Origin of the sequence: Nocardia transvalensis NBRC 15921 (assembly GCF_000308875.1) — a bacterium.
GTDB lineage: Bacteria > Actinomycetota > Actinomycetes > Mycobacteriales > Mycobacteriaceae > Nocardia > Nocardia transvalensis.
Map to the genome: position 1 here is coordinate 1 of NZ_BAGL01000059.1, position 115,343 is coordinate 115,343.

Genomic DNA, 115,343 nt, shown 5'->3' on the forward strand with positions numbered 1-115,343 from the left:
AGCGGGCTGACGGCCGGGACGGTACGCAGGCTGCTCACCCGTCCGGGGAACCGGCTGCCCGCCGGGTCGATAGGCGGGCTGCTCGCCTGTCCGGGGGACGGGCTGTGGGCCGGTTCGGGGTGCGGGCTGTGGGCCGGGCCGATAACCAGGCTGTTGAGCGGGACGGGGCACCGGCTGCCGGCCGGTGCGGTAGTCGGGCTGACGGGCGGGCCGGGGTGGCGGCTGCCGGCCGGGACGGTAGGCGGGTTGCTGACCGGTCCGGGGTGCGGGCTGCTCGTACGCCGGCTCCTCGTAAGCCGTTTCGCCGTAGCCGGATTCGTCGTACTCGCCCTCCGCGTAGGGCTCCTCGTCGTACTCGTCCTCGTCGTACCAGGCGTCGTCGTCGTGGCGCCGTCTAGGAGGGACGTCGTCGCCGCCCCGCTTCTTCCGTCCGAACATCGTCATGCCTCCTTGCCGGCGACCGTGCCGGCACCATGCGCGGACAGGCTGGCATGCCCGCCGCTGGACCCGTAGCCACCCGCGCCCCGCGCGGTGTCGTCGAGTCCGTCGACCTCCACGAAATCGACCAGTTCCACCCGCTGCACCAGCAGCTGCGCGATCCGGTCGCCGCGGCTCAGCTCGATCCGGGTGCGGAGGTCGTGGTTGATCAGGCACACCTTGATCTCGCCCCGATACCCGGCGTCGACCGTGCCGGGGGTGTTCACCACCGACAAGCCGGTTTTCGCGGCCAGCCCGGACCTCGGATGGATGAGACCGACCGTGCCGACCGGGAGGGCCACGGCAATGCCCGTGCCGACGAGTACCCGCTCACCCGGTTCCAGGATGACGTCCTCGGTGGTGCACAGGTCCACACCCGCGTCGCCGGGGTGTGCGCGGGTGGGCACGGGGATGCCGGGATCGAGCCGCAGCAGAGGGATGGGTGGAATACCGGTCACGTACAGCGAGACTACGCGGTCACCGCCCGCCGGTGACAGCGACGTGGCCGGAGCGCGAGCACTCCGACGGCCTGCTCCCGCCGCACTCCCGCCGCGCGCGCTGACTTACTCTGAAGTCGTGTCCGACCAGTCCCCGGCGACCCCCGATTCCGCCCCCGCAGCGCCCGAGACCACGAACCGTGGCGCCCCTGCCGCGCACGCCTACTCCGAGCGACTCTGGGTGCCGCTGTGGTGGTGGCCGGTCGGCCTCGCGATCACCGGCCTGCTGGCCGCCGAGATCCATATGGGCGCACCGGGAATCCGCGCCTGGCTGCCGTACGTCCTGCTGCTGCCGGTGCCGGTGTGGGCGCTGCTGTGGCTGAGCCGCCATCGGGTCGAGGTCGGCCCGGATGCGGACGGAACGGTCGAATTACGAGCGGACCGCGCCCACCTGCCGGTAACGTATGTGGCCCGGGCGGCGGCCGTCCCGGCCAGCGCGAAGAGCGCGGCACTGGGCCGGCAGCTCGACCCCGCCGCCTATGTCCAGCATCGGCCGTGGATCGGCCCCCTGGTGTTGCTCGTACTCGACGACCCGGACGATCCGACACCGTACTGGCTGGTCAGTACGCGTCGGCCCGACCGGGTGCTGGCGGCGCTCGGCGTCCACGACGCCGGCTGACCGGCCGGGCGCAGGCCGGGGGCCGTCCGTCCTGCGCGCAGCACGCGCCGATTCCGTCCGCGCTCGGACGAACCGAGCGCGGGCTGTGTGTTGTGTTCTACTTCCGCCGCCGGGCGATCAGGCCGCGCAATCCATGCAGATCAGCTGACCGCCGGCCTCGCTGGCGAGCCGGCTGCGGTGATGAACCAGGAAGCAGCTGGAACAGGTGAACTCGTCGGCCTGCTTCGGGATCACCCGTACCGACAGCACTTCCTCGGACAGGTCCGCGCCGGGAAGTTCGAACGATTCCGCGGTATCGCTGTCGTCGACATCCACGACGGCGGACGCGGCTTCGTTGCGACGAGCCTTCAGCTCCTCCAGCGAGTCCTCCGACGGTTCGTCGGTTTCGCTACGCCTCGGTGCGTCATAGTCGGTTGCCATGTCGTCTTCCCCTCGTCCTTACTCCGTATATCCCGGACCGGCCCCACCTCCCCGATTCCGGAGAATCGGCTCGGCGGTCGCCGTCCCGCCGGTGGTGTACGTCACGTGTACACCTATCGCCGACCGGGCCAGATCTGGCAGACCTGTACCGGATCGCGCTCGGTCAACGCAGGACATGCCCTGGTTGTTCCCGAAAACTCGGCCCTGATTCACCTCTGTCGATTCGAATCGGCCGCCAGACAATAGCGGACACCGGGGCAAAAGTCGCAATCAAAACACAAGCGCGTCGAAACTGACGGGTAATCGTCATCGCCACCCCTGGATGCCGCCGATTCCGTGCCCGGGTGTCGAGCGAATCGTTACGCCCGCGATATCTCCCGCACACCGGCGCCACCACGCAGGCCCTCCGCATAATTCGCCACACCATAGTCGCTACCCGGGAGCGTCCGACCGATCCCCCGCATACCCGGCCCGGCACCGGATCTCGGCGCATCCTCCCCTACACCGGCCGCATAGGGGTATGGGCACGACCTCCCGCACGGCCCGGCTCGCCGCGCACGGTGTCCGCATGCGGGATCGGCGCGGCCGAACTCGTAAGGTGTGCGTGTGGTTTCACTGATCACCGAAGGCAGGGCCGTCGACGACAAAGGGCGCCCGTTCCTGCGCCGCCGCTATCAGCCGTGGGTCGCTTTAGTAGCGATCCTGGCCCTGATCTGCGCGATCGTGTGGATCAAGGCGCTGACGACCGAGGGCAAGAGCCATGACGCCATGGCCTGCAACTCGCCGTCGCCGGCCTCCGATCCGAACGCGCCGCAGCCGGCGCCGCTGGGACAGCGGGTGTCGCCGTCCCGCCTGCAGGACGTGGAACCGGCGCCGCTGTCGCAGTCCAAGGTGCGCGTCTACAACGCCTCCGGGCAGCGCGGCCTCGGCGAGCACATCGCCTCACGGCTCAGCGATCTCGGCTTCGCGAGCCCGCCGGCGCCGCCGTTCGCCAACGATCCGGTGTACGTCAACGGTGATCTGGTGTGCACCGGCCAGATCCGCTTCGGCGTCAACGGCCGCCCCGCCGCCGCGGCGGTGCAGCTGGTGACGCCGTGCGCGGAACTGATCGAGGACAAGCGCAACGACGACACCGTCGACCTGGCGCTCGGCTCGCTGTTCGGCAACGAGTTGCGCCCGTCCACCGATGCCGAGGAGGTGCTGCGGTCGCTGAAGAATCCGGCGCCCGGCGGCCCGGCGATCGATTCGACGCTGCTGGACGCCGCGCGCAAGGGAACGTGCTGAGCGCCCCCTAGCCGGGCGCTCAGTCCTCGAGAATCGCCTCCGACACGCCGAGCCGATCGAACAATTCCATCAATTCCGCGGCGATGCCCGGCGCGGCGGCGACGACGAGTTCACCGGACTTGCTGACCGTCCCCGCGGGAGGCAGGACCACGCGGGCCCCGGCCTCGGCGGCGATCAGCGCGCCGGCGGCCCAGTCCCAGGTGTTGAGCCCGTGCTCGTAGTGCGCGTCGGCCCGGCCGGCGGCCACCATGCACAGGTCCAGCGCGGCCGAGCCGATCCGGCGGATGTCGCGCACGTGCGGCAGCAGCGCGCCGATCAGCTGCCCCTGCCGGGCCCGCCGGGCCGCGCCGTAGCCGAAGCCGGTCGCCAGCAGCGTCATGCCGACCTCGCCGACCTCGGTGCAGCGCAACGGGATCGACGTGCCGTCCGGTTCGGTGCGGGTCGCGCCGCCGCCCAGCCCGGCGCTGTAGACGAGCCCGGCGGCGACGTCGACGACCGCCCCGGCGAGCGACCGCCCGCCGCGCATGGCGGCCACCGAGACGGCGTAGGCGGGGATCCCGTACATGAAGTTCACGGTGCCGTCGATCGGATCGACCACCCACACGATCTCCCCCGCCCCGCCCAGGCTGCCCCCGCCCTCCTCGCCGAGCACCTGCTCGCCGGGGCGCAGGTCGGCGAGCATCCGCCGGATCAGCTGCTCGGCCTCGGTGTCGACCACCGTGACCGGGTCGGTGGGCGAACTCTTGGCCTGGACGGCCCCCTCCGCGTCCTCGCCCGCGCCGAAGACCTCCGGGCGGCGGGCCCGCACGTGGTCGGCCGCGGTTCGCGCGAGATGAACTGCGACACGGCGCAATTCGGCGATCTCGTCGGGATCGGCGGGGACGGCCGGGTCCGGGGCGCCGGCGGCGGTCACTGAGGGGTTCGATTCGCGCACGACGTCCATCGCAACACAGATCCCCGGCGACTCGCATTAGGCTTGTCGGGCACGACACAGTTCGGTCGGTCGCGCAACCCGTCACACAACGCCGTGTATCGTGCCGCGCGCATCAGGATGAGGCCAGCACCACAGGGAAACGAGGAGACTGTCAATGTCCGCTCGGGGGCAAGCATTCGGTATCGATATCGGGGGTAGCGGCGTCAAGGGCGCGCTGGTCGATCTGTCGACGGGCGAACTCGCGCACGAACGCATCAAGATCGCCACACCACAGCCGTCCACCCCGAACGCGGTCGCCGAGACGGTCGCGAAACTGGTCGCCCAGGCCGATTGGGACGGACCGGTCGGCCTCACCCTGCCCAGCGTCGTCGTCAACGGCATCGCCCGCACGGCCGCCAACATCGACAAGTCCTGGATCGACACCGACGCCCGTAACCTGTTCTCGCTGGCACTCGGCGGGCGCGAGGTCGTGGTGCTCAACGACGCCGACGCCGCGGGCATGGCCGAGGACCGCTACGGCGCGGCGCGCGACGACGACGGGCTGGTCATGCTGCTGACCTTCGGCACCGGGATCGGCTCGGCCCTGATGTACCGCGGCACGCTGGTGCCCAATACCGAGTTCGGTCACATCATGGTCGACGGCAAGGAGGCCGAACACCGGGCGGCCTCGTCGGTGAAGGAGCGAAAGAAGCTGTCCTACAAGGAATGGGCGGCCCAGGTGACCAAGGTGCTGGTCACGCTCGAGAACCTGCTCTGGCCGGACGTTTTCGTCGCCGGCGGCGGTATCAGCCGCGATGCGGAGCACTGGATCCCGTTGCTGGGCAACCGGACTCCGGTGGTGGCCGCGCACCTGCGCAACACGGCCGGAATCGTGGGCGCCGCGATGGCCGTCGAGAGCGGCATCGCGCCGTGATCGAGTGAACAACCAGCGAGGCTGCGACATAGCACTCCACCCGGATCGTTACAATGGAACGCATGACCGGCGGTGAGCCGGAAACCGACCCCGGCCGGAGAGCCGGGTTTAACCCCGACAGAACCGCTCCGCCGGAAGAAGACTCTGGCGTGACGCCGCACGAGACCGTCACGAAAGGGCGTACGTGGTAGCCACGAATACCCGAGAGACCGCCGAATCGGCCGAGGCCGCCGACTCACCTGACAGTGCCGCAGCCCGGCCGGTCAAGAAGGCTGCCGCCGCCAAGAAGGCCCCCGCCAAAAAGGCCGTCGCCAAGAAGGCGCCCGCCAAGAAGGCCGGCGCCAAGGCGGCGGTGAAGAAGGCGCCCGCGAAGAAGGGCGCGGCGAAGAAGGCCGGCCCCGGAGCCGAGGACGGGTCCGAGGAGAACATCGACGACGAGTCGATGGACATCGAGGATCTGGACAACCTCGAGGTCCCCGACGACGACCTCGCCGAAGAGGGTGAGATCACCGAAGAGGTCGCCGCCCCCGACGAGGAGGCGGACGAGGAGACCGCGGAGCCGACCGAGAAGGACAAGGCCTCCGGCGACTTCGTCTGGGACGAGGAGGAGTCCGAGGCGCTGCGGCAGGCCCGCAAGGATGCCGAGCTCACCGCCTCCGCCGACTCGGTCCGCGCCTACCTCAAGCAGATCGGCAAGGTCGCGCTGCTCAACGCGGAGGAGGAGGTGGAACTCGCCAAGCGCATCGAGGCGGGCCTCTACGCCACCGAGAAGTACCGCGAGCTGACCGACAAGGGCGACAAGCTGCCCGTTCAGCAGCGCCGCGACCTGAACTGGATCATGCGCGACGGCAACCGCGCGAAGAACCACCTGCTGGAGGCCAACCTCCGCCTGGTGGTCTCGCTGGCCAAGCGCTACACCGGCCGCGGTATGGCGTTCCTGGACCTGATCCAGGAGGGCAACCTGGGCCTGATCCGCGCGGTCGAGAAGTTCGACTACACCAAGGGCTACAAGTTCTCCACGTACGCCACCTGGTGGATCCGGCAGGCCATCACCCGTGCGATGGCCGACCAGGCGCGCACCATCCGCATCCCGGTGCACATGGTCGAGGTCATCAACAAGCTGGGCCGCATCCAGCGCGAGCTGCTCCAGGACCTGGGCCGCGAGCCCACGCCCGAGGAACTCGCCAAGGAAATGGACATCACGCCGGAGAAGGTGCTGGAGATCCAGCAGTACGCGCGTGAGCCCATCTCGCTGGACCAGACCATCGGCGACGAGGGCGATTCCCAGCTGGGCGACTTCATCGAGGACTCCGAGGCCGTCGTCGCGGTGGACGCGGTGAGCTTCACCCTCCTGCAGGACCAGCTCCAGTCGGTCCTGGAGACCCTGTCCGAGCGCGAGGCGGGCGTCGTCCGGCTGCGCTTCGGCCTGACCGACGGCCAGCCCCGCACCCTCGACGAGATCGGCCAGGTCTACGGGGTCACCCGCGAGCGCATCCGCCAGATCGAGTCGAAGACGATGAGCAAGCTGCGCCACCCCAGCCGGTCCCAGGTCCTACGCGACTACCTGGACTGACACCCACGAATACGCAAAACGCCGCCGGAGGTTCCGGCGGCGTTTTGCGTCCACCCGCAATACTCAGCGAGCCGGAACCTCATCGCGCGGGGAGCTCGGCCGCCCACCGTCCGGCCGGGGCCCGCCCCGGGCCTGGACTGACGGAGCGGGGGAGCGAAGCGGAGGAGGGAAGGCCCGGGGCAAGAGGGCCCCGGCCCGCCGGAGCGAAGCGGAGGCAGAAAGACTTGACCCAGTTGGTGTTGGTGTTCGTGCTGGCGTTCGCGACCATTCTGGCGCAGCCGCTGGGCCGCCAGACCGGCCTCGCCCCCGCGGTCCTGATGACGGTGTTCGGGCTGGTGCTGGCGGTGCTGCCGTTCGTGCCGAATATCGATATCAACCCCGAGCTGATCCTGCCGATGGTGTTGCCGCCGCTGCTGTACGCGTCGGCGCGGCGCACGTCCTGGCAGCAGTTCGCGGACAACGCCGGGGCCATCCTGCTGCGCGCGGTCGGGCTGGTGATCGCGACGGCCGTCGCCGTGGCCGCGGTCTTCCACCTCTGGTACCCGGCGTTGCCGCTCGGTGCGGCGCTGGCACTGGGTGCGGTGGTGGCGCCGCCGGATCCGGTCGCGGTCAGCGCGATGGCCGACCGGCTCGGGCTGCCGCGCCGCCTGATCTCGGTGCTCGAGGGCGAGGGCCTGTTCAACGACGTCACCGCGGTGGTGCTCTACGAGGTGGCCGTGCAGGCCGTGGTCACCGGGCACTTCTCGGCCTGGCACACGGCGCTGGACTTCCTGGTGTCGGCGGTGGTCGCGATCGCGGTCGGCCTGGCGCTGGGCTGGGCCGGGGGCAAGCTGATGCGCACACTCGACGAGGCCGCCTGGCAGGTGGCGCTCGGCCTGCTGCTGCCGTTCGCGGCCTACGGGCTGGCCGATCTGTGGCACGGGTCGGCGGTGCTGGCGGTGCTGCTGTGCGCGCTGTATCTGACCGATGCGGCCACCGATTTCAGCGACAGCGACTATCGCATCGTCGGCGATTCGTTCTGGGATGTCATCGACATGCTGGTGACCGGCGTGGCCTTCGGACTCATCGGACTCGAACTGAGCAATGTCCTCGCCGCGACCGGACCGGACTGGCAGCGGCTGCTGGGCGGGGCGGCCGCGGTCATCGCCGTGGTGGTGCTGCTGCGGCTGGTCTGGCTGCTGCTCACCACCGAGGTGTTCCAGCGCTGGTGGCGACGTCGCGACGCGGACGAGCCCTACACCTGGCGGGAATCGCTCGTGACCTGGTGGGCGGGCATGCGCGGGGTGGTCACCGTCGCCCTGGCCCTGGCCGTTCCGCTGGTGACCGACGACGGGACGCCGTTCCCGGGTCGCGCCGAGGTGCTGTTCATCGCCTTCGCCGTCGTGCTGTTCACGCTGCTGCTGCAGGGACCGACGCTCCCGGCCGTGGTGCGGGCGACCGGCGTCGAGGCCGATACCGAACAGGAACGCGCGCTGGAGAAGCGGCTGTGGACCCGCGTCCTGCGGGCCGAACTGGCCCGGCTCGAGGAGATCGCCGACAGCGAGGATCTGCCCGACGAGGTCTACCAGCGCATGCGCGAGGGCTTCGAGCGGCGCCTGGCCCGCGCCGATCCGGACGCGGCCGAGGCCACCGACGCCAAGGCCCTGGACAAGGCCATGCGGTTCACCGGCAAGATGCGGGCGATCAGCGGTGAGGTTCTCGAGGCGGGCCGCACCGAGGCGCTCGCCGCGCGGCGCGAACCCGGTATCCCGCCGGATCTCGTCGATCGGCTGATGCGCCGCATGGACCTCCGGCCGATGTCGCCGATGTAGTCCCGAAAGCATTACCCCGCAGGATATTTCAGAATTCCCGAACGATCGGTCCGGTGAGTTCCGTCGCCTCACATGGCGTCAAGTGGGCTGAACACATCGCGCCGCGCCGATTTCCGGCAGCCGGCGCGCTGGCTACCTGCGCGCATGAGCCCCAGCAAATCGAGCTAATTTCACTGATTACTCTCCGGTAAATTTACTACCTGCGAGTATGCGGCTATCGTTCGGCGATATTGCCGTCGAGTGGTCGACGGGAATCATTCTGGCAAGGAGCTCGCATGCTGGAAATCGATCACTTCACCTACGGGTGGCTGACCCCCGTCGCGGCCTACGTCATGTCCGTCGTCGGCTCGCTGCTGGCGCTGCGCTGCATGGTGCGCGCCCGCGCCGGCGGCGGGCACGGCGGCTGGATCGCCACGGCGGCCGTCGCCCTCGGCGGCACCGGGATCTGGGTCATGCATTTCATTGCGATGCTGGGCTTTTCGGTGCGCACGGCGACCATTCGCTACGACATCCCGCTCACCCTGATCAGTGCGGTGATCGCGATGTCGGTGGTCTGGGCGGGGCTATCGATCGTGGTGCGGCGACCGGACAGCACCGCCGCGCTGCTGACCGGCGGCACGATCACGGGCCTCGGGGTGGGCGCGATGCACTACGCGGGTATGTGGGCGATGAAAACCGATGTGGCCGTGCGGTATACGGCGTGGGTGGTGCTGCTGTCACTGATCATCGCCGTCGTGGCCGCGACCGCGGCGCTGTGGTTCGCGCTGCACGTGCGCGGCATCGCGGCCACCGCCGGCGCGGCCCTGACGATGGGCGTGGCGGTGTGCGGGATGCACTACACCGGCATGTTCGCCATGCACGTCCAGATGGGCGCGCACGTCCACGCCCCCGGCGGTGCGCAGGCCCACCAGCTGCTCACACCGCTGCTCATCGGCGTCAGCATGGTCACCATGCTGCTGCTGTTGCAGGTCGGGATCACCGATATCGACGAGCCGGACCTCCGCCGCATCCAGGGCCAGCGGGCCAGCCGCTACTGGCCCAGCCGCACCCACACCTCCGATACGCACCCGGACGACTACGGGCTGCCCCGGCATCGCTGACGTGACGCTGCCCCGCCGCACCGGGGTGATTCGTGGCGCGTCGGCGAGCGGGGCAGCCGCCCGCGCGCGAAACTGGCTGGCGTGGCCACCTCCGTACTGCACCACTACCACTCCCCCTGGCTCCGGACCGTCGATATCGCGGCGGCGACGCGGACACTGCGGGACTGGTGGCGCGGTCCCGAGCGGATCTATCGCGCCGGGCGGGCGGCGCACAACTATCTCGCCGGCGCGCCCGCCAGCTGCGCCTACGCGTTCACGCTGTTCGTGACGTGGTGGACGCTGCGCGGCATCAGCGATTTCGCCGGGCACCGCCTGATCCTCTCGGCGTCCACCAACCTGCACAACATGCGCCGCGATCCGGTCCAGGTGCTGGTGGCCTCGGCGTTCTGGACCGAGGGCGGATTCCCGTGGACGATCGTCCTCGGATTCCTGACCGTGATGGCCTTCGCCGAGCGCTGGCTGGGCACCGTGCGCTGGGTGCTGGTCTTCGCCACCGGGCACGTCGGGGCGACCCTGATCACCGTCACCGGCATCGCCTACGCCGTGCACCACCGGCTGATCCCGCTGAAGGTGGCCGTGGTCTCGGATGTCGGTGCGTCCTACGGGTTTTCGGCCGTACTGGCCGCGCTCGCCTTCCATCTGCGCGGCACGGCCCGGCTGGTGTGGGCGGGCGCGCTGGTGGCCTGGTACGTCCTGGCCGCCTGGCACGGGCGCACCTTCACCGACTACGGCCACCTCACCGCCGTCCTCATCGGACTCCTCGTCGGCGCCATCGCGCTCACCCTCTCGCGGCGACTGGAACGGCGCGCCCGGCGGCGATGGGACAGCGCCGCGCCGATCGAGCAGGAGGAGAGCGGTCTCGGCACGAACTGACCGCGCGGGCTCAGCCCGCGGCGGGCTGGGGACCCCGGAAGCGGCGCACGAGACGCGCGGTGGGCTCGACCACGCGCGCGGCCACCGGCCCCAGGACCGCCATCAGCAGCACGTAGGCCGACGCGAGCGCGGCCACCTCGTGGTCCACCGTCCCGACCGAAACCGCCAAACCCGCGATGACGACGGAGAATTCGCCGTGCGCGACCAGAGCGGCCCCGGCCCGCGCCCGGCCCATCCGCCGGATGCCCTGCCGCGCGGCCGCCCACCAGCCGGTGGCGACCTTGGTCAGCACCGTCACCACCGCCAGCAGCACCGCCCAGCCCAGCACCGGCGGAATGGCCCGCGGATCGGCGTTGAGGCCGAACGCCACGAAGAAGATCGCCGCGAACAGATCCCGCAGCGGTTCCAGCAGCCGGGCCGCGTTGCGCGCGGTGGTGCCGGAGATCGCGATGCCGAGCAGAAACGCGCCTACCGCCGCCGAGACGTTCAGCGCTGATGCCAGCCCCGCCACCAGCAGCGCCGCCCCCAGCAGCTTGAGGAGGAACTCCTCCTTGTCGCTGGCGTCCAGAATCGCCGAGACGTACCGGCCGTAGCGCAGCGCCACCGTCAGCACGACGGAGATCGCCAGCAGCGCGACGGCCAGGGCGCGCAATCCGGCCAGATAGCCCACCCCCGCCAGCAGCGTCGTGAGGATCGGCAGGTACACCGCCATCGTCAGGTCCTCGAACACCAGAATCGACAGCACCACCGGCGTCTCCCGGTTACCCAGCCGACCCAGATCGTTGAGCACCTTGGCGGCGATCCCGGACGACGAGATGTAGGTGACGCCGCCCATGGTCACGGCCCCCACCGTCCCCCAGCCGAGCAGCAGTGCCACCACCACGCCCGGGGTCGCGTTGGCGACGAGGTCGAACAGGCCCGCCAGCCACGAGCGCTGCAATCCGGTCACCAGCTCGGGCGCCGTGTACTCGAGGCCGAGCAGCAACAGCAGCAGCACCACCCCGATCTCCCCCGCGATATGCCCGAACTCGCTGGCCGACCGCAGTTCGATCACGCCGCCCTTGCCGAAGGCCAGGCCGCCCAGCAGGTACAGCGGGATGGGCGACATTCCGAAACGGCCGGCCACACGCCCGAGGACGCCGAGCACGAACAAGATCGAACCGAGTTGTATCAGCGCCAGCGAGGTGGGGCCCACCGCCTCACCCGTCGGTCAGGATCGCCAGGGCCGTATCCAAACCATCGGGGGTGCCGACGACGACCAGTAGATCTCCCGCGGAGAGGACGAACTCGGGCCCCGGCGACGGATGCGCCTGCCCGGCCCGCATCACCGCGACAATCGAGGCCTTCGTGCGCGTGCGCATCCGCGTCTCGCCGAGCATGCGGCCACCGAACGGCGACCGCTCGCCGACCGGCAGCTGCCGGGTGACGATCCCCGGCATATCGCGGTGATCGGCATTGAGGCGCTCCACCAGCTGCGGCGCGCCGAGCAGATTGGCCAGCGCCGCGGCCTCGTCGGTGGTGAGCGGGACCTGGGCGGCGCAGTCGTCCGGATCCTCCTGTTTGGAGATGATGAGGTCGAGACCACCGTCGCGGTGCGCGACCACGCCGACCCGGCGGCCGGACCGCACCTCGAAATCCTTGCGTACCCCGATCCCCGGCAGGGCAGTCACGTCGACGTTCACCCGTTCAGAGTAGGACCTGGGCGGACACATTCGGCTCAGGCGGGTCCCGGCGGCTCCGGGGTGCCGAACGATCCGTCCGGGCCGGGGCGGTAGTCGGTGACGGCCGTGACCGCCGCGACCGGCAGTGGGCCGTACAGGTGCGGGAAGCGCATCGAGGCCGGGTCGCCGGGGACGCCGGGCTCCCATCGCAGGGGCGCGTCGAGACGTCCCGGATCGAGCCACAGCAGCACCAGATCCATCCGGCCGGCGTACAGGCGGTTGGCGGGCAGGTGCACCTGGCGCACAGTGGACAGATGGACGAAGCCCGTGTCGTCCAGCGACGGTGGCCGACGTGCCGCCGTATCCCGATCGGCCTCCCACTCGGCCCGTGTACACATGTGAACCAGGGTGTCTGCCTTGGCATTTCGGGCGTCGTCGGCATCCATCGCTCGACCATAACCGTTCTCGCCGCCCGCGGCACGCCCTCGGAAACCCCCAGTGGCCTCGAAGTTTGCCATAAGCGGAGAGTAATTGTCGTGCTGCCGGGGTAGTCTCCGGTTAGACAACTGGATCGGCCTGTTCACGGAAGTGGGTACCTACATTCGCCCCGCGCCGGCCTGGTGTTCGCTTTCCGCGAAACACCTGGTCGTGTTAGGGAAAACACAAAGGAACATCTCCGGGAACAAAGCCCCCGTCCCGAACGTCTGACAAAGTAGTCATAGCCCCTGCTGGGAAGTAGCGGTAGCGAGCTCGCGGAAGGGACCGCGGGCCCCACACCAGGCGAACGGTCTTCTGCGCCGGGAGCCAGGACGGAGGAGTCATGCCAGGAACACTGACTAGCACCCCACTGACTGCGGTCGACCGTTGCGACCGTTGCGGGGCGGCCGCGCGCGTGCGCGCGACCCTTCCCGGTGGTGGCGAGTTGCTCTTCTGCCAGCATCACGCCAATGAGCACATGGATCGTCTCCGTGAACTCGAAGCCGTGATCGACACGGAGTCGGCACCGGCGCTGTAATCAGCTCCTTCAGTCCGATCTACGAACAACTGAACCCTCCAACAGAACATCCCAGCGGGCGGCCTCCAGGCCGTCCGCTGTTGTGTTCGCTGTAGTGGGCGAGGTCATCCCAGCTCGGCTTCGATACCGGTGAGCAGCCGTTCCAGTCCGTAGGCGTACGCGCCGTCGGGATCGCCCGGCGCCTGATACTTCTGCCCCACCATCGCGCCCACCCGCGACGACAGCGGGAACTCGGATTCCGGCATGACCTGAGTCAGCAAGGGGCCGTGCACTTCCCACCACTGGGCATCGCTCATCTCGCGGGCGCTGCGCCGCGCGGCGACGGCCATGCGCGCGTTGCCGGTGGCGAATTCCGAGAGCACCGCGATCACCCGGTCCATCGCCAGATCGGTCAGCCCGATGCCGTCGAGGGCGGCCAGCTGCCGCTCGTAGCGGCGCAGCCGCCCCGGCCCCAGGACCAGCCGCCACGGCGGCACCTCCAGCAGCCACGGGTGGGCCAGCAGCTCCCCGCGCACCAGATCGGCGATCGCGGCCAGGCGCTCACGCACCGGCAGGCCCGGATCGATCGGCGCGTCCTCGGCGGCGACCGCGTCCACCATCAGGATGATCAGGGCCTCTTTACTGGGTACGTAGGTGTAGAGGCTCATGGGGCCCAGACCGAGTTCGGCGGCGACCGCGCGCACGGACACCCGGTCGTAGCCGTCGCGATCGGCGACCTCGACCGCGACGCGCACCACCTCGTCCACGCTGACCGCCTGTTTGGGGCCGCGCGCGCCCGGACGGGGCGGGAGCACCTGCCGCCAGAGCAGACTCATCAGCTGTTTCGCCTGTTCGACGGCGGTTTCGTCGATCACGGCACTCCTCGCGGAATATCGGTTCGATGGACGGGGTTACAATACCTCGTACGCCGTACGTAGATATAGGAGGGGCCGCTCTGCCCGCCACGCACGCCACCTATCTCCCCGACCGCCACATGTTCGCGCTGTGGACGTGGACCGCCACCGGTCCGGGCCCGGCGCCCGCCGGGGATTCGGAGACGCTCTCACTCGCCGTCCCGGATCCCGGAGGCACGGGCATCACCGTCTCGCCGGTCGACTGCGCCCTGGCGGAGCCGGACCGGTTCGCGTCGTTGCCGATCGCCGAGCCGGGCCCGTCGGTCACGGCGTGGCGCGCGGTCCTCGACGCCGGGGCCGGGGCCGAGCTGCCACCGGCCGCGCACGCCGTGCCCAATGCCGCCCGGACGGCCGTCGTCTCGGCGGACCGGGCCGTACGAGCCTGCCTCGACACCAGCGCGGCGGCCACCGAACTGCGCACGGCGTTGCGCGCCGAGCTGCGGCCGTATCAGGCGCGCGGCATCGCCTGGCTGCGCGAGACCGCGGCCGTCCACGGCGGGGCGGTCCTCGCCGACGAGATGGGGCTCGGCAAGACCGTCCAGGCGATCGGGTACCTGCTCGGGCGCGCCGGCGAGGGGCCGCAGCTGGTGGTCTGCCCGACGTCGCTGGTCGGCAACTGGGCGCACGAGATCGACCGGTTCGCACCGGACCTGCACCCCGTGCTGTGGCGCGGGGGCGATCTCGGGACGGTTCCCGCCGGGACGATCGTCGTGACCGGCTATCCCACCTTGCGCGGGCACGGCCGGACCCTGGCCGGACAGCACTGGGCGACGGCGGTATTCGACGAGGCGCAGGTGCTGAAGAATCCGCGCACCCAGGTCGCCCGGGCAGCGCGGGCTCTGGCCGCGGACGCGCGCATCGCTCTCACGGGCACGCCGGTGGAGAATCATCTCGACGAGCTGTGGGCGCTGCTCAATCTCGTGGTGCCCCGGGCCTTCACCCACAAGACCCAGTTCCGGCGGCGGTTCGTGCGGCCGATCCACGAGGGATCCGAGCAGGCGGCCATCCGGCTGCGCGACGCGCTCGAACCGATCGTCCTGGCGCGCAAGAAGACTCAGGTCGCCGCCACCCTGCCGCCCAAGATCCACTGCGACCTGGTGTGCGACCTCACCGACGAGCAGCGGCGGCTGTACGACGACCTCCTGGGCAGAGCCGAGGCCGAGGGTTTCGGCAGCGGCGCGCAACGCCACGCCCGGGTGCTGGCGGCGCTGACGGCGCTGAAACAGGTATGCAACCATCCGGGCCTGGTGACCGGCGAACTGGACGAGCTGGCCGGACGCTCCGGAAAGTTCGACGTCTGCGCCGACATCCTCGAAACCAACCTCGACACCGGTTCCCCCACACTGATTTTCACCCAGTACCGGCGCACCGGCGAACTGCTGGTCCGGCACTGCGCCGAACGATTCGGGGTGACCGCGCCGTTCTTCCACGGCGGCCTGAACGCCGCCGCCCGCGGCGAGATCGTGCGCGAGTTCCAGGATCCCGGCGGCCCGCCGGTGCTGGTGCTCAGCCTGCGCGCGGCGGGCACCGGCCTGACGCTGACCAGGGCCGCGGACGTCGTGCACTACGACCGCTGGTGGAATCCGGCGGTGGAGGCGCAGGCGTCGGACCGGGCGCACCGGATCGGCCAGACCCGTCCGGTCACCGTCACCACCCTCACCACCGGAACCACCGTCGAGGAACACATCGCCGGTATGCACGGCCGCAAGTCCGCGCTGGCCGACCTCACCGACACCGGCGCCGCCGGCACGGGTTCGGGTGTCGCCGCGCTGGCCCGGCTCGACGACGAGCACCTCCTGGAGATCCTGCGCCGGAAGCGAGGGAATTGATTTGCCCGACAACGATTTCGGATACACTGCCTGGGGCCGGGACTGGGTGCGCCTCGCCGAACCGCTCGCGGTGTCGCGGCCCGAACCGCTGCTCCCCCGCGCTCGCCGCATCGCCCGCACCGACGGCGTCCAGCTCGAGATCGAGGGCCGGGTGGTGCGCGCGAGCATCCACCGCGGCGCACAGGCGTCGGTGACACACCTGGAAGTCGCACCCCTGCCCGCCTCCACGGTCACCGCCGTCGCGGCGCACCTCACCACCGACACCGTCGAACTCGCCGACGCCACGCACCAGGCCCTGCGCGCCGCCGGCATCACCCTGGCCCCGCAGGTGCAGAACACCGACTGCTCCTGCCCGGCCCGCAAACCCCGCTGCCTGCACTTCCTCGCCACCTGCTACACCCTGGCCCGCCGCATCGACGAAAACCCTTGGCTCGCCCTGGATCTCCAGGGCTACCGCGAGTCGACCGCCACAACCACCGACCCCGCCACACCCCCACCCCGCTGGACCCCCCTCGACTCCCTCGACCCGACAACCTTCTTCGGCCTCCCGGCCTGACGCGCCCTCCCCGGCACAGACCTCTCAAATTCCCCGGCACACGTCCCACAGGTTTCCCCGGCACACGTCCACAGGTTTCCCCGGCACACGTCCACAGGTTTCCCCGGCACGCTCTTGGCCGGGGACCACCTCCGCCACAGGGGATTCCGGCCAAAAGCGCGCCGGAAACAGGGCTCGGGCGGCGGGGCGGACGGTCAGCTCGGGCGGCGGGCCCGGAAGCGGAAGCTTCCTTCGCCCTTCTCGACGGTGACGTCGGTGAAGCCGACGCGGGTCAGGCGGTCGGTGAGAGTTTCGGGTGGGACGGGGACGCAGGTGTCGCCGAGGTGGATGGCGCGGAAGCCGAGGCTGTCCAGGCCGTCGGAGCCCGCGAAGATCCCGTCCGGGCGCAGGACCCGGAAGGCCTCGGCGAACAGGGCGTCCTGCTGGGGCGGGGAGGGGACGTGGTGGAGCATGGTGAAGCACACGACGGAGCTGAATTCGGTGTCCGCCAACGGCATCGCGGTGCCGTCGCCGTCGAGCACCCGCAGACGGCCGGGCTTGCGGTCGCGCAGCCGGCTCGCCAGCGCGGGGTCGATCTCGAGCCCGGTGAGCGCCGGCACGCGCTGTCGCAGCGCCTCGACGTTCGCACCGTATCCGGGGCCGATCTCCAGGGCCGAGTCGCCGAGGTCGAGATCCGCGAGCGCCCACGGCACGATCCTGGTGGCGCTGGCACGCTCCCACAGGGCGGACCGGCAGAGCATGCGGTGCAGCAGATTCATTCCCATGCCGACGACGGTAGGAGTCCCCACGGCTGGCCGCGAGACGCTACGCTGCCAGACTGTGTCGCAAAACGGCCAACCCGACGTCGCGGCCCCCGTGGGACCGACCGCGATGGTGTTCGGCACGGGGGTCCTCCCGGCGGGGTACTGGTTCGACCGGCATTCGCATCCGCAGCACCAAATCGCCTGGGCCTCACGGGGAGTGCTCGCCGTCGACGTCGGCGGCGGCCACTGGGTGCTGCCGCCGACCCGCGCGCTGTGGATCCCCGGCGGGCTCCCGCACCGCACCGGCACCTCCGACGGCGCGGCCATGCGCGGGATCTTCGTCGAACCGGAACGCTGCCCCGTCGCCTACACCGCCCCGACGCTGCTGCGGGTGGGCCGCCTGCTGCACGAACTGTTCGATCACCTCACCGGCGGCGACCTCCAGAAGCCCGGCGCCGCAGGGGAATTCCACGGCGTCTTCGACGGCCTCGCTCCGGACCGGCGGGCGCGCGCCGAGGCCGTCGTCTTCGATCTGCTCGAACCGCTCGCGGTGATTCCGGTTGGCGCGCCGCTGCCCGCCGACCCGCGCGCCCGGGTCGTCGCCGACGCCCTGCTGCGCGACCCCGCCGACGACCGGACGCTGGCCCGGTTCGCCCCGCCGGCCGCCGCCAGCCCGCGGACGCTGGCCCGGCTGTTCCTTGCCGAGACCGGAATCACGTTCGGGCAGTGGCGAACTCAGATCCGGCTCGCGGCCTCGCTGCCGCTGCTGGCCGCCGGGCTCCCGACCGCCCGCATCGCCGAGCGGGTCGGCTACGCCTCCGCGAGCGCCTATGTCGCGGCCTTCCGGCGGGCGGTGGGAGTGTCGCCGGGCCGGTACTTCGCGCGCTGAGATCAGGCGTTGGTCCCGCTGTCGACGGTGAGCACCGCGCCGTTGACCGCCCGCCCGGCCGGGCTCGCGAGGAAGGACACCATGGCCGCGACATCGTCGGGCCCGGCGAACCGGCCGAGCGGATTGAACGGCAGCTGCTGACCGGCGTGGTCACCGCCGGCCGGATTCATATCGGTGTCGGTGGCGCCCGGCTGCACCAGGTTCACCGTGATGCCGCGCGGACCCAGTTCGCGCGCAAGGGCTTTGGTGAAACCGTTGAGCGCCGACTTGCTCAGGTTGTAGAGGGCCAGACCGCCGAACAGCGCGCGCTCGGACAGGTTCGAGCCGATGCTGACGATGCGGCCGCCCTCGCCCATATGCGCCACCGCGGCCTGCGCGGCGACGAAGGCTGCCCGCGCGTGGATGTGCAGCGCGTTGTCGATCTCCTCGAGCGTGAACTCCTCGAACGGCTTGGCGGGGAAGATGCCGGCGTTGTTGACCAGGATGTCCAGGCGGCCCAGTTCCTCGGCGGCGCGATGCACGGCCGCGACGACCTCCCCCGCGTCGGCGCTGTCGGCCCGCACGGCCAGCCCGCGCCGGCCGAGCGCCTCGATCTCCGCCACCACCTTGCGCGCGTTGTCCTCGCCGGTGCGGTAGGTCAGGGCGACGTCGGCGCCCGCCTCGGCCAGCTGCCGCGCGATGGCGGCGCCGATGCCCCGGCCGCCTCCGGTCACGAGGGCCACGGTGCCGGTCAGATCGTTCATCTCGCTACTCCCTAATTCTGTGTCGATCAGTACATAAATGACCCAACCAGACGTCGGCAGGAGCGTCAAGGGGTATATTTAACGATCGACACAGAAAGGATCGGCATGGCGGAGCGAGGACGTCCCCGCGCCTTCGACCGGGCGCGGGCGCTGGAACGCGCCATGGAGGTGTTCTGGGAGCACGGCTACGAGGGCGCCTCGATGGGCGACCTCACCGCCGCCATGGGGATCAACTCCCCCAGCCTCTACGCCGCCTTCGGCTGCAAGGAACAGCTCTTCCGCGAGGCCGTGGACCTGTACGGAACCACTGAGGGGAGCTACACCGGCCGCGCCCTGAGCGAGCAGCCCACCGCCCGCACCGCCGTCGAGGCCATGCTGCGCGACAACGCCGCGGCCTACGCCGACGACAGCACGCCGCGCGGCTGCATGGTGGTCCTCGCCGGATCCACCTACACCACACGCAACACCGCCATCCGCGACTTCCTCACCGACAAACGCCGCGGGACGATCGACCAGATCCGCACCCGCCTGGACCGCGGCACCGCCGACGGCGACCTCCCCGCAGGCACCGACACCGCCGAACTCGCCGACTTCTACGCCACGGTCCTGTTCGGCCTCTCGGTCCAAGCCCGCGACGGCGCAAGTCTCCCCCAGCTCAATCGCTCGATAGACCGTGCCCTGGCGGCTTGGCCGAGTGCCGACGTCCCCGCTACATGACCCCACCAGTTCCCGGCGTGCTTTTGGCCGGGATCTCGCGAGATCCCGGCCAAAAGCACGCCGGGAAAGAAGAATGGACACGCCGGGAAGGAAGAATGGACCGGCCGGGAAAGAAGGATGGACCGGCCGGGCGGATGAGGATCGGGGGCACGCCGGGCGGATGAGGATCGGGGGCACGCCGGGCGGATGGAGATCGGGACAGGGCCGGGCGGAGTGAAGGCGGCGCCTACATGCGGCGGAGGGCGGTTATGCGCTGGGAGAGTTGTTCGGCGGTGGCGAGAGCTGTTGGGGGGCCGCCGCATTCGCGGCGGAGCTCGCCGTGGATGACGCCGTGGGGTTTGCCGGTGCGGTGGTGGTGCATGGCGACCAGGCTGTTGAGTTCGCGGCGTAGCTCGCTCAGGCGGTCGGCGGTGGCCACCCGCTCGGCGGCGGCCGCGACGCTCGGGCCGGGCTCGCCGGAGACCGCCGCGCTGCGCTCGGCCACCTGACGGGTCTGGCGGTCGCGCAGCAGCGCGCGCATCTGCTCGGCGTCGAGCAGGCCCGGGATGCCGAGGTAGTCGGCCTCCTCGTCGCTGCCGGCGAAGGTGGCCGTGCCGAACGAATCACCGTCGTAGATCACCTGATCCAGCTCGGCGTCGGCGGCCAGCGCGACGAACTTGCGCTCCTCCTCGCCCGGTTCGTCCTCCTGCTTGTTGGCCTCGAGCAGCAACTCGTCCTCGAGGCCGTTCTTCTCCCGGTGCGGTTTGCCGATGACGTGGTCGCGCTGAATCTCCAGCTGCGCGGCCAGGTCCAGCAGCACCGGCACCGACGGCAGGAAGACGCTCGCCGTCTCCCCCGCCCGGCGGGCGCGCACGAAGCGGCCGATCGCCTGCGCGAAGTACAGCGGCGTCGAGGCGCTGGTGGCGTACACGCCGACCGCCAGGCGCGGCACGTCCACACCCTCGGACACCATGCGCACCGCCACCATCCACGGGTCGGTGTTCGCGGCGAATTCGCCGATCCGGTCCGAGGAGGTCGGATCGTCGGAGAGCACCACGGCCGGGCGCGCCCCCGAAATATGTTCCAGCAGTTCGGCGTAGTCGCGGGCGCGCTCCTGATCGGTGGCGATCACCAGGCCGCCCGCGTCCGGCATACCGGTCGCCCGGAGCTGGCGCAGGCGGGTGTCGGCGGCCGTGAGCACCTTCGACATCCAGTCGCCCGCCGGGTCCAGCGCGGTGCGCCAGGCCCGCGCGGTCTGTTCGGCGCTCATCGGCTCGCCCAGGCGTGCGGAGTACTCCTCGCCCGCGCTGTCACGCCAGTGCGCGTCGCCGGAGTAGGCGAGGAAGACCACGGGCCGCACGACGCCGTCGGCGAGCGCCTCGGAGTAGCCGTAGGAGTAGTCCGACCGCGACCGCGGAAATCCGGACTCGTCGGGTTCGTACTCGACGAACGGGATCTGGGAGTCGTCGCTGCGGAACGGGGTACCGGTCAGCGCCAGCCGGCGGGTCGCGTCGCCGAAGGCCTCGGCGGTCGCGTCGCCCCAGCTCTTGGCGTCGCCGGCGTGGTGGATCTCGTCGAGGATCACCAGGGTGCGGCGGTTCTCGGTGCGCACGCGGTGCTTGAACGGATGCGAGGCCACCTGCGCGTAGGTGACCACCACGCCGTGATAGTCGCCGGAGGTGCCGCCGGTGGAGTTGGAGAAGTTCGAGTCCAGCGCGATGCCGGCCCGCGCCGCCGCGGCCGACCACTGATGCTTGAGATGTTCGGTCGGGGCCACCACTGTCACCTGATCGACCGTACGGTCGGCCAGCAGCTCGGAGGCCAGCCGCAGCGCGAACGTCGTCTTACCGGCACCTGGCGTCGCGACCGCGAGAAAGTCGCGTGGCTTCGTCGTCAGATACTTGGTGAGAGCCCTGCGCTGCCATGCACGTAACGAACCAGCACCACCCGAAGTCACTCGACAGACAATAACGCAGTGTTGGATTGCGCCGCCTCCGGCGTCGCGGGTTTGCGGCGCCTGGATGGTTCGGTTTCCAGGGGCCGCTGCCTGCTCCTTCGTCGCGTACGCAGCGACCCCTGGAAACCGAACCGCGCCGCAAACCGTGCTGGGTGACGTTTTGCACACCTGGCGAACACGCCCACTATGGGCGTGTCGTCGCCCACCACACGGCCCGTCCCGCGCGACACGTTTTCCGCCCGTTCGTTTATTCGGCGCGTCGGTAGGTGATGCTGTATGCACGATGGACGCGCGACAACCACCTCCGGCCGACGAGGCCGCTCCCGGGATGGGCGCGGCCGTGCGGCGGCGCGTCACCTACGGCCTGCACCGGACCTGGCACCTGATCGTCCGGGTGGCGGTGAAGGCCTGGGACGATTCGATCTTCGCCAAATCCGCCGCCGCCGCGTTCTGGCAGACGCTGTCGCTGGCCCCGCTGTTGCTGGGACTGCTCGGCAGTCTCGGCTACGTCGGCGGGTGGTTCGGGCCCGATACCGTGCAGATCGTCGAGAGCAAGATCATCAGCTTCAGCCGGAACCTGTTCAGTTCCACGGTGGTCGACGATCTCATCGCCCCGACCGTCGGCGACGTGCTCGGGCGCGGGCGCGGCGCGGTGGTGTCGGTCGGCTTCGTGCTGTCGCTGTGGGCGGGGTCGTCGGCGATGGCGACCTTCGTAGACTCGATCGTGGCGGCACACGGCCAGCAGGACGCCCGCCACCCGGTCTGGCAGCGCATCTTCGCGCTGTTGCTGTACGTCCTGTTCCTGGTCGCCGCAGTCTTCGTGCTGCCGCTGGTGGCGCTGGGCCCGGCGCTCATCGGGCGGGTGCTGCCCGAGGCCTGGCGCGAGCCGGGGCTGCGGCTGCTCGACGGCTTCTACTATCCGGGCACCGCGCTGCTGCTCATCATCGGGCTGACCACGCTCTACAAACTCGCCCTGCACCGCTCGCCGCCCTGGCACCGGCTGTTCGGCGGCGCGCTGGTGGCGGGCGTGTTCTTCATGGCCGCCAGCGACGGGCTGCGGCGCTACCTGGCCTGGGTGACGCGCACCGGAATCAGCTACGGCGCGCTGGCCACCCCGATCGCCTTCCTGCTGTTCACGTTCTTCCTCGGCTTCGCGGTGATCCTGGGCGCGGAATTCAATGCCGCCGTGCAGGAGCTGTGGCCGGCCCGCACGACCCGGTTCGAGCAGCTGAAACGCCGGTTCCGCAAGGTGATTCGCGGCGCGGTCCCGAAGCCCCGGGACGACTCGCCGCCGCCGCAGGAACCGGCGCGCCCGGACGGCCCGCAGCCCCTGCGCATCACCCCGTAGTCACCGAAGTCAGTCGCGCATCGTCTCGAACCATTGATAGGGGACCGACCAGTCCCACTCTTGGTCCAGCAGCTGTCTCGCCTCGACATACTCCGTGTACACCTGCACGGAACCGCAGGACGCCGCGCCCAGCGATACCAGCGCCCGCACGACATGCTCCCACACCGCCGAACTCCAGATGCGCCGGAACATGGCATACCTCCTGGCCGAGAACGTGCGAGATACCTCGACGGATTGTGTACCCGATCACACACCGTCCGGAACGGATGTTTTGGAGATCCGGGCGTCAACCCCGCTTACGCCGGTGCGGCACGGCGCGTCCTCGAACCGCGGAGGCGGAGAGGTGCTTGTATGCGTTCATCGGGTGCGGACGGCTCGCCCGCGCCCGACAGCGCATGCGGTACAGCACAATCCGAGGAGATCAGATTATGCACAGATCCCGCTTCACCCATCGGCTCGCCGGCGCGCTCGCGGCGGGTACGGCCGTCGCCGCATTGGCCGCCGGACCGGCGGCGGCCGATCCGGCGCCGGCCTGGAACAACGCCGTGCGGCAGTTGCAGGCGGCGGCCGCGGGCAATCCCGCCGCGACCGCGGCCGTGGACCGGCTGGCCGCGGCGACCCCGCCGCCGGTGCTCGACGCCGCCCTGCCGGCCCAGCCGTTCCAGATCCCGGCCCAGTCCGATATCGGCCGCGGCGACGGACCCGGCGTCTACGGCTCCGGCATCGCGCTGGGCCTCGACGGATTCCGCGTCGGATTCTTCGGCGGCCCGGGCACCATCGCACCGAATCAGAGCGGCGCGCGGCTGGAAGTGCTGTGGCTCAACCTCTCCAACGGCCGCAGCGGGACCACCGTGCTCACCGAGCATCAGGACGTCCCGGTGGACACCACCATCCGCACCCCCGTATTCGACCCCGGCCCCGGCATGATCGTGGCCGCCGTCTACGGCACGCTGTGGCACCGCTGGCCGGTTCCGGTGAGCGACGCCAACCCCGATGGCTACCAGTACCAGCTGGGCACCATCTCGGTTCCGTCCTTCGGCGCCGTCTACAACTGACGCCCCGGCTCGGGGACACCTGGTTAGCCACATGTTTACCAACGGAGGGAAGACGTCCGTGTGCGGCGGCCGGGAGTGTGCCTACAGTAGATAGGTCATACCGACCGGTATGAACACTCGGATACGTGGCTCCGGCTTCTTCGCGGCCGGAGCCACTCCGCGTGCCCTCGCGTTCGTCGCGCCGAACCCTTTGGGCGGCAATGATTCATGTCCTGGCGGCCGGGAACGCTCCGGCACCGGCGGGATCGACTCCCGCATCCGGCGACCGGAGCGCACAGGACGGTCCCGGAACGGAAACTCCGGGCTCACCGGCTCTCCGCGGGTCAGCCCGCGTGCACCTCGTCGAGTTTGCCGGTGCCGACATCGAAGACGAATCCCCGCAGGGAGGTCGTCGCGGTGACGAACGGGCTGGCTTCGATGCGCCGGATGGATTGGCGCACATCCTCGTCCAGATCGGAGAACGCCTCGGCGGACCAGGCGGGCTTGATACCCACCTCGCTCTGAATACCACGCTTGAAGTCGTCGTCGGTGAAGGTCAGCATGCCGCAGTCGGTGTGGTGGATGAGGATGATCTCCGTCGTGCCCAGCAGCCGCTGACTGATGGCCAGCGACCGGATCTCGTCATCGGTCACCACGCCGCCCGCGTTCCGGATCACATGCGCCTCACCCTCTTTCAGACCGAGGATGCGATAGACGTCGAGCCGGGCGTCCATGCACGCCACCACGGCGACATGCTTACTCGGCGGCAGCGGTAACGGGCCGCTGAACCCCGCGGCGTAGTCGGCGTTGTTGGCCAGATACTCGTCGGTCACCGTCATCGGTTCGCGCCTCCGTCGAGAGTCGGATGAACACATTCGAATGGACGCATCGACAGTGACAAGATGCGCGGCTCGTTACGAGGTATTCGCGCACGGTGAGAATAAGGGTGTACGCCGCGCGGCCACCGCGGATCGCTCGGCAGGCGCCGCCGGCGGGCGCAGCGGCGGAAGGTTGGTGCTCGGGCGCCCCATCGCCCAGCGGGCGGCCGCCCGCGCCTCGGAGCAGCAGGCCATGAGCCGGCGACGCTCCGCGGGAGCGTAGTCGGCCCCGGCGATCTCGGCACACAGGTCGACGACGCGCCGCTCCAGCAAGCGCGCGTCCGCCGGATCCAATCCCTGCCGCGCATGCTCGACCGTAGTCAGAACCCTGCGTCGCAGATCATCCATCCGAAACAACTCCCCGCCGAATCTCATTCGTCCCGGTGCGGTGAATCGCCTCGTTGCGCCACCACCGTTCGATGGGCGGATACCCGCACGCGGCGGAAGGCAAACAGGGACCGAGGGATCCGCCCGCGGCCCCCGATTCCGTACATCTCGATGGAATAACGTTTCGATAACGGCAGGTGGGGTACCACTGTCGATATGACAGCCACGAATCGCCCCTCACGAATAGCGGGTGTGAACGGCGGGACAGCGATCCTGGCTGCGGCAATCTGTCTCGTCGCACTGGTCGGAATCGGCACGCTGACCGGTTCCGCCACCATCACTCTCCTCACCACGGCCGCGATCACGGCGGGAGTGGTTGCCGCCCTGCGGATCCTGCCGCCCGATCATTAGAGCGGCTCGGGTGCGCGATACCCGAACTATCAGTGGTTACAGTCGGTTATGGGCATCGAATGGTCGAGTGTCGTCGAGGTACCACGACCGGAGGTCTTCGCCTGGTTCGAGCGCCCCGGCGCGTTCGGCCGCCTGGCCCCGCCGTGGCAACCGCTCGGCGTGCGCTCGGAGTCGGAATCGCTGGCGGACGGGCGGGCCGTGCTCGCGCTGCCGGGCGGGCTGCGTTGCGTCGCCAGGCACCGTCCGGGCGACTACGACCCGCCGCGGCGGTTCGGTGACGAGATCACCACCGACGGCCCGGCCTCGCTTCCGGCGGGCCTGGTGCCCTGGCGGCACTCCCACGAATTCGAGGCCGTCGACGCCGAGCACACCCGTGTGGTGGACCGGGTCCGCTCGCCGGTCCCGGAATTCGCGCTGCGGCCGATGTTCGCCTACCGCTCGCGCCAGCTGGCGGGCGATCTGGCCGCGCACCGGCGCGCGGCTGGGCAGGGCCTGCGGCCGTCGACCATCGCCGTGACGGGCGCCTCCGGCCTGGTCGGATCCGCCCTGTCCGCATTCCTCTGGACGGGCGGGCACACCGTGATCCGGCTGGTCCGGCACGAACCGCGCGGAACCGATGAGCGCCGGTGGGATCCGGCCGATCCGGCGCCCGGCCTGCTCGACGGCGTGGACGCCGTGATCCATCTGGCCGGCGCGTCGATCGCCGGACGGTTCACCGACGCGCACAAGCGCGCCATCGCCGACAGCCGGATCGAACCCACCCGGCTGCTGGCCGACCTGGCGGCCCGGTCGGGTGTGCGCGCCTTCGTCAGCGCGTCGGCGATCGGCTACTACGGCGCCGACCGCGGCGACGAGCAGTTGCACGAGAACAGCACGCGCGGAACCGGTTTCGTCGCCGACCTGGTCGCGCGGTGGGAGGCCGCCGCCGCGACCGCCGCGGACCGCACGCGCGTGGTCACCGTCCGGACCGGCATCGTGCAGTCGCCGCGCGGCGGCACCCTGCGCCTGCTGCGGCCGCTATTCGCGGCCGGGCTCGGGGGCCGTGTCGGCACCGGACGGCAGTGGCTGGCCTGGATCGGGATCGACGATCTCGTCGACATCTATCACCGCGCGCTGTCGGACGAGCAGCTGTCCGGGCCCGTCAATGCCGTTGCGCCGCACCCGGTTCGCAATACCGAGTACACGGCCGCGCTGGCCGGCGTCCTGCACCGGCCGGCGATCCTGCCCGTTCCCGGATTCGGCCCCGCACTGCTGCTCGGAGCCGAGGGCGCTCGCGAACTGGCCACGGCCAGTCAGCGCGTCCTGCCCGAGCGGTTGAGCGCCGCCGGTCACCGGTTCCGCACCCCCGACCTCGACTTCGCCCTCCGCCACGTCCTGGGCCGCACCCTCGACAAGGACCTTCCCGGCTGAGAGCCGTCCACGCCAGGGTGATGCATCGCTTATGCATCGAAACTTGGTTACGATGACCGTACTCGACCGAAGGAGGACGGTGTGCTCACCGATCGAACACGGCGGTTCCGCCGGATCGGGGCGGCGCTCGCCGCCGCGTCCGCGATCACGGGCGCGACGATGTCGACGGCCACGGCCGCTCCCCCGGCCCCGGTCCCGCGCCTCGAACTCGACCGGTACCTCGGTACCTGGCACCAGCTGGCCGCCGTGCCGCAGTACTTCAACCTGGTCTGCGCCCGCGACACGTCCGCGGTCTACGGTCTCGACGCGCGCGGCGACATCTCGGTGCACAACAGCTGCACCACCTGGGGCGGGACCGGCAACGACATCGCCGGGACCGCGACCGTGACGGATCCGTCGACGAATGCCCAACTGCACGTGAGCTTTCCGGGCGTCCCGACCCAGGACCGCCGCGAGGGCCCGCCCAATTACATCGTGACGGCGCTGGGCGAGGACTACGGCTGGGCCCTGGTCACCGATCCGGCCCGCACCTCCGGATTCGTCCTGTCCCGCACGGCGGCGCTGTCGCCCGAGCAGTGGGGATCGGTCCGCTCGGCGATCGATGCGGCGGGCCAGTCCCCCTGCGTCTATCTGACCTCCCCCACCACGGGCGGGCTGGGCTCGATCGCCCCGCTCTGCACCGTCTGACCGCGGCCGGAACGTCGTGCGGCACCTAGGGTTTCGAGTCCTCCGCACGGAGTTCCGCCAGTGCCAGTTCGGAGGTGGTGACCAGTTGCTCCGCCTCCTCCTCGGTGCCGACCATCGGCTGCGAACCCCGTAGCGGCAGCAGTGACGACTCCTTGAGGAACAGCGCCGCCACGATGCCGATCAGACCGGAGACGATCAGGTAGTAGGCGGGCATCATGAGGTTGTGCGTGCCGTCCACCAGGGCGGCATTGACCAGCGGGGTGGTGCCGCCGAACGCCGAGACCGCGATGTTGAACGAGATTCCCATCGCGCCGTAACGGATGGCGGTCGGGAAGAGCGCGGGCAGGGTGGCGGCGGTGGGCCCGGCGAAACCGGCCAGCAGCGCGGCCAGGACGAGGATGCCCAGCAGGGGCAGCGCCCAGCCGTCCTGCCGGATCAGCAGGAAACACGGGTAGGCGAAGACGATCTGGGCGGCCGCGGCGGTCAGATACACCGGACGCCGCCCGTACCGGTCGCTGGCCCGTCCCACGAAGGTGATCAGCGCCATCACCAGCCCCATCGCGCAGAGCACGAGGACATCCGAACTCGTGGTGGAGCGATGCAACGATTCGGTCATATAGGTCGGCAGGTAGGCCGTCACCATGTAGTTGGTGACGTTGTAGAGCAGGACCAGCCCGATGCAGATCAGCATGGCCCGCCAGTGCCGGGTGAAGATCACCGCGATCTCCCCCAGCCGGCCGGTGCCCGCCTCCTGTTCGGCCAGGTCCCGATCGTGCGCGTCGAGCTGTTCCTGATAGGCCGGGGTGTCCTCCAGCTTCAGCCGGATGTAGAGGCCGATGGCGCCGATCGGGCCGGCGATCAGGAACGGCAGCCGCCAGGCCCAGTCCTCCACGGTCTGGTCGCCGAGGGTGGCGTTCAGCAGGGTGACGACGCCGGATCCCGCGGCGTATCCGGTGAAGGTGCCGAAATCGAGCCAGCTGCCGAGGAATCCGCGCCGCCGGTCCGGCGAGTACTCGGCGATGAAGGTGGTCGCGCCGCCGTATTCGCCGCCGGTGGAGAAGCCCTGCACCATCCGGCAGAGCAGCAGCAGGATCGGGGCGGCGATGCCGATCGTGTCGTATCCGGGGATGAAGCCGATCGCGAAGGTGCTGCCGGCCATCATCAGCATGGTGGTGGCCAGCACCCGTTGCCGCCCGATCCGGTCGCCCAGCGGGCCGAAGTACAGGCCGCCGAGCGGCCGGACCAGGAACGCGGCGGCGAAGGTGGTGAACGAGGCCAGGACCTGCACGCCCGCGCCGACGTCCGGGAAGAACACCTTCCCGATGACCACGGCGAGATAGCTGTAGACGCCGAAGTCGAACCACTCCATGCAGTTCCCGAGCGCGGCGGCGACGACGGCCCGCTTCAGCATCCCCGCGTCGACCACGGTGATGTCCTTCAGGGCGAGCGCGCGACCGCGTCTGCGCAGCCGCCGGGTGACATCCGCTCGCACGTGGCCGGGCAGGGCCTGCAGGACCTCACGCGTCGACCGGCGGCCGCTCTGCTCCATCGCGCGCTCCCCACATCGGGCCGAATCATGCTCCGTCGCTATCAGAGCGAATCGTAGGGGTGCGAGTCGATCACCGGGGCCAGGCGCACCGTGGGGTCAGGCTTTCACCCCCACGCCGCCCAGCCAGTCCAGCTGGCTGGTCTCACCCGGCGCCTCGGGGTCCGGCCGCCACTGCGGCACCCGGACCAGGCCCGGAGCGACGAGATCGAATCCGGCGAAGAGGGCCTCGACCTCGGCCGCCGTCCGCGGACGGCCGGGCGTGGATGTCGCACGGGTGCGTTCGAGCAGTTCGTCCAGCCGCTCCTGCGACCAGCCCTCGCTGGTGAAATGCGAGATCGCCAGGCAACTGCCCGGGACCAGGCGCTGCGCCAGCCGTCCCAGGACCGCGTGCGGGTCGGCGTCGTCACCGACCACGTGCAGGACCGAGAGCAGCAGTACCGCAACCGGTTTGCCGAAATCGAGGCTGCCGGTCACCGCGTCGGAGCCGAGGACCGAATCCAGGTCGCGGAAGTCGCCGCGCACCGCCACCGCGGACGGGGTGCCGGCCAGGATGCGCCGGCTCATCAGATGCGCGACCGGGTCGTTGTCGATGTACACGACGCGGGCGTCCACGCCGAGCCCGGCGAGGATCTCGTGCACGTTGCCGGCGGTGGGGATGCCGGAACCGATGTCCAGGAACTGGGTGATGCCCGCCTCGGCGCAGTAGGTCACGACCCGCCGGAGGAAGGCGCGGTTCGCCCGGGTCGCCACGGTGATCCCGGGCCAGCGCTGTTCGAGGTCGTCGGCCCAGCGGCGGTCGACCGCGAAATTGAGGGAGCCGCCGAGCAGGTAGTCGTAGATGCGGGCGATACTCGGCACGTTCGGATCGACGTCGTCGCTCGTCCAGTCCGAAAGTGGTGGTACAGAAGACAATTCGGCCTCACTTCACGACATCGCGTCCCGCGCCCGGAACCCCGCCGGGTCCGGGTCGTCTCCGGGGGACGCTACCGTCTGAGTCGCCTGCCCGCATCCCTCCCGACACGCCGGGTTTCGATTCCGCCATCGCCCGGTCACGGCGGCGTCACAGCAGTCCTGCGGTCCCGCATCCCGGGCGTGCGGGCGGACGGGCGGACGGACACTGGGTTTCTGAGACGAATCGACGATCGGAGCCGCCGATGACCAGGCGCACCGCTCTCGCTCTCGCCGCGCTGTCCGGCCTGGCGCTGCTGGGCGCCGGGCCCGCCCACGCCGACGAGCCCGAATACTATCTGGCAGTGGGTGATTCGCTGTCCGTCGGTTCTCAGCCGGGCAGAGGCCCCACTGACGAGGGCTATCCCGACCGTCTCTACGAGGCTCTGCGGGAGCGCCACCCGGACCTGCGTCTGGTGAAGCTGGGCTGCGGCGGCGAGACCACCACGACCATGCTGGAGGGCGGAATCTGCCGGTACCCCGAAGGGTCTCAGATGGACGCGGCGGTCGCCTTCTTGAGGCAGCACGCCGGCCGCGTCGCCTACGTCACCCTCGACATGGGGGCCAACAACACCAATTGCGTTCTGCACGGCGATCTCTCCTGTACGGCACAGGGCGGCGCGGCGCTGCTCCCCGAGCTGTGGCGGATCGCCGCGAGGCTGCGGCAGGCGGGCGGCGACACCCCGGTCTACGCCGCGATGACGTACTACGACCCGGGCCTGGCCGCCTGGACGAGCGGCGACGTCGCCGGCCGGGCCGCGGCCGTGGCCTCGGTGCCCTTGGTGGACGTGTTCAACGCCGGGGAGCGAGGTGTGTACGGCGCCAACGGTTTCGCGATCGCCGACGTCAACGCCGACTTCGATACGCACGACTTCGCCACCGTGGTGACCGATCCCCGGTACGGCACGGTCCCGCTGAACGTCGCCCGCATCTGCGCCTGGACCTACCAGTGCAGCGACAACGACGGCCACGCCACCGCGTCCGGGTACCGGCGGATCGCCGAGACGTTCCTGCCCGTCCTCACCCGCTGACCGCCCTCGCCGGTTACTCACCGGGGACAGCCGTCCGGCGCGGGAAGGCCGTGCAGCCGATCGTCCAGCCAGGTCATGGCGGGGACGAAACTCGTGGCCATGCCGACGATGTGTTCGCCGAGGACGCTCGTGTACTGGGCGGTCGCGCCGAGACGGCATTGTTCGTCGAACAGCGCCCGGGCGCCGGCGGCCGGGATCCAGAATTCCTGTTCGCCGTTGACGATGGCGAGCGGCGTCGCCGAACGCCGGTCCGGCATGCGCGTGGCGTCGAGGATCTCGCGGGCGAGGGGGGAATGCAGCGGATCGGTGATATTCGCCGCGATATCGATGGGAAGGCTCGCGGCGCCCGGTACGGCGATGACCGCGATACAGGAATCCTTGAGCGGCGAGGTGGCGATCCATTGCGCCAGATGATTCATCCTCGCCAGTATTTCGGGCCTTTCCCGGGCAATGCCGAAGACGGCGGCCAGGAAGAACGAGGAGGCGAAATTGCCGTTCATGGTGTGGGTGAGCATCTCGAAATCGGCGGGCACCCCGCCCGCCGCCGCACCGGCGACGACCGGAGTGAGTTCCGGCGCGTACGCCCCCAGGAGTTTCGCCGCCGCGACCGTGGCGATCGCACCGCCGGAATAGCCGAACAGCGCGAAGCGGCTGTCCCCCAGCTCGTCCGGCTCGGCGGCCCGCGCGGCGCGGATCGCGTCCAGGACCGCGTGGCCCGCCACGTAGGGCTCGGCGTACGCCATGCGGGGGCCTTCGTGGTCCGGCAGCAGCACCGCGTACCCCCGCGACAGCGCCAGGTGGGTCACGGGCGGGACGAATTCGGTCGGGCCCGTCTGCGGCGACAGCCCCGCGGCCATGGTGTGGCCGGGGGTGCACGCCCGGCCGAGGCCGTCGATCGCCACGTTGTTCACGACGACCGGCCGCGGGCCCCCGCCGGACCAGGCGGCCGCCGGAACGACCAGCGTGGCGGTCCCGAAGGACGGCGCGTCGTGCGCGTCGGCCGTCCGGAACTTGACCTGGACCGCCCGCCGCACCGGAACCACCAGCAGCGGGGCCGCGGTCCGGGTGACATCCCTGGTCTCGATGATCTGCCCGGCCGCCATGCCGTCCAGCCCGGCCGGCCACTCGTCGAAGAAGGCGTCGCCCGCCGCGGCGGGCATGACGGCCGCGCGCAGCGCCTCCGGGTCGGGCCCGATCGCCGGAGGCGGCACCACCCCGTCGACGACGTCCGGCAGGGTCGGGGCCGGGGCCGGGTCGGCGACGGCCGGACTGGCGGCAATCAGACTCACGAGCGACAGGGCGGCAATCACCCAGCGCGACAACGGCGTGCGCGCTGTGCGGCAACGCTCGACGACGGACATCCCCACCTCCTGAGACGAGTGGCGGCGCCCCCGTCATCGACTGCCGCACCAGCCGTTTCGATCCCCTGCCGACCGTGCGATACGCAGCAACGTAGGACCGCCGCCGCTCGCGGTCAAGGACCGAGAGAGCCCCTCCCCTAGGGGTTTTCCCCGGAACGATCGGCGATTCGGGGCCGAATCGGCCGTCCGTAGCGGACAGCGAGCAACTCGCCGATCGCCGGACGACATCGCACGCCGAGCGGTAACGAACGGGTTGGTAGGTTGGCCCGGTGACACTCGAGCAGGCGGCCATCGATCCCTACTACCTGTCGGCCGGGTCCGGCGAGGACGGCGCCGAGCGCTATCGGGCGACCGAGTCCACCGTGAGCGTGTGGGCCGCGACCATGCAGCACGGCGCGCCGCCGTCCGCGCTGCTGGGCCGGGCGGTCGAGCGGTGCGCTCCCCGTGCGGACGCGCGGGTGGCGCGGCTGACCATGGAGATCCTGGGCCCGATTCCGGTCGCCGAGATCGACGTGCGCGCCTGGGTCGAACGGCCCGGCAAACGGGTCGAGATGGTCGCCGCCGAACTCGTCGCCGCGCGGCCCGACGGCTCCCGTCGCGTCGTCGCCACCGCCCGCGCGTGGCGCATCGCGACCTCGGACACCGCCGCGGTCGCCTCGGCCGGAATCACTCCCCTGCCACCGATTTCCGCTACGGCGGGCGTCGATCCGACGATTCCGTCGGGGTGGGACGGCGGCTACCTGAAGACGGTGGATCTGCGGACCATCAGCGGCGGCCGGCGGGTGTGGGTGCGCCCGCTGACGGTCGTGGTCGACGACGAGCCGATGAGCCCGCTGGTCCGCACCCTGGCCGTCGCGGATATCGCCAACGGCGTAGGCGCGCAATTGGATCCGGTGGACTGGACGTTCCTCAACACCGATCTCACCGTCACCCTCTTCCGGGCCCCCGAGGGCGAGTGGATCGGCCTGGACGTGCAGACCTCCCTCGGCCCCGACGGCATCGGCACGGTGGCCACGGTGCTGCACGACGAGCAGGGTCCGCTGGGCCGGGCGCTCCAGACCCTCGAGGTGCGCGCCCGCGACTGACCCGCGGAGTTATTTCTTTGCCGTCGCGGCCGTACCGTGGAAAATATCGACAGATATCTTCGGGACCTACGACCCTATCGCTCGCACGGCGTCGGACGGATCATGTTCGTATTTTTCCGGGCCGTCGGTCCCTATTCGTAATTCGGTGAATGGCGAACACCCCTTGACACCCCTATATTCGGGCATTCCGGTTCCGGATGCTGGGGCGATCCGAAATGAGCGGGACAGTTGCAATCACACTTTCTTCCAACCGTATCCCGTTGCGGCGGAAGGTGTTAGAACAGGACAGTGAACGAGCATCCGAGCGAACTTCGATTCATGCGGACATTGACACACCCGCCCGAGAAGGTGTGGTGCGTACTCACCCAGACCCGGCACGTCGGCCGGTGGTATCCGCTGCCCGTCGTCGACCTCGACCCCGTTCCCGGCGGGGCGGTCCGATTCGACGACGGGCAGGGCGCGCTCCGCGACGGCGTGGTCACCGCGGCGGAACAACCGCGGCGGTTCGAATTCACCGACGCCGACGTCGTGCTGCGCTTCGACCTGCGCCCGCAGGACCACGGCTGCGTCCTGGTGGTCACCCTCCGGCTCACCGCGCCCTATCCGGCCCCCGGCACCTGCCGGCACTGGTGGAAGCGCCTGGACACGCTGGAGACACTGCTCGCCGACGAGGCGCCCGTCGCCGCCGGATCGTGACGCGGTTCGAGCAGGCGAAACGCCGCACTTCCCATCAGTAACGGGCCGCCTCTCCAGGACTACCGTAAGGATTTATGTCGACCAGGGATATGACGGTGACCGTAACCGTGGACGAAGCCGAATGGGACCGCCTGCACGACGCGGCCGAATGCGCCGGAATGAGCGTGGACACCTATATCGCGTGGGGCGTCAAGATCTTGGCGGCGCAGACGCAGATCGGCAAACCCTCACGCCTCGACGACATCCGCCGCCTGCGGGCCGCGCCGCGCCCGCTGGACGCGATCGACGAACCCGAATCGCTGGCGTGGACCGAGACCTTCGCCGAACGCCTCTCCCACCGCACCGCCCAGTTCCGCAACGACTGACCGGGCGCGCCCTACCTCTTGCGACCCACCGCCGCATAGCCCGCCGCGGGCGGTTCGGAGCCGTCGCCGGGCAATGCCGTCACGGACGACCGCGGGTCCTGCCCGCCCGCATGCCAGGAATCGATCGCCACGATTCCGGGCTCGATCAGGTCCATCTCCCGGAAGAATCGCGAAACACCCTCGTAGGTGCGGGCTTCCATCTCGATACCGCTCGCCCGGTACGCCTGCACCGTGCCCTCGACCATCCCGGGATCGAAATCCGTGGTCAGATGCGTCATCACCAGATACGACCCGGACGGCAGCGGCGCCAGCAGCGTATCGATGATGTCGTAGATCTGTTCGCCGGGAACGAAGTGGCACAGCGCGATCAGGCTCAGCGCGACGGGCTTGCCGAAATCCAGCGTCTGCCGCACCGCCGGATCGGCCAGGATGCCTTCGGGATCGGTCACATCGGCCTGGACGTAGCGAGTCACGCCCTCCCGCGTACCGATCAGCAACGCCCGGGCGTGCGCGAGCACGATCGGATCGTTGTCGACGTACACCACCCGCGCGTCGGGCGCGACCTCCTGCGCGATCTGGTGCAGATTCGGCGCGGTCGGAATGCCGGTACCGATATCGAGGAACTGCCGGATGCCGGACTCGGCCGCTAGCTGCCGGATCGCGCGCGCCATGAACGCGCGATTGCCGCGGGCCACCGCCCGCACCGAGGGAATGGCCTGCTCGATCCGCGCCGCGGCCTCCCGGTCGGCGTCGTAGTTGTCCTTGCCGCCGAGGAAATAGTCGTAGATGCGGGCACTGTGTGCTTGATCCTGGTTGACATCCACCGGTTCGAAATCCGACACGGTGACGAGTTAACCACTCCGGCCGCGCAAACACCGCGCGATCGCCGGGACGGCACCACCGGGAGCGGGTTCAGGCGCCGAACTCGGCGTGCAATTCGGGCAGGAAACCGGCGAGATGGTGCATCTCCTGGCCGCAGTGCAGCAGCAGATCACGGCCCAGGTCCAGGCCGAGGACCAGGTCGCCGGGATCGACGGAGGCGCCGCGCTCGACCGCACGCACCGCCTGCGGGAGGTCGGGGGCGTGCAGGCCGCGCAGGTTGAGGTGGAAGCGGCTGCGCATCTCGCAGCCGCCGTCGATCGGGCGCACCTGATGAGCGAGCCAGCCCAGGTCGACCGGCGCGATCGCGCTGCCCACCCGCCCGAAGACCACCGTATGCCCGGCCGGGACGGCGAATCCGTGCGCGACCGGATCCTGGAAGGCGATCGCCAGTTGCTGGAGTTTGGGGCCGACGTACTCGTCGACATAGGAGATATTGCCGATGTACCTGTCCCGGTCGGGAATCCGCGCCGCGGTCCGGTCCTCCGCCAGGGCCGCGAACAGGTGCGCGTCGGGATGCCACAACTTGTAGCGGGCCGGTTCGGTCGAATGCCAGCCGAACCACCAATCCCACATCGCGGCGGTGACCCGCGGCATCTCGGTTCGCACCGCGACCCACACCACGCCCGCCGCGGTCTGCCCGTAGCCGGTCTCGATCGCCGAGTAGCCGTCGGCGGCGAGATCGGTTGTCAGCGTGGCGAAGTCCGGGACGAGATCCGGCGCGACCGGCGGCCCGGCGAACGCGGCGGCCACCGGCTCCGGCGGCGGTGCGGTGCGGTCGGCCATGAACCTCGCGTAGGGCAGGGCGGCGTCCTCCGCCGAATACCCGTGGTAGCGGGCGTTGTCCGGACTCGCGGCGGCGCGACCGGCCGTCCACGCGACGCCGGCGGCAGCGGCCAGCGTCAGCGCGGCGCGGCGGCCGAAACGGTTCTCTCCCGACATGCGTTACTCGACCTTCTGACGTTGTGGCACAACGTCTCTCGTGGAGACGGGATCGCCGAGGCCGGCCCGCTGCCGGATCCTCTTCATCCATTTGGGCGCCCACCAGCAGTCGTCGCCGAGGAGTTTCATGGTGGCGGGGACGAGGAGCATGCGCAGGACGGTGGCGTCGATGAACAGCGCGGCGATCATGCCGTAGGCGATGTACTGCATCATCACGAGGTCGGAGAAGGCGAAGGCGCCGGTGACCACGAGCAGGATGAGGGCGGCGGCGGTGATGATGCGGCCGGTCTGGGCGGTGCCGATGCGGACGGCTTCGGTGGTGCTCGCGCCTTGGGTGCGGGCTTCGACCATGCGGGAGAGCAGGAAGACCTCGTAGTCGGTGGACAGGCCGTAGATGATCGCGATGATCAGGACCAGGACCGGTGACATGATCGGTTGTGGTGTGAACTCGAGTAGTCCGGCGGCGTGTCCGTCGACGAAGATCCAGGTGAGGATGCCGAGGGTGGAGCCGAGGCCGAGCGCGCTCATGAGGGCGGCCTTGATCGGCAGGACGAGTGAGCCGAAGGTCAGGAACATCAGCAGGGTGGTGACGAGTACGACGAGCGCGATCATCAGCGGCATGCGCGACAGCAGCGCGTCGATACTGTCCTTCTCCATCGCGCGCTGACCGGCGACCATCAGGTGCACGCCCTCGGGCATGGGCAGGGCGCGCAGCTCGTCGATGACCGCGTCGGGGTCGGCGTCGTCGCTCAGCGTCGCCTCGGTGGTCCACGCGGTGGAGCCGTCGGGCGGCGCGTCCGGTGTCGGGAAATCGGCTGTCAGCCCCTCGACGTCGTTGGCCTGCCGGAGGACCCCGTAGATCTCGGTGGGTTCGTCGGTCTCGATGACGAGCTGGATCGGGTCGGTCTTGCGCAGCGGGAAGACCTCGTCGAACTTCTCCTGCGCGACGCGGGTCGGATTGTCCGGCGGCAGATAGGTTTCGCTGATGCCGCCGAACTTCAGGTTCTGCACCGGAATGATCAGCAACAGCAGCCCGACCACGATCGGGAGCGCGACCTTCAGCGGACGTCGCATCACCCACTGGGCAGTGCGGCCCCAGAAGCCGTTCTCGATCTCCGCGGCGGTCTTGGTCCGGCGAAACCGGTTGAGCCCCAGCATATCCACGCGTGTGCCGAGGATGCCCAGCAGCGCCGGGAGAATCGTGACGGAGGCCAGCGCGGCCAGGAGTACGGTCGCGATGGTCGCGTAACCGATCGACTCGAGGAAGCCCTGCGGGAACAGCAGCATGCCGGAACTCGCCGCGATGATCATGATCGCGGAGAAGGCCACGGTGCGCCCGGCGGTCGTCACGGCGCGCCGCACGGCCCGGCTCGGCTCGTATCCGGCGGCGAGTTCCTCGCGGAAACGGCTCACGATGAACAGGCTGTAGTCGATGGCCAGGCCGAGGCCGATCATCGAGACCACGGCGCCGACGAACGAGTTCACCTCGGTGACCTTCGTGATCGCCATGACGATGCCGTTCGCGCCCAGCACCGTGAGACCTCCGATGATCAGCGGCAGCGCCGCGGCGACCACGCCGCCGAAGATGACGAACAGCAGCACCGCGACCGCCGGAACCGCCAGCATCTCCATGCGTTTCGTATCGGCGGAGATGGTGTCGTTCAGCGTGCCCGCGACGGCTTGCAGCCCGGCGACCTGGACGTCCACTCCCTCGATGTCGAAGGCACCGCGCACCTTCCGGAAGTTGTTCACCATCTCCGTGTCGTTGTCGCCGGTGATGGCGATCGAGGCGAAGGCGTACTTCTTGTCCTTGGATCCGAACAGCGACGGCGCCCATTGGCCGGTATCGGTTTTCCAGTAGGCGCCGTTGACCTTCGCGATCTCGGGGTGTTCCTGCGGCAATCTGTTGAGGCTGTCGGTGATCGCGCGGCCCCACGTGGGATCGTCGATGCTGCCGCCCTCGGGCGCGGTGTACAGGACGACCACATCGCTGTTGTGGTCGCGCCCGTACACCTCGTCCTTCAGCCGGGACGCGGTCGCCGACTGCGACCCCGGATCGTCCAGGCCGCCGGAACTCAGATGATCCGCCAAGCCGCTGCCGTAGGCGCCGAGCGCCAGCAGCACGGCCCCCAACACCCCGACCACGGCGAACCGCAACCGATAGACGACCGCGCCCAATCGCTCGAACACACCGCTCCTCACATCACCTCGGCCGCGTCCACAGGACGCGCGACATCGACGATTCACCCCCTGCGCGAAGTAAGTAGCGAAACACCGGTCACCCAGCCGGGTTTCGAGAGCGCCCCCGCTCCGACGCGGGGCACCGCCACGCGACGCTACCGGCCCCGGCCCCGTCGACGCGTCGTCCCGAAGGCGAGTATCCGACTCCTACCGTGGTAGGAGTCCACCCCGACGCCGGTAGGACACCAGGCTATTCGGGGTACACGACCTCCACGCCATCCTTGGCCTGGTGCATGGTCCGGAGCAGGTCGGCGAGATGCGCCGGGTCGACGACCGGTATCTCCCATCCCGGTTCGCCCGCGGCCCTGGCCCGGACCATGGTGTCGTGGAAGGCACTGCGCTCGATGGCCGCGCCGATGTACAGGCTGCCGACGTAGACACCCGCCGCCGCCACCTCGGCATGCAGTGCCTGGAGATAGTTGCGCTGCGCGGCCAGCGCGAGCCCGCCGGCGATATGCGGATTGCCGTGCAGGGCACTGGCTCCCTGCGCACCGAGGATCGCACCCTCCCCGCGAGCGATCATGGCGGGCAGGAACTCTCGCACCAATGCGATCAGCGTCTCGACGCCCAGCGGCATGAGGTCGCGCACGCGCTCGGGCGTCAGGTCGAGCACCGGAACGAATCCGTCGGCCGCGGCGCCGTAATAGAAGGCATCGAGGTCCCCGACCGTGGCGCGAATCCGTTCGGCCAGTGCGGGGACGGACTCGGTATCGGCGAGATCGGCGGTGAGGATGTGCGCGGCCGCGCCGGCGTCGGTCACCTCCCGGGCGATCGATTCCAGTGATTCCCGGCGGCGGGCGACGAGCACGACGTCGTAGCCGTCCTTGGCGTAGCGGTGCGCGACGGCTCGCCCGAGGGCGGGACCGGCGCCGAATACCGCGATCGACTGGGACATGAAGACACCTTTCGAGCAGGGGATCCGGATCATCCGCACGTCGCGGGATCGCCGCCCTGCATTCGTCAGCATAACTGATCATCAGCAATTCTGACGATCATCGACATATATGATTACCGGGTGCCCGCCTCCGATCAGCCGACCCCGCCACCGCCGTGCGGCACCGAGATTCCCCGACTCGGCTATCTGCTCAAACACGCGGCGCTGCACTACATGCGGCTGACGGCGGCCGAACTCGAGCCGCTCGGCATCGGCCCGCAGCAGTGGGCGGCCTTGAACTGCCTGGACGAACAGGCCGGGCTCTCCCAGCGCGAGGTGGCGGAGCTACTCGGCGTCGATCGCACGACGATGGTCGCGCTGATCGACCACCTCCAGAAACAGGGCTGGGTCGAGCGCCACCCCCGCCCCGATGATCGGCGCAAGAACGACGTCCGTCTCACCGCCGAAGGGCGCGACGTGCTGCGCCGCGGCGCCGACGTCATAGACGACTGCGAACGCCGCTTCCTGGCAGCGCTCCCCGACCCGGGCGCCGACCAGTTCAAACGCGCACTGCAAGCGGTCATCGACGCAGGCTGACCAGAGCCGCTGCGCCGCAAGGCTTCTCGGTCATCAATGCATATCCCGGCCGAAGGCGGGACCCAGCCTGCGCCATTCGCGCGCCCATTCTCGACTGTTGCGGCAGCGCAGCAGGTATCCGGTGATCCAGACCAGCCCGATCGCTCCGCCGCAGCCGTAGGTCAGGATGAGGAGGCCCATGACGACGCCCCTGAGGGCGGCCGTGCCAGTGGGCTGTGGCTGTGTCGTGGGGAGACCGTCCGGCCCGAGCCACAGCTGGATCCGGTCACCGACGCGCGCGGTGCCGGGGACCGTCGTCGTCGCTTCCCCGGGCTGACCGTCGCGGCTCCACCAGACCTGGGCCTCCAGCCGCGCGGGCGGCACCCGGCCGTCGCTCGGCACGGGGGACGGTTCGGTGGCGATCGAGGCTGTGACCGGTGCCTTCGTGGCATTCTCCGAGCGGATGCGCTCCGCGGCCGAGGAGTATTCGGCCGTCGCGGCGGCCAAAGCGATGGGCACGGCGATCAGAACCAGGAGCGCGGCGAGCACCCGGACCGCGCCGTCGACCCGGTCCGAGGCCCGGGTCAGCGGATTGCGGCTCCAAGGCGCGGCGCGCCACAGTCGCACCGTCAGCGACGGATACTGTCCCATCGCGATCGCCTCCACCACGGCCGCGTCGTAGTCGATGTCCTACAAGCTCAATGCCCCTGCCGTTCGGGCGCCGGCGGAGTGCGCCGAGCCATTCGGCGCCGCTCGATCAGTAGCCACCCGATGCCGCCGACGGCGCACACCACGCAGATCACTCCCGCGACGACCGCCCATCCGGCGAATCCGTAGCCCGCGGCGGTCAGCAGTGCGGCGAGCGCCACGATCGCCAGCGCGCAGAGCACGATGCCGGGCACGTTGTAGACGTCCTCGATGCCCTCGCCCGCGTGCCGCCGGCGCTGCCGCTTCGCCGCGCGCTCGGACGGACGCGTCTCCGGTCCGGTCATGGCTCCTCCGTTCCGGGTCCCCCTCGACCCCGCTCGTGGACTCTTCCTGTTCGTCGCCTACCCGGCTCCGAGCCGGTGAAACACGCCCTGACCGGGTCGCACCGGTGAGGCACTTCACCCCGCCCGCGGACGGTTGAGATCCCGGCGTGCGGGTAGCCGCAGATCGAGTCAGAAGTTCGACCGACCCTCGTCGAGAGGTGCGACCATGATCAGAACCTCGGACCCTCCCACGCGGGAGGTCGCCTCCCGCGCCCGTCGCGGGCACGATCCCTACGACGGCATCGAACCCGAATTCGAACGACTCGCCCGCCTGGATCCCGACGATCCCCGCTACCGGCGCCTGCGCGACGACATCATCGTGCGGTGCCTGCCGCTCGCGGACCACATCGCGCGCCGGTTCTCCGGACGCGGGATGGACTACGACGATCTGCTGCAGGTCGCGCGTGAGGGCCTCCTCGGCGCCGTCGACCGCTTCGATCCGCACCGCGGGCCGACGTTCGTCGCCTTCGCGGTTCCCACCGTCATGGGCACGGTGCGGCGCTACTTCCGCGACCAGAGCTGGACGCTGCACGTGCCCCGCGGCACCAAGGAAATTCAGCAGCGCATCACGGCGATCATCCCCGACCTGGCGCAGCGGCTGAACCGGATGCCCGGGGCTCACGACCTCGCCGAGGCTCTCGACACCGACCTCGAACAGATCGTCCAGGCGCTGGTCGCGTCGGACTGCTACCGCGCCGAATCCCTGGACACCCCCGCCGACCCGGGCCGCTCCTCGGCGACCGCGGGCGACCTCTACGGCTCCGACGAGCCCTGCTACCACCTGCTCGAGGAGGCGATGACCGTGCAACCGCTCATCGACGCCCTCCCCGATCCGGACCGGACCATCCTGGTCGAGCGGTACTTCGGTGACCGCACCCAGGCCGATATCGGGACCGAATTCGGGGTGTCGCAGATGCAGGTCCACCGCATTCTCACCCGTACCCTGCGCAGCCTCCGCGAGCAGGCCCTCGCCGCCTGAGCGGCGGACGCTGCCCCGGACAACGTGGAAAGGTTTGGCATTCATGGCATTTCAGGACATCATCGCGCAGCTCCGCCAGGACATCACGACCGCCGAGGACGCGGGCGACGAACAGGCCGCGACGCGGCTGCGCGGCGAACTCGACAAGGCATTGCGTGAAGGAGATCGGAACCCGGACGACCTATGACCCGAGGAGGTTGCGGTGCAGATCGGATACAAGCTGGCAGCGGAGGCATTCGGGCCCGCGGAGTTGATCCGCCAGGCGACGCTCGCCGAGCGAGCGGGATTCGACTTCGTCGAGATCAGTGACCACTACCATCCCTGGCTGGACAATCAGGGCCACTCCCCCTTCGCGTGGACCGTCCTGGGCGCCATCGCCGCGCGCACCGAAACCCTCGGGCTCGCAACGGGAGTCACGTGCCCGACGGTCCGGTACCACCCCGCGATCATCGCGCAGGCCGCGGCGACGCTGGCGCTGATCTCCGAGGGCCGGTTCACGCTCGGGGTCGGGTCCGGTGAGCGGCTGAACGAGCATGTCGTGGGCGACGGATTCCCGGAGTCGGTCCACGGGCGGCACCGCCTGTTGCGGGAGGCCCTGGAGATCATCCGGCTGCTGTGGCGCGGCGGATACCAGTCCTACCGGGGCGACTACCTGCAACTGTCGGATGCGCGGGTCTTCGATCTGCCCGACGAGCCGCCGCCGATCGCGGTCGCCGCCGGTGGTCCCGGCGCCGCGCGGCTCGCCGCCGATCTGGGCGACGGCCTGTTCGCGACGGAACCGTCCGCCGAGACCGTCCGGCAGTACCACGAATCCGGCGGCGCCGGACCCCGCTACGCCGAGGTGCCGGTCGCCTGGGCGCCGGACGCCACGACCGCCGCCCGCGCGGCGCTCGACACCTCGCGGTGGGCGGTCACCGGGTGGAAGGTGATGAGCGAACTACCCAATCCGGTCAACTTCGCCGCGGCCACCGAGACCGTCCGCGAGGAGGACATCCGCCGCCAATTCACCTGCGGCACAGACACCTCCGACTACCTGAACGCCGCCCGGACCTTCCTCGACGCCGGCTTCGACCGCCTCGTCTTCCAGAACGCGGGCCCCGACCCGGACGGCTTCCTCGACTTCTACCGCACCGAACTCGCCCCCGAACTCACGAAGGTGGCCGTCTGAGGGTCGACGCGCCGTCACGTGCCGTGTTCGACGCGCAGGGTCATCAGGTCGGGCCAGGTCTGCGACCACGGTCGGACGGGGCCGGTGCAGTACCACACCCGGATGCCGTGGTTCACGCCCTGGAATCCGGTGGGGTCGTCGAGGCGGGCCACCGGGATCGCCGAGACGAAGTGTGCCGACAGCGATTCCGCGAGGCTGTCGCCGCCGACGTAGAGCACTCGCGTCGCGGTGTCCGGCGGCGGCCCGAAGTAGCCGTAGCCGCGGCTCGGGCTGTACACCGGTGGCAGCGGGGCGCGCGAAAGCACATCGAGCGCGCTCGCCTGCCAGTAGTTCTGCGTGACGACGACGGCCTCGGAGCGCTCGCCGGCGGGCAGCGCCGCGGCGGCACGCTCGACGGTCTCGACGAGTTGCGGCCACCCGCGCAGGCCGAAGAACTGTGCGCGAACCGCCATGTCGCCGTTGCGGACACTGGGCGTGTGCAGCCACGATCCCGGTAGCGGGAGAACGCACACCGCGGCCACGACGACGGCCGCGCCGGCCACGAGATACGCCGACAGCGCCGGCCGGACCCACCCCCGGCGCTCCCCACCCGTCAGGAAGACCGCGGCCGTAGCGAAGAAGACCGCGAACCCGTCACCCAGATAGTAGGGACGCAGGCCCGCCACCAAGACCGCGAGCAGCGGCAGCACACCCAGAGGGAGCAGGAAGCGATAGGGCCGCAGCCCCGGCGCCCGGGCCACCGCCCAGATCCCGATCAGCAGCAGGATCCCGCCAGGACCCGTGGTCAGGACCAATTCCCTGATCTCCGAGACGAACCGGTCGTCGACCATGGTGGTCTGCTCCGCTCGGATGGCCGCGTTCATCGCGACCTGTGGCCAGCCGTGCCCGGCCTGCCACAGCAGCGCCGGCACCGCCGAGACGGCCAGGATCGCGGAACCGGCCCACACCGCGGGCCGGCGCAGCGCCTCCCGCGGCCCCCAGAGCAGCACGCCGAGCCCGAGCAGCACCCAGGCGGCCACCACCAGCCACTTCACCTGGAAGTCCACCGCCGCCACCACACCCGCCGCGAGCAGCAGCGCGTCCCGGCGCACGCGGACCCACCGGATCACCAGCCAGCAGGCCAGCGAGATCAGCGCGGCGTCGTAGGCGAAGGTGCTGATCGCCGCCGACTGCTGCACCGCGAACGGCGTACAGGTGTAGCCCAGGGCGGCGATCAGCTGCGCCGCCCGGCCACCGCCGAGTTCACGGGCCACGAGTGCGGCCAGCACGACGGTCGCGACCGTCAGGCCGACCATCGGAAGACGAAGCAGCACGGCCGAACCCGGCGCGACCAGGTCCGACAGATACGCCTGCAGCGGCACCAGCGGCCCTTGGTCGGCATAGCTCCACGACGGCCGCCGCCCGGCCGGAACGAGATACAGTTCGTCGCCCCAGAGCGGATACCGCCCGAGCCGCACGGTGAGGAGCACGGCCAGAAATCCGGCGAGAATCGAGAGTTCGCGCCACGCGAGTGGCGGCGGTGTGGCGGGCGCCGGGGAGAATTCCCGGGCGTGCTGGACGGCGCGCACGAAATAGTATGTTAGTCAAGCGAATCGGATTTACCCACGCTCTCTTCTCACAGCAATTCCGGACCGCCGTGGTGATTTCGGACATTCGCCCTCGATATCCGGGACGGCCCCGCGCGCTGCGTTATGATCCGGACGGCCCTGAGGGAGGGAACAATTCGATGATTCGGCGGATCGCCGTGATCGCGGCGCTGATGCTCACCGCGGTCGCCTGCCAGGACGACGCGCAGAACCGACCGGCCCCTCCCGCGGCGGGCGCACCGCACGCGGATACGCTGAACCGGTTGCGCGACACCGATATCTGCGCGCTGCTACCGCGCGCGGAACTGGCAGCCCTGGGTCAGGTCACCGCGGTCGGCACCGACCGGTTGTACGGGTGCCAGGCGAAGATCGGGACGGACCCTCGCGCGGCGGGCCGGGTGAATTGGGTCGTGCGCGCCCTAGACGACGTCGGGATGAGCAAGGGCGCCACTGCCACGGTCGACGGGATGACCGTGAGCCTGCTGGGCGACCGGGATGTCGTGTCGCAGCAGGAGGTCGCCGGATCGTCGATCCGGTTGTGCACGGCCTACGCGCAGCTGCCCACCGGCGGATCGATGGAGCTGTCGGTCACCATTCCGCCCGGCGCCGAACCGTGCCCGGTCGCGCAGAAAATGGTCGCGACCGCGCTCACGCAATGGAAACGCGCTCCGCGAGTGGGCGATTCGCCCGATACCGTGCGCACGGCGGTTACCGGCGCCGATCCGTGCGCGGTACTGCCGAAGCTGCCGACTGCGATCCCGGGCGATACACAATGGGTCGATCGTTGCTGGTTCCGGCTCGACGACGATTCCGTCTACATCGAGTACGGCCATTCCACCGACCGCGAATTCGAGAACTACGAGCGCGTGGACATCGCTGGGCGCCAGGTATTCCGGATATCCGCGGGCCCGAATATCGCGTACAAGGTCCGGGTCGGCCCCACCTTCGATCCGGCCGCCGACGACTACGAATTCCTGAACGTGCCCGCCGTGACGATCAACGGAACGAAACAGGAGACGCTCGAACGAATTACCACCGAGGTGCTGGCGCTGTTCCCCGGCCAGTACTGACCCTCACCCCAGCACCGGCTCGTCGGGCAGGCGGACCGACAGGGCGATCAGCACGGCGATGCGCTTGCGCGGATCGCCGAGACCCAGATCGACGATCCGGCCCATCTGCTTGATGCGGTTGCGCACGGTATTGGGATGGACACCGAGCGCCGCCGCGGCCGCCGCCGAATCACCCTGCGCCTCCAGCCACGCCTTCAACGTCGGGAGAAAATGCGTGTCGTTGCGGTCGTCGTGGACCGCCAATCGCGCGACCGGGCCCCGCGACGGCATCCGGCCGCTGGAGGCCACGGATTTCAGCCGCTGGATCAGCACCCGATCCCACGCGGTGTCGTAGCACACCGGCGCCTCGTCCGCGGAGTTCATGTGCAGCGCCATGCACTCGTCGGCCTCCCGGCGGCTCGCCTGCACCTCGCGCACGTTCGCGACCCCGCCGACGCCCGCGAAAACCCGGACGTGCGAGGGCAGTCCGGCCGCCAGATCGCGGACCCACCGGAAGGCCGGCTCGGGATCGTCGCCCGCGGGAAGCACGGTGTAGACGGTATTGCCGAACAGCGTGCTGCGGCCGATCCGGGACCAGCCGAAACCCGTCGTGGCCCGCTCGAACGCGAGCAGGATCCCGGCGTGCCGCTCGAGTTCGGTATGGGCCTGCAGGGCGATGACGCGCAGATGTTCGGCGGGGATACCCAGTTTCCCGACGGCGGCCTCCGCATCGGCGCTGCCCTCGATCAGCTGGATCACCAGTTCCGATTCGACCTGCCGCTCGAGATCGGCGCTGACGCGCGAGCGCAGCAGATGCAGCGCCACCGTATGGGCGCCGTCCCGCAGAATCCGCGCGCGGGTGCCCGCCAGGGCCTCGTCGCACGAGATCCACAGCGAACCGAGCAGCTCGCGCCCCGCCCGCACGGCCACCACCGTCCGGCCGCGGAAACCGTATTCGGGGGTCGGCCGGACGTGGATCGGCGCATCGCTGCGGGCCAGATGCTTGAAGACGCCCTGCTGTTCGAGCAGGGCGCGCACGTGATCCGGCGTCCGCCGCCCGAGGATGGTGTCCAGCCGGACCGGATCCATATCGCGCGGCGTACTCGAGTACGCCATCACCCGGAACAGCTCGTCCTGGATCGTCACCGGCGCGTCGAGCGCGGCCGCGATGGTGTCGGCCAGGGCGAACAGGTCGCTCGGGCCCCGCCCCGACTCGGTCTCCCGGCCCTCGAGCACCAGCCCGTAGACGACCGAGGCGATCTGACTCCAGGACACCGCCGGATCGCTGAGCAGCAGCGCGGTCCCGGCGGCCGCCAGCCGCTCGAGCAGCGCACGAGCCGGCTGCTCGGTGGTGCGGGCGATGACGACCGTGGCCCGCGTCTCGGCCGCCAGCGCGACCGCGTGGGTGAGATCCGCGATGCCCACGGCGAGGAAGACGTCGCCGACGGCCGAATTCGGCCGGATCGGATCGTAGACGGTCACGCTGTAGAGCTCGATGTCGCGCGCCGCCGTCGCCCCGTACAGGCGGGTGCCGTGCCTGCTCAGGATGTTGATCAGGCGATCCAATTTCACCATCGGTAACCGACCGCAACTCCAGAGAATCCGACAATCCGTACACAGTGCTGTGCGGCGCCGACAATGATACATCGTCAAGTTGTGGCCGACGGACACTCCGTGCCGCTGGACGATGGGCCACCCTGAACGGGCAGGAGGCACATATGCCGTGTCATGTGCCCCGACGTTATGAGGGTTGGAATGTTTTCGTCGCATCTGCCGGAGATTGCCGTGGTCGCCGCAGCGTGCTCGTATCTGGTGTGGATGGTGGTGTCCTCGAGACACTCGTCCCGGCGCCGGTGTGGACTCTGCGGGCATATGTACTACACCCATGATCCGGTCACCGGGGACTGTCGCGGCCGGGGCGGCAACGACCTCGGCCGCACCACCGACGACTGGACCTACTGCGTCTACGATATGCGTTGTCGCTGCCGAGGATTCGTCGAGGAACCGATGATCGATCTCGAGGGCCTGGACGACCCCGCGGAGCAACGCCGCCGCCGATGACGCACGGCCCCCGTGTAACCCGGCTCCCTATCTGAGTGTGAACGCGGTGGCCGTGGGTGCGCCCGAAAGGCGGTCGGGATGGTGGCGAGGTCGAGATCCGGTCCGCGGGGGCCCGCGGCGTCCGGCGGCGGCCGGGAGTTGCGGCTGGTCTCCGGGGCCGGCTACGCGGGCTGGGAGGACGTGTACCGCGACAATGCCGGCTGGGTGTACGCGCTGATGTTCGAGAAGGTCGGCAACCGGCCGGACGCGGAGGATCTCACCGCCGAGGTGTTCACGGCGGCGTTGAAACCGCTGCGGATCTCGGCGACCGTGCCGGAGGTCCGCGCCTACCTGCGCACCACCGCCCGCACCGTGCTCGCCGGGCACTGGCGCGCCACGCTGGGCCGGGAGATCACGGTCATCGAGGACGACATCCCCGACACTCCGCCCGCGCGGCAGGAGGATTCGGGCAGCGCCGCACGCGCACGCGCCGTGCTCGACCGGCTGCCGGAGCGCTACCGGCGGATCCTGGAGTTGCGGTTCCTGCACGGGATGCCGGTGCGCGAGGCCGCGAACGCCCTCGGTGTCACCGTGGCGAATGCGAAGGTGTTGCAGCACCGGGCATTACAGGCGGCGGCCCGGCTGAGCGAGGAGGGTCTCCCATGACCGAGCGCGATGTCGAGCGGTACGTCGAGGATCTGCTGGCCGGGCGGCGGCCGCGCGGGTTCCGGCCGGACGACGCCGAGGCCGAGGAGCTGCGCGCGGCCATCGGCCTGCGCGCCGCCCGGCTCGGCAGCGATGCGCCCAGCGAAGAGTTCCTGAGCGGGCTGCACCGGCGGCTCGCGGACGAAACGGGCAGCGGCCCAGTCGAATCCGGCTCCCGCACCACACGGCGGGTGGTGCTGATCGGGTCGTCGGTCGCCGCCGCGGCCGCCGCCGGGGGCGTGATCGACCATGCCCTCGTGACGGGCACCGGCGCGGGCGAGCCGGCCGCGCAGGAGCGGATGACGCCCAACAACGGGACCTGGCGGGCCGTCGCGGCCACCGCCGATCTGCCCGAGGGCGGCACCCTGCCGTTCGACACCGGCACCGTGACCGGATTCGTGCGGCGGCAGGGCGGGGTCGCGGTGGCGGTGTCCGGCGTGTGCACCCATCAGGGATGCAAACTGTGGCTGGACGCCCCGGCCGACCGGCTGCGCTGCCCGTGCCATTCGACCTCCTTCACCACCGCCGGTCAGGTCGTCACCCACCAGCTGCCCATCGCCCCGGCGCCGCTGCCGGAGCTGCGGGTGCGCGAGATCGACGGCGCCATAGAGGTTTTCGTTCCGGCAGAGCACGCCTGATCGTGTAACCCCGGCCGCTATCTGCTGGTGACGGCCCGCACCGCGGGCCACCGGATGGAAGCCGGATCGATGAGACGATTCCCTGGATACCGGGCGGCAGCCGCCGTCGCGGCGGCACTGACCGTTCTGACAATGAGCGCCTGCGGCGGCGGAACACCGTCCGCCCCAAGCGATTCCGCACCCACACCCGTCTTCGGCTCGGGCACCGTCGGCATGGCGCCGGACGGTGCGCCCCCGATGACCACCATGCCGGGTATGGCGGCACCGCAGGGCCCCGCGCCGGCCGGCCCGAACGCGGTGAGTATCGACAACTTCGCGTTCGCGCCGCAGACGCTGACGGTGCGCGCCGGAACCACGGTCACCTGGACCAATCACGACGAGGAGCCGCACACCGTCGCCGCGCAGGACGGCGCCTTCCACTCCCCCGGCATGGGCGCCGGCGCGACCTACACGTTCACCTTCACCAAAGCCGGTACCTACCACTACCTCTGCTCGATCCACCCGTTCATGCGCGCCGATGTGGTGGTGACCCCGTGACCGGACGGCGCCCCGAGCACACCGATCCGCGCGACCCGCACACCATGACCCGCCGCCAGCTCATGCGGCACAGCGCCTGGTTCGGCGCGGCCGTCGGACTGGCCGTCGTCGGCGGCGAGGTCGTCTCCCACGTCGCGGGCACAGCGGACGCCGCACCGGAGCGGCCGACCCTGCGGTTCGCGCAGATCAGCGACAGCCACATCGGATTCCAGGGCACCGCCAACCCGGATGTGACCGGCACCTTCACCGAGGCCATCGGGCAGGTCAACGCGCTCGGCTACCGGCCCGACTTCGTCGTCCACACCGGCGATCTCACCCATCTGGCGACTCCGGAACAGTTCGACCAGGTCCGGCAGATGATGACCGGGCTGTCCACGCCGCACATCTTCACCGTGCCCGGTGAGCACGACGCGACCGACGATGCGGGACAACGCTATCGGGCCGCCTTCGGCCAGGGCGCGTCCGGGGACGGCTGGTACAGCTTCGATATCGCGGGCGTGCACGTCATCGGGCTGGTGAACACCCTCAACCTGCGCACCCTCGGGCATCTCGGGGCCGATCAGCTCGAGTTCGTCCGCAAGGACGTCGCGGGGCTCACCGACGACACCCCGATCATCGTCTTCAGCCATATCCCGCTGTTCGCGATGTATCCCCAATGGGGTTGGGGCACAGACGATGCCGCGCAGGCGCTGAGCTATCTGCGGCGGTTCTCGTCGGTCACGTGCCTCAACGGCCATGTGCACCAGCTGTTCACCAAGACCGAGGGCAATATCACCTTCTACAGCGGGACCACGACGGCCTACCCGCTGCCGCGTCCGGGCGACGGTCCGGCGCCGAAGCCGGTCACGCTGCCCGCGGGGAAGTTGCACGACGCGCTGGGCATCCGCGAGGTCACCTACCGGAAGGGCCAGCGGCAGCTCGCGATCAAGGACGAGGTGCTCGGATGACGAGCAGGACAATGCTTTTCGGTCTCGCCCCGCGGATCGCGCTGTCCGCGAGCCTCGCCGTCGGCGGCTACGTCCACGCGGACCTCTATACCCACGGATACCGCTGGATACCAGGCATCGGCCCGTCGTTCCTGATCCAGTCCGCCGCGTCCTTCGCCCTGGCCGCGGTCGTCCTCGCCGGTCCCTGGACGCTGCGGGTGGCCGCCGCCGGTCTCGCCCTCGGCACCCTGGCCGCCTTCGTCGCGTCCCGCACCACAGGCGTGTTCGGATTCACCGAGACGGGCTGGAATCCGGCGCCGCAGGCGGCCCTGAGCGTGACGGCCGAGGTGGTGACGCTCCTGCTGTGCGCCGTCGGCCTCCTGCGTCACCTCCGTCATCGAGCGTCGAGCGACCGCGCGGCCTCGGTATAGCGGCGGGCGAGGGTGGCGGCGGCGTCCCCGGACCCGTCCGCGGCGGCGTGGTCGAAGCGCAGCACCTCGCGGGCGTGGACGGCGGCGCTCACCGCCATCAGCACCGCGCTGTCGGCCGGTGGAGTCGCGGGCCGCTCGACGATCGTCGTCCGGAAGGGTTACGGCAGGATCGAATCGACGTAGCCGCCGTCGACGCGGAGGGCACCGCCGGTCGTCGCCGACGCGAACGGCGAGCTGAGGTAGACGACCATATGGGCGATCTCCTCGGGCTCGATCAGCCGTTGGATCAGCGATTGCGGCCGGTGCGCGCGCATGAACTCGCGCTGGGCCTCGTCCCAGGGCAGCGACCGGTCCACCAGCTGGTAGACGAAATCCTCCACCCCGGCGGTGTGGGTCGGGCCCGCGATGACCGAGTTCACCGTGACGCCCGTGCCCGCCGCGTCCTTGGCGAATCCGCGCGACAGCGCCAGCAGCGCGGTCTTGGAGACGCCGTAGTGGATCATCTCCTCGGGGATCACCACCGCCGAATCGCTGGCGATCTGGAGCGCGCGCCCCCAGCCCCGGTCGATCATGCCGGGCAGGTAGGTGCGGATCAGCCGCGCCGCCGACAGCACGTTGACCTCGAAGTAGGTGCGCCACAGCTCGTCGGTGACCTCCCGCGCCGGGACCGCCCCGAAGATCCCGAGGTTGTTCACCAGGATGTCGACGGCGGGCAGTTCGTCCAGCAGGCCCGCCACCCCGTCGGCCGTCGTGACATCGGCGGTGACACCGAACGCGTCGCCGCCCGCGTCGCGCAACCCGGATACCGCGGCCTCGACGCGGTCACGGGTGCGCCCGTTGACGGCCACCCGGGCCCCGCTGCCCGCCAGCCCGCTCGCGATGGCCAGCCCGATTCCCTGCGTCGAGCCGGTGACGAGCGCGGTCTTCCCGGTCAGGTCGATCTTCACGAGCAACACCCCTTCTCGGTTGGGCGGCCACGACGGCGCGCCGCCTCGAACGGTCGACTGCGGTACCCGGAAAACCCTACGCGCGCCCTGCCCTGCCTCCGCCGCAGACTCGCTCCGCCCGGCGGCAACCTCGGGATCCGGCAGACGATCGGCGGGCCTGAATGCGTTGGCACACAGAGGTTTCGGCCGTATCCCGGAGACGCACGCACGGGGTGGGGCATAGGGTGGCGGTGCGCCCGGTGGCGGGCAGGCAGTGTTTCCAGCGGGACAGAGGTGAGGCGCGATGACAGCGCAGGCGGGTTTCTCCGGCCGGACCTACGTGGTCACCGGCTCGGCCTCCGGTATCGGCGCGGCAACCGCCGCGCTGCTCCGCGAGCGTGGCGCCACGGTCATCGGCTGCGATCTCGACGACGCCGAGATCCGGGCCGACCTGTCGACCGCGGACGGCCGCCGCTCACTGATCGACCAGGCGAGCGCGTACGAGCGCATCGACGCCGTCCTGGCGATCGCCGGCGGCGGCAGAACCGGTCTGCTGGAGACGAACTACTTCGGCGCGGTGGCGACTCTGGAGGGTCTGCGACCGCTGCTGGCGCGGAGCCCCGCACCGCGCGCGCTGGCCGTATCCTCCACCTCGTCGCTGGCGCCGGCGGACGACCGCATCATGCAGGCCTGCCTCGACGGCGACGAGGCCACCGCGGTCGCGCTTCTCGCGGCGGACCCCACGGCCGGGGGCGCCGTCGGTGGTTACGGCATCGCCAAACGGGCATTGAATCGCTGGGTGCGCAGGGCCGCGCCGACCGCCGAGTGGGCGGGCGCGGGTATCGCCCTCAATATCGTGGCGTCGGGTGTGGTCGACACCCCCGCGGCCGCGTGGATCTTCGCCGACGACGAGATCAGCGCGGCCGTCGAAACCGCGGCGCCGCAACCGTTCGGCGGATTTCCGGGCCGTCCGGAATGGGTCGCGGAACTCGTCTGCTGGCTCACCTCCGCCGAGAACCGGTTCGTCACCGGGCAGGTCGTCTTCGCCGATGGCGGGTCGGAGGTCGCCGCGGTCGGCGACCACCACTGGCGGTAGGCGCCGCGCGGGACGCTCAGTGATCCGCGGCCTCGCGATCGCGCGCCGACGGGTAGGTGTGGGCGTCGGTGGTGTACTCGGCATTGCCGTAGGTGGCGAGGCGCCGCTCGACGACGCGCGTCGTGTAGGCGTCGACCGCGCGCCGCAGTGCCGGACGCCGGCCCGCGGCGTTCACGGCGAGGAAGCGGCCCAGGATGAACGGCGCCGTGAGGCCGACGCGCACGGCGTCGCCCACGCCGAACGTGACGCTCATCGCCGCGGCGGCCTTGCGGTTGCCGCCGCAGAATCCCAGGAAGAAGGCCCTGCTCCAGCTGCGCTCGACGGCATCGGCGGCGCGGTCGAACCACGTCCGGCCCGGCCGCAGATAGGCGTCCATGGTGGAGCGGACGAGCGCGCCGCAGGTGGCGTCGTCGAATCCGTCGCGCAGCATCGCGGCCCGCGCGTGGAACACCTCGACGATGCCGTCGGCGGTGGTGGGCAGCAATTCCTCGGGCAGGCCCAGCAGGAAGCAGCGGTACCGGCCGATCTCGAGCATCGCCCGCTCCCCGCGCGAGAATTCGGTGCGGCCGCGGCGAGTGGCGTTCACGGCGAGCAGATACATGTTGATCAGCCCGGCGGGCATCTGGTCGACCTGCGGGACGGGGATGCCGTACACGCCGATATCCCACCGCTCGGAACGGTGTAATGCGTTGTAGCGCACCATCGAATGCATGAGGCGCACCATGGCCGCGGCCTCGAAACCCGGCCCGTGGCGTTCCAGGGCGTGCGGCAGGGTGGTCACCGCGAAGAAGGTCGCCGTCTCGTTGACCCGCCGCTCGGCGCGGCGGCCCGACAGCGCACCGGTCAGGGCCATCGGCAGTGCGGCATAGGTGTTGAGGAAGGTCGCGAGGAAGGCCCCGCGCGTCAGGAACGGCGACAGGAACGCCGCGCCCACCCGCAGGTGCCGCGCGCCCTCCTCGACCAGGTCCATATCGACCCAGTCCGGCGTGGCCTCCATCGCGCCGATGAACGCCCGCAACTCGTCCGGAGCGTCCCGCACGGAATCCACGCCCGCTCGGCAGGCCTGGTGCAGCATGCCGATCAGACCCTGGACGCCGTACTTCCCCACCAGCGACGCGTACGGGTCGGCCACCACGTCGCCGAGCATGGTCGCGGTGCGCATCAGCTCGACGACCCGGTCGTCGGCGAGGATCGGACCGCGGTCGGCGACCCACTCCGGCAGCGACGACCGGTCGGCCGGATCGGTGGTGAAGCGGTACGGGGACGCGTCGAAATCGACCTCGCCGTAGAGATCCGGCTGCAACTCGCGCTGGGCGCGCACCCGCTGCGCGAGTTCGGGGTAGTGGACCGCCATCGGATACCTCGACTTTCGACCCGCCGGCCGGCGACCGACTTCTGGCAACAACCTCTACCAGAAATGTACCTTCTGGCAAGGCTCTCTGCCAGACTCGACCCTAGGCGCCGGCCAGGGGTTCGAGGAGGCGCGCCGGGCGCACCTGCCGATGGTGGACGATCATGTCGAACCATTCGGTGATCCGGCCGCCCGCCAGGTGATGCGCGGCATCGTCGGCGGGGTCGTAGACCGGCCCGATCAGGCGAGTCTTGGCGGGAAGGTCCAGCCACGACGGAGGCGCCCCGCGCAGATCCAGGAGGTAGGCGTCCAGGTCCGTACGCCCGAGCGCCGCGTCGACGAATTCCGGTGGCGGCGCGGGATAGGAGTGCTGCCCCTCGCCGTGATCGAACATCAACGCCATCGACAGGTACCCGTTACCGAAGCGCTCCCGGAAATAGCTCCCGGCACTGCGGTGCGCGACCCGCCGATCGGCCAGGAGTACGGTCCGGGCCTTCCCGTTCACGGTATGCGCCATTCCGCCCCAGTAGACCACCTTGTCGCCGGTGCGCTCGTGCCACCGGATCACGTTGTCGGCCAGCAGTTTCTCGATCCGGCCGAGGTCGTCGGGTCGCGTCGGGGTGTGCCGGGCCGGCTCGGTGTCGTGCACGATCCGGACGGGGTCGCCCGGATGCCGCACGTTGTACTCGCGCAGATAGGTGACCACATCCAGGAGTTCCTGTGTCCGCCAGAACGACCGGGCCCCGGCCATCAGCGCCCGCGGATCACCGGCCCCGGTCCTGACGTAGTCGTCCACCGCGACGCCGGCCGCGTCGTCACCCTCGAGCGCCAGCGCCCGGAATCCCAAATCCTCCACCAGAACCCGCAGCACCCGATGCGCGGTCACCGACAGTTCGCGAGTGTCCCGCGCCGCCGCGCCGAGCCCGACGACCACCGCCGCCCGCGCTCCCTCCCGCAACGGCGCCAGATCATCGAGCGCCTCGCCGAATTCCCTCGCCCGCAACGGATGAGCGTGCCGGCGAATCCAGTCGGTATCAGGTTCTGTCGTCATGCCGACAACTCTGGTACCTGAACCATAGTTCAGGTCAAGTAAGGCGTCAGATGATATTGGCGGCGATCAGGAGGGTCCAGATCTCGCCCTGGTCCACGACCTCGACGCCGAATTTCTCCGCCTTGGCCAGTTTGGCGTCGCCCACTCCCGCACCCGTGATGAGGAGGTCGGTGCTGGCCGAGACCGATGAGGCCGCCGTGGCGCCCGCCTTCTCGCACAGGCGCTGGAAGGTGGGGCGGGCGACCTTCTCGCCCGAGCGCGGATCGCTGATGGCGCCGGTGATCACGACCGTTTTGCCTGCCAGGGGAGCGCCGGCCGCGACCACGGGCGGTAGGTCCTCCTCGCGCACGTCCAGGTCGACGCCCGCGGCCCGCAGCCGTTCCAGTTCGGGACGCAGACGGGTGAGGTGTTCGACCAGGGAGGCGGCGACCTTGGGGCCGATGTCCTCCACCGCCACCAGCCGCTCCTCGCCCGCGTCGGCGACCTCCTCCAGCGAGCCGAAGCCCGACCGGGCCAGGCGTGCGGCGGTGCCGTCGGAAGCCATCGGGATCGCCAGGCCGATCAGCGCGCGGCGCAGGCCGACCTGACGACTGGCGTCGATCGACTCGATCATGCGGGTCGCCGAGACCTCGCCGATGCGATCGAATTCGAGCAGCCGCTCCTTGGTGAGCGTGTAGAAGTCCGACGGGCGCTCCAGGATGCCCGCCTCGGCCAGGCGCTCGATCCACACCTGCCCGATGGCGTCGATATCCGCCGCTGCCCGCGACGCCCAGTGGACGAGCCGGCGCACGGTCTGCGCGGGACAGGAGACGTTGGTGCAGAACAGTTCCCGGCTGTTGCCCTGTTCGGTCACGGGCTGCGCGCAGGAGGGGCAGGCGGTGGGCGGCACGATCTCGAGTTCCTCGCCCGTGCGCCGGGACGCGTCGAGCACGCCCGCCACGAACGGGATCACATCGCCCGCGCGACGCACCAGCACGGTGTCGCCGACCTTGATGTCGCGGGCGCGGATCACCTCCTGATTGGCGAGCGTCGCCTTCGTGACCGTCGTGCCGCCCACGAACACCGGCTTCAGCCACGCGACCGGGACGATCTTGCCCGTCTTGCCGACATCCCAGACCACCTCGGTCAGCAATGTGGTCTTCTCCTCGGCGGCGAATTTGAACGCCAGCGCGCCGCGCGGGGAGTTCGACCGGGTTCCGGCCGCCGCGTAGGCGTCGCGGTCGGCCAGCCGCAGCACCGCGCCGTCGATGTCGTAGTCCAGGTCGTTGCGGCCCTCTTCGATCGCGGTGATCTCCGCCTGCGCCCGCTCGGCGTCGGCGCAGTGCCGCATCCGCGCGCCCGCGATGCCCAGCGCCCGCAGCCCCTCCTCCAGGTCGACCGCGGCGCCGCCCGCGGAACTGTCCAGGTCGAAACCGAAGAACCGCAGGCGCCGCTCGGCGACCGTGGCCGGATCCTTGGCCCGCAGCGTGCCCGCGGCGGCATTGCGCGGATTGATCAGCGGCTTGTCCGGATGCGCGGTGTTGTAGGCGGCGAAGGTGGACCGCAGCATCACCGCCTCGCCCCGCACCTCCACCCGGCCCGGCACCTCGATCCGCTCGGGAACGCCGTCGACCAGCGCGCGGACCAGCATGGTCACATCGTCGCCGGTGGTGCCGTCGCCCCGGGTCACCGCGCGCAGCAGCCGCCCCTCCTCGAACACCAGGGCCAGGGACAACCCGTCGAGCTTCGGCATCACCACCACCGACTGGCCGGGGAAGCGATCGAAGAACGCCGCGACCTGCTCGGGCTTGGTCGCCTTCTCCAGCGACAGCATCGGGCGCGAATGCCGGATCGGGGCGTGCAGCACCGCGGGCGCGCCGACCTGCTCGAGCGGGTTCGGATCCGGCGCCAGCTCGGGATGCGCGGCGATCAGGTCGCGCAGTTCGTCCTCGACGGCGTCGTACTCGGCGTCGGCGACGAGCGGCGAGCCCTGATAGTAGGCGTCACGCAGCACCACGACGCGGTCCGCGAGCTCCTGGATACGTTCCCCTGTTTCCACAGGACCAGACGCTACCGACCACCACCGACACCCAGGGGACGATCGCCCGTGTCGAGCCGCTCGGATGCGGGCACGCCCGGTCGCCGGAGCTGTCGCTGACGGGAGATCTGGGCGTCCACGGCGGCGCCGAGCAGGACGGCGAAGTTGGTCAGCCACAGCCACACCAGGAAGATCACCGCCGCGGCCAGGGAACCGTAGACGCGATTGAACGAACCGAAATGCGACGCGTACACCGACAACCCCGCGGATCCGGCGATCCAGACCACCACCGCGAACAGGCTGCCCGGAGTCACCCAGCGCAGCCGCTGACCCGCGACATTCGGCGCCGCCCAATACAACAGCGCCAGTGTGACACTCACCAGCAGCGCCAGCACCGGCCACTTCACGTACGACCACACCACCAGGCCCGCCGAACCGACGCCGAGCAGCCGACCCACATGCGCCGCCACCTCGGGAGTCACCACGAAACCCAGCACGGTCACCACGATCGCGATCACCATCGCGAGACCGAGCGCGAACCGCAACGGCAACGTCGTCTTGATCGACCGCTTCTCCTCCACCCCGTACAGCGCGTTCGCCGCGCGGATGAACGCACCCAGATACGTCGATACCGTCCACACCGCCGACAACAGCGCCACCACCGTCATCGGCCACGACAACGACCGGACCGACTGCAGATGGTGGATCGAATCCGCCAGCAGCGCCGTCCCGTCACCGGGCCCGAGCCGCCCCGCCGCGCCCGCCAGCGAATCGGCCGGCTCCGGACCGGCCAGGCTGAGCACCACGATCGCGATCAGCAGGGCCGGGAACACCGACAGCATGCTGTAGTAGGTCAACGCCGCCGCCCAGTCGGACAACTGGTCCGACCAGGCCGTGCGCACGGTGCGCCATACGACCCGGACCTCGGCTCGCCGCAGCATCCGGTAGGAAATCGAGCTGTCCATCCTGTTACCCACTCACCCCTGTTACCCACTCACCGCCGGGATCTCGTCGGTGGACGGCACATCGGTGCCGCGCAGGGAGGCGCCGGCCGTCTCGCGCAGGAACAGCCACGCGACGAGACCGATCAGGCAGGCGCCGATCATGTAGAAGGCGGGAAACAGGTGCCATTCGGTCCGGTCGATGACCCATTCGTTGATCAGCGGCGCGGTACCGCCGAAGACGGCGGTCGACACGTTGTAGCCCAGGGCGAATCCGGCGTAGCGCACCTGCGTCGGGAAGATCGCCGGGAAGGTCGCGGAGATGGTGGACAGCTGCGGCACGTACAGCAGGCCCAGGACGACGAATCCGAGGACGGCCCAGCCCAATCCCTGCCCCATCAGCCAGTACATCGGCACCGACAGCAGGGCGAGCGCGATCAGCGAGAACAGCCACATCGGCCGCCTCCCCACCCGGTCGGAGACGCCGCCCGAGATCGGCAGCACCAGGGCCATCACCAGCTGCCCGATCAGCACCATCGCGGTGGACTGCGCGTCGCCGAGATCGATGGTGGTGTGCAGGTAGGTGGGCATGTACGCCAGCAGCGTGTAGTTGACGACGTTGAGCGCGACGACCAGCCCGGCCATGGTGAGCAGTTCGCGCTTGTAGCCCTTCATCAGCTCCAGCAGGCCCGTCCTGGGCTGTTCCTGCGCGGCGACCTCGGTGAACACGGGCGATTCGTCGAGCTTGCTCCGCAGGTACCAGCCCACCAGGCCCAGCGGCACGGCCAGCAGGAACGGGATGCGCCAGCCCCACTGGGCCATCTGGGTGTCGTCGAGCAGCACCTGCATCAGCAAGACGACCGCCGAGCCGCCGGCCAGACCGCACAAGGTGCCGAACTCCAGGAAGCTGCCCAGGAAACCGCGGCGCTTGTCGTCCACGGATTCGGCGAGATATGTTGCGGCGCCGCCGTATTCGCCGCCGGTGGAGAAGCCCTGCACCACCCGGAGAGTGATCAGCAGGATGGGCGCGGCCACGCCGATGCTGGCGTGACTCGGTATCAATCCGATGAGCCCGCTCGCCGCGGCCATCAGCAGGATGGTGGTGGCCAGCACGGCCTTGCGGCCGATCTTGTCGCCGAGCGGGCCCCACACCATGCCGCCGAGCGGGCGCAGCACGAACGAGATGGCGAATCCCAGCAAGGTGCCCAATGTGCCCAGCGTGCCGGGAAAGAAGGCGTCCGTCAGGTAGGTCGCGGTCGCGGCGTACGCGCCGTAGTCGTACCACTCGGTGGCGTTACCCAAGGCGGCCGCGGCGACCGACCGCCCCTGCCGCGGCTGAGATTCCACGCTGGCCACGGATGCTCCTCTCCCCGGCAAACGACCCGCTTACTACGGCAGCATCCCGCTTGGTGCCGTGTGGAAGCAAGGGCGACTCGCGGTCAGGGCAGAACCTGGGGAACCACCTCCGGATTGGTGGCGCCGACAATGGCGCCGATGACGCCGCCGACCAGCGACCCGATGGTGGTAGCCGCCGAACCGGTGACCGATCCGGTCGCCAAGCCGACCGCCGAACCGACGGCCGAACCGATCGAGCCGCCCACGGAGGAACCGTTCAGCACCGGGTCGGGGATCAGGGCGTTGGGGTTGGTAGCGACATCGTCGCTCTCCAGCGGAATGCCGGCGACGGGTTCGGCGGCCCGGCCGGTCGCTCCGGTGTCCGCGGCGGCGACCCCGGCGAACACCGCCGTCGCGACCACCGGCAGCGCCGCGACAACCAGTACACGACGTGTTGTGACCAGCGTGTTTCGAACCATTCTGTCCTCACCTTCCACGCGGCGCGATCACGCACCGTCCTTACCCGAGAGTCGGCCAGAGTACAGTCGCCCCCCTCCCTCGTCTCGACGATGCTGTGGGACAAGCGAACTCGTCACCACATCGACGCGAACGGGTGACACACGGGTGATTTCGCCGTTCGATTACCTAAGGGATACCGATGCGGTCCGGCGCTCCGGCGACAACGATGACCAGCGATTCACGGGGGAGGTCCGGTACTCGGGATCCGCACGGTCACAGCGAATTCGGAGACGAGGAACAGTGGAACAACCACACAGCGGCCCGGCGGCCGGGTCCGTGCTGCCGCAGACCTGGTACTGCGTGCACTGCGGGGGAACGCCCGCCGCACCGGTCACCATCCGGGGCCATCGAGGCCGACTGCTGTGGATGACGTTCCTGCACAGAACCGGCCCGTTCTGCCGGAACTGCGGTCTCGCGGTCTACCGGCGGATGACCCTGGAGAACGTCTGGCTGGGCTGGTGGGGGCCGTTCTCGATGTTCATCAACGCGGCGACGATGCTGTTCAATGTGCTGACCTACCGGGAGATCGCCCGGCTGGCGCCGCCGATTCCGGGCATGCCGGGTCAGCCGCTGGATCCGGGGAAGCCGCTGTTCCGCAGGCCCGCGGCGATCGGTTTCGTCATTCCGGCCGCCGTGGCGTCCTTGGCGATAGCGCTGATCGCGACGAATGCCACCTCGAGCAGTGCGACGAGTACCTCGTCGTCCTCCGCGACTTCGGCGGAAACCCTGGCCATCGACCTCACCGGCCTCTGCCGGACCCTGTCCACCGAAATCCCCGAACCCGAGCGGCTCGGCCCGATCACCTACGCCGACAAGCGGTCCGCGCAGACCTGCACGTGGGACAGCGACACCAGATACGTCCTCGTCGAGGTGCAGGCCACCGACGACGCCGCGTCCGACTACCGGGCACGGACGAAATGGATGGCCTCCTCGGGATCCGGCGGCGCGCGTCTCGAAGACGTTCCCGGCCTTGGTGATCGCGCGTCCGCCGCGCAGTCCAAGCATTACGCCGACACCGGCGCCGCGGTGGTGGTGCAGGCGGGACACCTCACCACCCAGGTCACCTGGACCGGTCAGGGCGTCTCCTATGCGGACGCCGAGCAGCAAGCGATCGTGGTCGCCCGCCGAGCGCTCGAACTCGCGAAGAAGTAGCCCACCGGAACCTCAGCCGTCGCGGCGCGGGTTCGTGGCGCTGCGGGTGCGACGGGCGGCCTCCGCCCGCACCTCGGTGCGGCGCTCCTCGGGGAGGAAGCGGACGATGTCGCGGCGCGAGGGCGCGGTCAGCTTGTGCAGGATGGCGGCCATCTGAGTGTGCACCGTCCGCACCGACGTGGCGCGGCGGGCGGCGATCGCCTTGTCCGTCCAGCCCGCGGCGGCCAGGATCGCCACGCGCTGTTCGGATTCCGACAGGCCGGTCCAGCGCGTGGCGCCGGGTTCGCCGGAACGATCCGAGCGCCGCTCGGTGTGCGCGTCGCTGACGCCGAGCGCCACCCGCTGTAATCCGTCGCGCCGCAGGGGCAGTCGCATACCCTCCTCGTGCGCGGCGGTGAACGTCTCGTAGCCGAGCAGGTCGCGGGCCATATCGGTGACGCGCGCGATCCGTTCGGCGAGATCCGCGGGGCCTTGGATGTCGATGCCGAAACTGGCGCGCAGGGTGCGCATGGCGCCGGTGAGGCGGGCGATCTCGGTGGCGTCGGCCAGCCGGCCGTCCCGATCCGTGTCCCCCCGATCGGCGAGGGTTCGGGCCAGCGCCCACACCCGCAGCACCACGGCCCAGACCAGGCCCCATTGATCACCGGCCGCCACCAGGTAGGACGCCGAGCGCGTGATGAGCGCCGAGGCGCGGGCGCCGTCGCCCCGCCCGATCACGAGCACGGCCTCGATCAGCTCTCCCCAGGCGGCGGTCCACTGCGATCCCGCCGCGACGGCGCGCTCCCCGCACTCCCGGATGAGCCGTTCCGCTCGTTCGGCGGTGTCCAGCAAGGCCGCCGCGGCCATCAGCGACAGATCGCAGCGCGCCGCGAAACCCGGCGCACCGTCGCGCCGGAACTTCTCCCGGGCGCGGGTCAGCACGGCGACGGCCGCGACGTCCTGGCGGACCAGCCACAGCTCGCAGCCCCAGACGAATTCGACGGCGGCCGGGAGTCCGATATCGGTGCGCGCCGTCTCGCGCCAGCGCCCGCGATCGCCCGGATCGAGTGCGCAGGCGTCGACGCAGCGGTCCAGCAACTGCTCGGCATCGTCGTGCAGGCCCTGCCGCAACGCGATCCACACCAGCGCGGCCGCGGCCTGAATCCGCAGTCTCTCCGGCGGTTCGGGCAGCGCGGCGGTGGCCGTCAGCCCGCGTTCGGTCCAGACCCGGGCCTGCCGCAGCGAGGCCGTATACGCCGCGGGGAGGGCCTGCAGGCCGACGCAGATCTCCAGCCCGAGCACCGTATCGGCGGGTGTGCGGAAGCTCGCGCGAATCGCCATCAGCACATCGGGCCAGGCCGACCGTACCCAGCGCATCAACTCCGCCTCGCGGGGACCGAACCAGTGCGCCGCGACATCGGCGACCCGGTCGCGGTAATACCGCAGGTGCCGGCCCACGGGATCGCCCGCCACCTCGGAAGGGCGCTGCCGCAACCGTTCTCGCGCGAAGACCTGCAAGGACTCCAGCAGCGAATACCGCACCGACGTCTCCACGGTGTGGACCGATACCAGCGACCGTTCCACCAGCCGATGCAGCAGGGCGCGAATCTCGGTGCGCGCCAACCCGTCATCGGAACAGACGGCCTCGATCGCGGCCAGGTCGACGCCGACGTTCACGTCGGTGGCGCCGGCGTCCTCGGCGCGGACCGCGCTGCCCGGCGCGAAGACCGACATCCGCTCGAACAGCAGGCGTTCGTCGTCGCCGCACAGGTCGTACGACCACGCGATCGCGTCGCCGATGCCGCGATGACGTTCCTCCGCGCCGACCCGCGGCGTCCGCGGCCATCGCAGCCGCTGATCGGCCTCGTCCGCACCGTCCAGCTCGTCCAGGACCACCCGCAGCGGGCGGCGCACCAACTGCGCCGCGGCCAGCCGGATGTACAGCGGATTGTCGTGCAGGTGTTCGCAGATCGCGCTCACCGTCTCGAGCTGATCGTCGGCGACCGGGCGCCCGGCCAGTTCGGCGCGACCGCGGAACAACTCCAGCGCGGCCCGGCGCGGCAACGGCGGGACCGACACCTCGCACTCCCCCGCGAGGCCGAGCGCCTCGCGGCTCGTCGCGCCCACGATCAAGCCCGGCCGCGCGGCCAGCAAGCTGCCGACGACGGCGGCGACCGCGCCCCGCACATGCTCACAGTTGTCCAGGACCAGCAGCGGCCGCGATCCGCGCGGCGCCGTCTCGGCGTCGACGAGGGCTTCCACGAGAACCTCCCACGACGGCCGTCCCGAGGAATCCGCGCCCACCACCGTGCGGGCGATCTCCTCCTCGATCGCCGCCCGGTCGGCGTCCTTCGCCAGCCGCGCCAGGCGTATCCACCACACCGGCCGCCGCGTGGCCTTGTGGTACCGGCGGGCGGCCTCCGCCGCCAGCTGCGTCTTCCCGATCCCGCCCGGCCCGGTCAACGTGACCAGCCGCGCGGTCCGCATCACCAGCGCCAGCACCCGGTCCAACTCGACGTCCCGGCCAAGCAGCCCACCGGCCACGACGGGCGGACCGGCCGGCTGCCGCCCCATCCCTTCGCTCATCCCGTACCCCCTGTGCACGTCCCCGACCACCCGCTACCGCCGGCACTGCCGCAACGTCATCGAGGACGAGCGAGCATACCTAAGCAGATTCGCTGATCCCATGCGTGGGCAGTCCGAGGAGGGCAGTGCTTAGGTAGGTGGTTCCGGCTCCGGTCCACCTCTCATCCCCGCGGTCTCCACCGCGGCGTGGAGCAGGTCGCTCAGGTCCGAGTCGAATCGGTCGACGGCGGCTGTCAGGTTCCGGATCTCGTCGGCGACATCGATCATCCCGGCGAGGGCGATGGCCCTGATGACACGCCCTCGCACCTCCGTGTTCCGTGGATGCCGATCGGCCGCCCGGAGCACCATGTCCGCGAGAACGGGTGTCATCACGTCCGTGTTCAGCTTCTCCGCCGGAACCGCGTCCAGCCGGCGCAGCTCCGGCGGAGCGTCCGGCCCCAGCACCAGCGTCAACCAGCGCAGGTCCCGTTTCATCATGTGGCGCAGCAGTTTCCAGACCTGCGAGAGCGTATTCCATCCCGCGAGATCCGGTCCGAACCTCGTGGCGAGGCGCCGCAGCCGGTCTTCGGCGGCATCGTGCGTCGCCCGGGTCTCGTCCCGCCGGCGCATCAGATCACGGAGCCGGCGGCCGTGTGCCGCCAGGGCGAGATGCCATTCGATCCAGGGAGTTCCGGCGTCGAAGGTATCGATCAACCGACGTAGTCCGAGATAGCGCTCCGCGAGGTGCGCCTCGTCCCGCGACTCGGGATCCTCCCACAGCGCGGCCACTCGCCGGCGTACCTCCGCGAGGGACGACTCCGCCCATCCGCCGTCGGGGAGCGCCGCTTCACACGTGCGGGCCGCCGCCGCCATCCGCATTCGATCGGGTTCGAGCTTCCCCCGGCCGATCCGGCGGTCCAGGGGGTATCTCCGTAGATGATCCGAGACGAGGCGAGCGAGTCGCACCTCCTCGAGCCGCTTGCGATGATCGGCCTCGTCCATCGCCGCGATGATCGTGTCGAGGTGCGTCAGTTGCGTGCGCGTGCGGCCGAGCCGGTGGATCAGTTCGATGGTGGCGTCGAGCCGTTCGGACTCTCCCGGCGGCACGTCCGACAGCCGGGCCACGTCGCGCATGCCCGCGCCCGGCTCATCGAGCGCCACGAGATCGACCGCGAATTCGCCGATCAATCCGTCCTGCAGGACGAGGAGGTCACGCCGCCGGAGGCGCGCCAGATGGTCGCGGACGCCGGCCATGGTCTCGCCCGGCCCCGCGAGATCGAAGGATTCGTGGGCCCTTTCGGCCGCGGGGACACCGGCCAGTTCCCGCATCAGGTGGTCGAGCGTGGCATCCAGATGGGCATTCAGGTACCGGACCGTCTCGTGGTGGTCGACGGCAGCCTCGACGTCCGAAGCCAGGCGACGTAATTCCTCGACATTCCGCGTCGGCGCATTCTCCGAGTCCTGGGCGTCCGACAGGAGGTATCGCAGCCGGGCGTGCAGCAGCAGTATCCCTCGGCGCGATTCCCCGGACGCGACGCTGTGTTGCCGAGCGGCCGACAGAACCCTCGGCGGCGCGTACAGGAACGCTTCCTCCGCGTACCCGTCGAGAGCCGTTCCCAGCGCGACGAGATCGCGGGCCCCGTCTTCCAGGCGTTGCCTCGCTGCGAGCTGCGCTCGGTCCGCCGGCCGCGGCGCCTCCTCGGCGTACCGCGCCAATTCCGCTTCGACCTCCTCGACCGTGCGCGCCCATGTGCTCAGGCGATGGATATCGTCGACAAGCCTTGCGACCGTCGAGGTTTCGGCGAGCACCCGCTCGGCAGCGATCATTTCCGGTGTCGCACAACCCTCCTCGTGCCACGCGGAGAACACGTGCCGGATCCAGTCGTCGTCCACTGCCGTGCCGCGCCCGATGTCGAGCAGGTCGACCAGGTCGCGGCGAGCCTCCCGATATCTGCCGAACCATGCCTCCCAGTCGGGTGAGCCCGTCCGGAGCAGCTCGCCGGGGTCGATGCCGTGCGGGGCCAGCAGCTCCGTCAGCTCCTCGCGCAGTCGCGCGCCACGCTCGTCCGCCCGGCGCGCCATCGCCAGGCGAGCGGCCGGACGCTGGTCCGCGGGGTTGCCGAAGGCGACGATCTGCCGATCCAGTTCCACGCAGTCCACGGCGTGCTGGACCAATGTGGTGACTTCGAGGTATTCCACGACCGCCTCGGCCAGCCGACCTGCCTCGATGCCGGCCGCCGCACGCAGACGCCTGACTTCGGCCAGTGGATCACCGGCGGTGGTCGCGGGCTCTCCCGACGGTCTCGGCGCGCCCGTCAGCTCGATCAGCCGGGCGGTCACGTCGGCACGCCGGGCGGGCAGCGAATCGGCCAGGCTACGGTCGCCCTCGATGGCTCGGGCGGTCGCCTCTTGCGTGTCGTTCTCCAGACGCATCGCATCGACCAGCCACGACCGGAGCCCCGCCGGATCGACCTCGGACATCCGCGCGTCGTCGAGCGAACGCAGCTGGCCTTGCAACCGCTGGACCGGCTCCTCGACATGCCTGCGCACCGCGAGTTCCGACGTATCGATCCCGAGCAGCCGAGCCAGGTTCCGCCGTGCCTGCTCGGCCCGCAGCCGCCACCGTTCCACCGCGGACGCATCCGGCTCGAATGCCGCTACCCCCAGCCGCGCCGCCACCGCCCGCAGCTGATCCCCGGCCACGGCCCGCTGCCGCCGGGCTTCGTCGATATTCCGCGCGACGGGGCCGCCGGTCGATGGGGGCGAGGACCACGGCGTGGCGTTCGGCCCGGACCCCGGCCGGCTGCCGATGAAGCCCCGGGGCGGCGAATCGCCTTCGCCTGTCTCGGTCTCGCCGCTCGGATCGGTGTCCGTTCGCCGCCGGCTCCATGGCGTTCGCCCCGAGTTCCGCCGCTCGCCGGTAGAGTCCTCGGAACGCGGTTCGGAATCGCCGGTGCGGCCCGCATAACCGCGCTCGCGTTCGGGGTCGGCCGGTCGCAGGACCATTCGGTCCCCGGCTCGGCGCGGTTGCACTCGATCGAGGGCGTCGCCGCGCCCGGCGGTGATGTGCGCGGCGTGCACCAGGGCTTCGTTGGGCTGGTCCGTCCCCGGCTCGTAGTGCAGATAGCTCTGGTGCACGGCCTCGACGCCGGTGACATTCGAGGTGTCGCGGTACTCGGCGTGGACTCGTACCGCATCGAACTCCTCGGTGGCCGGATCTATGCCGAGGCCGATGCCGGGATGGAGGCGGCTCCGAGCGCCGGGTTCGTCCGCCCCGAACAGGGTGACCAGGTCGCGCCACGACGCGAAGACATAGACGTTGCGCGCGCCGATCCCGAACTCCGCCGCGTTGTGGATCGGTCCCGCTCCCGGCGATCCCGCGAGGATGATCGAGCCGACCAGACCGGCGAGCCTGCCGTCCCGGCCCGCATACGACACGGTGACCGACCCGTAGCTGTGCCCGTAGAGGCGGTTGACGAACCGGCCGGGGGTGGCCGTTCCGGCGCGACGACGGGTGGCGTGCAACGCCGTGAGGTCACACACCAACCGCTCGCCGCCGACCTGAGCGCGTTGCGGGAAAGCGGCTTGCACATAACCGGTGTTCAGGGGACCGGCCGGCGCGTCGTATCCGATCCAGATGATCGATGCCAGCTTCAGCGACGGTTCGACGCGCAGCGTCTCGGTGTACAGATTGTGCAGCGGCTTGAACTGGTAGGCCAGCGAGTCCGACGTCGTATTCGTGCCGGGCACATGCCAATTCACCGTGTCCGCGGTGTCGACGTCACCGAGCGCGGCGACGGCCTTCCCCTTGCCGCCGAATGCGGTCGAGTCGTAGTACAGCAGGTGCACCGGAGGGCTGCCCGGCGTCTCGGCGGCCTTCCGGTCCATCTGGTGCAGGTGATTCCGGGTGTGGACCAGGTTGCCGAACTGTTTTTTCTCGGCCGGGGTGAGCCCCGTCTGGATCCAGCGGAGCATTCCCGTGCCGGTCGGCCGCCGGGCGATGAACTCGTCCAGGTCACGGCGGATCGACAACCGGTTGGCATGGTCGCGGACGACGGCGGGGAGGCCGTCGGCATTACCGATCCGATGCGGGTAGACCTGGATGAGCGCCCGCTGCGCACGACTCAGCCGGCCGGGTGCGGCGGGGTCGCTCAGCGAGTCCCACCATTCCCCGTTCTCGGTCGCACGGCGTTCGGCCGATCGCGCCTCCGGGAAATCCGCCCACCGCTGCAATTCCTCCGCGGTGTCGAAACCGCCCGCCCGAAGCGCCTCGTCGGCCGTCCGCCGCTGGTCGTCGTCGAAACCGTGATCCACGGGCAACGGGTCCCGGCTGGACCAACGGGGTTTCTTCGCTTGCGCCCTGTCCTGACGGTCCCGCCCTGCGACGACCGCGTCCAGGCATTCGTTCGTCGTATACGTCTGGGCGGCCAGAGAATTCGCGTATCGCACCGCGGCGAGAAGACCGTCGTTCTCGTCGGCGGCGGTGGTCTCCGTGCGGTCGGCGATCCGAGCGGCGACCTTCCGGGCGATATCGATCGCGTACAAGCCGCGCACGGAGCCCTCGGGCTCGACGGTGGCGGGTGCGGTCGCCAGTCCGAACCGGCTGAACAGGATTCGGCGGTCGGCTTCATCGAGTTCGTCCAGTGCCGCCCGCAGATCGGCAGGGCCGGCCGCGGCCAGCGCGGTGGCCAGCACCGCTTGCGACCGGTCGTATGCGGCCGCGAGCGCACCCACCGATCGATGAGCGGCGCGCAATCTCAGGTTGCGCACGATCCGGGCCAGCGACCCCACGCCGACAGTGCGCAGCGGTCGCCGACGATCCGAATCCGTCTCGCGCACGGCGTGTTCCAGTTGCTCCGTGCTCGCCTCCGCGACGAGTTCTCGCGGATCCGGCGGATCGGCATCCAGCAGCGCCGTATACATGGCGACCCGAATCCGGTCGAGTTCGGAGGTCGCCGTCGTGTCGGCAGGACGCCTCGCCGTCACCAGCCGCGACCGCTGCTGCCCGAGCTTGCGGCGGACACCGGCCAGCCCGGCCCGCACCTCCCGCTCCGAGATATCGAGATATGCCGCAATATCGTTGTGCGTCAATCCGTTTCGGGCCATAGCGAAAATCTCGGCTTCGCCGGTGGTGAGCGACAGGCCGTCGGCCGTACCGTCCGTCGGCCTGCTGCCGATGTATCTCGGGCGCGTCGCCCCGGAGATCCCGAAATGCTCCGCGGCGGCGCGCAGGTCGGCATCGGAGATGTGCCGGGCATTCCGCAACCCCGTCAGGTACCAGAGGTCCGGTTGCCTTCTCGAGGCGGCGGCCCGCGCCCCGGCGAACCTGTCGAACTCCGGCCACCCCTTCCGGCGGTACAGACGGCGAGCGTCCAGCCAGGCGTACGGCGAGGAGAAGTCACCGGGCGCGGGTGGCCGCTCGCCCGCCGGGTCCATTCGGTAGTCGTATCCCCATGCCTCGGCGAAATCGTTCCACGCGCCCGCGTGCCGCAGGATTTTGTCGTAGGCCAGCAGAGCTGTCAGCTCGGTGATGTGCTGTACCGGGCGTACCCGGAAAGCGGTGTACCCGAACAGTTTCCGGGTGTCACGGATGGTGAGTCCGTTCGCGTCCAGGACGCGTTCCATGTACTCGGCGAGTGAGCGGGTCGCACGGGGGTCGGGAAATATCAGGTTCTCCGGAACCAGGTCCTCCGGCCGGGGCCGGGCCACGGCCACTCCGTCCGGAAACACCCGGACGAGTTCGTCATAGGAGACCGCACCGTGCGGAAACTCGCGGAGATACGTCTCGACGACATCTCTCGACGGGCGCACCTTCCCGATCTCACGGTTGCCCAGCATTGTCGTGTTGATCCCCGCGACAGCGGCGAAATCCGCCGCCTGCACCCCGGCCGACTCACGCAGATACCGCAGATAGCCGCCCAGATGCGGATAGCCCTCCGGATAGCGCGGCGTGCCGGGAACCAGTGCCCGCAGGTAGTGCTCGACGACATCCTTCGGGATCAGGGAACCGCCGGTCTCGATCTCGGCGACCCGGTCCACGGAGACGCCGAGCTTCTCGGCCAGATGCCGACGCGGCAGCCCCGCGCGGGTGCGAAGCATCTCCAGACAGGCGGGAAGCGTCACGTCGGTATCGTCGGCGTCCGCGCCGGCCAGGACGCGCACGTGACGTTCCCACTCGTTTCGCGACGGCGGCAGGCGCACTGCCGATTCCCGATTTCCGACCGTCGCCGGAAGCACATCCAACAGGTAGGCCAGCCGATCCTGGCTGAGTCCCGCCGCTTCCCGCAGGTGACGCAGACCTGCGCCGACAGCGGAGGCGGGTTCGGTCGCCAGGTCCGGGAAGAATCGGTGGCCGAGCGGCGCGTAGAGCGGGCGCGCGGCAGGAACGTTGCGCAGGAGCGCGCGGACCTGCCCCACGGTCATCCGATCGGGGTGGCTCTCGATGTTCTCCCACGTCCCCGCCGGCGCTTCGATGAGGTCGTCCAACCGGTCCATCTCCAAGCCGAGATGGTCACGCACGTCCCGCAACCAGTCGTCCACCCGCTCGTACGCGTGCGGGTGCGGCAACGGCGCGGTGGCGACGTCCGCAACCCGCTCGTACGCGTCGTCGTCCCGGGCCGGTGACCGCGGGGTCGCCAGCCCGTCCGAGTCCCGCGGCCGGCTGCCGATGAATCCGCCCCCCGGCCGGTCGTTCGCCTGTGCCGATGGACGGTTCCACGGTGTCGATCGCTCGGTCCGCGCCGCCGCGCCGCCCGGCGTGACGAAACTCCCGGCGTTCACGCCCACGGCCCGCACCCCGGCAGTGGGGTACCTGCTGGCATCGTCGTCGGACGACTCGTCGACCACACCGCGCGGCCTGCTGCCGATGAAACGGCCGGGCGCTCGCCATACCGCGGCGGGATCCGGGGCATCCACCCTGCGCCCGCCGCTCTCGGTGCTCGGCTGCCGGATATCGGCCAGCCACAGGGTGACGCGAGCGATGTATTGCGCGCGAAACAGGGGTGCTCCCAAGGCGATACGAAGCAACTGCCGCGCGGCCGCCAGCTCCCGGCGCGACGCGGGTTTGGCACTGCCCGCGGTCGGCGGCGGGTTGTCGGCGAGCAGGTCGTCGAGAGTCGAGCCGTGCGCCAGTCGCAGGATATCGCGTTCGATCAGCTCCGCTCCGGCGGTCAGCAGCTCGCCCAGCAACGAAATGCCGGGCCGCGCTGCTCCGTTCGCGGTCGCGGCGAGCACCGCCACGGCGACGAATCGGCCGGTGTGATCCTCGACCTCCTTGGCCTCCGGAGTCGCGGCCACGATCGGCAGCCCCGCGACCAGCCGTGCGAACGCGACGAACTCCGGGTTCAGCGGGGTGCGTTCCTCCTCCGGGAACAACGCCGCGAGCCATATCCCGTCCGGTAGGTGCTCGGCGATATAGCGTTCCACGATCTGCAACTTGCCGATCGCGGTGACGTCGGATTCATGCCGGTACAGAAAGGCCGCCGCCGCCTTCTCGGGTCGCGCGTCGGGCGCGAGTTTCTCGAACCCGTCGGTGATCGAGGCCATGAATTCGTCGAACAGTTCCGGCGTGTTCTTCTCCGCCACGACACGCTTGAACCGTTCCACGACGAGCCGCGAATTCTTCTTGGCCTCGGCCTGCTTCATCAACTCCTCGTATACGGCAGCGGGTGACACCGCACCGGTCGTGTCCGGGATACCCGTCGCGTCGAAGGTTCCGTCGATGCTCCGGTTCAGTTCCCGCGCACGGTCCCGGCGTTCGCCTATCTCGGCGACGAACTCCGGCACACTGCCCGGGTTCTCCTCCAGAACTATCCGGTCGTCGATATCGTCCGTCTTGTCCGCGGCCAACTGATCGAATACCTCTTCGCCCCAGCTGCGCGTGGCGTTGAACAGCGGAGAATTGAAGCGAGCGAAGAACAGTCCCAGGGCCAGCGACCGGTCGATGCCGGGGCCCCAGAAACCGGCGAGCGACAGCGGCGATTCCACGGCGCCGAGAAGCAGTCCCCGATACAGATCCGGGGCGGGGCTGACCAGTTTTCGTTTCCCGGCAGGCAGCGGATCCGGGAGATCCGGCTCCTGCCCGAGCAATTCGGCTATGCGAGTGAGGGTCTCGCGGATGCCGTCGTCCCACTTCTTGTCACGATAGGCGTTGTTACGCTGCACCCTGGTGGCTCGTTCCGCGGCTCTGAGCCGCTCGTAGAGTGGCGTCAGCCGCGCTTGGACCAGCGTCGAGAACGCCGCGCCCGCCCCCAGCAGGCCCATCCAGGGGTTGCCGAACATCCCCGATGCCAGGAAACCGGCGCCCGCGGCACCCCACGCCGGGACCCAGCTCGTTTTGAGTATCAGTGCCCCGCTGGGCGAACGCACCGGAGACGCCTTGGTACGCAACGCGGCCGGGGCGAGGCCGTGCCGATCGATTCGCTGTGCCGCCGCACGCAGTTCGGTCATCACATCGCGGAGTAGGTCCGACAGCTCGCTCATCTGCCGGTCGTCCAGCGTGTGTCCCGCATCGAGGTACCGCAGCAGGCGCCGAGCCAGCAGCAACGATTCGGTCCGTAACGTGTTGTACTCGTCGTAGGCCTCATGACGACGGGCCACGGCCAGGGTCGCCTCGGCCAGATCGACCGGGGCGCTGTACATGGGCTGCAAGCGTGCGGCTCGTATCCCCCGCAGGTAGGCCTGCATGCCCCGGCTGGAGGCCACCTGGGCGAGCAGAGCGGGCTGGATCGGGACCCCGAGACTCATGAGGACGAGGCTGCCGCCCACGCGCCCGGCAATATCCACCGCCGCCCCGCCGACATGGGAATAGAGGTATCGACGACCGTCGCGGTTGTAGATCAGATGCGCGGGCGCCGTGTCGACCTCCTCCCGCCGGTGATCGTTGTAGGTCACCGCTCGCGAGAAGGCGAGGTACCAGGAACCGGTGGCGCTGCCGATCGTGTAGCGCAATGTCTGGCCCTGGTCGCCGGAGATCGTGGCAGGCAGGATATTCGATCCGGAGGCGATCCAGGACAACCCGAGATGCACATGGAACGGCGGTGCGCTCTCGGGATGCAGCAGCTGTGGTTTCCGGATCTTCAGCGGGCCCCAGTGTTTTCGCATCGAATACTCGAGCCGGGCCGATACCGCGCGCAATGCGGCCCGGTGCTCGCGCTGCACGGCCCGCGAGCCGGTGGCGAATTCCAGGCGGGCGAGAATGCCGCGACGGAGTCCGAAGAGGTATCCGCGCTGGCGGGAGGGCAGGGTTCCCATCGCCAGCAGCCGGTCCGCCGCCAGCAATGCGGCCGCGTCCACACGGGCGGCGCGGGTGGCCACCAGTGTTCCCTCCGGACTACGCACGTATCGGGGGTCCTCCGGCGCGACCTTGCCGTATCCGCGATGCATGGTCACCAGCTGAGCGAGAGCCTGCGTGAGCGCCATCGTCACCGCGCGCTCGACTTCCAGCGCCGACGCCGCCCGCGGCGCCCGGATCTGTTCGGCCCGGACCAGCCGTCCGTCCGGAGAACTCACCACGAGACGCCGGCTGACCGGGTCGACGCGGACATCGAACCGGACCGAGCTCCCATTGGTGAACATCACCGTCAGCGCGCGACAGGTGTGCTGTTCGCCGAGCGGCACTTCGCGCCCGCCCTCGGCGGTATGAACCAGCACCGTCTCCCCCACGGTCGCGGGCCCGTGCTCGGCGGCGACAACCGTGACGTCGAGCACGCGCACCGCCTCGGCCACCACCCGCACCGCGTCCGCGATCTTCCGTTGCGCCACAGCCGGATTCGGGGAGGCTTCGGGCAACCGCGCCGTTTTCCACAACGACTTGTCCCGCCGTGTGGAGACATCGGCCACCGCGCCGGCCCAGTCGCCCGCAGGCGTCGGCCGCGTGAGGCGGACGAGGACCTCGGTGACCTCCGGCCGACGCCGCCCCACGACCGTCCGGTCGGGCGCGCGTTCGAAGACCCGGAACGCGAAAGTCCGTACCCCGTCTTCGCCGGAAGGCACCTCCTCCCAGTCAGGGAAGCGCCGCAATATCGGCCCGGCCCGCCCATCCTGCGACCCGAACAGAGCCGCCTGCGCCACGATCGCCCGCACGAGATCATCGGCATCGGAGAGTCCCGCCGACCCGGGCAACCGCACATTCCCCGCCGCATCGGTGCCGGGCGCGGCCGGCGCGGAGTGCTGCCCACCCTCGGCGGCGGACTCTGGTTCCGCCTCTGCCCGCGTGCTCAGGGCGGGCCGCGTGGACCCGAGCGCGGGAAACGCTTCGACGCATTCATCGATGCTCACGCTGCCGTCGGAATACGCGTCCAGGTACGCACCCACCATCGCGACGGACGGCAGGACCCGGCCGGCCTCGCGGTCGTGCATCATGGCCACGGTCATGCCCACCGCCGGCGCCGCCTCCGCCAGCGTCACACCCGACTCTCGGCGGATATATTCCAGATAGGCCCCGATATGCCGGTATCCCTCGGGACTGCACGGAATTCCGGGCGCCAGCGCCAGCAGATACGCCTCGACGACATCCATCGAGGGTTCGTCCGCACCGGCCTCGATCCGGCCGAGCAGCGCCGGGTCCGTGCCGGATTTCTCCGCGACGGACAACCGATCCGCCCCGGCGGCGATTCGCAATGCCGCGAGGCACACCCCGACCCCGTCACGGCCTCCGACCGACACGCCCAATCGCGCCTGTGCCACCGCTTCCGACGGCAGCAACGACGCCAGCCCGCGCAGATACCACCGCCATTCCTGCCCCGAAACGGCGCGGCTCGCCCGTGTCTCCCATTCGACAAGCGCCGTCTCCGACACACCCAACCGCGTCGCGAGCTGCCCGGGCCGCACATTCGCCCGCTCCCGCACCGACCGCACACTCGAACCGAGTTGTCGCGGCGCGCCCGCCAGTGCCGGAAAGAACCGGTCCGCCAAGGCCGGATACAACTCCCGCACACCGGGAACGGTCCGCATCAAGGCCCGCACCTGACCGACTGTCAGCTCCGACCGCCCGGACTCCACCGCCTCCCACGCGCCCTCCGGCGCGGAGATGATGTCATCCATCCGCCCCGGATCCAGACCCAGGCGATCACGAACGCCACGTGCCCAATTCCCGACGGCCGCGAACGAATGCGGATGCGGCACAGGGGAGTCGAGGCTACCGGTCGCCCGACCCGCGCGGTCGCCCGGTCCGGCGGGCCTGCTGCCGATGAAGCCGCTCGACGACAGGTATTTGACTCCCCACCAGGACGAGCCTTTCATCAATGTCGCACCGAGATCGGGGTCGTCACCCCGCAGCATGGAGAGTTCATAGGGCGTCGGATACGTCTCGACCGGTCGCACGGGCCCTTCGAAGCGCTCGAGGTACCCGCGTAGCAGTTCGGCGTCTCTTTCCGAGACTTCCGACCGCACCGCCTCGATTCTGGCTGTGATCATGGCCAGGGTGTCCTCGAAGGCCTCCGGATCGTCATCCCAGCCGAAACCTGCCCGCGCCCATACCAATCCGCCTGCCTCTCCCAGAACGTGGACGCGGATACGATCGACACCGGACCGGCGATAGTAGGACTCCAATGCCGCGGAGAACGCTGTGGCGAACCCTCGGCGCTGGTACTTCTTATCGGACAGTGTGAACCATCCGTTGAGGACGACCAGCTTGCCATGGTGGTCTCGGTAGAACTGGCGAACCACAGAGCCGATGTGCCGCCCTTCCGGACCTGCTATTTCGGCTTCCATATCGATCCATCGAACGCCCCCCGAGTCCTTGGCATACCGACCTTTTACGCCGTACACATAGAATGACGCGTATTTTCCTTCCAGTTTTTTCAGGTTGGCTGTCAATACCAAGTCGTCCGCTTCATCCGGATTCACGTCGAGCAGTTCACCGATTGGCGGAATCTTCGAACTGTCGGGAACGGACCCCCTGTCCTCCTCGCTCCACGGCGAGCCCGCGTCCTCGATGAGCGATTCCGCGCCGGCATCCATATCGTGCGGATCTTCGACAGGTGCGGTCCCGACGTCGAGCCGTCTGACGAGAAGATCGAGCCACCTGAGGATGTCGGGATCGTCGATGAGTTCACGCACCGCTCGGACGGTGTCCAGACCGGATTTCCCCAGCAACCCCTCGAACATCGAGCCGAAGAACGGCGTCGGCTTCGCCTTCTCTTCCTCGAAGGCCGTGACAACCTCCCGAGCAATAGCCTCGATCGCCTCGCCGGAATCCGTTGGGCGGCTGCCGATGTAGCGGCTACGCCCGGTGGCCGGACCGGGCTCCGCTGCGGCGCCGGGTTCGGCCACGGGGCTCAATGTGTCCGACCCACGACCGTCGAGGTGGCGCCGGACGAGAGTGAGCAACCGGCGACGGCTCCGCGCACGCAGTTGCCCGCACCAGCGGCTGAGCACGTCGCCCGGGTAGAGACCGGAGACGGACGGTTCGAGGAGCCGCCACTGCCCCGACGCGTCCTTCGCCATGGTCACCCGCGCCTCCATGACACCGAGGTCGAGTACTTCGCTCGATCGCTCGGTGAACTGCTCGGACTCCTCCGGGGTCGACCGGCGATAGACGACGCCGGCGAGCCCGGGCGCTCGATCGACGACGCGACGCAGGGAGTCGGCCGAGCTGTGCGGCCCGGCGGACTCGCCAGGATCCAGCTTGGCGCCCTCCTCGACCGCGCGATCGGTGAGGATGTAGCCGTTGGGCGTCAAGGCATAGAAGGTGTCGGCGGGCCCCTTGAAGACGCCCGGCGGGAGATCGTCGATCCACTGCCGGAAACTCGGTCGCTTCGCCGGTTTGGCGCCCGGCCGGTCGAACGCACCCGCGGCACACAAGCGCAAGTACCGGTCCAGCAGCAGGCCCGGGATCAGCTTCCGGCTCGGGTCGGCATCGTCCGGCGACAGATGGCGCGCACGGACCCGCCCATCGGTTTCCATTGTCACGTCGATGAATTCGATCGGCAGGCGGCCGCCTCGCCGCGGAATCGTCTCCGTCAGGTCCGGCCGTGCCGCGAACAGTGCGCGCAGGACACGGCCGTGCTCGCCCATACTCGCGACCTTCAGCGAGACCGGGGCGCCGTCGCGGCCGACTACGACACGCACCTGCGTATGCCCGTCGATCGGCAGTGTTCCGCGTGAGCGCGATTCGTGCTCGAGCCGCGTGCTCGACACCAGGGTGTCGACGGTCTCCGTCAACCTCGCGACCTCGCCCGCGGCGCCCTCGGCTCGTTCCCACGCGTCGAAGGCGGCGATCAATCGCTGCGCGTCCGGCCGCCCGCTCACCCACTCGTCCAAGCCGGGGAACGCCCGTCGCCACGGTGTGGCGACGAACGGGCGCAATGCCCGCGACGCACGGTACGACGGTACCGAAATCTCCTGGCCGCCAACAGAGTTGCTCGTCCACGCACCCGCGCCGAATTCGACCCGCGACACCCTGACGAGAGCGGCGGTCTGGTTCAGCTCCGCGACGGTCGTATGCTCGACACCGCTCGTCCGGGCCTGGCGCAGACCACGACCACGGGACGGCAACCACGAGCAGCGGGCCCCGAACGACAGCACGACGGGCGAACCCGTCTCCGGATCGGTAGTTCCGTCGGCGACCGCGACGTGGATCACGTGCTCCGCGTCCGTCGTCCAATCCGAGCCGAACCACAGCACGACGTCACCGCGTCGTGGGCGGGTGCTCGCGTCGTCACCGGACAGGACCCGGCGCTCGCCCGGGACGAGCAAGCCGGGAAGCTCGTCCGTCCACCGGAGGAAGGAGTCGGTCCTGTCGTCCCAGCTGTATATGGCTCGCGCTCCGGCACGGTCGAGCACGCCCGACTCGAGAGCGGCGTATACCACCATGTCGATACAGCTGAGGTCCAGGCCGGAGTCCAGGGACGGCAGCTGTTCATCGCTCGACCAGACCCAGTCCGCGAACACACTGTCCGGGTCGAGCTGACACCAGTCGATCGGTTCCCTAGCCGTGAAATGGGCCAGCATACTGTCGGCGACGAGTGACGGGTCGCCCTCCGCGCGGACAGGCTCGGAACTTCCGTGATCCCCGTCCCCGGCAGCCGACCACGGCGTGGTCCCTCCGTCCGTCGCCGGACGACGCGGATCCTCGGCAGGTCCGTGCGGACGGCTGCCGATGAATCCGCCCGGCCTGCGCTTCTCCGCGGGCGGGGCCGTCGTCACCCGTTGGTTCCACGGCGTGGACGCTGCCTGGGCGCTGCCGAACGTAGTACGCAGCCGGACAAGACAATCGGAAAGGAGGTCCCCCGCGGCCGCGGCCGGCAATCCCAATCGTGCGGCCACACGCCCTAGGGACACGCCCTCCACCAGATGCTGGAGAACCAAGCGCTCCGCGACCTCGGGGTCCGGCAGGTCGGACAGCGCGGCCCGCACGGTCAGCGCGAAATCGGCGTCGGAGAAGCCCGCGGGGGCCGGATCGGCTGTCTCACGGCGCCGGTCGCCGTCCCTGCCGCGGATCGGCGCATCCGACCGCAAGACGGGCCGGTCCAGGATTTCCCGCGCCAGCGCGACATCGGCCGGCTTCAGGCGCGTGGCGCGAGCGATCTCGGCATCGTCGAGTTTCTCACCCGCGGAAAGCATCCGGTAGATCTGCGCTTCCACCGTGCTCACGATCTTGCGGGTGCGATTGTCGAGATCCGGGAACCGCCGCGCGAGACGGTAGCGGAAAACCGCCCCGCGGCCGCCGGCCCACGCATGCGCCGCGAACGACGCGGAGGGCACATGGTGATCGATCGCGGCGATGATCCCGATCCACGCCATCTGTTCCGCGTCGTCGCGGATATCCGGAGATTCCCTGCGCGCCAGGGCCTTCGGCACCCAGGCGAACCGTTCGAGGATCTCGTTGCGGACCCGCGTCTCTTCGTCGGAGCCCACCCGGGTCACGAGGTACCGCCGGAACAGCTCCTCCTCGTCGCGATACCCCGACCGCTCGTATCGGTCGGCATAGAAGCGGTCGACGACCTCCAGCAACAACTCGCCGTTGACGCCCAGCGACTGGCAGAGCTGGCGCAACTTGCGCAGGCGCGGCACATACCTGCCGTTCTCGATGCTGGAGATGGAGCTGCGCGGCATCCGCGACCATTGGGCCAGGTCCGTCGCGGACATCCGCTCGTCGTACCGCAGGGCCGCGATCCACCGGCCGAGTGCCGTATGCGTGGCCGGGTCGATATCGACGCCGAGATCCGGATAGAACTGCCGGACAGCGTAGATCAGCTCACCACCGCGGACTCCCGTCGCGCGGCAGATGCGCCGGAACGTCCGGTAGGGGATCTCCTTGCCGTGCTCGATATCGACGATGTAGCGGCTCGACAGGCCGACGAGCGCCCCGAACTCCGATTGCGTCATCCGCAGCCGGTCGCGCAGTGCCGCAACCCATCCGCCGAGATCGTCGTGTGCCGCGGGATCGGTATCGGCCGCCCGATAGAAGTGGCGTTCCGCGACCGTCAGCCGCTCCTCGCTGACCCCGAGCGCCCGGGCGATCCGCCGGAACTTCTTCCGCTGTGGCTTGTGATGATTGTTCTCGATCTGGGCGATGCGGGTCTGAGACATCCCGAGCGCGGCGCCGACCTGAGCCTGCGACAGACCCGCGTTGTGCCGCAGCGCCGCGAACCAGTCGCCGGGGAGGGCGTACCCGACCGGATCGACATCCTCGGCGGGCCGGAAACGGCGGATGGCGTCCTCCGCGACCTCCGTCTCGACGCCGAGTGCCTCCAGCAGCCGGCGGACGGTCGGCAATCGGGGATCCCATGTGCCGCTCTCGATATCGGTGATGTGTGAGGCATCCACCCCCGTCGCCCGCTCGAGATCCGCCCTCGTCATGCCTCCGGCATTGCGCAATGCCGCGATCCAGCTACCGAGGGTGTCGTGCGCGGCCGGATCGGTATCGACGTCCGTTTCGGGATAGAACCGGTGTGTCGCGGCCAGTGCCAGTGGCTCGTCGATGTGCAGCGCCGCACAGAGGCGCCGGAACGTCTCCAACCGTGGTTTGTTCTTGTCGTTCTCGATGCCGGAGAGGTGCCCAGCGGCTATCCCGGCCGCCTCCGCGATCTCTTTCTGCTGCAGCTTCCGATCGAGCCGCTGTCCCCGGAGCCACGTCCCGGGCGACACGTCCGGCACTGCCGGGCCGTCGGCATCCCGGCCCACCGCCGGGTCGGCCCGATCGGGTCTACTGCCGATGAAGCCCCGGGGGCGGCGAACACCGTTGTCCGGCACCAGATCCGGGGAGAGCATGCGGGTGAGCCACTCGACGAAGTCGGACTGCCGCCGCGACATGGCCTGGAAATCGACGTCGTGCGGCAGACCGGCCGGACGGCCGGATACGAAGGTGAGCACCGATGCCGCGAACGTCCTGATCGTCGCGTCGCTGCCCCTCCGCATGAGCGGGGCCTGGTACAGCAGATATACCGCGTCGGCGAAACGCCGCAGCGCATCGGCCGAGAACTTCGCGGACCGATGCTCGGTGAATTCGGCGAGGACGACCAAGGCGGCATCGAATATCGTCCGCTGGTCCTCGGGGCGCGCCGTCTCGATCACGAATCGGCCGTCCTCGAACGCGTACAGGATATTTCCGTCGACGCGGCTACCGCCGGGCAGTTCTACGCGATTCCGCAGCCTCCTGTCCCCCGGCGCCTCCTCGTCCATCCGGGCCCGGAGAACACCGCTGATCTCGTCGGCGGTCCGGAGCGCCGGTGTGCCTACCGGACGCCCCACTTGGTCCATATTCGGTGTATCGATGTCGATCCGGGAACGGAAGTAGTCCGGATGGTTCTCCTCGTACTCGCCGATCGCGCTCGGGTCACGCTCGATCGCCCAGACCTGCCGCAGGTACCGCTGGTGGGAGATCCAGTAATACACCTGCGCGAGCGCGCGGCGCCGGGCCGCGGGGCTTGTCGCCGAATTCCACCGGCTGCCAAGCTTTCCCAGCCCTCGGTTCGCCACATGCGCCTGCCACAGCGAGAACACCCGCAACGGTGCGAGCCGGTCCGGATCGTCGGTCCGCATCCGCATACCCGGCAGCGGGAAGTGCTCGGCCCGAAGCGGTCCGAGCCCCGCCCGCACCGCTTCGCCGACCGAACGCACGTCGTCGGCGACCTCCGCGTCGGCCGGCTCATCAGTGCCCGCCGGCCTGCTGCCGATGAAGCCCCGGCGTCCGGATTCGCGGCTTTCCGCGACCACCGTCGGCGGGCCCGGCGACAACCGCAGCACCCGGCCGTCTCGGTCGATGGCGAGCACTTCGCGCAGGTTCGGGATCGGATGCTCGCGCAGGGCGCGACTCAGCTCGGACGGGTCCGCGGCCGAATCGGCCAGGTTCACCACGATCCGCTCGGCTTGCCGTTTCACGACCACCTTGCGCCGGATTTCGTAGCAGATGTTGCTGACCCGTCCGGTGGACGGCGAATAGCAGTCGAAAAGGCGGTCCTCGATACGGAAATCGGGTGCGCGCGAACCGGGTTCGTCCGGATGCTGCTCGACCCGGAAACCTGCCCGGGCGAGCAGCACCGCCGCCTCGTTCTGCCGCCGCAGCCCCCGGCGCTCTTGCCGAAAGCCCTCCGGGTTCGCACCGGGACCGAGTTCCGGGACATCGGCGTGCTGTCCGAGCGGGACGGCGTTCGGGTCGGGATCGCGAGACGGGCGGGTCAGGTCGGTAGGCGTGCCGTTTTCGGTGGGCGGAGGCGCATCGTCGGTATCGGCGATCGGTAGTGGTGGGAGAACGGCGGGCCCAGGCAAGGGCAGCACGTTGCCGGCGGGGTCGTATTTGATCACGACCAGACGGTCCCCGTCAGGCGGCAGCGCGGCGTCGAGGGGGCGCTGGCCGTACCGGTATGTGTGCGTGCTGTCGTCCCTCGTCTGGTAGAACTCGAGCGCGTCCGGAGCCTGGCCGCGCGACAGCACTACGGTGTGTGCGGATCGCGAATCGATGAAGCCGACCGGCGGCGCATCAACTATGCCGGGCGGCCAGTGGACCACGAGGAACGTCGTCCCCGCAGGCTCGGTGGACAGTTGCTGTTCGAGCAGTCCCCACGCGGCGACCTCACGAAATACTCCTCCCGCAGCCCGCTGTGCCGGTAGCGGAAGCACTCCCCGGTGGGTGATCTGGGCGGGTTGCCAGGTTCCCAGCTCTGCGCGGGTCACCGAATACACACGACGGAGGCCGCGCTGAAAACACACCCGGGCGGCTTCGAGCCCGTCCTCCAGCGCCGCGTCCACGCTGATGGCTTGCCCGGACGAAACTCCCGACGACCGGACGGCCCGGCTGGGAGTTTCCTGCAACAGCGCCCATTGCCGGGCCAGATCGCCGGGTCCCATCCGCACGATCCGGCCCAGCGATTCCTGGTCCGGATCGGGGAAATCGTCCGGGTCGAAGAAGTGGTCGAAATACTTTCTCTTGACGTCGAGATAGCGATTCCGATGAGTACCTGGGTGCTTCTGCGGAATCCGATCCACGACACGGATGCCGTTCTCCTCCAGTGCCGCGATCTTCTTCGGGTTGTTCGTCATCAAACGAACGGCTTCCAGACCGAAGTAGCGAAGCATGAACGCGCCGTGACTGTAGCTGCGGACATCGTAGGGCAGGCCGAGCGCGTCGAACGCCTCCACTGTATCGAGGCCTCCGTCCTCCAGCCGGTACGCCTCGGCCTTGCGATACAGCCCCACCCCGCGCCCCTCATGACCGTTGCCGCTCCTACCTTCGTCGAAGTAGAGCAGCACCCCCGTGCCCTCGTGCACCATCTGCTCGAGCGCACCGCGAAGCTGTCGATAACAGTCGCACTTCGTCGAATGAAACACGTCACCGTAGAGGCACCGTGAATGAATTCGCACGAGTGGTGGCCGCGCACGTAATTGGTCGTAGGTGCCGACCACCACCCCCACAACCGGCCCTTCGCCCGGCAGCAGCGATTCGAAGACGTGTTGGTGGACTGTGCCCCATTCCTCGGTCGGCAAGAGATGGGCGAATACCGGATCGCCCGGCATCGGTACGCCGTGCTCGCCGGGGTGAACGGTGGAATCGAAAGCCCCGGCGAGCGCTTCTGCCATTGCCGTCGGCAGCGGGCCGTCGAGGGAACTCCGCAGCGTCGGACGTCCCGGCCGGTGCAGTTCGACGTGGTCAGGCCGGTACACCAGATGCGGATTGTGCGGCCCGAACCGAGAAAGCTGTACAGCGGCTTCCTCTCCGAAGCGCTCGGAGCGCACATCGACGCCGGCCGACGCCAGCGAATCCGCACCGACCATACCGACAACGTGGGCAGCGGCGCGCTGCAATTCTGGTTCCTGCCCGCTATCCGGAGCGCCGCCGACACGATGCAGCGAATCGAGGATCGACGCTGTGGCGCCCTCGCCGATATCGAGGGCGTTCACGACGTCCTGATAATGCTCCGGCGGAATGGAACGAGCGAAATCCGCGACAGCTCTGGCAAGTTCGGCCTGCGTGTGCGTGGCGATCCGCTCGTGCAGCGAATCCCAGGGGCCGTGTAGCGCTGCATCCAACAGCGTGATCGCCGGCAATGCGCTCCGGTTGTGGGCTTGCAGATGCATCAGCGTCGGGAGAGCGAGGCGGAACTCGATTCGTGCGCTCGGTATGTCATCCCGACGCCAGTTCGGCGAAAAGCCCTGTCCACTTGCCGATTCCGATCGGATCGCATGCAACGCACGGAGCATCTCCTCCCGGGCAGCAGGCATGAGATGCAGGGCGTCGACGATGGCGGCAAAATGCACGCCGGGTACCTCGCGGCCGATCGTCTGCATCGCGTCCTCGAACACCGGAGGCAAAGCTGCCGCGATGTTCGGGGAGTGCTGTCCGTCGAACCCACGCCACGGTGGGTCCAGAGCCTCGTACAGCACTTGCCCTTTGCGCGCGGACCCGGGATAGCGATCCAGAATCCGGCGAGTGCCGTCATTCAACCGATCCGACAGCGACCGTACCGACGGCTCGGACCGAAGCCAATCGAGGGAAACATCGGCCACCTCGTCGGAGCGCGGCCACACCGGTGTGTTCTCCCCTGCCCGAGTCATCTCCACGCGGGGCGGTATCGGAGTTCGGGTGGCGATGTCTGCTGCCGCGCCGGCACGCGAAGCTTCCGCGGCCGCTGCGGGTTCCCGGCTGGAGGACGGGCCGGTCGTCGAATTGAAGCGTCTGTCCGCGGCCTGCATCACGAAGGCGGGAATTCCGAGCGCCGCACCGATTGCGTCGACGTCGCGACGGTCGACCTGTTCATCGCGCTCGACACGCACGACAGTGTCGACGACGCAATTCGCGCGGCGAGCGAGCTCTTCGACCGAAATCCCGCGATAGCTCCGGATGGCCGCGATCCAAGGACCAGCCGCGTCGTAGCGGGGCCCGGAGCGCCGGGCAAGTTGCTCGGCAACTTCCAGTACCTGGGCGGAGAAGCCGAAGACACGTCCGAAGGACCGCAGGTAATCTGCCGTAACACGGCCGCCCCGCTCGACTTCGACTACCTCGTTCAACGGGGTGCCCGAGGATTCGGCAAGTCGACGCAGGCTCATACCTTGGTGCTCCCGGATCGCCCTGTGCCAGTGCTCGAATGCGTCGAAAACAGGATTGCCCGGATCGGTGAGAGTGTCGTCCAAATAGGGTTTCAAATCGTCCGGAGCCACATCACGGAGAATCTCCTCCGGAATATTCAGGACACGCCGGAGAAAGCGCAGGTAGACCGCGTTGACACGGGCTCCCTCTTCGACCCTGATGACAATATCCGGACCGATACCCATGGCTTCGGCGAGTTCCTGCTGAGTCATCCCTCGAAATCCGCGGACCGCCCTGTGCCAGGCAGCGAACGCACCCGCACCGAGATCTTCACTACTCGAAGGAATGCGGTCACCGAAATGATGGGACAAATCTCGCGGAACGACACCGTAAATGACATCGTCCGAAATATCGAAAACGCGACAGAACCGACGCAGATAGTCGACGGTTATGCCTTCTCCCACCTCAGCCTGCTCTATATTCCTCCTGTTGAATCCCATGGCATCGGCCAGCCGCTGCTGTGTCAGTCCACGCAACTCCCGGACGGCAGCGAGCCATTCGCCGACGATTCGCATCTGAGCGCTGCGATCGCGGTCGGGACGATCTTTGTCCGCACCGGCCCGAAGATCCGGCGGCGATGCTTCGATATCGGCCGGGGGAAGTCGCAGTGAGTCGGCATCGAGGGAGTCCGCCGGCGCGTACTGTCTGGTGAAATCGAGCCGGAGGTGATGCTCGATCCGGCCCTGCGGCGACGGGTCGGCGGAGTCGACGTCGATCCGGCAGTCCAGGTCGGACAGGGTGTGCCGCAAGGCTTCCGGGTCCACGCCGGGAGAAGGATCGGCGGGATCGGGTCTCGTGTAGTCCACTTGGGCGATCAGTCTCGTCCGGCCGTCCGGGTCCCGCGACGAGGTCACGACGATCACCTGGTCGGGGCCGGCCAAGGTCCGGGCGGACTCGGCGAGGCGAGGTATCGCCTCGGCGAGATCCCGGGTCATCTCGGCCGAGGCCCGGGCGGGAAGCCGGGCCGCGACCGCTTCGGCGAGGGTCGAGGGATCCGACGCGTGCGCGACGGTCGCCTGCCAGCGGAAGCCGCCGTATTCCTCGCGCATCTCCGCCGCGTGCCGCCGGGCCTCGCGATAGGCGTCCAAGGGCGTCCAAGTCGGGTCGTCCGCGAGGCGGTCGGCGATCTCCCGGAGTTTCGCGGCGTGATCGCGACGCATATCCCGATTGGCCAGCAACCACCCGTCCGGTGGGCGATATCCACCGTCGGGGTGGACGAAGGCGGCGCTGGAACGAAGCCGATCGACGAGGGCTTGGCGCACGGTGGCGACGCTGTCGTCGGGCCGCATGTGCCCCAGCCGATCGGCGAATCGCAACGCCTGCCCGATATCGCTGACCCGGATGCCCCGTTCCGCCAGTGCCCGTCCGAAGACACGCGCCGAATCGAAGCGCCGCGACATCAGGTCCTCGAGCGCCAGTTCGATGGACTGGACGACCGCGTCCGGTTCCGACAGCGTCTGCAGGTCCGCGGCGGCGACCCAGCGGGCGATTCGCTGTGCCCGCTCGAATTCGCCGTCGGTCATCTCGCCCCAGCGCTGCCGCAACTCGACGACGGCCGCGGGCGAGGCGATCATCTGGGTTCCGGTGCGTTCGTCGAATCCCGTTCCGTTGACCGCGAATCCGAGGATCCGGGCAGCATCCTCCGGGTAGCCGTGCGACAGCGCGCGGGCGTGCAGCAGTTCCGCCGACGCCAGCTCGTCGTAGCGTGCGGGATTGTCGCGGCGCCGGCCGCCGCCGTAGACGCTGTCGCTCCAGGCGTCGGCGACCATCGCCGCCACGATCTCGTCGATTCCGGCCCCGTGCAGCACACCGTTGTCCAGGATGTGCCGCAGATCCCCGGCGACGTCCATGCCGTTGTGGTACAGGGCCGCTACCCCGAATTCGCGCAGTTCGAAGGCGTCGTCGTAGAGGTGGTTGGCACGGCCGACATCCGGGTGGCCGTACAGCGTCCGGTTGACGAACAGTCCCTCGGCCGCGAGCCGGATGCCGCGGCGGATCTCCGGATCGTCGAGCCGTTCGCGCGGCAGCCGCGAGCGCAGGATCTCGGCTACCTCCTCGATCTCCCGCCCGATCACCGGCACCGGCAACGGCGGACGCGCCGGACTCAGTAGCCGGGTCTTGATCCAGTCGGTCGCCGCCACGTCCTCGGGAAGTCCGCGCTCCTGCGCCCAGGCGTAGATGTCGGGCAATCCGGCGACGCGAGCCGCGCCCGCCGCCGGATGCCAGGCCCGGCGCTCCAGCTCCTCGTGCGACACCACGCCGTGCCACCCCACCGACACCCGCAGCCGCCCGCGGGCCAGCACCGAATCCTCGGAGGTGCGAGTCCAGCCTTCCGCCTCGTACTGCCGGTACAACCACTCCGGCACCGACAGTTCGACGACATCGGGCTCGCCCGGCGTGTCCGAGCCCAGCGCCTGCGCCGCGGCCCCGCGTCCGATCACGACGCCGTGCTGGACCAGCACCTCGCCGAGTACGGCCGCATCGATTGATTCCCGCGCGGTATCAGCGGATGTCGCCTCGTTCGCCCCCTCGCGATCCTCGGAAGGACGGCTGCCGATGAATCCCCGGGGCCGGACAACGGGCCGCACCAGGTACGCGCTGTCGCTCACGTCGTAGCCGTTGAATGTCGAATCCGCCGGATCGATCTTGATCGGGGTGAGTGTCCGGCGCTCCGCCGCCAGATGCCCGAACAGCACCGGGCGATTCGTCGCGGCGTCACCGCACCGGTCGTCCACGACGATGGCGAGCCGACGTCCCCGGGCGGCGGCGATCTCGCTCGCCCAGCCGATGAATTTGTCGTAGAAATCCGCGACGGAGACATGGTTGATATACGTCTCCGTGGGATTGAGACCACGCACCAGGAGCAGCGGCTCACCGGCGCTGCTGGTGGTCTCGATGAGGAGTCCGGCTCCGGCCAGGGCGGTACGGCCAGGGTCGTCGGGATTTCGGACCATAATGACGGCGGTCATATTCGGCAGCTCCTCCGCCACCGAGGTGTACTTCCCGGCCCAGCAGGCACTGGCGATATGCCCCGACAGTTCCAGCAGGGGCCCTCGCGTCGGAACGAACTGCAGCTTGGTGGTATCGCTGGACACGCCAACGCCCTGCGTGCGCAGGATCGCTTCATCCAGGGCCGCCACACTGGTCAGCCGGCGGAAAAGAGTGGCGTCCTTGCGGTTCGAGAAATACCGCGCGAACACTTCCTGGTTCGTGATGTGCTCCACGAAGTCCCGGACGCGACTCACATCCGCCAGAGTGGGGTCGCCGGTTCCCAGATCGCTCAGCCAGGCGATCCAGTCCGGGTGCTGCCGCATGGCCCACGCGAAACAGATGGTCCGCAGGTCGTCGTGCAGTTCGCCGATGCGCGCGAGGCTGTGGAAGTTCTTCTCGAAATCCTCGAGCGACCGCAATGCCGGGAATTGCCTGTCGCCTTCCGGATCCGGCGCGACGAGTTTCCGCAACTCCTGCGTTCGGGCCACCATGTTCCGCCGGGCCGCGTCGTTCAACGGGGCACCGTCGGCCAGCGTTCCCGAGGCGAGCGCCCGTTCCATCGTCTCGATGTGCTCGGTGATGCCGCGCCCGAGCTTGTCGAGCAGGTGGGTGAACGGCTGCTTCATGCCGGTCATCGCCGCGCAGGCATCGTTCAGATTGGCCGACAACCGCGCGAAGCGAGTCAGCAGGTCCTCGGTCCACTGCGGTCCGGCCGAGGCGTCCCGGGTGCGCAGTTTGGCGATGTCGAGCACCTCGCTGGGCTGGTACTCCGCGGGCATCGGCCGGATACGGCCCGCCGCGGTCGCCTCGTCGTGATAGTCGAGCAGTGCTCGCAGCGACGCGATGTCGTTCGGGCCCCACCCGGCGGTGTCGAAGTGCGTGACCTCGACCAGCAGCCGGGCCAGGAATTCCGAGGTTTGGACCTTGGCGAGGCTTTCGGCCGAGATTCCCGCGCTTTTCACCTCGGTCACGAAGGAACGGGCTATCTCCTTCAATTCGCGTATACTCGCGTCACCCGTGTGCCGCAGACCGAGCACGGCCCGCTCGGTCACCGATCCTTTGTCGCTCGTCAGGGCGCGTACGCACCGCGCGAACTCCGGCGTCACGTTCCGGACCATCTCCATGGCCGCGCGAATCGTCGGCGGCCGCGCACTGACCGGCAGTTCGGCGACCTGCTCCACATAGCGTGTGAAATCGCCGCCGTTCGGTCCGGCGACGTAGACGTCCTCCACCTCACGCAGGCGTTGTGCCGTGAATGTCGCGGCCGCACGGATATCCGGTGCGATATTGGCCAGCTGGCCGGCCACCAGAAAGATGTCCGCGAACTTCTGCAGGGCCGCACCGGGAGCGAAGTCGTCCAGTGAGAGCAGGAAATTCCACGCCCGGTCGTGTGCCGTCGGCTGGTCGTTCTCCACGGCAATGCCCAGGACCGTTCGGCGGAGATCACCTGCGCTGGTTTGCGTTACGAATCTGTTGAACCCCGAAAGCAGGCGGAGTTCCACGGCGCCCGGCGGAATATCCGCGATCCGGCGCAGTTCTTCGCCGAGCTGTTCGAGGTGCGGTGCGGTCGAAATCTGCCTTGTGACATAGGAAGAGAAGTGCGGATTGTTGCGGTGAATCATCCGCAGTGCGTCGGCTACCCGAGGCCGGGCCAGGAATGCGATCCGATCGCCGACGGCGGCGGCATCCCATTCGTCGCCGTGTACGATCTCCGACAGGGCGCTCTCCGACAAGGGCGTGAGCACCGCATCGGCGATATCGGGATGGACCGCGATGGCGGTTCGAATCTGCTGCCGCTGCAAGGCACCGGCCAGCCGGCCGTTGTTCCCCTCCTCCCAGTAGAGCCCGGCCGCCAATTTCGTCCCTTCGAAATCGACCACGAAGGCGCGGAAGTACTGGAGGATCTTTTCCTGCGTCGCGGCCGGCCGGCCGGCCAGCTGCCGCACCAGTCGGTCGATATCGTTCGCGCTCAACGACAGTCGCGACCCGAGACGCGCCAGCTCCGCCGCGGCGTCGGCGGGCGGGCCCACCGGATGGAAGGCCGTCGACGCCGCGGCCACCTGCTCGGAGAGTCCCTTGCGCACGTGCCGGTTGACGACCCTGGCCGTCAGCTCGGCGCGAGTCAGCCACTGCGCGTCCGTGATCCGCGTTCCGTCGACGGTCACCCCGAACCGTTCGGGCACGTCGGCCACCACCACACCGGCGCGCATCACGCCCGGTCCGAACCCGCCGTGCGTGGGCATCCCCGTCTCGGCCGCCGACGGCAGCCGCCACACGCTCGGACCGCCGTCCCCGGGAGCCGCCTTGACGAACAGGCATCGCTCCACGCCCACCCCGTCGATATGCCTGAACAGCATCTCGCCCGGTGGCCGGGCACCGGCGAATCCACCGACGGGTTCGCCGGGGGGACGCTGACCGGCGAGTGCAAATTGATTGCTCCGCAACGGTGCTGGCGGGGCGCGGCTCGACCAGAGGGCCGAGGGCGGGGCGTCCGGGTTGTCGGGTGCGTACACGCCGCGCCGCTGCTCCTCGGGGAGGCGGTCGAGGGGTGTTCCCTGTTCGTCGAATTCGATGGCGAAGACCTCGCGGTCCTCGCCGTGCAGCTCCCCGATGAACCGCTGCTGGGTGCGCTGCCAGTCGTCGAACGGGACAGCGGTGTGTAGCAACGCATCCGGATCGGCGAGGGTTTCGGGCGTGATCGGGGCCTCGCCGGGGGCGGCGGCGATGTCCAGCACCACCAGGTTCGGGTCGTCGCGCCGGTCGCTGTCGTTGACCAGCAGCACCAGGTGGCTCTCGACCTCCCCCTCCCGGATGAAGTTGTAGACCAGTGCCTGGCTGCCACCGGGCCGGTCCGCCAGTGATCGCGCCGCCTCGTCGAGAGATCCGAAGGTGCGGAACCGGCCGCCGAAGGCGCTTTCGGTGTCGTCGAAATCGTGTCCGCGCAAAGGCATCTCGGCCGGCATCCGGTACTGGTCCTCGTTGCCGGTATGCAGTACCCGCATCATCGTCACACCGTTGTTGACACAGCTTTTCGGGCTGCGCTGGTGAATGGCGACAACGAGATCGAGCAGCGCGGTGGCGGCCAGGTAGGTCGAGGCCGCGGTTACCTGGGGGTCGTCGGCCGTCCCGATGGACTCGGGGTCGGTCGCCGACAGCGTCCGGGCGACCGCGTCGGCCAGGACGTCGCGGGCGGTGGCGGCGTACACGTCCTCGGGCTCGCGACCCAGTGCGGTCGCCAGTTCGGCCCGGGCCGCGGCCACCGCCGCGCCCACCTCTCGCACCCCCTCGGCCCCGGCCACCTGCGCGGGTTCCCAGCCGAATTCGCTTGCCAGCCGGTTCCGTTGCGGCACCAGCTCTTGCAGTGCCTGCTCGTCGGTGAGGTCGCCGGCCCGCACTACCGCCGCGGCCGGGGCATAGTCGAGATGCTGATTCAACGCCGCCACCGCGGCTGTCGAGAGACCGGCGCGTTCCAGCAACCTGCTCAGCGGGTCGTCGCTGTCGCCGATGTCGAATTCCGCCGTCATCTCTGCCTGAACCGTGGCCGGGACCCCGAGCCACCCGGCCAGCCGCGCGAAGCGATCACCGCGAAGATGCGGCTGGACCGTGTCGGCCTCGCCGTACGTGGTCTCCCGTTCGACGCGCTGGACGACCGACGCGGGATGATCGCCATCCTGGTCCATCGGCGCGGCGTTCGCGACGGTGCCCTGCAAAGGGATCGATGCGTCGGATACGCCGGATGACGGCGGGGCATGGGCCTGGTTGGCCCGGCGCAGGGCACGTTCCATATACGCGCGGTCGGCGGCGTCGCTCTGCAGCGGCGAGGTGAGACCGCGCATCTCCCGCTCGGCCGCGGCGAGGTCGGCGGCGGCAGCGTCGACCTTCGCACGCGCGGCACGCACCGTCGCCTCCCGCGTGGTCGCCGCGGCGCCGTACGAATTCTCCGAATGCGACTGCGCGCCAACGGATTCTCCGACCACCTGCGCGTATTCCGCTGTGGCCGCCGCATGTTCGGCCACCGCGGTCTTGTAGTGGACGACCGCGACCTGCGCACCGCGCTGCTGGGCCTGACTGTAGAGACCGTCCGTCGCCGCGACATTGAAGCAGTAGCTGCCGTTACGGCCGTTACGGCCCGGACGCGAGGCCCACTGGTGGTCCTCGTCCGGATTGGTCGGCGAGCGCCCCAGCATATGTGCGTGCACCCCGCCCAGTTCGTTGACCTCGTCGGTGATGGACACATCGAAGCCGCGCCCCAGCATCCCGGTGCCGACCGTCACCTCGCCCCGGGCGCGGCGGACGCCGTCTTCGCCCTCGACGACGTGCCGGACGCCCGCACCGTCCTTGACCGTCAGCAGGTGTTCCTCGGCGGCGTTGTTGTCGCGGTGTTCGGAGAACCACCGGGCATCGATCCCGTTGTGCTCGACGCCCGCCTTGGTCAGCATCAGCGAGAACTTCTGCGCCACATCGTTGAAGGGACAGATGACCAGCACCGGCCGCCCTTGGTCCTGCAATTCCTTGACGCGGACGACCGCGTCCTTCAACTTGTCCGCCTCGGTGAGGAATACCCGATCCTCTTCCCCCACCCGATTCGACGGGCCGTAGTCCTCCACCTTCGCCAGGCCGCCCTGGACCGGGAAATTCTCCTTGATCTCACCAGCGGTGCGCTCCAGCGTGCCCGACATCAGATGCAGACGCCGGTATCCGCCGAAGACGTCCTCCACGGTGACCTGTTTGGATCCCGTGCCGTCGGAGTACACCGGCACGCCGAACATCGCCTCGACCATCTTGTGGCGGCCGCCGAACCAGCGACTCTCGGTGCCGATCTTCGGGTCGCTCCGGGGTTTTCCGTATTCGTCGAGGATCTGGATCTTGCCGTCGAACTTCTGGAAGTCCCGATTCAGTTTCAGGCGGCCCGCTTTCACATCCAGGAAGGCGCGGGCCATCTCGGTCTCCTCCTTGGTGAAGGGCCGGCCGTTGCGCTCTTCCCATCGCCGGCTCATCGAATGCAGGCTCATCTCCGGGTGCGCACGCAGATCCGCGGACGTCAGTGCGCGGGCCTTCAGCGCGGCGCGCAGGAAGTCCTGCACCCGGTACACCTGGGCGGCCTCGATGTCGTGCGCGATCTCGCGCTGCCCGTCGGACTGGTAGTGGACCGTCTGGTTGTGGACCAGGACCGCGTCCGCTTCGTCGATCGTCGCGGTGTCGCCCCGCGGCGGCCGGCCGAACAGCTCGGCCGTCGCCCGCTCGTCGTAGGTCATGTAGTAGACGGTCGGGCGTTCCGGGTCCGGCGGGGGGTTGTGCGGGTCCCAGCGCGCGACGTCGTAGCCGAGGCTGCGCAGCATCGGCCCGAATTCCCGGGCCCCTTCGTTGGCCAGCGTTTCGGTCGTGGTGATCACATGATGGACCCGTACCTGCTGCCCGCTCGCGGTGTCCACCGGCTCACCGCGCGACAGCTGGTTCAGCGAGTCCAGCGCGCCGACCATGGATTTGCCCTGCCCCGTCCCCATCTGCCGCATGTACCCGTGCTCGCCGACGAGGAATGCCTTGACCTGATTCCACCGCGGCGTCTTTCCCGTGCCCACGCGCTCGGCGTCGATATAGCGCAGCAGCGCCTCCACCCGGTCGCCGTGCTCCATCACCTGCCTGCGCTGCTGCCAGGATTCGCTCGCCAGTTCCTCCTTCCTGTCCCGATACATGGCGAGGGCCTTCTTCGCCGCCGCTTTGAACTGCGCCTGCTGCGCGGGCGTGAGGTCCTTCTTCTCCGACGGGTCCGCCGTCGGCAATGCGGCCAACTGCCGGATCAGGTCCTCCGCCGGTCCGGTCGGCACCTCGTGATCCGCCGGATCGGCGTCCGCCGCGGCGTCGCCGCTCCGCTCGGGAGCCGAATCCCCTTGGGCCGGTGGCGCATCCGTCTCGGGCGCCGAAACGCGGGCCGGGCCGTCGGAGCCGCCGTGCCGACCGCCCCCACCTGAGGGAGGGCCGGTCCCCGAGGCATCGGCGCCCGAGCGCGCCGCCACGGGATCGTGGCCGGATGTACGGTCGCCGGCCGCGGGCGTCGGCGTGGCCGGACCGGCAGCGCCCGTGCGCCCACCGGCGTTCTGCTGATTGTCCTGCTGCCGGGTGTCCGGACCGCCTCCTCCCACCGACACCCCCGCACCGAGCGCGCCGGAGGCCAAGTCGGCGCCGCCGGGCACGTTGCCACCACTGCCGCCCGAACCACCACCGGCAGGCGAACCTCCCGCACCGGCGGACGAACCCTGTCCATGACCCGCGGAACCGTCATCCGCCGGTGAGACACCATCCCCGGTCGCCGGACCCCGCCCGCGACCCGCCGAACCGTCATGCGCCGACGAACCATCGCCGTCGCCGGGCGAAGCCCCCTCGCCGACCGTCGGACTCTCCCGACGACCCACCGAATCATCGTCACCAGCCTGCGCATCACCATCCGCCGGTGGCGCACCGTCTCCGGCCGACGGCATCTCCTCCCGGCGCCCCCGCCCTTCCCCACGGTTCGTCGAATCGCCGTCGGCCGGCGCCCCGTCGCCACCCGCCGGCAGATCCGCGCCGGATTTCCGCTCGCCGGTGTGGTCGGGCGCTGTCGTTGTCGCGGGCGGTGATCCCGAATCGGGCGCCGACACCGTCGCCCTACCGTCCTCCGACGACGCGCTCTCCGGGGGCAGGGCCGAGTCCCCCGCAGTCGAGACGGCACCACCCGCTCCCGCCGCGGCCGCTTTCGCCGCGGCGACGGGCATATTCCCGGCGGCCGCGGGCGCGCTCCCCGTGACCGCGGTTCCGTGCCCCGTCACCGCGGGCGCGCTCCCGGCAGCCGCGGACGCGTTCCCCGCGCCTGCGGTCGGCGCGCCTGCGGGCGAGGGCGCGGCGGCCACCGGCGCGCTCGCCGCGGCTGCTGCCGAATCCCCCTCGTCCGCAGTCGAATTGCGCGCCGCCGCCGGCGCGTTCCCCGCAGCGGAGGGTGAAGATGAGCCGGGCGTGGCGGAGGTGTTCGCCGGGTGCTCGGCGGTGGCGGCGCTCGGCGCGCCGGAGTTCTGGGGCTCCGGCGTGACGGGAGGCGGAAACGCCGCCGGAGTCGGTGCCTTCTCGAGCGACACGGGCGGGGGCGCGACGGGAGTCGGTGCCTTCTCGAGTGACACGGGCGGGGGCGCGGGATTCTTGGTGAGACGGACCGCGGGTACGTCCGGCGCGGCATAGGCCCCGCTGCCGTCGATCGTCTTGCCCGCGGCGGCGTTCGGTCGGGCACCGCCGTGGCTGTCCATGGACGCGGAGAACGCGCCGTTGGCCATCGAGAGGAGCACCTCGTCGACATGTTCCGGCCAACCGGTGACCAGCGCGCCCGCCCCCAGGCCCGCGATCGCGCCCCCGGTCCCGGCGATCACCCCGAGCATCAGCCGGTTGTTCTCCACCGCCGGAAAGATTCTCGACGCGCCCTTGGTCAGCGCCATGCCGCCGAGCAGACCGCCGCCACCGGACACAGCCGCGGCCTCGATCGCCGTCAGGTCGATGCCCGCCGGGTTCTCACCGTTCGCACCCACGAGGGTGGGAGCCCGATCTCCGGACAGGACCTGCATGAACTGGAAACCCGCGTCCACCCCGGCCGGTACCACGACGGCCTTGCTCAGCGTCACCGCGAACCGGAACGGCCCCAACGCCGATACCTTCTCCGCTGTGGCCAGACCGCCCTTCTTCAGGGCCTGCTCCAAGCCGTCGCGCAGCAACGCGACCTTCGATCGGCCCGAGACCAGCATCGCCTCGACCGTGGGCAGAGCCGCCATCTCTCCCGCGGGGCCCGCCGCCGCGGCGGTCGTGAGTACCCGGAAGATCCGCCAGGCCAGTTCGATTCCGAACGCGAGCATCACGCACAGCGTCTTCTCCGCATTGTTGGCCGCACCCTGCGCCTGATCAGCCAAGATCAGCGCCTGCTCACGCAATTTGGCGGAGGTGTCGTGGTGCAGTTGCAGCATCTCGCGCACCTGGTCGCCGAGGGACCCCAGCGAATCCTGTTGTGAAAGTAGCTTTTTCGCGTCCTCCGCATGCTCGTTCATGGCGGCGGCCCGGGCCCGCAGCTCCGCGGCCATCGACCGCATCCTCGACACGTCCGCGCGCGGCAGATTCCCGCCGAACAAGCCGGCCTCGACCAGTTTCCGCGCGGGGTCCGGCAGACCGTCGAACAGCTCCCGCAGTTCCACAACCGGATTCAGCGACCACGAACCATCGGCCGGCATCGCCTACCCCTGCCGTGCCGCGGCGCCGGCCAGGACCGAGTGCAGGGTTCTCGCCTGCACGCTCGCCCGGTCGCCGTGCAGCACCACCTCGGCGAACGCGACGCCGAGGGCCCGGCCCACATCGAATCCCCCCGCGGCCGTGTCGTTCCCGTCCAGCGCCGCCCGCCAGCGCTGGTACCCGCGCAGCACCTCGACGAGGCTCGTCCTGCGGTCCGTCTCCAGGCGCGCGTACTCCTCGATCAGGACGCGCTGCGCGTTCCTGCCCGCGAATCCGCCGCCGGCGAAGTCGAGTGCGCGGGCGAGCTCGCGCACCGTAGCCGCGTAGATCTCCGGATCGAGCTGCGCCGCTTCGGGTTCCACGTGCTCGGAGATTCCGCTGGGCTCCTGCGCGGTCCGCAGGTCCAGGGTGATCGAGCGGCCCGTACCGGCTGGTGGGGCAGCACGCGGGCCGGACACCAGGGGTTCGGATCGCCACCGCACCGTGGCTCCCTCGCCGAGATCCGCGATCGCGACGACGTCGAGCGTGATCGCGGGATAGTCGGTGAGCACCCGGTCCACCGCCGCGACGAATCCCCGCACCGACTCCACCACGAGGCCGGGCGTATCGAATCCGGCCACCCGCACGCCGTGCCGCTCGGCCAATGTCCGTGCCAGCCACCGGACCACGGGATGGGACACCGGCCGGTCGCCGGACCCGCGCCGCTCGTTCCTGCGCGGCGGTTCACCGGCCGGCTTCCGTGGTCGTGGCGGGGGGCCGGACCGCGGGCTGGAGGGCCGCTGCTCCCCCGGCTGCGGCGCGCTGGGAGTTTTCGGCGGCCCGGTCCAGGGGCTACCGCTCCGCGCGCCACCGGACGACACACCCGCCGACGCGCCCGGAGCACGCGGGGCGCGCCGCCCGTCGCCGGCCGGTGGCGACACTCCGGAGGGTGGCGGTCGGCGGCCGGGATCATGTGTGGCCCTGCCGGATTCGCCCCGGCCTTCCCGGCCCGCCGACCGATCCGAGGCTCCCGGTTCCCGTCGGCCGCCGTCGGGCTCTGCCTGCTGCCCTCCGGACGGATCCGGAGTCTGCGACCGGGCAGCCGGCGATTGCCCAGCCGGGCCGTCCCCTCGTGCGCCCGGAGCCCCCTGTCCCGCCGAACCATTCCCCCCAGAACCATTTCCCGCCGAACCATTCATCGCCGCGCCGTTCTCCGCCGCACCCTCCGGCATCGATGACGGCGCGCCCGCACCGCCGGCCGCGGAAACAGGGCCCTGCTCCGCGGACGGGAAGGCCGGGCCGTCCGCCTGCGCGGCCAGCCGGCTCGCGACGTCGATGTCCTGCCTGCCGAATTCGTCCGCCGCGTCCATGATTCCGGCGGCCGTATTGTGCAGGCTCTCCTCCATTGCCCGCAGATTCGCCAGCAATTCGTCGGCATGCGGCTTGAACTCCGTGGCGAACGAGAGGCCGAGGTCGTCGTCACCCCAGCTGCCATCGGCCTGTGCCAGCGCGTCACGCAATCCCGCGTAGGTCCGGCCCACCCGATCACCGAGTTCGGACATGCGCGCCCCGTGATTGCGCATATCGTCCGGATCGAGCCGGACCACGTCGTTCATGTCGCCGCCCCCAACGGTCAGACCCGCCCACCGCGGCGCAGGCGGAATCGGCGCTCGAAGTCACCCACGAACACCGACAGCGGCACCGACGACGTCGAGCGCTCCACGACGCCGTCGTCGGCGACGTAGAAGACGGCACGATCCAGCGCCACCTCACCGGCGGGCACCGGCGAGCGCACCATCCAGCCCGTGCCGATCCGGTCGGCGCGCAGCGACGACAGCGGGTATCCCGTTGTGTCGTAACCGCGTTGGCGGATATGGTCCCGGACGAGATCGAGCGCGTCCGTCTCGCCGAGCCGGTCGGCGTCGTGCCCGGTCAGGTCCGCGACCGCGAACTGGAACAGAGCGCCGTCGATGTCGGCCCGCTCGTCGTCGCCGAAGACGCGCACGAGGTCGGCTCGGGTGACCGTCCTCCCCTGCGCCGCGGCGATCAGTAGTTCGACGGCCTCCGCCGTCTCGTCCGATCGGTCCTCCTCCAGCAGGCCGCCGACGACCTCCGCTACGCCGCCGACCGTCCACACCGCGGGCAGCGCCGGTGCGCATTCCGGCACCGGAGGCGACGCACCGCGATACCACTGCCCTGCCTCCCACCAGTAGCAGAACGACAGCAGTCCGGTGGCCACCCGCGGGTTGAGCACCGGATCGACCACCCAGTCCGGCGCTCCCGCAAAGAATTCCGGCATCGCCGCACCCGCGTTGTACGCGGCGTCCAGGGCGGGCGCGTCCCACACCCCGCCCGAGAGCACCGCACGGCCGCGAGGCAGCACCGTCACCGTCGACCCGCTGTGCCCCGCGCTTTCGAACAGCCCCACCGACGGACCGACCCGCGGCCCCCGCCGCGACCCGACCGCCACGAAGGCCGCCGACAACACCGCCCATCGGGCCCACAGCACCGCGAGATCCGGCAGTTCACCCTCCACGACCACGGCCCGCACCCCCGCCCGCTGATCGGCCCGCACCTGCTCGGCGGCCATCCGCGGCGTCCTCGAGCGACGTTCGCCCTGCCTGAGGTAGGCCGCGAGCCACACGGGCAGCCGACCCCGCGGATACTGTTCCAGATCCGCGAGATATGCCTCCGGCGCGAACAGTTGCTCGCCGGGAAACGGTTCGGCGCCGCGATCGGCGACGATCTCGACGCCGTCCGCATCGATCCGCACCAGCAGTCGCCACCACGGCCCGGACGCCGATTCCGCCGTGATCCGCCGGTGCCGCCGCACCGCGTCCCACACCACGTCCGATACGGGGTGTCGAGTCGGCCGGATCCCGTCGTCGCACAGGATCTGGGCGGATTCGGCGACGACCGTCATCGCGAACCACGCCTCGACGCGTCGCCACCCCTGCGGAGCGAGTTCGCGCAAGCCCGTCGCGATCCGATCCTCCAGCCCGGTGAGCCCCTCATCCCCGGGGTGGGTCACCGTTCACTCCCTTTCCGCCCATGCCGAACCCCCCGAAGGACCCGACGCATCCGCACAATTTGAAACACAAGATTTCATGACAGTTCCCGCGATCACCCCCACAGGCTCGACGTGGGGAGACGAATCGTCACCGTAACAACGATTTCGCACCGCCCATTGCCGTGCAACGTGGGCATTTACCAACCTTGGGAAGACGCACCTTTTTACGTATGCCATACCGATGCGCATCGAATGCCGGGGTAACTATCATGCGGCGCCCGAAATTTCTTCCATTCAAGAACGTTTCGAACCATTCCCGCACCCGGGTCCGGAGGTGGGACGAATTCCGTAGGAAGCGGATAGCCGACCTGTACCGTCAAGCGTCCGCGGCGAGGCGTGCCATATCGGACGGGCGGGCGAACAGGTCGGCGAAGGTGTCGGCCAGGCGGGCGTCGGTGGCGGCCGCGCCCAGCATCGCCTGCAGTGGTTCCGGCGGATCGAGCATGGTGGCCGTCCACTGCGCGGCGGGGTAGGCGATGTCGGTCAGCCACGGTGTCGCGGTGGTCAGCATCCAGTCGCGGTCGTACTGCCCGGACGTCTGCCGCAGGATCGCGTCGGCGTAGCGGAAGGCGCACTGGACGGCGCTGTTGGCGCCCTGTGCGCCACCGGGATCCATGCGGCAGACGACATCGGCGCCGCCCAGGACGAGCGTGCCGGACGGCAGTGTCCCCACCGGCCGGCGGACGACGGGCGTCACCGCGCCGACGAGGGTCGCGCCGGCGTCGGTCAGCTCGGCGCCGCGGTAACGGTCGGCCAGGTCCGGCGGCAGGTGCCGGTCGAACAGCCGCCGCGCCAGGCGTAAACGACCCGACGGCCCGCTGTCGCGGGAGAACACGTCCAGGTCGCCGCCGGGCCGCGCCTCGACAAGCACTATCTCGCACGGCCGTTCGTCTCCCGGCGCGCCGGTGAGCCCGGGATAGGAGATGATCTCGCCCAGTCCGGGCAGGGAGACGTAGGTGCCCAGCCCGTCCGGATCCGGCACGACGCCGTCGAGATAGAACACCGCCAGCTGCCGCAGCGGCCCGGAGTGCACCGGCCACGCCGGATCCGGCGGGAAGCACGCGGCGAGTTCGGCGTCGGCCCGGGTCACGACCGTCAGGTCGAAACGGCCTGCGCCGCGGTCGATCTCGGCCAGCGACGGCTCGGCGATCTCCAGCCGGCCACCGGCGTCGACGAACGCCCGCAACCAGCGGCCGAATACGGTGCGCTGGTCGACGCTGCGCGCCGGCCGGGCGAACCGCCCCGTCCACCGCACCACCGCCGTACGGTCGATCGCCGCCACGAACCGGATACCCGAGATCCGCGGCGCGGTCGACGCCCAGAAATCCAGTCCCGCACCCGACTCCAGATCCAGCGTCGGCGGGAACTTGACCTGCGTGCTGGTCACCGAACCCGACAGAATCTGCTCGGCGTCACGACCGGCGACGAGCGTGACCTCCGTTCCGCCACGCAATCGATGGGCCAGCGGCAGTCCGCACTCACCGGCCCCCAGTACTCGTATCCGCCTCACACCGACTCCTTCCCCGTCACCGACCGGGGCTCGCGTTCGTTCTCCACCGGTGTCCAGCCTGACCCCGCGGGCAACGACGAGCATCGGTAGAGCCCGCCCGGAAACGTAGGTATGCGGCTCGCTTCACCAGGTGCGGGCCACCGGCTAGAGTCGTTCGACATGCGACCGCACCGTCCGGGTTTCGGGGGGACTCTGTCGACAACCGCCGATGAGTTCATCGGCCGCGAGCGCGAACTCGAACAGATCACCGAACTGTTACTGGGCTCCGTCCGCCTGCTCACCGTGACCGGCTCCGGCGGAATCGGCAAGACCCGGCTGGTCGGCGAAGCGACGCAACGGTTCCACCGGGCGCGCAACGCCCCCGTGCGCTGGGTGCGGCTGGCGCGCCTGCCCCGCGACGCCGACCCCGCCGAGATCGAGGACGAGGTGGCGCGGTCGGTGATCGATACCGACTTCTCCGGGCGGTCGGCACGGCGCACCCTCCTCGATACCCTCGATCGCCGCACGCGCACCGGCCGCGCGATGCAGACCGTCCTGATCATGGACAACTGCGAGCACCTCCTGGCCGGCGCGAGCGCGGTGATCACCGACCTGCTGGACGCCGTGCCGGGCCTGAGCGTGATCGCGACCAGCCGGGAACCCCTCGAATGGGCCGACGAGCGGCTGATCACCGTTCCCCCGCTGACCCGCCGGCAGGCGCTCGACCTGTTCCGCCGCCGCGCGGAACTCACCGGGCACACCATCGGGAACGATCAGGCGGCCGTCGCCGAGGAGATCTGCGAGCATCTGCACAACTGCCCGCTGCACATCCGGCTGGCCGCCGCGCGGCTGCGCCGCCAGCCGCTGTCGATGATCGCCGGCGATCTCACCGGCGCGGCGACCGACCGCCGGCTGCGCTGGCCGACGGTCACGCGCGGCGGCGTCGACGAACGGCATCGCGGTATCGCGGATGTCATCGCCTGGTCGTTCGATCTGTGCACCGGCGCGGAGCGGCTGCTCTTCGAGCGAATGTCGGTCTTCGCCACCGGATTCGACGCCAACCCCGACGACGCCGACGGCGGTTCCGTCCCCGACACCGGAGCGGACCTGGAGGCGATCGAGACGATATGTTCCGGCCCGGACCCGACCGGCGCGGACCTCGACCCCGGCGACATCGAGATCCTGCTGGAACGCCTGGCCGACCAATCGCTGATCCTGACGCATATGACCGCGGAGACGGTGCGCTATTCCCTGCTGGAGAGCTTCCGCGTCTTCGCGCGGGATCGCCTGTCGGAACGCGCGCCCGGCGATCCGCAACGCCTGGCCGACCGCCATCGCCGCTACTACCGGGACAAGATCACCGCCGCCGCGGGCGGCTGGTTCAGCGATCGGGAGCGGCAACTGCTGGCATGGGCCCGCGCCGCCTGGGACAATCTGCTGATCGCCATCGACGGCAGCCTGGTCACACCCACCGAGGCCGTGGTCGGCCTCGAGATCGCGACCGCGATGACCGCGCTGCGGGTGCCGTTCTTCAAGGGCTCCCTGCGGGAATCCCGGCGCTGGACCGAGCGGACGCTGGAGGCCACGCGCCGGGCCGATCCGGAACCGACCGAACTACAGATCGCGGCGATGGCGTCGGCGGCCTGGATCGGTATGTGCCAAGGACTTCCGGATCAGGCCGAGAGCATGCTCGAGCGCTGTATCGCCGCCTGCCTGCCCGAACCCGGCGCCGCGGCGGCCTGGCGCGCGGATCCGATCGCGACGGCCGAGATGCCCGCACCGGTCGAATTCGCCACCGGCAGCGCGCTGCTGCTGCTGGATCGGGATGACCGCGCGCTGAGCGTATTCGCCCGCGCTCGCGAGAAGTTCACCGCGGCAGCGGATTCCGGCAGCGCCGCGATGAGCGAACTGTTCGAGGCGCTGGCCGCCGCCTTCCTCGGCGATGCCGGGCAGGCGCTCGAGGTCACCGGACGCCATCTCGGCAACGCCACCCGCTCCGGCGCCGAATGGGCGAAGTCCTGGGCCGAACTCGCCTGGATGATCGCCCACACCAAACACGGCGACCCGGCCGAGGCGCTGGCCACCGGACACGCCGCCCTCACCCGTCAGATCGCGATGCGTGATTCCTGGGGCACCACATGGGCCGTGCACACGCGGGCGTGGGCCCTGGCGCGCATCCCGGCCACCGCCGGACCCAAGTCCCGTTCCGCCGAGACCGCGGTGGAAACCGCGCGGCTGCTCGGCGGCGCGGCCGCGCTGCGCCGGGAACTCGGCGTGGACATCGCGCACCTGGGACCGTTCGCCGCGGAGAACGACGAGGCCACCGCGGTCACCCGGAAGGCGCTCGGCCGGACGCGATTCGACGCCGCCTGGAACGAGGGCGCTGCGCTGCGCCCGCCGCTGACCAGGGTGCCCCAGCTCGCACTCGGCGCCGCGCCGAAACAGCGGGTGAACGACGACCGCGTGCCACGCGCCGGACGCCCCGAGCCGTGGCAGCACCTGTCCGCCGCCGAACGCGACGTCGCGCTCCTCGCCGCCTCGGGGTGGCCCAACAGCGCCATCGCCGCGCGCCGCGGCAGCTCACACCGCACCGTCGACGCACAGATGGCGTCCATCCTGCGGAAACTCATGATCAGCTCCCGCGACGACATCGGCCCGCTGGTCCCCGACGCTCACCGCGGCCGCATCGCACGCGGCCGCGACGCCTGACCACGCCGGTTCAGCCCGTCACGCGGACGGCCGCGGGCGGGAACACGACCGGCAGCGCCGCCAGCGCACGATGGAAAGGCCCTGGACGCCAGGACAATTCGTGCGCCGGAACCGCCAAGGTCAGCTCCGGCAGCAGGTCGAGAAGCTGATCGACCGCGTCCTGCGCGATCAGGTAGGCGGCCGAGCGGGCGGGGCACGCGTGCGGCCCGGCGCCCCACGCCAGGTGGGATCGGTTCCCGGCCTGGTGGGCGACGCCGACGACCGGATCGTTGTTACAGGCCGCGAGGCTGACGACCACGGGTTCGTCCGCGGGCAGCCATACGCCGTCGATCAGGATCGGCTGCCGCGGATAGGTGACCGAGAAGTTCGCCATCGGCGGGTCGTCGAACAGCACCTCGTCCAATGCGTCACGGGTCGACAGGCTGCCGCTGAGTATGGAACCGGCGAACCGGTCGTCGGTGAGCACGAGCAGCAGCGCATTGCCGATCAGGTTCTGCAGCGGCTCGATTCCCGCGCCGTACAGGACGACGATCTGATGCACGATCTCCTCGACCGACAACGCGGCCGGATGCGTGATCAACCTCGTGGCGATGTCATCACCCGGCGTCGTCCGCTTGAGATCGATCAGTTCCGAGACGGCATCGGTCAGCTTGCGATTGCCCTCCTGCGCATCGGAACCGTCGAAAACGGCCAGCGTGGCGGCCGCGATCCGCTCACCGATCTCGGCCGGACAGCCGAGCATCGCGTTGATGGCGGCGAACGCCAGCGGGAACGCGTACCGCGCGATCAGATCCGCGCTACCCGTCGGGGCGAATTCCCCGACGAGCGTGCTCGCGATCCGCTCGACCGTGGCATGCATGGCGTGCAGATCGACCGCATCGATACCGTCGGCGTTCACCTGGCGGTATCGCGCGTGCTCGTCTCCGGTGTTGCGCAAGGCGTTCGGGCGCCATTGCAGGACCGGCAGCACCGGGCAGTCGGCGGGGATACGCCGCTCCCACATCCGCGGATCCGCCGGGAAATGCTCCGGATCGTGCAGGATCCGCAAGGCGACCCGATAGCCGACGACCAGGGTGGCGGGAACCCCCGGCGCGAGTTCGACCGGTACCAGTGAGCCGTACGCGGCGCGCATAGATCGGTATGCCCCATGCGGATCGGCGGCGAATTCGGGGGCGTACAGCGGCACCCGGACCTCATCGAGGTCGACCGGCGACGAATGGTGCGTGACCGTCCCGCTACCGGGCCCATCGGACCATGACGGTGTGACCAAGAACCCCTCCTAGGCAGTGGCGAGTCCGAATCCCGCGACGCCCACATCGTTGGCCATCGGCGTACGGGGAGCATCGGTACACACCTAGGTAGGTCGGCGCGTCGCGTCTTCCTCAGGGCGCGAACGCGATTGCGTTGTGAACGACGACAAATAACAGGAAACCTGTGATTCTCCGGCTCATCGGTGAGAACATGCTTCTCATGCTCAGAACCAAGACTCCGGCGAGGAGATCCGGACGCGCGCTGCGCCGCATCGCCGGAACCGTCGCCGTGACCATGGCGGTCGCCGGCGCGCTCACCACCACCGACGCCGCGGCGCAGCCGGACGCTGCCGCCCCGGAGCCCTCGGCGGGATGCGGTGCGGCACACCCGGATCCGGGTCTGTCGATCCGGCAGTTCGCCACACCGGACCGGGCGGGGCACTACCTTCTCGATGTCCCGCTGGCCGCCGACCGTCCCACGCCGCTGGTCGTGGACCTGCACGGCTATCTCGAGCCCGCCGAAATCGAACGCGTGAGCAGCGGTCTCGGCGACTTCGGGAGCAGGCACGGATTCGCCACCATCACACCGGCACTCGACGAACCCGGCTTCCCCCGCTGGAACTTCGAACCCGGCGCCACCGACATCCGGTACCTGTCCGACCTGCTCACCCACGCGGAATCGACCCTGTGCATCGATCAACGCCGGGTCTACGTCGCCGGGCTCTCGATGGGCGCGTTCACCACGTCCGCACTGGCATGCCAACTCTCGGATCGCATCGCGGCCGTGGCCCCCGTGGCCGGACTACAGGACTTCTCCTGGTGCCACCCGACCCGGCCGGTACCAGTCATCGCCTTCCACGGCACCGCCGACCCGATCGTCGCCTACACCGGCGGCGTCGGACCCAACGCCCGGCTCCTGCCGTCCCCCGACGGCAGTGGATCGGTCACCGAGCAACGCGACGGCCCGGCGGTCGGCGGCCCCGGACCCCAGAGCATCCCCGCCAACGCCGAGGCATGGGCACGCCGCAACGGCTGTGCCGGTCCGCCCGCGCAGCAGCAGGTCACCTCCGATGTCGACCTGACCAGCTATTCGTGCCCGGCCGACGGTGCGGTGGAGCTCTATTCGGTCCGCGACGGCGGCCACACCTGGCCCGGCGGCTCACTCCCCAGCCCCGTCCAGTTCACCGGCGCCACCACGACCACGATCGACGCCAACCAGATGATCTGGGACTTCTTCCAGGCGCATCCCCTGCCGCGCTGATCGGCGGGGTGCTCCTCAGCTCAGGTTGACGATGCCCCGGAGGGTGAACAGGATGCCGAAGCCGAACAGGACCGCCATCGTCGTGGAGCGGTTGTTGCGGATCATCCAGGCTTCCGCGCCGTCGAGGGCCGTGCGGGCGCGGGCGCCCAGCGCGAGGTAGACGGCGATCGGGACGAGGAAGTCGAGCACGGCCGCGAGCAACAGCAGCACGACGGCGAGGAGGGCCGGGCCGGCTCCGACGTGCGAGCTGGAGATGACGCTCATTCCGGACATCATGATGAACAGGTTGGGATTGAGGATCGCGAAGACCAGCCCGACGACGAATGCCTTTCGCGGATCGGCGGTTCGGAGCTGCGTCAGCCATTTCGGCGCGCTCGGCACGGCCTGGCGGGGACGCGTCGCGATCCAGGCGCCGGCGGCCAGGAACAGCAGTCCGACGGCGAGGCCGGCGGCCGACGAGGTACCGGTCGAGGTGGATCCGGGCTCCGAGGCGCCGCCGAGCAGGGCCGAGGCGGCGATCAGCGTGTAGGCGAGCAGGAACGCGCCGCCGAACGCCAGGGGGTTGCGGATCGGTTCGCGCGAGTGCAGCAGCAGGATGCAGCCGGCGATGGCGCCGGGCGTGATCAGCAGCCCCACGATTTCCGGGGCCAGCCGGGCAAACAGGTCACCCATGATCTGCTCCTCGCGTCGAACGGACTGGCGGGGTGGATCAGCTCGAGGGTGGTTCGGGCAGGTCGGCGACGGCCGCGGTGACGGTCGGATACACCCCGATCGGGGTGTCGCCGGTCTCCGCGGTGGTCAGCTCGTCACCGAATTGGCCGATGGACCGGGCGATACGGAAGTCGATGCCGCGGCGGGCGAGGGTGTCGCGCAGGTCGTCGAGCATGGCCGCGGCGGTGACGTCGACGGTCGGCGAGGTTTCGGCGTCGAGGACGACGAGGCGCGTCCGCTCGGTGCACAGCTGCTCGACGCGCTGCCGGACATGATCGGCGTTGGCGAAGAACAGCCCGGATTCGACCCGGACCACCAGCAGGTCCGGACGGTGCGCCGCGTCCGGGTGCCGATCGGCGTTCAACCACAGCGTGCCGTGGCGGGCGAGCGGGACGACCTGCGGCCGGGAGGTGCGGTAGACCAGCAGCAGTATGGAGATGCCGATGCCGATCAGCAGGCCGGGCAGGGTGTCGAACAGCAGGACGCCGAGCACGGCCGCCATGGCCGCGGTGAAGTCGGCGCGGGCCGCCGGGCCGTAGATGGCGCCGAGCCGCCGTGTCCACACCCGGTACAGCCGCCGCAGCGCCTCGATATCGACGAGTTCGATGACCGCGGCGATGACCACACCGGCCAGGGTCGCCTCGGGGAGCTTCTCGAACAGCCCGGTCAGAAACAGCAGCGTCAGGACGGTCAGCGCCGCCACCACGAGTCCACTGACCTGTGTCTTCGCCCCGGCCGAGCCGTTGACCGCGGTCTTGGACAGGCTGCCGTTGACGACCATGCCCGAGGCCAGTCCCGAGCCGAGATCGGCCGCGCCCAGCCCGAACAGCTCCCGGTTGGCGTCCACCGTGTACCCCGCCTTGGCCGCATAGGTTTTCGCCGCGCCCAGACCTTCCGCGAAACCGATGAGCAGCACGCCCAGCGCCGGGCCGGCCAGGTCGAGATAGTCGTGGAATTCGACGCCGCCCGGCAGACCCACCGAGGGCAGGCCGGAATCTATGTGGCCGACGATGTCGACGCCCTTGTCGTCCAGATCGAAGACCGCGACCGCGGCGATACCCAGCACGACGGCCAGCAGCGACCCCGGTACCAGCGGCAGCCACCGCTTCAACCCCAGCACCACCGCCAGGCTCAGCAGTCCCAGGAGCACTGTGCGCCACTGGGTTTCGCCCAGGTGGGTCAGCACGCCCCAGGCCTGCTCGAAGAAGTTGCCGTCGTGTTTGCCGATGCCGAGCAGTTTCGGGATCTGGCCGACGATGATGGTGAGCGCCAGCCCGACGATGAAGCCTTTGAGGACGGGTTCGGAGATGAACGACGCGACGAACCCCAGCCGGACGAGCCCGGCCAGCAGCCCCGCCAGCCCCGTCGCGATCGCGAGCGCCGTCGACAGCGCCAGATAGCGGCCGCCGTCGGCCCCGGCCATCGGCGTCACGATCGCCGCCGACAGCGCGGCCGTCGCCGACATCGGGCCCACCACCAGATGCCGCGAACTCCCCGCCAGCGCGTAGAGAACCAGGGCCGGGACCGCGGCGTACAGGCCCGTGACCGGCGGCACCCCCGCGATCGACGCGTAGGCCAGCGCCTCCGGAACCAGCACCGCCCACACGGTCAGCCCGGCGAGCACGTCCGGGCGCACCCACTGCCTCCGATACCCCCGCAGCGATTCGAAGACCGGCGCCCGCGCCATCACAGGCCGCCGATACCTTTGCCCAGCACCACGGCGCCCATCACCACGAGCACGATGGCCAATACCGCGTGGTTGTTGGCCTGCAACCATTCTCGCGCGGAATCGAGCGTCCCGCGCAGCCGGTCCGCGGCCAGTGCGTAACCGACGACGACCGCGAGCACGGTGGCCGCGGCGAGCGCGGTGAAGACGACGATCGCGACGGCCTTCGCACCACTTCCGAGACCGCTACCGCCGATCACCAACCCCGCCGATACGCACAGCAGCAGATTCTTCGGGTTCAGCGCCGACAGCACCGCCCCCAGGCCCAGGGCGCGAAGTGGCGTGAGCTGGTCGATCGCCCGCATCCATCGCGGCGGGGTGGCGTCGGATCGGTCGCGCCACTGCGCGGCCGCCAGTACCAGCAGCAGCGCACCCAGCACGATCTTGATCCAGGACACGGCCGCCGACGGTTCCCGTGCGGTCGTGCCGCCGAGCGTATTGGCGAGCAGCACGATCACCGTCGTCACCAACGCGATGCCGGCCGTCCATCCGGCCGCGAATCCGGTACTGGCCCCGGCGGAATCATTGGACAGGATCACCAGGATCACCGCGACGATCGGTATCGGCGAGATCGCCACACCCACCGCGACGGGGAGTAGATCGCCCAGGACGGAGCCCATTCCGGCCACGCTAACGACACCCTCGTCTGCACTCCTCATACCGCCAGGGTGAAATCGGTGATCGAACGTCAGGTCTGTGGCCGCCAGGTGGCGACGGCCCAGATGATCACGACGTCGAGCGCGATGACCAGCATCGACCACCCCGGGTAATACGGCAGCCACAGGAAATTGCCCATGATCGACAAGGCGGCGACGATGATCGCGACGATCCGGCCCCACGCGGTGCCCGCGATCAGGCCGCCCGCGCTGAGCGCGAGCAGCACACCGAGCACGATATGGATCCAGCCCCACGCGGTGACGTCGAATCGGTAGACGTAGTCGGCGCCCGCCACGAACAGATCGTCGTCCGCGACCGCCGAGATCCCCTGGAACAGCGACAGCAGACCCCCGGTGAGCAACAGGATTCCGGCGACGATCGAGGTGCCCGCCGCCAGGCCCTGCCGCATCGGATGGTCGTCCGGCGAGGGTGTCATATCCGGCTCCTTCCGAGCACCGACTCTGCCGCACTCGGCGGGGATACTCATCACCCGCTCGAGGTGAGCGCCGTGCGGGTTCACCCGGATCGGATGATGCGTGCCGGCCGCTCGGTCCGGAGGATTCGGGCCATGGCGAACCACGGTCTGGGTCCAGTGGAGCTGGCGGTACTGACCTTTCCCGGCACGCGCATCGCCGCGCCGGTGGTCGATGCCCTCCGGGAGGTGGTGGACGGCGGGCACGCGACCCTCATCGACCTGATCTACCTCGCGAAGGACGACAGCGGCGACCTCGTACAGGTCGAGATCGACGAACCGCTGCACGAGGTGGGCCTCGACGGGCTCGCCGTCGAACCGCTCGGCCTGGTCAGCGACGCCGACCTCGACATGATCCGCGACACGATGGACCCGGGCACCTCGGCCGTCGTCGTGGTGTACGAGCAGACCTGGGCCCGCCGGCTCGCCGGGACCGTCGCCGTGGCGGGCGGCGAACTCGCCCTGCACGTCCAGGTTCCCCGAGACGCCGTCGACGCGGCGCTCGCCCCCTCCTGAGAACGGAGTCGTTCCATGGTGTTTCGAGCCGGACGCATCGGCAGGCCGGGACTTCTCGGCACGATCGCGCGCACCGCCGTCGTCGCGGGAACGGCGAGGGCCACCGCCAATGCCGTCGACCGGCGCGCGCAACAACGCGGCGCCGAACAGCAGGCCTACGCGCAACAGCAGGCGCAGTACGCCCCACCGCCACCCGCCGCCCCGGCCCCGCCCGAGGACGACCTGGTGGAGAAGCTGCAACACCTCGGCCGGCTGCACGCCTCCGGGGTGCTCTCCGACGAGGAGTTCGCCGCCGCCAAAGCGCAACTGCTGCACTGACATCCGGCCCGAGGAGAAGGCGATCGCATGACGACCAACCCGTACGAACCGCATCCGATACGGCAGGGTTTCGCCGCGGGAATCACCATGTTCGCCGCCGTCATCCTGCTCCTCGGCAGCATTCTGTCCATCCTGCAAGGGATTTCGGCCGTCGCCGACGACCAGGTATTCCTCGCCGTCCCCGAGTACAGCTACCAGATGAACCTGACCACCTGGGGCTGGGTGCACATCGTGCTCGGGATCATCGGCGTCCTGGTCGCCTTCGGCCTGATGGTCGCGGCAAGCTGGGCCCGCGTCTTCGCCATCGCCGTCGCCGCCCTCTCCATCATCGCCGCCTTCCTCTCACTGCCCTACGCCCCGTGGTGGTCCGTAGTCACGATCATCCTCGACCTGGTCGTGGTCTGGGCGATCTCCACCTGGCGCCCCTACGCCGACCCCCCGGCCCCGCAACAGCCGACGGCACCGGGCTGGTGAGGTATTTCTAACCTGCTCTTTACCTTCCGTGACTTCCAGGAAATGCCTGGTCCATAGCGTATACAGGTATGTCGACCACAGTGGATACGCGTTCGGGCGCTGGGTCCGGGCCGTTGCGTGATGTGGTGTATTCCGCGTTGCGGGACGAGTTGATGAACGGACGGATCAAGTTCGGGCATCGGCTGACCGAGCCGAAAGTGTCGGCGCGGTTCGGGATTTCGCGGACGCCGGCGCGGGAGGCGCTGGCGATGCTGTGCTCGGACGGGTTACTGCGGCGCGAGGAGATCGGGTTCAGCCCGGTGCGGCCGAGCATCCCGTTGATCCGCGACCTCTACGAGTTGCGGATCGCGTTGGAGCTCAGCGGTATCGAGCGCGCGATCGTCAATCCGTCGGTGCGTCACGATCGCGAAGTCCTGGACGCCGAGCGGCGGCGCTGGCTGGCATTGCGAGCGGATCCACCGGCCCAGGAACCCGGGTTCGTGGTGGTCGACGAGCAGTTCCACGTCGCGTTGCTGGCCGCGTCGGGCAATCGGGAGCTGGTGCGGGCGCTGACCGCGGTGAACGCCCGTATCCGGCATGTCCGGATGTTCGATTTCATGGTCAACAATCGCATCGAGGTCACGATCGAGGAGCACCTGGCGATCGTGGATGCCGTTCTGGCCGAGGATCTTCCGCGCGCGCACGGGTTGCTGCGCGCGCATATCGGGGAATCGCTCGATGTCGTGGTCGACCGGGTCACGCGCGCGATCGTGGCGATGTCCCTCGCGGACGAACAGGAGTAGTCGATGAGTTCGAATGTCCACACCGGCGCCGCGGGCGGGCCCGGCACACCGACCGCGCGCGTGGCCGCCGCCTACGCCCGTCTCGCCGCGGCCGACCGGCCGGAGGTCTGGATCACCCTGCGCGATCGGGCCGACGTGACCGACGACGCCGCCGCCGTCGAACGGCGTCTCGCCGCGGGCGCGGACCTGCCGCTGGCGGGCCTGCTCGTGGCGGTGAAGGACAACGTCGACGTCGCCGGGCTGCCCACCACCGCCGCCTGTCCCGAATTCGCCTACACCCCAGCCGACACCGCCACCGCGGTGCAGCGGCTGATCGATGCCGGGGCGGTGGTGCTGGGCAAGACCAACCTCGACCAGTTCGCCACCGGACTCGTCGGCACCCGCAGCCCCTACGGCGCCGTCCGCAACGCGCACCACCCGGACCTGATCTCCGGCGGGTCCAGCTCCGGATCGGCCGTCGCCGTCGCGCTCGGGATCGCCGATATCGGAATCGGCACCGACACAGCGGGTTCCGGTCGCGTCCCCGCCGCTTTCCAGGGCCTCGTCGGCATCAAGGCCACCCTCGGCGTCGTACCCGCCGACGGCGTCGTCCCCGCCTGCGCCGACTACGACGCCGTCACCGTCTTCGCCGCCGGCCTCGACCTCGCCGCCACCGCGGCCGCGATCATGGCCGGACCCACGGCGCGGGATCCGCGCAGCCGTCGCTGGCCCGCCGACACCCGCCTCGCCGCGCCCCGCCAGCCCCGCCTCGGGATCCCGGCCGAGATCAACCTCACCGCATTGAGCAGCGGCTACCGCGACGCGTTCGACCGCACCGTCGCCGCGGCCGTCGACGCCGGATGCAAGGTCGACACCGTCGACATCACCGCCCTGCTCGACGCCGCGCGGCTGCTCTACGACGGCGCGATCGTCGCCGAGCGCTACGCCGCCGTCGGCGCATTCCTCGACACCCGCCCCGCCGGAGCCGATCCCACCGTCGCCGCCATCATCACCGCCGCCGCGCGTACCACCGGGCCCGCCTTCGCCACCGACCTCGGCACCCTCGCCCGCGCCCGCGCCGATGCCGCCCAGCTGCTGGAATCCGTCGACGCGCTACTACTGCCGACCACCACCGAACATCCGACCCTCGACGCCGTCGCCGCCGACCCGACCGGAATCAACCGGCGGCTGGGTACGTATACCAACTTCTGCAACCTCCTGGATATGGCCGCCGTCGCCGTCCCGGGCGCGCCCACGGCCGAGGCGACCCCGTTCGGTGTCATGGTCGTCGTCCCCGCCTTCGCCGACCAGATCGCCGTCGATATCGCCGCCCGGCTCCGAAACCACACTCCCGCACCGCTTCTCGTCGATCGCGGCGTACCCCTCGCCGTCTTCGGGGCGCACCTGCGCGGGCAGCCGCTGCACTGGCAACTCGAACAACTCGGCGCCCGCTTCACCGGCGCCGTCCACACCACGGACGCCTACCGGCTCACCGCCCTGGACACCACACCGCCCAAACCCGGTCTCGTCCGCACCGAACCCGGCCGCGGAGCCCCGATCGCCGGGGAACTGTACCTGCTGTCGGAGGCCGCCCTCGGCCGCTTCCTCGCCGGCCTCCCCGCCCCCATGGCCCTGACCGCCGTCGACCTCGACGACGGCCGCACCGTCACCGGCTTCACCGCCACCCACGACGCCACCGGCAGCGCCACCGACATCACCGAATACCGCAGCTGGACAAGGTATCTCGCCACGGTGTGATCCGTTTCCGGCCGTTCACGCCCGCGGCAGGGTCTCGTCCAGCCAGTCGAACATGTGCTGGTGCAGCGTTGCCCGTCCGCCGTAGGAGCAGTGTTCGCCCGCGCCTTCGTTCTCGGGGAGGCTGATCAGGGTCGACGGACATCGCAGCGCACGGTGCAGACGTTCCGGCTCGCCGGCGAACATGTCGTTCTCGGGGTCGAAGATCAGGGTCGGGGCGGTGATCCGGTGCGCGACCGCGGCCAGGCTGTAGCCCTCGGTGCGGCGCAGGTAGTCCGAGAAGGAGTCCGCGCCGAAGGTCCACTTCCCGTTGCGCAGCGCCCAGCGGATGGCGGTGTCGGCGGCCGTCAGGGCCGCGAGGACCGGTTCGGACCGATCGTCGAGGCGATCCGTCACCCACTCCGCGAGGAACGGCGGGCACGCGCCCAGGTTGACGGCGTGATAGTCGTAGAGTCCGCCGTCGGCGACCACCGCGGCGACGCGGTGCTCGAAAGCGGCGGCCCGGGCTACGAGCAATCCGCCGAGGCTGTAGCCGTGCAGCGCGATCCGGTCACGATCGATCTCGGGCCGGGTGTAGGCGTAGTCGATCACGGGGGTGAGCACGTGCTCCCAGTCGGGCCGGAAGAACAGCCGCTGTTCGCGCAGCGCCGCCCCCTGGCCGGGCCCGTCGTAGGCGAGGCAGTTGTATCCCCGGCGCAAGGCCGCGGCGGCGACGGCGACGTACGCCTCCTCGACGATCGAATCGAAGCCGCTCGTGAAAACGACTGTGGGACGCGGAATTCCGGAGTCGTCGACCAGGAACAGGTAGCCCGGCAGCGTGGTGTCCTCGTACGGTATGGCGACGGCCTCGACCGGTGTGTCCATCAGCTCCGCGGCGGCGGCGAAGGTAGCCCGGGCGCGCTGGGAGGCATCTTTGGCGTCGGTGTCGTCGAACGGGTTGTCGCGCAGGTAGAACTCGCTGGTGCGGTAGTAGTTCGAGGCCCGCAGCAGGTCCTCGCGAGCGCTGACGCGGTGGCCGCCCGCCAGCGCGCGCCGCCCGGCCGCCTCCACCCGCTCGGCCGTGGCCCGCCACTCCCGGTGCCACGACGCCTCGTCGCCGTCGCCGATGGCACGGGCGGTCACTAGCACCTCGCCCAGGTCGGCGCCGCCGTAGCCGGCGAAACAGGCGGTGCGCAGGGTCTCGAAGGAGAAGGACTCGTCGTCGAACAGGAACTTCATGGCTCTCCGCTTCCATTTGCCGAGCCGGAACGGTACCGTCTCGCCTACGGAGAAACGGTAGTCCCGAATTAGACGAGACGCAACCGTTCCGTCTCGTGGTAGCGTGCGGTGCATGGCCACCCCCGCACGCCGCACCTCCGGCGGCCCGGTTCTCCAGGACGCGCTGACCGACGCCCTCGCGAGCGCGTTCTTCGAGGAACTCGCCGCGGCCGGATACGGACGCCTGTCCATCGAGGCAGTGGCCCGGCGCGCGGGCGCCGGCAAGGCCGCGGTCTACCGCCGCTGGCCCTCCAAACAGGCTATGGCGCTGGACCTCATCACCAAGGTGGCGGTCGCGGCCGCCGACACCCCCGACACCGGAACTCTGCGCGGCGATCTCCACGCCTACCTGACCGCCGCGGCCGACGGGCTCCGCCACCCCCTCGCCTCGAAGATCATCCCCGACCTCCTCGCCGAGGCGGGCCGCGAACCGGCGCTGGCCGCGAGCCTCGCGGAGGGCATCGGCGGCGCCCGGCGAGAACGCGCCGCCGAACTCCTGCGGCGCGGCATCGACCGCGGCGAACTCCCCCGCGACCTGAACATCCCCCTCGCCCTGGACTTCCTCGCCGGCCCGCTCTACTGGCGGCTGACCATCAGCGACGCCCCGCTCGAGCCCGGCTACCTCGACGATCTGATCACGATGCTGCTCAACGCATTCCGCGCCGAACACCCCTGAACCACCGGCAGGTTCAACCCGCTCATCGGCGCACGGAAGCCACGGCCACCCGCGCCCGCGCCGGCCTGATCGACCCGACGGGACCGCGGCTCAGGCGAGGGGCAGGCCCCGGGTCTCCGGCGTCCACGCGACGACCGCCGCGCTTACCAGCAAGAGGCCACAGACGTACCCGGCGAACAGGTTCGCGTGACCGGCGTCGGTCAGCCACGTCTGCAGGTAGGGAGCGGTGCCACCGAACAAGGCGGTGGCCAGGGCCGCGCCGAGACCGCTTCCGGTAGCGCGGACACCGGCCGGAAAAAGTTCCGCGTATACCGCCGGAACGATCGCGGCGAACGGCGCCAGGAACACCATCGCCGGCACCA

Annotated in this window: 85 protein-coding genes and 2 pseudogenes (1 of these 87 running past the window's edge); 42 read left to right on the top strand and 45 right to left on the bottom strand. The window is 69.9% G+C overall.

Features of this window, described 5'->3' with window-relative positions:
• Together ON41_RS41680 and dut are read right to left on the bottom strand one after the other, a co-directional pair.
• Positions 1-444 (bottom strand): annotated as a pseudogene (locus tag ON41_RS41680) (hypothetical protein); the annotation flags it as partial.
• Entirely contained in the window at positions 441-935 is a 495-nt protein-coding gene (gene dut, locus ON41_RS19815) for a dUTP diphosphatase (RefSeq protein WP_083905473.1), read from the bottom strand. The pseudogene ON41_RS41680 and the gene dut, both read right to left, overlap by 4 nt.
• A 118-nt stretch (positions 936-1,053) precedes the next feature.
• On the opposite strand from dut, the gene ON41_RS19820 reads away from it, so the two are divergent.
• Positions 1,054-1,593 carry a DUF3093 domain-containing protein gene (locus ON41_RS19820; RefSeq protein ID WP_085995728.1) on the top strand — a complete coding sequence of 180 codons (540 nt, stop codon included), beginning with the start codon at positions 1,054-1,056 and terminating at the stop codon, positions 1,591-1,593.
• A gap of 117 nt (positions 1,594-1,710) precedes the next feature.
• Here ON41_RS19820 and ON41_RS19825 read toward each other — a convergent pair whose 3' ends face one another.
• Entirely contained in the window at positions 1,711-2,013 is a 303-nt protein-coding gene (locus ON41_RS19825) for a DUF4193 domain-containing protein (protein WP_040749195.1), read from the bottom strand.
• A gap of 606 nt (positions 2,014-2,619) precedes the next feature.
• Here ON41_RS19825 and cei point away from each other — a divergent pair.
• Entirely contained in the window at positions 2,620-3,297 is a 678-nt protein-coding gene (gene cei, locus ON41_RS19830; protein ID WP_040749196.1) for an envelope integrity protein Cei, read from the top strand.
• A 19-nt stretch (positions 3,298-3,316) separates the two neighbouring features.
• Here cei and ON41_RS19835 read toward each other — a convergent pair whose 3' ends face one another.
• A complete protein-coding gene (locus ON41_RS19835) occupies positions 3,317-4,210 on the bottom strand; it encodes an inositol monophosphatase family protein (RefSeq protein WP_246829565.1) in 894 nt (297 codons plus the stop codon).
• A 175-nt stretch (positions 4,211-4,385) separates the two neighbouring features.
• On the opposite strand from ON41_RS19835, the gene ppgK reads away from it, so the two are divergent.
• From ppgK to ON41_RS19860, 5 genes are all read left to right on the top strand, one after another.
• Positions 4,386-5,144 (top strand): polyphosphate--glucose phosphotransferase, encoded by a 759-nt coding sequence (gene ppgK / locus ON41_RS19840; RefSeq protein WP_040749197.1) that lies wholly within the window; start codon positions 4,386-4,388, stop codon positions 5,142-5,144.
• Between the two features lie 184 nt (positions 5,145-5,328).
• On the top strand, positions 5,329-6,717 hold the full coding sequence (locus ON41_RS19845; RefSeq protein ID WP_040749198.1) for an RNA polymerase sigma factor: 1,389 nt from the start codon (positions 5,329-5,331) through the stop codon (positions 6,715-6,717).
• 224 nt (positions 6,718-6,941) lie between these two features.
• Positions 6,942-8,528, top strand: a complete 1,587-nt coding sequence (locus ON41_RS19850; protein ID WP_040749199.1) for a Na+/H+ antiporter — start codon at positions 6,942-6,944, stop codon at positions 8,526-8,528.
• Between the two features lie 275 nt (positions 8,529-8,803).
• A complete protein-coding gene (locus ON41_RS19855; RefSeq protein WP_051161958.1) occupies positions 8,804-9,628 on the top strand; it encodes an MHYT domain-containing protein in 825 nt (274 codons plus the stop codon).
• An 81-nt stretch (positions 9,629-9,709) separates the two neighbouring features.
• Positions 9,710-10,501: a rhomboid-like protein gene (locus tag ON41_RS19860; protein WP_174411338.1), complete on the top strand. Its 792-nt coding sequence runs from the start codon at positions 9,710-9,712 to the stop codon at positions 10,499-10,501.
• Between the two features lie 10 nt (positions 10,502-10,511).
• On the opposite strand, the gene ON41_RS19865 is transcribed toward ON41_RS19860, so the two are convergent.
• From ON41_RS19865 to ON41_RS19875, 3 genes are read right to left on the bottom strand one after another with little or no spacing between them, the layout of a single operon-like run.
• Positions 10,512-11,696, bottom strand: a complete 1,185-nt coding sequence (locus tag ON41_RS19865) for a cation:proton antiporter (protein ID WP_040749200.1) — start codon at positions 11,694-11,696, stop codon at positions 10,512-10,514.
• 4 nt (positions 11,697-11,700) lie between these two features.
• On the bottom strand, positions 11,701-12,183 hold the full coding sequence (locus tag ON41_RS19870) for a cation:proton antiporter regulatory subunit (RefSeq protein ID WP_040749201.1): 483 nt from the start codon (positions 12,181-12,183) through the stop codon (positions 11,701-11,703).
• 35 nt (positions 12,184-12,218) lie between these two features.
• Complete coding sequence (locus ON41_RS19875; protein ID WP_040749202.1) at positions 12,219-12,608, bottom strand: DUF952 domain-containing protein; 390 nt, start codon at positions 12,606-12,608, stop codon at positions 12,219-12,221.
• 374 nt (positions 12,609-12,982) lie between these two features.
• Here ON41_RS19875 and ON41_RS43105 point away from each other — a divergent pair, with 374 nt between their 5' ends.
• On the top strand, positions 12,983-13,177 hold the full coding sequence (locus tag ON41_RS43105) for a DUF7455 domain-containing protein (protein ID WP_040749203.1): 195 nt from the start codon (positions 12,983-12,985) through the stop codon (positions 13,175-13,177).
• A 104-nt stretch (positions 13,178-13,281) separates the two neighbouring features.
• Here the strand turns inward: ON41_RS43105 and ON41_RS19885 are convergent, their stop codons facing one another.
• Positions 13,282-13,992 carry a TetR/AcrR family transcriptional regulator gene (locus ON41_RS19885; protein WP_051162004.1) on the bottom strand — a complete coding sequence of 237 codons (711 nt, stop codon included), beginning with the start codon at positions 13,990-13,992 and terminating at the stop codon, positions 13,282-13,284.
• Between the two features lie 158 nt (positions 13,993-14,150).
• Between ON41_RS19885 and ON41_RS19890 the strand changes: the two genes are divergently transcribed.
• Positions 14,151-15,899, top strand: coding sequence for a DEAD/DEAH box helicase (locus ON41_RS19890; protein ID WP_040749204.1), 1,749 nt, complete (start codon positions 14,151-14,153; stop codon positions 15,897-15,899).
• A gap of 1 nt (position 15,900) precedes the next feature.
• A complete protein-coding gene (locus ON41_RS41100) occupies positions 15,901-16,455 on the top strand; it encodes an SWIM zinc finger-containing protein (protein WP_040749205.1) in 555 nt (184 codons plus the stop codon).
• Between the two features lie 194 nt (positions 16,456-16,649).
• Here the strand turns inward: ON41_RS41100 and ON41_RS19900 are convergent, their stop codons facing one another.
• Positions 16,650-17,219 carry a class I SAM-dependent methyltransferase gene (locus ON41_RS19900; RefSeq protein ID WP_040749206.1) on the bottom strand — a complete coding sequence of 190 codons (570 nt, stop codon included), beginning with the start codon at positions 17,217-17,219 and terminating at the stop codon, positions 16,650-16,652.
• Between the two features lie 55 nt (positions 17,220-17,274).
• Here ON41_RS19900 and ON41_RS19905 point away from each other — a divergent pair, with 55 nt between their 5' ends.
• The gene (locus ON41_RS19905) at positions 17,275-18,087 is read left to right on the top strand and encodes an AraC family transcriptional regulator (RefSeq protein WP_246829562.1); all 813 of its coding nucleotides are present in this window, start codon (positions 17,275-17,277) and stop codon (positions 18,085-18,087) included.
• Between the two features lie 2 nt (positions 18,088-18,089).
• On the opposite strand, the gene ON41_RS19910 is transcribed toward ON41_RS19905, so the two are convergent.
• On the bottom strand, positions 18,090-18,830 hold the full coding sequence (locus tag ON41_RS19910; protein WP_040749208.1) for an SDR family NAD(P)-dependent oxidoreductase: 741 nt from the start codon (positions 18,828-18,830) through the stop codon (positions 18,090-18,092).
• Positions 18,831-18,935: 105 nt separating this feature from the next.
• Between ON41_RS19910 and ON41_RS19915 the strand changes: the two genes are divergently transcribed.
• Positions 18,936-19,547 (top strand): TetR/AcrR family transcriptional regulator, encoded by a 612-nt coding sequence (locus ON41_RS19915; RefSeq protein ID WP_040749209.1) that lies wholly within the window; start codon positions 18,936-18,938, stop codon positions 19,545-19,547.
• Between the two features lie 226 nt (positions 19,548-19,773).
• Here the strand turns inward: ON41_RS19915 and ON41_RS19920 are convergent, their stop codons facing one another.
• A complete protein-coding gene (locus ON41_RS19920) occupies positions 19,774-21,483 on the bottom strand; it encodes a DEAD/DEAH box helicase (protein ID WP_246829563.1) in 1,710 nt (569 codons plus the stop codon).
• 328 nt (positions 21,484-21,811) lie between these two features.
• On the opposite strand from ON41_RS19920, the gene ON41_RS19925 reads away from it, so the two are divergent.
• On the top strand, positions 21,812-22,831 hold the full coding sequence (locus ON41_RS19925) for a YihY/virulence factor BrkB family protein (RefSeq protein ID WP_083905476.1): 1,020 nt from the start codon (positions 21,812-21,814) through the stop codon (positions 22,829-22,831).
• A gap of 9 nt (positions 22,832-22,840) precedes the next feature.
• Here ON41_RS19925 and ON41_RS19930 read toward each other — a convergent pair whose 3' ends face one another.
• Positions 22,841-23,023, bottom strand: a complete 183-nt coding sequence (locus ON41_RS19930) for a hypothetical protein (RefSeq protein ID WP_040749210.1) — start codon at positions 23,021-23,023, stop codon at positions 22,841-22,843.
• 236 nt (positions 23,024-23,259) lie between these two features.
• Between ON41_RS19930 and ON41_RS19935 the strand changes: the two genes are divergently transcribed.
• Complete coding sequence (locus tag ON41_RS19935) at positions 23,260-23,886, top strand: hypothetical protein (RefSeq protein ID WP_040749211.1); 627 nt, start codon at positions 23,260-23,262, stop codon at positions 23,884-23,886.
• Positions 23,887-24,209: 323 nt separating this feature from the next.
• On the opposite strand, the gene ON41_RS19940 is transcribed toward ON41_RS19935, so the two are convergent.
• Positions 24,210-24,704 carry a beta-class carbonic anhydrase gene (locus tag ON41_RS19940; RefSeq protein ID WP_040749212.1) on the bottom strand — a complete coding sequence of 165 codons (495 nt, stop codon included), beginning with the start codon at positions 24,702-24,704 and terminating at the stop codon, positions 24,210-24,212.
• 75 nt (positions 24,705-24,779) lie between these two features.
• Entirely contained in the window at positions 24,780-25,091 is a 312-nt protein-coding gene (locus tag ON41_RS19945; RefSeq protein WP_040749213.1) for a hypothetical protein, read from the bottom strand.
• 195 nt (positions 25,092-25,286) lie between these two features.
• Between ON41_RS19945 and ON41_RS40395 the strand changes: the two genes are divergently transcribed.
• The 3 genes from ON41_RS40395 to ON41_RS19955 all read left to right on the top strand — a co-directional run bounded on the left by ON41_RS40395 (position 25,287) and on the right by ON41_RS19955 (position 27,578).
• Positions 25,287-25,481 carry a hypothetical protein gene (locus ON41_RS40395; protein ID WP_083905477.1) on the top strand — a complete coding sequence of 65 codons (195 nt, stop codon included), beginning with the start codon at positions 25,287-25,289 and terminating at the stop codon, positions 25,479-25,481.
• Positions 25,482-25,529: 48 nt separating this feature from the next.
• Positions 25,530-26,891, top strand: a complete 1,362-nt coding sequence (locus ON41_RS19950; protein ID WP_040749214.1) for a TIGR01777 family oxidoreductase — start codon at positions 25,530-25,532, stop codon at positions 26,889-26,891.
• A gap of 159 nt (positions 26,892-27,050) precedes the next feature.
• Positions 27,051-27,578, top strand: a complete 528-nt coding sequence (locus ON41_RS19955) for a lipocalin family protein (protein WP_083905487.1) — start codon at positions 27,051-27,053, stop codon at positions 27,576-27,578.
• Positions 27,579-27,603: 25 nt separating this feature from the next.
• Here the strand turns inward: ON41_RS19955 and proP are convergent, their stop codons facing one another.
• Positions 27,604-29,127 carry a glycine betaine/L-proline transporter ProP gene (gene proP / locus ON41_RS19960; RefSeq protein WP_040749216.1) on the bottom strand — a complete coding sequence of 508 codons (1,524 nt, stop codon included), beginning with the start codon at positions 29,125-29,127 and terminating at the stop codon, positions 27,604-27,606.
• Positions 29,128-29,223: 96 nt separating this feature from the next.
• Positions 29,224-30,039, bottom strand: coding sequence for an SAM-dependent methyltransferase (locus ON41_RS19965; protein WP_040749217.1), 816 nt, complete (start codon positions 30,037-30,039; stop codon positions 29,224-29,226).
• 242 nt (positions 30,040-30,281) lie between these two features.
• Between ON41_RS19965 and ON41_RS19970 the strand changes: the two genes are divergently transcribed.
• The gene (locus ON41_RS19970) at positions 30,282-31,106 is read left to right on the top strand and encodes an SGNH/GDSL hydrolase family protein (RefSeq protein ID WP_051161962.1); all 825 of its coding nucleotides are present in this window, start codon (positions 30,282-30,284) and stop codon (positions 31,104-31,106) included.
• Positions 31,107-31,123: 17 nt separating this feature from the next.
• Here the strand turns inward: ON41_RS19970 and ON41_RS19975 are convergent, their stop codons facing one another.
• On the bottom strand, positions 31,124-32,467 hold the full coding sequence (locus ON41_RS19975; protein WP_051162007.1) for a lipase family protein: 1,344 nt from the start codon (positions 32,465-32,467) through the stop codon (positions 31,124-31,126).
• A 269-nt stretch (positions 32,468-32,736) separates the two neighbouring features.
• Between ON41_RS19975 and ON41_RS19980 the strand changes: the two genes are divergently transcribed.
• The 3 genes from ON41_RS19980 to ON41_RS19990 all read left to right on the top strand — a co-directional run bounded on the left by ON41_RS19980 (position 32,737) and on the right by ON41_RS19990 (position 34,613).
• Positions 32,737-33,552, top strand: coding sequence for a thioesterase family protein (locus ON41_RS19980; protein WP_246829564.1), 816 nt, complete (start codon positions 32,737-32,739; stop codon positions 33,550-33,552).
• A 318-nt stretch (positions 33,553-33,870) separates the two neighbouring features.
• Complete coding sequence (locus ON41_RS39180) at positions 33,871-34,248, top strand: SRPBCC domain-containing protein (protein WP_051161964.1); 378 nt, start codon at positions 33,871-33,873, stop codon at positions 34,246-34,248.
• A gap of 74 nt (positions 34,249-34,322) precedes the next feature.
• Positions 34,323-34,613 (top strand): hypothetical protein, encoded by a 291-nt coding sequence (locus ON41_RS19990; RefSeq protein ID WP_157185550.1) that lies wholly within the window; start codon positions 34,323-34,325, stop codon positions 34,611-34,613.
• Positions 34,614-34,624: 11 nt separating this feature from the next.
• On the opposite strand, the gene ON41_RS19995 is transcribed toward ON41_RS19990, so the two are convergent.
• From ON41_RS19995 to ON41_RS20010, 4 genes and pseudogenes are all read right to left on the bottom strand, one after another.
• Positions 34,625-35,455: an SAM-dependent methyltransferase gene (locus ON41_RS19995; protein WP_063709917.1), complete on the bottom strand. Its 831-nt coding sequence runs from the start codon at positions 35,453-35,455 to the stop codon at positions 34,625-34,627.
• Positions 35,456-35,525: 70 nt separating this feature from the next.
• A complete protein-coding gene (locus ON41_RS20000; RefSeq protein ID WP_040749219.1) occupies positions 35,526-36,434 on the bottom strand; it encodes a DAPG hydrolase family protein in 909 nt (302 codons plus the stop codon).
• A 45-nt stretch (positions 36,435-36,479) separates the two neighbouring features.
• A pseudogene (locus ON41_RS20005) lies at positions 36,480-38,624 on the bottom strand (MMPL family transporter); the annotation flags it as partial.
• A gap of 241 nt (positions 38,625-38,865) precedes the next feature.
• Entirely contained in the window at positions 38,866-39,570 is a 705-nt protein-coding gene (locus ON41_RS20010) for an SDR family NAD(P)-dependent oxidoreductase (protein WP_040749279.1), read from the bottom strand.
• Between the two features lie 120 nt (positions 39,571-39,690).
• Here ON41_RS20010 and ON41_RS20015 point away from each other — a divergent pair, with 120 nt between their 5' ends.
• Positions 39,691-40,146, top strand: coding sequence for a MarR family winged helix-turn-helix transcriptional regulator (locus ON41_RS20015; protein WP_063709918.1), 456 nt, complete (start codon positions 39,691-39,693; stop codon positions 40,144-40,146).
• A 33-nt stretch (positions 40,147-40,179) separates the two neighbouring features.
• Here the strand turns inward: ON41_RS20015 and ON41_RS20020 are convergent, their stop codons facing one another.
• Positions 40,180-40,776, bottom strand: a complete 597-nt coding sequence (locus ON41_RS20020; RefSeq protein ID WP_157185551.1) for an Rv1733c family protein — start codon at positions 40,774-40,776, stop codon at positions 40,180-40,182.
• A gap of 47 nt (positions 40,777-40,823) precedes the next feature.
• Complete coding sequence (locus tag ON41_RS20025) at positions 40,824-41,117, bottom strand: hypothetical protein (RefSeq protein WP_040749221.1); 294 nt, start codon at positions 41,115-41,117, stop codon at positions 40,824-40,826.
• Between the two features lie 205 nt (positions 41,118-41,322).
• On the opposite strand from ON41_RS20025, the gene ON41_RS20030 reads away from it, so the two are divergent.
• The 3 genes from ON41_RS20030 to ON41_RS20035 are packed head-to-tail and all read left to right on the top strand — an operon-like array spanning position 41,323 to position 43,303.
• Positions 41,323-42,135 carry a SigB/SigF/SigG family RNA polymerase sigma factor gene (locus ON41_RS20030; protein ID WP_040749222.1) on the top strand — a complete coding sequence of 271 codons (813 nt, stop codon included), beginning with the start codon at positions 41,323-41,325 and terminating at the stop codon, positions 42,133-42,135.
• Between the two features lie 43 nt (positions 42,136-42,178).
• Complete coding sequence (locus ON41_RS41685; protein ID WP_157185552.1) at positions 42,179-42,322, top strand: hypothetical protein; 144 nt, start codon at positions 42,179-42,181, stop codon at positions 42,320-42,322.
• A 15-nt stretch (positions 42,323-42,337) separates the two neighbouring features.
• Entirely contained in the window at positions 42,338-43,303 is a 966-nt protein-coding gene (locus ON41_RS20035; RefSeq protein ID WP_040749223.1) for a TIGR03557 family F420-dependent LLM class oxidoreductase, read from the top strand.
• 14 nt (positions 43,304-43,317) lie between these two features.
• Here ON41_RS20035 and ON41_RS20040 read toward each other — a convergent pair whose 3' ends face one another.
• A complete protein-coding gene (locus ON41_RS20040) occupies positions 43,318-44,871 on the bottom strand; it encodes an ArnT family glycosyltransferase (protein WP_051161966.1) in 1,554 nt (517 codons plus the stop codon).
• Positions 44,872-45,029: 158 nt separating this feature from the next.
• On the opposite strand from ON41_RS20040, the gene ON41_RS20045 reads away from it, so the two are divergent.
• Positions 45,030-45,959, top strand: a complete 930-nt coding sequence (locus ON41_RS20045) for a hypothetical protein (protein WP_040749224.1) — start codon at positions 45,030-45,032, stop codon at positions 45,957-45,959.
• Positions 45,960-45,962: 3 nt separating this feature from the next.
• Here ON41_RS20045 and ON41_RS20050 read toward each other — a convergent pair whose 3' ends face one another.
• Positions 45,963-47,513 carry a PucR family transcriptional regulator gene (locus tag ON41_RS20050; RefSeq protein WP_040749225.1) on the bottom strand — a complete coding sequence of 517 codons (1,551 nt, stop codon included), beginning with the start codon at positions 47,511-47,513 and terminating at the stop codon, positions 45,963-45,965.
• 297 nt (positions 47,514-47,810) lie between these two features.
• On the opposite strand from ON41_RS20050, the gene ON41_RS20055 reads away from it, so the two are divergent.
• The 6 genes from ON41_RS20055 (at position 47,811) to ON41_RS20080 (ending at position 51,215) form a co-directional block, all read left to right on the top strand.
• Positions 47,811-47,999: a hypothetical protein gene (locus tag ON41_RS20055; RefSeq protein ID WP_040749226.1), complete on the top strand. Its 189-nt coding sequence runs from the start codon at positions 47,811-47,813 to the stop codon at positions 47,997-47,999.
• Between the two features lie 78 nt (positions 48,000-48,077).
• Positions 48,078-48,644 carry an RNA polymerase sigma factor gene (locus ON41_RS20060; protein ID WP_051161969.1) on the top strand — a complete coding sequence of 189 codons (567 nt, stop codon included), beginning with the start codon at positions 48,078-48,080 and terminating at the stop codon, positions 48,642-48,644.
• Complete coding sequence (locus ON41_RS20065; RefSeq protein ID WP_040749228.1) at positions 48,641-49,321, top strand: Rieske (2Fe-2S) protein; 681 nt, start codon at positions 48,641-48,643, stop codon at positions 49,319-49,321. Before ON41_RS20060 ends, ON41_RS20065 begins: the two co-directional genes overlap by 4 nt.
• Positions 49,322-49,453: 132 nt before the next feature.
• Positions 49,454-49,858: a cupredoxin domain-containing protein gene (locus ON41_RS20070; RefSeq protein ID WP_169336499.1), complete on the top strand. Its 405-nt coding sequence runs from the start codon at positions 49,454-49,456 to the stop codon at positions 49,856-49,858.
• A gap of 44 nt (positions 49,859-49,902) precedes the next feature.
• Positions 49,903-50,805 carry a metallophosphoesterase family protein gene (locus ON41_RS20075; RefSeq protein WP_040749282.1) on the top strand — a complete coding sequence of 301 codons (903 nt, stop codon included), beginning with the start codon at positions 49,903-49,905 and terminating at the stop codon, positions 50,803-50,805.
• Entirely contained in the window at positions 50,802-51,215 is a 414-nt protein-coding gene (locus tag ON41_RS20080; protein WP_040749230.1) for a hypothetical protein, read from the top strand. The genes ON41_RS20075 and ON41_RS20080 overlap by 4 nt, the downstream gene beginning before the upstream one ends.
• Here ON41_RS20080 and ON41_RS43450 read toward each other — a convergent pair.
• Positions 51,179-51,307, bottom strand: coding sequence for a hypothetical protein (locus ON41_RS43450; RefSeq protein ID WP_276325743.1), 129 nt, complete (start codon positions 51,305-51,307; stop codon positions 51,179-51,181). The two genes, ON41_RS20080 and ON41_RS43450, sit on opposite strands and share 37 nt — an antisense overlap.
• A gap of 66 nt (positions 51,308-51,373) precedes the next feature.
• Positions 51,374-52,162: an SDR family NAD(P)-dependent oxidoreductase gene (locus tag ON41_RS20085; protein ID WP_040749283.1), complete on the bottom strand. Its 789-nt coding sequence runs from the start codon at positions 52,160-52,162 to the stop codon at positions 51,374-51,376.
• A 283-nt stretch (positions 52,163-52,445) separates the two neighbouring features.
• Between ON41_RS20085 and ON41_RS20090 the strand changes: the two genes are divergently transcribed.
• Positions 52,446-53,237, top strand: coding sequence for an SDR family oxidoreductase (locus tag ON41_RS20090; protein WP_063709919.1), 792 nt, complete (start codon positions 52,446-52,448; stop codon positions 53,235-53,237).
• Positions 53,238-53,253: 16 nt separating this feature from the next.
• Here ON41_RS20090 and ON41_RS20095 read toward each other — a convergent pair whose 3' ends face one another.
• The 6 genes from ON41_RS20095 to ON41_RS20120 all read right to left on the bottom strand — a co-directional run bounded on the left by ON41_RS20095 (position 53,254) and on the right by ON41_RS20120 (position 60,411).
• Positions 53,254-54,591: an oxygenase MpaB family protein gene (locus ON41_RS20095; RefSeq protein WP_040749231.1), complete on the bottom strand. Its 1,338-nt coding sequence runs from the start codon at positions 54,589-54,591 to the stop codon at positions 53,254-53,256.
• A 100-nt stretch (positions 54,592-54,691) separates the two neighbouring features.
• The gene (locus ON41_RS20100; RefSeq protein ID WP_040749232.1) at positions 54,692-55,639 is read right to left on the bottom strand and encodes an erythromycin esterase family protein; all 948 of its coding nucleotides are present in this window, start codon (positions 55,637-55,639) and stop codon (positions 54,692-54,694) included.
• A gap of 46 nt (positions 55,640-55,685) precedes the next feature.
• Positions 55,686-57,677 carry an NAD-dependent DNA ligase LigA gene (gene ligA / locus ON41_RS20105; RefSeq protein ID WP_040749233.1) on the bottom strand — a complete coding sequence of 664 codons (1,992 nt, stop codon included), beginning with the start codon at positions 57,675-57,677 and terminating at the stop codon, positions 55,686-55,688.
• Positions 57,678-57,688: 11 nt separating this feature from the next.
• Positions 57,689-58,621: a YihY/virulence factor BrkB family protein gene (locus ON41_RS20110; protein ID WP_085995731.1), complete on the bottom strand. Its 933-nt coding sequence runs from the start codon at positions 58,619-58,621 to the stop codon at positions 57,689-57,691.
• 21 nt (positions 58,622-58,642) lie between these two features.
• Positions 58,643-59,953 carry an MFS transporter gene (locus ON41_RS20115; protein ID WP_040749234.1) on the bottom strand — a complete coding sequence of 437 codons (1,311 nt, stop codon included), beginning with the start codon at positions 59,951-59,953 and terminating at the stop codon, positions 58,643-58,645.
• Positions 59,954-60,036: 83 nt separating this feature from the next.
• The gene (locus ON41_RS20120; protein WP_040749235.1) at positions 60,037-60,411 is read right to left on the bottom strand and encodes a hypothetical protein; all 375 of its coding nucleotides are present in this window, start codon (positions 60,409-60,411) and stop codon (positions 60,037-60,039) included.
• A 280-nt stretch (positions 60,412-60,691) separates the two neighbouring features.
• On the opposite strand from ON41_RS20120, the gene ON41_RS39185 reads away from it, so the two are divergent.
• Positions 60,692-61,603 carry a hypothetical protein gene (locus ON41_RS39185; protein WP_051161976.1) on the top strand — a complete coding sequence of 304 codons (912 nt, stop codon included), beginning with the start codon at positions 60,692-60,694 and terminating at the stop codon, positions 61,601-61,603.
• A 12-nt stretch (positions 61,604-61,615) separates the two neighbouring features.
• Here the strand turns inward: ON41_RS39185 and ON41_RS20130 are convergent, their stop codons facing one another.
• The 5 genes from ON41_RS20130 to ON41_RS20150 form a co-directional block, all read right to left on the bottom strand.
• Positions 61,616-64,168, bottom strand: coding sequence for an ATP-binding protein (locus tag ON41_RS20130; RefSeq protein WP_157185553.1), 2,553 nt, complete (start codon positions 64,166-64,168; stop codon positions 61,616-61,618).
• 129 nt (positions 64,169-64,297) lie between these two features.
• Positions 64,298-95,902 (bottom strand): GTP cyclohydrolase II RibA, encoded by a 31,605-nt coding sequence (gene ribA, locus ON41_RS20135; protein ID WP_040749237.1) that lies wholly within the window; start codon positions 95,900-95,902, stop codon positions 64,298-64,300.
• A 3-nt stretch (positions 95,903-95,905) separates the two neighbouring features.
• Positions 95,906-97,495: a hypothetical protein gene (locus ON41_RS20140; RefSeq protein WP_040749238.1), complete on the bottom strand. Its 1,590-nt coding sequence runs from the start codon at positions 97,493-97,495 to the stop codon at positions 95,906-95,908.
• A gap of 17 nt (positions 97,496-97,512) precedes the next feature.
• Positions 97,513-98,910 (bottom strand): hypothetical protein, encoded by a 1,398-nt coding sequence (locus ON41_RS20145; RefSeq protein WP_051161978.1) that lies wholly within the window; start codon positions 98,908-98,910, stop codon positions 97,513-97,515.
• A gap of 355 nt (positions 98,911-99,265) precedes the next feature.
• Complete coding sequence (locus ON41_RS20150; protein ID WP_040749239.1) at positions 99,266-100,459, bottom strand: styrene monooxygenase/indole monooxygenase family protein; 1,194 nt, start codon at positions 100,457-100,459, stop codon at positions 99,266-99,268.
• Between the two features lie 159 nt (positions 100,460-100,618).
• Here ON41_RS20150 and ON41_RS20155 point away from each other — a divergent pair, with 159 nt between their 5' ends.
• On the top strand, positions 100,619-103,147 hold the full coding sequence (locus ON41_RS20155) for an ATP-binding protein (protein ID WP_040749240.1): 2,529 nt from the start codon (positions 100,619-100,621) through the stop codon (positions 103,145-103,147).
• A 10-nt stretch (positions 103,148-103,157) separates the two neighbouring features.
• On the opposite strand, the gene ON41_RS20160 is transcribed toward ON41_RS20155, so the two are convergent.
• Complete coding sequence (locus ON41_RS20160; RefSeq protein ID WP_040749241.1) at positions 103,158-104,417, bottom strand: cytochrome P450 family protein; 1,260 nt, start codon at positions 104,415-104,417, stop codon at positions 103,158-103,160.
• A gap of 200 nt (positions 104,418-104,617) precedes the next feature.
• Here ON41_RS20160 and ON41_RS39190 point away from each other — a divergent pair, with 200 nt between their 5' ends.
• Positions 104,618-105,658 carry a CE1 family esterase gene (locus ON41_RS39190; protein ID WP_169336498.1) on the top strand — a complete coding sequence of 347 codons (1,041 nt, stop codon included), beginning with the start codon at positions 104,618-104,620 and terminating at the stop codon, positions 105,656-105,658.
• 15 nt (positions 105,659-105,673) lie between these two features.
• On the opposite strand, the gene ON41_RS20170 is transcribed toward ON41_RS39190, so the two are convergent.
• The 4 genes from ON41_RS20170 to ON41_RS20185 form a co-directional block, all read right to left on the bottom strand.
• Positions 105,674-106,330 carry a GAP family protein gene (locus ON41_RS20170; protein WP_040749242.1) on the bottom strand — a complete coding sequence of 219 codons (657 nt, stop codon included), beginning with the start codon at positions 106,328-106,330 and terminating at the stop codon, positions 105,674-105,676.
• A gap of 37 nt (positions 106,331-106,367) precedes the next feature.
• Entirely contained in the window at positions 106,368-108,056 is a 1,689-nt protein-coding gene (locus ON41_RS20175) for a SulP family inorganic anion transporter (protein WP_040749243.1), read from the bottom strand.
• A complete protein-coding gene (locus ON41_RS20180) occupies positions 108,056-108,715 on the bottom strand; it encodes a GAP family protein (RefSeq protein WP_040749244.1) in 660 nt (219 codons plus the stop codon). Before ON41_RS20180 ends, ON41_RS20175 begins: the two co-directional genes overlap by 1 nt.
• Positions 108,716-108,783: 68 nt before the next feature.
• Entirely contained in the window at positions 108,784-109,188 is a 405-nt protein-coding gene (locus tag ON41_RS20185) for a DUF7144 family membrane protein (RefSeq protein WP_040749245.1), read from the bottom strand.
• A gap of 132 nt (positions 109,189-109,320) precedes the next feature.
• On the opposite strand from ON41_RS20185, the gene ON41_RS20190 reads away from it, so the two are divergent.
• The 5 genes from ON41_RS20190 (at position 109,321) to atzF (ending at position 113,051) form a co-directional block, all read left to right on the top strand.
• Positions 109,321-109,740, top strand: coding sequence for a DUF6325 family protein (locus tag ON41_RS20190; protein WP_040749246.1), 420 nt, complete (start codon positions 109,321-109,323; stop codon positions 109,738-109,740).
• Positions 109,741-109,755: 15 nt separating this feature from the next.
• On the top strand, positions 109,756-110,058 hold the full coding sequence (locus ON41_RS20195) for an SHOCT domain-containing protein (RefSeq protein WP_040749247.1): 303 nt from the start codon (positions 109,756-109,758) through the stop codon (positions 110,056-110,058).
• A gap of 27 nt (positions 110,059-110,085) precedes the next feature.
• On the top strand, positions 110,086-110,532 hold the full coding sequence (locus tag ON41_RS20200; RefSeq protein WP_051161986.1) for a DUF7144 family membrane protein: 447 nt from the start codon (positions 110,086-110,088) through the stop codon (positions 110,530-110,532).
• Positions 110,533-110,600: 68 nt separating this feature from the next.
• A complete protein-coding gene (locus ON41_RS20205) occupies positions 110,601-111,314 on the top strand; it encodes a GntR family transcriptional regulator (protein WP_051161988.1) in 714 nt (237 codons plus the stop codon).
• 3 nt (positions 111,315-111,317) lie between these two features.
• Positions 111,318-113,051, top strand: a complete 1,734-nt coding sequence (gene atzF / locus ON41_RS20210) for an allophanate hydrolase (protein WP_051161990.1) — start codon at positions 111,318-111,320, stop codon at positions 113,049-113,051.
• 15 nt (positions 113,052-113,066) lie between these two features.
• On the opposite strand, the gene ON41_RS20215 is transcribed toward atzF, so the two are convergent.
• Entirely contained in the window at positions 113,067-114,266 is a 1,200-nt protein-coding gene (locus tag ON41_RS20215) for an alpha/beta hydrolase family protein (protein ID WP_040749248.1), read from the bottom strand.
• Positions 114,267-114,378: 112 nt separating this feature from the next.
• Here ON41_RS20215 and ON41_RS20220 point away from each other — a divergent pair, with 112 nt between their 5' ends.
• On the top strand, positions 114,379-114,981 hold the full coding sequence (locus ON41_RS20220) for a TetR-like C-terminal domain-containing protein (protein ID WP_040749249.1): 603 nt from the start codon (positions 114,379-114,381) through the stop codon (positions 114,979-114,981).
• A 90-nt stretch (positions 114,982-115,071) separates the two neighbouring features.
• Here the strand turns inward: ON41_RS20220 and ON41_RS20225 are convergent, their stop codons facing one another.
• Positions 115,072-115,343, bottom strand: partial view of an MFS transporter gene (locus ON41_RS20225; protein WP_040749250.1) — the 3' end only. The gene runs 1,000 nt beyond the window's last position; the window shows 272 of its 1,272 coding nt (coding positions 1,001-1,272); the start codon falls outside the window, past its right edge; the stop codon is at positions 115,072-115,074.

Coding starts and splice junctions, on each gene's coding strand:
- ON41_RS39190 (WP_169336498.1), top strand. CDS start 104,618: ATGCTCAGAACCAAGACTCCGGCGAGGAGATCCGGACGCGCGCTGCGC.
- ON41_RS19915 (WP_040749209.1), top strand. CDS start 18,936: ATGGCGGAGCGAGGACGTCCCCGCGCCTTCGACCGGGCGCGGGCGCTG.
- ribA (WP_040749237.1), bottom strand. CDS start 95,902: ATGCCGGCCGATGGTTCGTGGTCGCTGAATCCGGTTGTGGAACTGCGG.
- ON41_RS20170 (WP_040749242.1), bottom strand. CDS start 106,330: ATGGGTGACCTGTTTGCCCGGCTGGCCCCGGAAATCGTGGGGCTGCTG.
- ON41_RS20070 (WP_169336499.1), top strand. CDS start 49,454: ATGAGCGCCTGCGGCGGCGGAACACCGTCCGCCCCAAGCGATTCCGCA.
- ON41_RS20220 (WP_040749249.1), top strand. CDS start 114,379: ATGGCCACCCCCGCACGCCGCACCTCCGGCGGCCCGGTTCTCCAGGAC.
- ON41_RS19950 (WP_040749214.1), top strand. CDS start 25,530: ATGGGCATCGAATGGTCGAGTGTCGTCGAGGTACCACGACCGGAGGTC.
- ppgK (WP_040749197.1), top strand. CDS start 4,386: ATGTCCGCTCGGGGGCAAGCATTCGGTATCGATATCGGGGGTAGCGGC.
- ON41_RS20050 (WP_040749225.1), bottom strand. CDS start 47,513: ATGGTGAAATTGGATCGCCTGATCAACATCCTGAGCAGGCACGGCACC.
- ON41_RS20140 (WP_040749238.1), bottom strand. CDS start 97,495: ATGAACGACGTGGTCCGGCTCGATCCGGACGATATGCGCAATCACGGG.
- ON41_RS20155 (WP_040749240.1), top strand. CDS start 100,619: ATGCGACCGCACCGTCCGGGTTTCGGGGGGACTCTGTCGACAACCGCC.
- ON41_RS20130 (WP_157185553.1), bottom strand. CDS start 64,168: ATGAGCGAAGGGATGGGGCGGCAGCCGGCCGGTCCGCCCGTCGTGGCC.
- ON41_RS19990 (WP_157185550.1), top strand. CDS start 34,323: ATGTCGACCAGGGATATGACGGTGACCGTAACCGTGGACGAAGCCGAA.
- ON41_RS19825 (WP_040749195.1), bottom strand. CDS start 2,013: ATGGCAACCGACTATGACGCACCGAGGCGTAGCGAAACCGACGAACCG.
- ON41_RS19945 (WP_040749213.1), bottom strand. CDS start 25,091: ATGGATGATCTGCGACGCAGGGTTCTGACTACGGTCGAGCATGCGCGG.
- ON41_RS20075 (WP_040749282.1), top strand. CDS start 49,903: ATGACCCGCCGCCAGCTCATGCGGCACAGCGCCTGGTTCGGCGCGGCC.
- ON41_RS20055 (WP_040749226.1), top strand. CDS start 47,811: ATGTACTACACCCATGATCCGGTCACCGGGGACTGTCGCGGCCGGGGC.
- ON41_RS20080 (WP_040749230.1), top strand. CDS start 50,802: ATGACGAGCAGGACAATGCTTTTCGGTCTCGCCCCGCGGATCGCGCTG.
- ON41_RS20180 (WP_040749244.1), bottom strand. CDS start 108,715: ATGGGCTCCGTCCTGGGCGATCTACTCCCCGTCGCGGTGGGTGTGGCG.
- atzF (WP_051161990.1), top strand. CDS start 111,318: ATGAGTTCGAATGTCCACACCGGCGCCGCGGGCGGGCCCGGCACACCG.
- ON41_RS19930 (WP_040749210.1), bottom strand. CDS start 23,023: ATGTTCCGGCGCATCTGGAGTTCGGCGGTGTGGGAGCATGTCGTGCGG.
- ON41_RS20100 (WP_040749232.1), bottom strand. CDS start 55,639: ATGACGACAGAACCTGATACCGACTGGATTCGCCGGCACGCTCATCCG.
- ON41_RS19970 (WP_051161962.1), top strand. CDS start 30,282: ATGACCAGGCGCACCGCTCTCGCTCTCGCCGCGCTGTCCGGCCTGGCG.
- ON41_RS20215 (WP_040749248.1), bottom strand. CDS start 114,266: ATGAAGTTCCTGTTCGACGACGAGTCCTTCTCCTTCGAGACCCTGCGC.
- ON41_RS20205 (WP_051161988.1), top strand. CDS start 110,601: ATGTCGACCACAGTGGATACGCGTTCGGGCGCTGGGTCCGGGCCGTTG.
- ON41_RS39180 (WP_051161964.1), top strand. CDS start 33,871: ATGCGGACATTGACACACCCGCCCGAGAAGGTGTGGTGCGTACTCACC.
- ON41_RS20010 (WP_040749279.1), bottom strand. CDS start 39,570: ATGTCCCAGTCGATCGCGGTATTCGGCGCCGGTCCCGCCCTCGGGCGA.
- proP (WP_040749216.1), bottom strand. CDS start 29,127: ATGGAGCAGAGCGGCCGCCGGTCGACGCGTGAGGTCCTGCAGGCCCTG.
- ON41_RS20120 (WP_040749235.1), bottom strand. CDS start 60,411: ATGGTTCGAAACACGCTGGTCACAACACGTCGTGTACTGGTTGTCGCG.
- ON41_RS20090 (WP_063709919.1), top strand. CDS start 52,446: ATGACAGCGCAGGCGGGTTTCTCCGGCCGGACCTACGTGGTCACCGGC.
- ON41_RS19875 (WP_040749202.1), bottom strand. CDS start 12,608: ATGGATGCCGACGACGCCCGAAATGCCAAGGCAGACACCCTGGTTCAC.
- ON41_RS20190 (WP_040749246.1), top strand. CDS start 109,321: ATGGCGAACCACGGTCTGGGTCCAGTGGAGCTGGCGGTACTGACCTTT.
- ON41_RS19925 (WP_083905476.1), top strand. CDS start 21,812: ATGGGCGCGGCCGTGCGGCGGCGCGTCACCTACGGCCTGCACCGGACC.
- ON41_RS19910 (WP_040749208.1), bottom strand. CDS start 18,830: ATGAACGATCTGACCGGCACCGTGGCCCTCGTGACCGGAGGCGGCCGG.
- ON41_RS20065 (WP_040749228.1), top strand. CDS start 48,641: ATGACCGAGCGCGATGTCGAGCGGTACGTCGAGGATCTGCTGGCCGGG.
- ON41_RS20060 (WP_051161969.1), top strand. CDS start 48,078: ATGGTGGCGAGGTCGAGATCCGGTCCGCGGGGGCCCGCGGCGTCCGGC.
- ON41_RS20195 (WP_040749247.1), top strand. CDS start 109,756: ATGGTGTTTCGAGCCGGACGCATCGGCAGGCCGGGACTTCTCGGCACG.
- ON41_RS20185 (WP_040749245.1), bottom strand. CDS start 109,188: ATGACACCCTCGCCGGACGACCATCCGATGCGGCAGGGCCTGGCGGCG.
- ON41_RS20045 (WP_040749224.1), top strand. CDS start 45,030: ATGATTCGGCGGATCGCCGTGATCGCGGCGCTGATGCTCACCGCGGTC.
- ON41_RS20110 (WP_085995731.1), bottom strand. CDS start 58,621: ATGGACAGCTCGATTTCCTACCGGATGCTGCGGCGAGCCGAGGTCCGG.
- ON41_RS20175 (WP_040749243.1), bottom strand. CDS start 108,056: ATGGCGCGGGCGCCGGTCTTCGAATCGCTGCGGGGGTATCGGAGGCAG.
- ON41_RS20095 (WP_040749231.1), bottom strand. CDS start 54,591: ATGGCGGTCCACTACCCCGAACTCGCGCAGCGGGTGCGCGCCCAGCGC.
- ON41_RS20030 (WP_040749222.1), top strand. CDS start 41,323: ATGATCAGAACCTCGGACCCTCCCACGCGGGAGGTCGCCTCCCGCGCC.
- ON41_RS19975 (WP_051162007.1), bottom strand. CDS start 32,467: ATGTCCGTCGTCGAGCGTTGCCGCACAGCGCGCACGCCGTTGTCGCGC.
- ON41_RS19900 (WP_040749206.1), bottom strand. CDS start 17,219: ATGGGAATGAATCTGCTGCACCGCATGCTCTGCCGGTCCGCCCTGTGG.
- ON41_RS43105 (WP_040749203.1), top strand. CDS start 12,983: ATGCCAGGAACACTGACTAGCACCCCACTGACTGCGGTCGACCGTTGC.
- ON41_RS20025 (WP_040749221.1), bottom strand. CDS start 41,117: ATGACCGGACCGGAGACGCGTCCGTCCGAGCGCGCGGCGAAGCGGCAG.
- ON41_RS19885 (WP_051162004.1), bottom strand. CDS start 13,992: ATGAGTCTGCTCTGGCGGCAGGTGCTCCCGCCCCGTCCGGGCGCGCGC.
- ON41_RS40395 (WP_083905477.1), top strand. CDS start 25,287: ATGACAGCCACGAATCGCCCCTCACGAATAGCGGGTGTGAACGGCGGG.
- ON41_RS20020 (WP_157185551.1), bottom strand. CDS start 40,776: ATGGGACAGTATCCGTCGCTGACGGTGCGACTGTGGCGCGCCGCGCCT.
- ON41_RS20200 (WP_051161986.1), top strand. CDS start 110,086: ATGACGACCAACCCGTACGAACCGCATCCGATACGGCAGGGTTTCGCC.
- ON41_RS19940 (WP_040749212.1), bottom strand. CDS start 24,704: ATGACGGTGACCGACGAGTATCTGGCCAACAACGCCGACTACGCCGCG.
- ON41_RS20000 (WP_040749219.1), bottom strand. CDS start 36,434: ATGTCGGGAGAGAACCGTTTCGGCCGCCGCGCCGCGCTGACGCTGGCC.
- ON41_RS41685 (WP_157185552.1), top strand. CDS start 42,179: ATGGCATTTCAGGACATCATCGCGCAGCTCCGCCAGGACATCACGACC.
- ON41_RS19890 (WP_040749204.1), top strand. CDS start 14,151: ATGTTCGCGCTGTGGACGTGGACCGCCACCGGTCCGGGCCCGGCGCCC.
- ON41_RS19955 (WP_083905487.1), top strand. CDS start 27,051: ATGTCGACGGCCACGGCCGCTCCCCCGGCCCCGGTCCCGCGCCTCGAA.
- ON41_RS19855 (WP_051161958.1), top strand. CDS start 8,804: ATGCTGGAAATCGATCACTTCACCTACGGGTGGCTGACCCCCGTCGCG.
- ON41_RS19935 (WP_040749211.1), top strand. CDS start 23,260: ATGCACAGATCCCGCTTCACCCATCGGCTCGCCGGCGCGCTCGCGGCG.